General features: G+C 71.2%; 93 protein-coding genes, 3 tRNA genes and 5 pseudogenes (2 of these 101 only partly in view). 45 read left to right on the forward strand and 56 right to left on the reverse strand.

What is annotated here, in order from left to right:
* The 12 genes from ACIRQ9_RS09920 to ACIRQ9_RS09975 all read right to left on the reverse strand — a co-directional run.
* Positions 1–232: the beginning of a spherulation-specific family 4 protein gene (locus ACIRQ9_RS09920; RefSeq protein ID WP_404169285.1), read on the reverse strand. 437 nt of this gene lie to the left of the window's left edge; the window shows 232 of its 669 coding nt (coding positions 1–232); its start codon is at positions 230–232; the stop codon falls past the left edge of the window.
* Positions 229–1,134, reverse strand: a complete 906-nt coding sequence (locus ACIRQ9_RS09925) for an NAD-dependent epimerase/dehydratase family protein (RefSeq protein ID WP_404169288.1) — start codon at positions 1,132–1,134, stop codon at positions 229–231. The genes ACIRQ9_RS09920 and ACIRQ9_RS09925 overlap by 4 nt, the downstream gene beginning before the upstream one ends.
* Positions 1,135–1,138: 4 nt before the next feature.
* On the reverse strand, positions 1,139–1,852 hold the full coding sequence (locus ACIRQ9_RS09930; RefSeq protein ID WP_351937199.1) for a nucleotidyltransferase family protein: 714 nt from the start codon (positions 1,850–1,852) through the stop codon (positions 1,139–1,141).
* A gap of 62 nt (positions 1,853–1,914) precedes the next feature.
* A complete protein-coding gene (locus ACIRQ9_RS09935; RefSeq protein ID WP_404169291.1) occupies positions 1,915–2,922 on the reverse strand; it encodes an SDR family NAD(P)-dependent oxidoreductase in 1,008 nt (335 codons plus the stop codon).
* 233 nt (positions 2,923–3,155) lie between these two features.
* Positions 3,156–4,493, reverse strand: coding sequence for a hypothetical protein (locus tag ACIRQ9_RS09940; protein ID WP_404169294.1), 1,338 nt, complete (start codon positions 4,491–4,493; stop codon positions 3,156–3,158).
* Complete coding sequence (pelF, locus tag ACIRQ9_RS09945; RefSeq protein WP_404169884.1) at positions 4,490–5,977, reverse strand: GT4 family glycosyltransferase PelF; 1,488 nt, start codon at positions 5,975–5,977, stop codon at positions 4,490–4,492. Before pelF ends, ACIRQ9_RS09940 begins: the two co-directional genes overlap by 4 nt.
* Before the next feature lie 188 nt (positions 5,978–6,165).
* Positions 6,166–8,349 (reverse strand): hypothetical protein, encoded by a 2,184-nt coding sequence (locus ACIRQ9_RS09950; protein WP_404169296.1) that lies wholly within the window; start codon positions 8,347–8,349, stop codon positions 6,166–6,168.
* 593 nt (positions 8,350–8,942) lie between these two features.
* Positions 8,943–9,998 carry a LacI family DNA-binding transcriptional regulator gene (locus ACIRQ9_RS09955; RefSeq protein WP_404169299.1) on the reverse strand — a complete coding sequence of 352 codons (1,056 nt, stop codon included), beginning with the start codon at positions 9,996–9,998 and terminating at the stop codon, positions 8,943–8,945.
* 93 nt (positions 9,999–10,091) lie between these two features.
* On the reverse strand, positions 10,092–11,549 hold the full coding sequence (locus ACIRQ9_RS09960) for a GH1 family beta-glucosidase (protein WP_404169302.1): 1,458 nt from the start codon (positions 11,547–11,549) through the stop codon (positions 10,092–10,094).
* A gap of 180 nt (positions 11,550–11,729) precedes the next feature.
* Entirely contained in the window at positions 11,730–12,650 is a 921-nt protein-coding gene (locus ACIRQ9_RS09965) for a carbohydrate ABC transporter permease (protein WP_404169305.1), read from the reverse strand.
* Positions 12,651–12,664: 14 nt separating this feature from the next.
* A complete protein-coding gene (locus tag ACIRQ9_RS09970) occupies positions 12,665–13,657 on the reverse strand; it encodes a carbohydrate ABC transporter permease (protein ID WP_404169308.1) in 993 nt (330 codons plus the stop codon).
* 157 nt (positions 13,658–13,814) lie between these two features.
* Positions 13,815–15,131 carry an ABC transporter substrate-binding protein gene (locus tag ACIRQ9_RS09975; protein ID WP_404169311.1) on the reverse strand — a complete coding sequence of 439 codons (1,317 nt, stop codon included), beginning with the start codon at positions 15,129–15,131 and terminating at the stop codon, positions 13,815–13,817.
* A gap of 968 nt (positions 15,132–16,099) precedes the next feature.
* Here ACIRQ9_RS09975 and ACIRQ9_RS09980 point away from each other — a divergent pair.
* Positions 16,100–17,521, forward strand: a complete 1,422-nt coding sequence (locus tag ACIRQ9_RS09980; RefSeq protein ID WP_404169314.1) for a GH1 family beta-glucosidase — start codon at positions 16,100–16,102, stop codon at positions 17,519–17,521.
* Positions 17,522–17,794: 273 nt separating this feature from the next.
* Here the strand turns inward: ACIRQ9_RS09980 and ACIRQ9_RS09985 are convergent, their stop codons facing one another.
* From ACIRQ9_RS09985 to ACIRQ9_RS09995, 3 genes are all read right to left on the reverse strand, one after another.
* Entirely contained in the window at positions 17,795–19,279 is a 1,485-nt protein-coding gene (locus ACIRQ9_RS09985; RefSeq protein ID WP_404169317.1) for a cellulose binding domain-containing protein, read from the reverse strand.
* Positions 19,280–19,386: 107 nt separating this feature from the next.
* Complete coding sequence (locus ACIRQ9_RS09990; protein ID WP_404169320.1) at positions 19,387–20,805, reverse strand: sensor histidine kinase; 1,419 nt, start codon at positions 20,803–20,805, stop codon at positions 19,387–19,389.
* Positions 20,802–21,512: a response regulator transcription factor gene (locus tag ACIRQ9_RS09995; protein ID WP_404169323.1), complete on the reverse strand. Its 711-nt coding sequence runs from the start codon at positions 21,510–21,512 to the stop codon at positions 20,802–20,804. Before ACIRQ9_RS09995 ends, ACIRQ9_RS09990 begins: the two co-directional genes overlap by 4 nt.
* 98 nt (positions 21,513–21,610) lie before the next feature.
* Between ACIRQ9_RS09995 and ACIRQ9_RS10000 the strand changes: the two genes are divergently transcribed.
* Positions 21,611–22,135 (forward strand): hypothetical protein, encoded by a 525-nt coding sequence (locus tag ACIRQ9_RS10000; protein ID WP_404169326.1) that lies wholly within the window; start codon positions 21,611–21,613, stop codon positions 22,133–22,135.
* Between the two features lie 6 nt (positions 22,136–22,141).
* Here the strand turns inward: ACIRQ9_RS10000 and ACIRQ9_RS10005 are convergent, their stop codons facing one another.
* Entirely contained in the window at positions 22,142–23,014 is an 873-nt protein-coding gene (locus tag ACIRQ9_RS10005) for a spermidine synthase (RefSeq protein ID WP_404169329.1), read from the reverse strand.
* A gap of 36 nt (positions 23,015–23,050) precedes the next feature.
* Positions 23,051–23,455 (reverse strand): hypothetical protein, encoded by a 405-nt coding sequence (locus ACIRQ9_RS10010; RefSeq protein WP_404169332.1) that lies wholly within the window; start codon positions 23,453–23,455, stop codon positions 23,051–23,053.
* Between the two features lie 255 nt (positions 23,456–23,710).
* Here ACIRQ9_RS10010 and ACIRQ9_RS10015 point away from each other — a divergent pair, with 255 nt between their 5' ends.
* Positions 23,711–25,189 (forward strand): hypothetical protein, encoded by a 1,479-nt coding sequence (locus ACIRQ9_RS10015; protein ID WP_404169335.1) that lies wholly within the window; start codon positions 23,711–23,713, stop codon positions 25,187–25,189.
* Positions 25,190–25,262: 73 nt separating this feature from the next.
* On the opposite strand, the gene ACIRQ9_RS10020 is transcribed toward ACIRQ9_RS10015, so the two are convergent.
* Positions 25,263–25,859, reverse strand: a complete 597-nt coding sequence (locus tag ACIRQ9_RS10020; RefSeq protein ID WP_404169338.1) for a histidine phosphatase family protein — start codon at positions 25,857–25,859, stop codon at positions 25,263–25,265.
* Between the two features lie 212 nt (positions 25,860–26,071).
* On the opposite strand from ACIRQ9_RS10020, the gene ACIRQ9_RS10025 reads away from it, so the two are divergent.
* From ACIRQ9_RS10025 to ACIRQ9_RS10055, 7 genes are all read left to right on the forward strand, one after another.
* A complete protein-coding gene (locus tag ACIRQ9_RS10025) occupies positions 26,072–27,025 on the forward strand; it encodes a phosphatase PAP2 family protein (protein WP_404169340.1) in 954 nt (317 codons plus the stop codon).
* Positions 26,922–28,103 (forward strand): hypothetical protein, encoded by a 1,182-nt coding sequence (locus ACIRQ9_RS10030; protein WP_404169343.1) that lies wholly within the window; start codon positions 26,922–26,924, stop codon positions 28,101–28,103. Before ACIRQ9_RS10025 ends, ACIRQ9_RS10030 begins: the two co-directional genes overlap by 104 nt.
* On the forward strand, positions 28,094–29,683 hold the full coding sequence (locus tag ACIRQ9_RS10035; protein WP_404169346.1) for a hypothetical protein: 1,590 nt from the start codon (positions 28,094–28,096) through the stop codon (positions 29,681–29,683). Before ACIRQ9_RS10030 ends, ACIRQ9_RS10035 begins: the two co-directional genes overlap by 10 nt.
* Entirely contained in the window at positions 29,680–31,020 is a 1,341-nt protein-coding gene (locus ACIRQ9_RS10040; protein WP_404169349.1) for an AAA domain-containing protein, read from the forward strand. Before ACIRQ9_RS10035 ends, ACIRQ9_RS10040 begins: the two co-directional genes overlap by 4 nt.
* Positions 31,021–31,291: 271 nt before the next feature.
* Positions 31,292–31,657 carry a hypothetical protein gene (locus tag ACIRQ9_RS10045; protein WP_404169352.1) on the forward strand — a complete coding sequence of 122 codons (366 nt, stop codon included), beginning with the start codon at positions 31,292–31,294 and terminating at the stop codon, positions 31,655–31,657.
* 118 nt (positions 31,658–31,775) lie between these two features.
* Positions 31,776–32,384 (forward strand): bifunctional DNA primase/polymerase, encoded by a 609-nt coding sequence (locus ACIRQ9_RS10050; RefSeq protein ID WP_404169355.1) that lies wholly within the window; start codon positions 31,776–31,778, stop codon positions 32,382–32,384.
* Positions 32,375–32,448 (forward strand) — tRNA-Lys (locus ACIRQ9_RS10055). The genes ACIRQ9_RS10050 and ACIRQ9_RS10055 overlap by 10 nt, the downstream gene beginning before the upstream one ends.
* Before the next feature lie 79 nt (positions 32,449–32,527).
* Here ACIRQ9_RS10055 and ACIRQ9_RS10060 read toward each other — a convergent pair.
* Positions 32,528–33,742 carry a M6 family metalloprotease domain-containing protein gene (locus ACIRQ9_RS10060; RefSeq protein ID WP_404169887.1) on the reverse strand — a complete coding sequence of 405 codons (1,215 nt, stop codon included), beginning with the start codon at positions 33,740–33,742 and terminating at the stop codon, positions 32,528–32,530.
* Between the two features lie 350 nt (positions 33,743–34,092).
* Between ACIRQ9_RS10060 and ACIRQ9_RS10065 the strand changes: the two genes are divergently transcribed.
* Positions 34,093–36,000, forward strand: a complete 1,908-nt coding sequence (locus tag ACIRQ9_RS10065; protein WP_404169358.1) for a putative bifunctional diguanylate cyclase/phosphodiesterase — start codon at positions 34,093–34,095, stop codon at positions 35,998–36,000.
* On the opposite strand, the gene ACIRQ9_RS10070 is transcribed toward ACIRQ9_RS10065, so the two are convergent.
* From ACIRQ9_RS10070 to ACIRQ9_RS10080, 3 genes and pseudogenes are all read right to left on the reverse strand, one after another.
* The gene (locus tag ACIRQ9_RS10070; protein ID WP_404169361.1) at positions 35,970–37,067 is read right to left on the reverse strand and encodes an LLM class flavin-dependent oxidoreductase; all 1,098 of its coding nucleotides are present in this window, start codon (positions 37,065–37,067) and stop codon (positions 35,970–35,972) included. The genes ACIRQ9_RS10065 and ACIRQ9_RS10070 overlap by 31 nt on opposite strands.
* A 111-nt stretch (positions 37,068–37,178) precedes the next feature.
* The gene (locus ACIRQ9_RS10075) at positions 37,179–37,910 is read right to left on the reverse strand and encodes an aspartate/glutamate racemase family protein (RefSeq protein WP_404169364.1); all 732 of its coding nucleotides are present in this window, start codon (positions 37,908–37,910) and stop codon (positions 37,179–37,181) included.
* Positions 37,907–38,580, reverse strand: a pseudogene (locus ACIRQ9_RS10080) (decarboxylase); the annotation flags it as partial. The gene ACIRQ9_RS10075 and the pseudogene ACIRQ9_RS10080, both read right to left, overlap by 4 nt.
* A gap of 118 nt (positions 38,581–38,698) precedes the next feature.
* Here ACIRQ9_RS10080 and ACIRQ9_RS10085 point away from each other — a divergent pair.
* Positions 38,699–39,652, forward strand: a complete 954-nt coding sequence (locus tag ACIRQ9_RS10085) for a D-2-hydroxyacid dehydrogenase (protein WP_404169367.1) — start codon at positions 38,699–38,701, stop codon at positions 39,650–39,652.
* Positions 39,653–40,009: 357 nt separating this feature from the next.
* Here the strand turns inward: ACIRQ9_RS10085 and ACIRQ9_RS10090 are convergent.
* Positions 40,010–40,132, reverse strand: a pseudogene (locus ACIRQ9_RS10090) (DUF3830 family protein); the annotation flags it as partial.
* 47 nt (positions 40,133–40,179) lie between these two features.
* Between ACIRQ9_RS10090 and ehuB the strand changes: the two are divergent.
* The 5 genes from ehuB (at position 40,180) to ACIRQ9_RS10115 (ending at position 43,480) form a co-directional block, all read left to right on the forward strand.
* Positions 40,180–41,109, forward strand: a complete 930-nt coding sequence (gene ehuB / locus ACIRQ9_RS10095) for an ectoine/hydroxyectoine ABC transporter substrate-binding protein EhuB (protein ID WP_404169370.1) — start codon at positions 40,180–40,182, stop codon at positions 41,107–41,109.
* Positions 41,106–41,822 carry an ectoine/hydroxyectoine ABC transporter permease subunit EhuC gene (gene ehuC / locus ACIRQ9_RS10100; protein ID WP_404169373.1) on the forward strand — a complete coding sequence of 239 codons (717 nt, stop codon included), beginning with the start codon at positions 41,106–41,108 and terminating at the stop codon, positions 41,820–41,822. Before ehuB ends, ehuC begins: the two co-directional genes overlap by 4 nt.
* Positions 41,819–42,469, forward strand: coding sequence for an ectoine/hydroxyectoine ABC transporter permease subunit EhuD (gene ehuD, locus ACIRQ9_RS10105; RefSeq protein ID WP_404169376.1), 651 nt, complete (start codon positions 41,819–41,821; stop codon positions 42,467–42,469). Before ehuC ends, ehuD begins: the two co-directional genes overlap by 4 nt.
* A complete protein-coding gene (gene ehuA / locus ACIRQ9_RS10110) occupies positions 42,459–43,241 on the forward strand; it encodes an ectoine/hydroxyectoine ABC transporter ATP-binding protein EhuA (protein WP_404169379.1) in 783 nt (260 codons plus the stop codon). Before ehuD ends, ehuA begins: the two co-directional genes overlap by 11 nt.
* A gap of 165 nt (positions 43,242–43,406) precedes the next feature.
* Positions 43,407–43,480 (forward strand) — tRNA-Lys (locus ACIRQ9_RS10115).
* Here ACIRQ9_RS10115 and ACIRQ9_RS10120 read toward each other — a convergent pair.
* The 5 genes and pseudogenes from ACIRQ9_RS10120 to ACIRQ9_RS10140 form a co-directional block, all read right to left on the reverse strand.
* Positions 43,446–45,103, reverse strand: a pseudogene (locus ACIRQ9_RS10120) (AMP-binding protein). The gene ACIRQ9_RS10115 and the pseudogene ACIRQ9_RS10120 overlap by 35 nt on opposite strands.
* A gap of 31 nt (positions 45,104–45,134) precedes the next feature.
* Positions 45,135–45,647 carry a DUF3592 domain-containing protein gene (locus ACIRQ9_RS10125; RefSeq protein ID WP_404169382.1) on the reverse strand — a complete coding sequence of 171 codons (513 nt, stop codon included), beginning with the start codon at positions 45,645–45,647 and terminating at the stop codon, positions 45,135–45,137.
* Positions 45,648–45,776: 129 nt separating this feature from the next.
* Complete coding sequence (locus ACIRQ9_RS10130; protein ID WP_404169385.1) at positions 45,777–46,382, reverse strand: lytic polysaccharide monooxygenase; 606 nt, start codon at positions 46,380–46,382, stop codon at positions 45,777–45,779.
* Between the two features lie 114 nt (positions 46,383–46,496).
* A complete protein-coding gene (locus tag ACIRQ9_RS10135; protein ID WP_404169388.1) occupies positions 46,497–47,627 on the reverse strand; it encodes an SPFH domain-containing protein in 1,131 nt (376 codons plus the stop codon).
* A 49-nt stretch (positions 47,628–47,676) separates the two neighbouring features.
* A complete protein-coding gene (locus tag ACIRQ9_RS10140) occupies positions 47,677–48,978 on the reverse strand; it encodes a peptidoglycan-binding protein (RefSeq protein WP_404169391.1) in 1,302 nt (433 codons plus the stop codon).
* Positions 48,979–49,163: 185 nt separating this feature from the next.
* Here ACIRQ9_RS10140 and ACIRQ9_RS10145 point away from each other — a divergent pair.
* A tRNA-Lys gene (locus ACIRQ9_RS10145) sits at positions 49,164–49,237 on the forward strand.
* A 436-nt stretch (positions 49,238–49,673) separates the two neighbouring features.
* On the opposite strand, the gene ACIRQ9_RS10150 is transcribed toward ACIRQ9_RS10145, so the two are convergent.
* The 7 genes and pseudogenes from ACIRQ9_RS10150 to ACIRQ9_RS10180 form a co-directional block, all read right to left on the reverse strand.
* Positions 49,674–49,877, reverse strand: coding sequence for a hypothetical protein (locus ACIRQ9_RS10150; RefSeq protein WP_404169394.1), 204 nt, complete (start codon positions 49,875–49,877; stop codon positions 49,674–49,676).
* 577 nt (positions 49,878–50,454) lie between these two features.
* A complete protein-coding gene (locus tag ACIRQ9_RS10155) occupies positions 50,455–51,126 on the reverse strand; it encodes a class F sortase (RefSeq protein WP_404169397.1) in 672 nt (223 codons plus the stop codon).
* Between the two features lie 15 nt (positions 51,127–51,141).
* Positions 51,142–51,594 (reverse strand): hypothetical protein, encoded by a 453-nt coding sequence (locus ACIRQ9_RS10160; protein WP_404169399.1) that lies wholly within the window; start codon positions 51,592–51,594, stop codon positions 51,142–51,144.
* Between the two features lie 215 nt (positions 51,595–51,809).
* Positions 51,810–52,589, reverse strand: a complete 780-nt coding sequence (locus tag ACIRQ9_RS10165; protein WP_404169402.1) for an HAD-IIA family hydrolase — start codon at positions 52,587–52,589, stop codon at positions 51,810–51,812.
* 215 nt (positions 52,590–52,804) lie between these two features.
* A pseudogene (locus ACIRQ9_RS10170) lies at positions 52,805–53,167 on the reverse strand (GntR family transcriptional regulator); the annotation flags it as partial.
* 57 nt (positions 53,168–53,224) lie between these two features.
* Complete coding sequence (locus ACIRQ9_RS10175) at positions 53,225–54,190, reverse strand: hypothetical protein (RefSeq protein WP_404169404.1); 966 nt, start codon at positions 54,188–54,190, stop codon at positions 53,225–53,227.
* Between the two features lie 84 nt (positions 54,191–54,274).
* Positions 54,275–55,396 (reverse strand): ROK family protein, encoded by a 1,122-nt coding sequence (locus tag ACIRQ9_RS10180; RefSeq protein WP_404169407.1) that lies wholly within the window; start codon positions 55,394–55,396, stop codon positions 54,275–54,277.
* Positions 55,397–55,444: 48 nt separating this feature from the next.
* Between ACIRQ9_RS10180 and ACIRQ9_RS10185 the strand changes: the two genes are divergently transcribed.
* Complete coding sequence (locus ACIRQ9_RS10185; protein WP_404169410.1) at positions 55,445–56,515, forward strand: Gfo/Idh/MocA family oxidoreductase; 1,071 nt, start codon at positions 55,445–55,447, stop codon at positions 56,513–56,515.
* Positions 56,515–57,015: a heme-degrading domain-containing protein gene (locus ACIRQ9_RS10190; RefSeq protein ID WP_404169413.1), complete on the forward strand. Its 501-nt coding sequence runs from the start codon at positions 56,515–56,517 to the stop codon at positions 57,013–57,015. The genes ACIRQ9_RS10185 and ACIRQ9_RS10190 overlap by 1 nt, the downstream gene beginning before the upstream one ends.
* A gap of 131 nt (positions 57,016–57,146) precedes the next feature.
* On the opposite strand, the gene ACIRQ9_RS10195 is transcribed toward ACIRQ9_RS10190, so the two are convergent.
* The 4 genes and pseudogenes from ACIRQ9_RS10195 to ACIRQ9_RS10210 form a co-directional block, all read right to left on the reverse strand.
* Positions 57,147–58,004, reverse strand: a complete 858-nt coding sequence (locus ACIRQ9_RS10195) for a fumarylacetoacetate hydrolase family protein (RefSeq protein WP_404169416.1) — start codon at positions 58,002–58,004, stop codon at positions 57,147–57,149.
* Positions 58,005–58,187: 183 nt separating this feature from the next.
* Positions 58,188–58,406, reverse strand: a pseudogene (locus tag ACIRQ9_RS10200) (hypothetical protein); the annotation flags it as partial.
* A gap of 134 nt (positions 58,407–58,540) precedes the next feature.
* Positions 58,541–58,861: a DUF6412 domain-containing protein gene (locus ACIRQ9_RS10205; protein WP_404169419.1), complete on the reverse strand. Its 321-nt coding sequence runs from the start codon at positions 58,859–58,861 to the stop codon at positions 58,541–58,543.
* 39 nt (positions 58,862–58,900) lie between these two features.
* Positions 58,901–59,428, reverse strand: a complete 528-nt coding sequence (locus ACIRQ9_RS10210) for a winged helix-turn-helix transcriptional regulator (protein WP_404169422.1) — start codon at positions 59,426–59,428, stop codon at positions 58,901–58,903.
* Between the two features lie 68 nt (positions 59,429–59,496).
* Here ACIRQ9_RS10210 and ACIRQ9_RS10215 point away from each other — a divergent pair, with 68 nt between their 5' ends.
* Entirely contained in the window at positions 59,497–60,945 is a 1,449-nt protein-coding gene (locus ACIRQ9_RS10215) for an MFS transporter (protein WP_404169425.1), read from the forward strand.
* Here ACIRQ9_RS10215 and ACIRQ9_RS10220 read toward each other — a convergent pair.
* The 4 genes from ACIRQ9_RS10220 to ACIRQ9_RS10235 all read right to left on the reverse strand — a co-directional run bounded on the left by ACIRQ9_RS10220 (position 60,932) and on the right by ACIRQ9_RS10235 (position 67,732).
* Positions 60,932–61,954: a hypothetical protein gene (locus ACIRQ9_RS10220; RefSeq protein WP_404169428.1), complete on the reverse strand. Its 1,023-nt coding sequence runs from the start codon at positions 61,952–61,954 to the stop codon at positions 60,932–60,934. The two genes, ACIRQ9_RS10215 and ACIRQ9_RS10220, sit on opposite strands and share 14 nt — an antisense overlap.
* Before the next feature lie 48 nt (positions 61,955–62,002).
* Positions 62,003–66,529, reverse strand: a complete 4,527-nt coding sequence (locus ACIRQ9_RS10225; RefSeq protein ID WP_404169431.1) for a DUF6531 domain-containing protein — start codon at positions 66,527–66,529, stop codon at positions 62,003–62,005.
* A 7-nt stretch (positions 66,530–66,536) separates the two neighbouring features.
* Complete coding sequence (locus ACIRQ9_RS10230) at positions 66,537–66,848, reverse strand: hypothetical protein (protein ID WP_404169434.1); 312 nt, start codon at positions 66,846–66,848, stop codon at positions 66,537–66,539.
* Positions 66,849–66,958: 110 nt separating this feature from the next.
* Positions 66,959–67,732 (reverse strand): class E sortase, encoded by a 774-nt coding sequence (locus ACIRQ9_RS10235; RefSeq protein WP_404169437.1) that lies wholly within the window; start codon positions 67,730–67,732, stop codon positions 66,959–66,961.
* A gap of 273 nt (positions 67,733–68,005) precedes the next feature.
* Here ACIRQ9_RS10235 and ACIRQ9_RS10240 point away from each other — a divergent pair, with 273 nt between their 5' ends.
* The gene (locus ACIRQ9_RS10240; RefSeq protein WP_404169440.1) at positions 68,006–69,478 is read left to right on the forward strand and encodes a beta-1,6-galactanase; all 1,473 of its coding nucleotides are present in this window, start codon (positions 68,006–68,008) and stop codon (positions 69,476–69,478) included.
* A 56-nt stretch (positions 69,479–69,534) separates the two neighbouring features.
* Here the strand turns inward: ACIRQ9_RS10240 and ACIRQ9_RS10245 are convergent, their stop codons facing one another.
* Positions 69,535–69,825 carry a DUF1905 domain-containing protein gene (locus ACIRQ9_RS10245; RefSeq protein ID WP_404169443.1) on the reverse strand — a complete coding sequence of 97 codons (291 nt, stop codon included), beginning with the start codon at positions 69,823–69,825 and terminating at the stop codon, positions 69,535–69,537.
* A gap of 77 nt (positions 69,826–69,902) precedes the next feature.
* On the opposite strand from ACIRQ9_RS10245, the gene ACIRQ9_RS10250 reads away from it, so the two are divergent.
* On the forward strand, positions 69,903–70,922 hold the full coding sequence (locus ACIRQ9_RS10250) for a hypothetical protein (protein WP_404169446.1): 1,020 nt from the start codon (positions 69,903–69,905) through the stop codon (positions 70,920–70,922).
* 23 nt (positions 70,923–70,945) lie between these two features.
* Here the strand turns inward: ACIRQ9_RS10250 and ACIRQ9_RS10255 are convergent, their stop codons facing one another.
* The 4 genes from ACIRQ9_RS10255 to ACIRQ9_RS10270 all read right to left on the reverse strand — a co-directional run bounded on the left by ACIRQ9_RS10255 (position 70,946) and on the right by ACIRQ9_RS10270 (position 73,767).
* Positions 70,946–71,539, reverse strand: coding sequence for a hypothetical protein (locus tag ACIRQ9_RS10255; protein ID WP_404169448.1), 594 nt, complete (start codon positions 71,537–71,539; stop codon positions 70,946–70,948).
* A gap of 4 nt (positions 71,540–71,543) precedes the next feature.
* Positions 71,544–72,170, reverse strand: a complete 627-nt coding sequence (locus ACIRQ9_RS10260) for a hypothetical protein (protein WP_404169451.1) — start codon at positions 72,168–72,170, stop codon at positions 71,544–71,546.
* The gene (locus ACIRQ9_RS10265) at positions 72,167–73,333 is read right to left on the reverse strand and encodes a hypothetical protein (RefSeq protein WP_404169454.1); all 1,167 of its coding nucleotides are present in this window, start codon (positions 73,331–73,333) and stop codon (positions 72,167–72,169) included. Before ACIRQ9_RS10265 ends, ACIRQ9_RS10260 begins: the two co-directional genes overlap by 4 nt.
* A gap of 119 nt (positions 73,334–73,452) precedes the next feature.
* Positions 73,453–73,767: a hypothetical protein gene (locus ACIRQ9_RS10270; protein ID WP_404169457.1), complete on the reverse strand. Its 315-nt coding sequence runs from the start codon at positions 73,765–73,767 to the stop codon at positions 73,453–73,455.
* Between the two features lie 541 nt (positions 73,768–74,308).
* On the opposite strand from ACIRQ9_RS10270, the gene ACIRQ9_RS10275 reads away from it, so the two are divergent.
* Genes ACIRQ9_RS10275 through ACIRQ9_RS10285 form a run of 3 tightly spaced genes read left to right on the forward strand, consistent with a single transcriptional unit; the run spans position 74,309 to position 77,282 of the window.
* Positions 74,309–74,719, forward strand: a complete 411-nt coding sequence (locus ACIRQ9_RS10275; protein WP_404169461.1) for a very short patch repair endonuclease — start codon at positions 74,309–74,311, stop codon at positions 74,717–74,719.
* On the forward strand, positions 74,716–75,723 hold the full coding sequence (locus ACIRQ9_RS10280) for a DNA cytosine methyltransferase (RefSeq protein WP_404169464.1): 1,008 nt from the start codon (positions 74,716–74,718) through the stop codon (positions 75,721–75,723). Before ACIRQ9_RS10275 ends, ACIRQ9_RS10280 begins: the two co-directional genes overlap by 4 nt.
* The gene (locus ACIRQ9_RS10285; RefSeq protein WP_404169467.1) at positions 75,720–77,282 is read left to right on the forward strand and encodes a DNA cytosine methyltransferase; all 1,563 of its coding nucleotides are present in this window, start codon (positions 75,720–75,722) and stop codon (positions 77,280–77,282) included. Before ACIRQ9_RS10280 ends, ACIRQ9_RS10285 begins: the two co-directional genes overlap by 4 nt.
* 10 nt (positions 77,283–77,292) lie before the next feature.
* On the opposite strand, the gene ACIRQ9_RS10290 is transcribed toward ACIRQ9_RS10285, so the two are convergent.
* From ACIRQ9_RS10290 to ACIRQ9_RS10300, 3 genes are read right to left on the reverse strand one after another with little or no spacing between them, the layout of a single operon-like run.
* Complete coding sequence (locus tag ACIRQ9_RS10290) at positions 77,293–78,171, reverse strand: DUF6339 family protein (RefSeq protein WP_404169470.1); 879 nt, start codon at positions 78,169–78,171, stop codon at positions 77,293–77,295.
* Positions 78,168–79,163, reverse strand: a complete 996-nt coding sequence (locus ACIRQ9_RS10295) for a hypothetical protein (protein ID WP_404169472.1) — start codon at positions 79,161–79,163, stop codon at positions 78,168–78,170. The genes ACIRQ9_RS10290 and ACIRQ9_RS10295 overlap by 4 nt, the downstream gene beginning before the upstream one ends.
* 3 nt (positions 79,164–79,166) lie before the next feature.
* Positions 79,167–81,308 (reverse strand): helix-turn-helix transcriptional regulator, encoded by a 2,142-nt coding sequence (locus ACIRQ9_RS10300; RefSeq protein WP_404169890.1) that lies wholly within the window; start codon positions 81,306–81,308, stop codon positions 79,167–79,169.
* 578 nt (positions 81,309–81,886) lie between these two features.
* Here ACIRQ9_RS10300 and ACIRQ9_RS10305 point away from each other — a divergent pair.
* From ACIRQ9_RS10305 to drmB, 4 genes are read left to right on the forward strand one after another with little or no spacing between them, the layout of a single operon-like run.
* Entirely contained in the window at positions 81,887–86,647 is a 4,761-nt protein-coding gene (locus ACIRQ9_RS10305; RefSeq protein WP_404169475.1) for a DEAD/DEAH box helicase, read from the forward strand.
* A complete protein-coding gene (locus ACIRQ9_RS10310; protein ID WP_404169477.1) occupies positions 86,644–88,548 on the forward strand; it encodes a UvrD-helicase domain-containing protein in 1,905 nt (634 codons plus the stop codon). The genes ACIRQ9_RS10305 and ACIRQ9_RS10310 overlap by 4 nt, the downstream gene beginning before the upstream one ends.
* Entirely contained in the window at positions 88,545–91,799 is a 3,255-nt protein-coding gene (locus tag ACIRQ9_RS10315) for a helicase-related protein (RefSeq protein ID WP_404169480.1), read from the forward strand. Before ACIRQ9_RS10310 ends, ACIRQ9_RS10315 begins: the two co-directional genes overlap by 4 nt.
* Positions 91,796–93,658: a DrmB family protein gene (drmB, locus tag ACIRQ9_RS10320; protein ID WP_404169483.1), complete on the forward strand. Its 1,863-nt coding sequence runs from the start codon at positions 91,796–91,798 to the stop codon at positions 93,656–93,658. The genes ACIRQ9_RS10315 and drmB overlap by 4 nt, the downstream gene beginning before the upstream one ends.
* A 172-nt stretch (positions 93,659–93,830) precedes the next feature.
* Here drmB and ACIRQ9_RS10325 read toward each other — a convergent pair whose 3' ends face one another.
* Positions 93,831–95,828, reverse strand: coding sequence for an ATP-binding protein (locus ACIRQ9_RS10325; protein WP_404169486.1), 1,998 nt, complete (start codon positions 95,826–95,828; stop codon positions 93,831–93,833).
* A 949-nt stretch (positions 95,829–96,777) separates the two neighbouring features.
* Between ACIRQ9_RS10325 and ACIRQ9_RS10330 the strand changes: the two genes are divergently transcribed.
* Positions 96,778–97,440, forward strand: coding sequence for an HAD family hydrolase (locus ACIRQ9_RS10330; protein ID WP_404169488.1), 663 nt, complete (start codon positions 96,778–96,780; stop codon positions 97,438–97,440).
* Here ACIRQ9_RS10330 and ACIRQ9_RS10335 read toward each other — a convergent pair.
* Positions 97,421–98,683 carry a transcriptional regulator gene (locus tag ACIRQ9_RS10335; protein ID WP_404169491.1) on the reverse strand — a complete coding sequence of 421 codons (1,263 nt, stop codon included), beginning with the start codon at positions 98,681–98,683 and terminating at the stop codon, positions 97,421–97,423. The genes ACIRQ9_RS10330 and ACIRQ9_RS10335 overlap by 20 nt on opposite strands.
* A gap of 198 nt (positions 98,684–98,881) precedes the next feature.
* Here ACIRQ9_RS10335 and ACIRQ9_RS10340 point away from each other — a divergent pair, with 198 nt between their 5' ends.
* The 7 genes from ACIRQ9_RS10340 (at position 98,882) to ACIRQ9_RS10370 (ending at position 104,822) form a co-directional block, all read left to right on the forward strand.
* Positions 98,882–99,355, forward strand: coding sequence for a hypothetical protein (locus ACIRQ9_RS10340; RefSeq protein WP_404169494.1), 474 nt, complete (start codon positions 98,882–98,884; stop codon positions 99,353–99,355).
* Between the two features lie 76 nt (positions 99,356–99,431).
* Positions 99,432–99,665, forward strand: a complete 234-nt coding sequence (locus tag ACIRQ9_RS10345) for a putative ATP-grasp-modified RiPP (RefSeq protein WP_404169893.1) — start codon at positions 99,432–99,434, stop codon at positions 99,663–99,665.
* A gap of 16 nt (positions 99,666–99,681) precedes the next feature.
* Positions 99,682–100,644 carry an ATP-grasp ribosomal peptide maturase gene (gene tgmB, locus ACIRQ9_RS10350; RefSeq protein WP_404169497.1) on the forward strand — a complete coding sequence of 321 codons (963 nt, stop codon included), beginning with the start codon at positions 99,682–99,684 and terminating at the stop codon, positions 100,642–100,644.
* A gap of 4 nt (positions 100,645–100,648) precedes the next feature.
* Positions 100,649–101,848, forward strand: coding sequence for an ATP-grasp peptide maturase system methyltransferase (gene tgmC, locus ACIRQ9_RS10355; protein ID WP_404169500.1), 1,200 nt, complete (start codon positions 100,649–100,651; stop codon positions 101,846–101,848).
* A 206-nt stretch (positions 101,849–102,054) separates the two neighbouring features.
* Positions 102,055–103,746, forward strand: coding sequence for a hypothetical protein (locus ACIRQ9_RS10360; RefSeq protein WP_404169503.1), 1,692 nt, complete (start codon positions 102,055–102,057; stop codon positions 103,744–103,746).
* Positions 103,743–104,270 (forward strand): hypothetical protein, encoded by a 528-nt coding sequence (locus ACIRQ9_RS10365; RefSeq protein WP_404169506.1) that lies wholly within the window; start codon positions 103,743–103,745, stop codon positions 104,268–104,270. Before ACIRQ9_RS10360 ends, ACIRQ9_RS10365 begins: the two co-directional genes overlap by 4 nt.
* Positions 104,271–104,309: 39 nt before the next feature.
* Positions 104,310–104,822, forward strand: a complete 513-nt coding sequence (locus ACIRQ9_RS10370; protein ID WP_404169509.1) for a nucleoside deaminase — start codon at positions 104,310–104,312, stop codon at positions 104,820–104,822.
* Between the two features lie 281 nt (positions 104,823–105,103).
* On the opposite strand, the gene ACIRQ9_RS10375 is transcribed toward ACIRQ9_RS10370, so the two are convergent.
* Together ACIRQ9_RS10375 and ACIRQ9_RS10380 are read right to left on the reverse strand one after the other, a co-directional pair.
* The gene (locus ACIRQ9_RS10375; protein ID WP_404169512.1) at positions 105,104–105,667 is read right to left on the reverse strand and encodes a TetR/AcrR family transcriptional regulator; all 564 of its coding nucleotides are present in this window, start codon (positions 105,665–105,667) and stop codon (positions 105,104–105,106) included.
* Positions 105,660–106,505: an alpha/beta fold hydrolase gene (locus ACIRQ9_RS10380; protein ID WP_404169515.1), complete on the reverse strand. Its 846-nt coding sequence runs from the start codon at positions 106,503–106,505 to the stop codon at positions 105,660–105,662. Before ACIRQ9_RS10380 ends, ACIRQ9_RS10375 begins: the two co-directional genes overlap by 8 nt.
* Before the next feature lie 264 nt (positions 106,506–106,769).
* Between ACIRQ9_RS10380 and ACIRQ9_RS10385 the strand changes: the two genes are divergently transcribed.
* The 5 genes from ACIRQ9_RS10385 (at position 106,770) to ACIRQ9_RS10405 (ending at position 112,260) form a co-directional block, all read left to right on the forward strand.
* Entirely contained in the window at positions 106,770–108,689 is a 1,920-nt protein-coding gene (locus ACIRQ9_RS10385; RefSeq protein WP_404169518.1) for an N-acetylmuramoyl-L-alanine amidase, read from the forward strand.
* Between the two features lie 115 nt (positions 108,690–108,804).
* Positions 108,805–109,980 (forward strand): serine hydrolase domain-containing protein, encoded by a 1,176-nt coding sequence (locus ACIRQ9_RS10390; RefSeq protein WP_404169521.1) that lies wholly within the window; start codon positions 108,805–108,807, stop codon positions 109,978–109,980.
* 107 nt (positions 109,981–110,087) lie between these two features.
* The gene (locus ACIRQ9_RS10395) at positions 110,088–110,594 is read left to right on the forward strand and encodes a SigE family RNA polymerase sigma factor (protein ID WP_404169524.1); all 507 of its coding nucleotides are present in this window, start codon (positions 110,088–110,090) and stop codon (positions 110,592–110,594) included.
* A 38-nt stretch (positions 110,595–110,632) separates the two neighbouring features.
* Positions 110,633–111,892, forward strand: a complete 1,260-nt coding sequence (locus ACIRQ9_RS10400) for a hypothetical protein (RefSeq protein WP_404169527.1) — start codon at positions 110,633–110,635, stop codon at positions 111,890–111,892.
* 65 nt (positions 111,893–111,957) lie between these two features.
* Positions 111,958–112,260 carry a hypothetical protein gene (locus ACIRQ9_RS10405; RefSeq protein ID WP_404169530.1) on the forward strand — a complete coding sequence of 101 codons (303 nt, stop codon included), beginning with the start codon at positions 111,958–111,960 and terminating at the stop codon, positions 112,258–112,260.
* Between the two features lie 50 nt (positions 112,261–112,310).
* On the opposite strand, the gene ACIRQ9_RS10410 is transcribed toward ACIRQ9_RS10405, so the two are convergent.
* Positions 112,311–113,279 (reverse strand): GlxA family transcriptional regulator, encoded by a 969-nt coding sequence (locus ACIRQ9_RS10410; protein ID WP_404169533.1) that lies wholly within the window; start codon positions 113,277–113,279, stop codon positions 112,311–112,313.
* Positions 113,280–113,423: 144 nt separating this feature from the next.
* On the opposite strand from ACIRQ9_RS10410, the gene ACIRQ9_RS10415 reads away from it, so the two are divergent.
* Together ACIRQ9_RS10415 and ctaD are read left to right on the forward strand one after the other, a co-directional pair.
* Positions 113,424–113,876, forward strand: coding sequence for a hypothetical protein (locus tag ACIRQ9_RS10415; RefSeq protein ID WP_404169536.1), 453 nt, complete (start codon positions 113,424–113,426; stop codon positions 113,874–113,876).
* Positions 113,877–114,076: 200 nt separating this feature from the next.
* Positions 114,077–114,245, forward strand: the beginning of a protein-coding gene (ctaD, locus tag ACIRQ9_RS10420) for a cytochrome c oxidase subunit I (protein WP_404169539.1). The gene runs 1,526 nt beyond the window's last position; the window shows 169 of its 1,695 coding nt (coding positions 1–169); the start codon lies at positions 114,077–114,079; its stop codon lies beyond the right edge, outside the window.

Here is a 114,245-nt window from a genome sequence, read left to right on the forward strand (position 1 = left end):
GACGCGGGCGGGTGCCGTAGGCGGTGTCGAGGTAGCCGAGCACGCGGACGCCCGCCGTGCGCAGCGCCCCGGCGGCCGCGGCGAAGGCCGGGTCGCGGGCCACGCCGGGGCCGTCGGCGACGTTGAGGACGACGCCGTACAGCCGCGATGGGACCCGCGTCAGGGCCTGCCACCCCGCCGGGTCCACGGCGGGGTGGACGTACAGCGGGACCAGCAGCCTGCCGTGTGTCATGCCGGGTGCGGGGTCGCGAGGGTGCCGGTGCGCGAGGCCCACAGGTCGGCGAGCGAGGTGGCGAGGGGCCGCTCGGGGTGCCAGCCCAGCGCCGTGGCGGCGGCCGTGATGTCCGCCTGCTGCCAGGAGACGGCCGACGAGCGCTCCGATCCGGCCCCGTTCTCGTCGATCCGGCCGCGGAATCCACTGACCCGGCTCAGGCCTTCCGCGACCTTGCGGACCTGGGTGGCGCTGCCGCCGGCGATGTTGAGGATGCGGGGCAGCGGGCCGGGGGCGGTGGTGGCGAGGACGGCGGCCCGGGCCACGTCCCGTGCGTCGACGAAGTCGCGGTAGGCGGACAGGTCGCCGACCCGGACCGTGCCCTCGGGACCGGTGCGCAGCAGTTCGTCGGCGAGCCGCCCGGGGAGGCTGGCGCCGGGCGAGCCCGGCCCGAGCGGGTTGAACACCCGCAGGACGACGGCGTCCAGCGCGGCCTCGGCGACGGTCAGCGAACCCGCCAGTTTGGTGGCCCCGTAGGCACCCTGCGGGCAGGTGGCGGAGTCCTCGCCGAGCGACTGCCCGGCGGTGGTCCCGTACTCACCGGCGGACCCGAGATGCACCAGGCGGACCGGGAGGCCGGCCGAGGTCAGGGCCTCGCACAGGACGGCGGGGCCGCGGGCGTTGGTCTCCGCCAGCAGCAGCGGGCCGCCTGCGACGGCGCCCGCGCAGTTGACGACGGCGTCCGGGGCCAGCGCGCGCAGGTCGGCGGCGAGCTCGGCAACGGTGGCGGTGGCGAGGTCGACCCGCAGGTCGGCGGCCGGGGAGCGGCCGGCGCGCAGCACCCGGACGCCGGACAGCGCGCGCAGGTGCTCCGTGATGTGCCGGCCCAGGAATCCGCTGGAGCCGAGGACGAGGACGCGCATCAGGTCACGCCCCCTTCAGCAGCAGGTCGCGGTGGGTGGTGAACTCGGCGTTGGCCCGGTCGTAGTCGTCCGGGCGGCCGATGTCCAGCCAGTAGCCGTCGAACTCGTGGGCGGCCGGCGGGGTGCCGTCGCGGAGCAGGTCGAGGACCAGTTCGTCGAAGCCGAGCGGCAGGCCGGGGGTGTAGTCGTCCAGGGTGGACCGGGAGAGCCCGTAGACGCCCATGGACACCCGGTAGTCCAGGGTCGGCTTCTCGGTGAAGGCGACGACCTGCGCGCTGTCGGTGGTGAGAACGCCGAAGTCGATCCTGACCTTGCGGCAGTAGGTGGCGATGGTCAGCGGCGCCCCGCCGGCCTGGTGGCCGCGCAGGACGGCGCGGAAGTCCAGGTCGGTGAGGATGTCGCCGTTCATGACCAGGAAGTGCTCCGGCAGCCGGTCGAGCATGGTCAGCAGCGGGCCCATGGTGCCCAGCGGGCTGTCCTCGGTCGAGTAGTCGACGCGCATGCCCCACTGGGAGCCGTCGCCGACGTAGGCGCGGATGATGTGGCCGAGGTGGCCGATGGCGATGGTGCAGCTGGTGAATCCGGAGTTGGCGAGCTGCCGCATCACGATCTCCAGGATCGCGTGCTGGTCGCCGATGGGGACGAGCGGCTTGGGCAGGGCGGTGGTGTAGGGGCGCAGCCGGACACCCTTGCCTCCGGCCAGAATGACTGCGTGCATGGCGGACTCCGTGGTGGGTCGGTCGGTGGTCGACGGCGGCGGCCGGCGACCGGGACGAGTGGTCAGACGTTGTAGATGGCGGTCTTGTAGCGGGCCAGGTTCGCGGGGTCGGAGAAGAACGCGATGGTCTGCTCCAGCCCCTCCTGGAGGCTGTGGGCCGGTGCCCAGCCGGTCGCGGCGCGCAGCCGGGAGGCGTCGCAGACCAGTCGCATCACCTCGGACGCGGCGGGCCGGATGCGCTGCGCGTCCTCGCGGACCTCCAGGTCGGCCCCCATGAGCTTGCCGACCAGCGTCACCAGGTCGCCGACCGAGATCTCGCCGCCCGTACCGGCGTTGAACGTCCTGCCGACGACCGCCTCGGCGGGCGCGGTGCCCACCGCGAGGAACGCCTGGGCGGTGTCCTTGACGAACAGGAAGTCCCGGGTGGGCCGCAGGTCGCCCAGGGCGATGGTCCGTTCTCCGGCGGCCACCTGCCCGATGACGGTCGGGATCACCGCCCGCATGGACTGGCGCGGCCCGAAGGTGTTGAACGGCCGCAGGGTGACCACCGGGATGCCGAAGCTGGCGTAGTAGCCGTCGGCCAGCCGGTCGCCGCCCGCCTTGGAGGCGGAGTACGGGGACTGGGTGTTGATCGGGTGGTCCTCGGTGATGGGGACGGTCTGCGCGGTGCCGTACGTCTCGCTGGTGGAGGTGTGCACCATCCTGGGGATGCCGAGCCGGCGCACGGCCTCCAGCACGTTGAGGGTGCCGGTGACGTTGGTGGCCACGTAGCTGTGCGGTGCCTGGTAGGAGTACGGGATCGCGATCAGCGCGGCCAGGTGGTAGACGGCCTCGGTGCCGGTGAGCAGGTGCTGCACGGACCCGGCGTCGCGCACGTCGCCGAGGACGACCTCCACGCTGTCCATCACGTCCTGCGGCAGGGTCTCCAGCCAGCCGTACGACGAGAAGGAGTTGTACTGGGCCATGGCGCGCACCCGGTGGCCCGAGGCGACGAGCGCCTCCACCAGGTGCGAGCCGATGAATCCCTCGGCGCCGGTCACTGCGACGGTCGTGGGAGCGGACGAGGTCACGGATCTGTCTCCTCTGTATCTGGTGGAACCGGGTCCGGCGACGCCGGGTCCGATGACGGTGAATCTGCTGAACGTGCCTTTGGTGACGGTGAGTTCGGTGAACGTGCCGTCGGTGAAGATGGGTTCGGTGACGGTGGTGTCGGTGACGGTGGGGTGTTGACGGTGGGGTCGTTGACGGCGGGTCCGCGTCGGTCCGGTCGCCGGGGGTCGCGGCGCCGGGGCGCCGGGGGCGCTCAGCGGTGGGCCGTGGCCCGGCCCATCCGGGTGCACGCGACCGCCAGCAGCACCGCCGTCGCGCAGCCGCAGGACGCCAGTTCGGCGGCGGCGGGGCTGAGCGGGCCGGCCGCGTGGGTGCCGTCCGACAGGGCGGCCTCCGCCGCGGCGGCGGCGAGGCACATCACGGCGGACGGCCAGGCGATCCCGGCCGCCTGGAGCAGCAGGGCGACCCAGAGCGCCGCGCCGAGCGCGAGCAGCGGCAGTGACGGCACCCCGGTGACCAGCGCGGGAGCGGCGAGCACCGCCAGGTACCCGGCGAGGCACAGGCCGAGCGAGCCGACCGCCCGGAGCCGGAAGCCCCGGGGGGTCCTGCTGTGCCGCAGGGCGGTGAGCGTCAGGCTCCGGTAGCGGTAGAGCAGCCACTCGGCGACGCCCATGCTGAGCGTCAGCACGACCGCGGCCGGCCGGCCCGCCGCCGGGGCCATCAGCGTCAGCGCCCCGCCGGCGAGGCCGAACAGTCCGTACGGGACGGACGCGCCGAGCCGGGCCGTGCCCGGTGCCGGGGAGCCCTCGGTGCGCAGCGACCGCACGGTCTCGCGTACCGCCGACAGCACCGCCGCCACGACGGTGGCCAGCAGCAGCACGGCGGCCGGCAGCGGGCCGGGGCGCCACAGCGGCAGGCAGGCCGCCCCGGCCGCCGTCGGCACGAGCGCGATCAGCAGGTGCTGTTCGCGTCCCAGCACGAGCAGCACCGTGGCCGCCGCCAGGTAGAGCGACTCCCCCGCCGCGAAGGCCGGGACGGCGCCCGGCCCCGAGACGGCCAGCGCGGTCGCCGCCGCCGCCGTCACCCCGGCCGGGGCCCCGAGCAGCAGGCAGCGCGCGGCCGCCCGCCGGCCTCCCGCGGCGAGCCGTACGTAGGCGCGGTGGGCCAGTGCCTGGTTCCAGGCCCAGGCGACGAGGGCCGAGGCGGCGAGCCCGGTGACCCGGCCCGGCAGCAGTCCCGCGCCCAGCAGGTAGGCCAGTCCCGGCAGGCCGAACAGCATGCCGCGCAGCAGGCACTGCCACGGGCTGGTCCGCCACGGGTCCGGCACCGGTACGGGGTCCGGGAACCGGCGCGGCACCCGGGCGTACAGCTCCTCCGCCATGTCGAACAGGTCCCGTCGCGCGTAGCGGGTGGTGATCTGTTCGTGCGTCAGGCCGTCGGACTCCAGCACCGCGGCGATCTCGTCCGGGTGGACGGCGGCCGCGCACACCTCGGCGAGGCGTTCGGCCAGTTCGTCGAGCGGGTCGTCGTCCCAGGCCGGCGGGGCCGGCAGCCGCAGTAACAGGGTCCGGTCGTCGTCGAGCCCGTTCACCGCTCACCTCCGGCCCGTCGGGCGTGCGCGGCCGGGACCTCGGCGGGGTGGATCCGGTCCTCGCCCGCCGCCAGCGCGCCGTAGATCTCCCGGAAGGAGTCGATGGTGTGCCGGAGGGTGAACTGGTCGATCACCCTCAGCCGGGCGGCCTCGCCCATCCGGGCCCGGCGGGCGGGCGCGCGCAGCAGTTCCAGCGCGGCCCGTGCCATCGCCTCCGGTTCCCGCGGCGGTACGACCAGTCCGGCGTCGCCCACGGCCTCGCGGACCCCGCCGACGTCGGTGGAGACGGTGGCCCGGCCGCACGACATGGCCTCGATGAGGGTGAAGGGAAAACCCTCGCTGATGCTGGAGAGCATGACGACGGTGCCCGCAGCGTAGGCGTCGCGGATGTCCTCGACCCGGCCCTCGAAGGCCACCGCCTCGGCGATGCCCAGCTCACGGGCGAGGTCCTGGCAGCGTTCCCGGTAGGCCTCGCCGCCCTTGGGGGTGCCGCCGAACAGCCGCAGCCGCACCTCGGGCATCCCTTGGCGGACCAGGGCGAAGGCCCGGATCAGCGTCTCCAGGTCCTTGATGGGATCGACCCGTCCCGCCCAGGCCAGCGTGGGGATCTCCGGTTCCGGCCCGGCGGGCGGAAAGGCCCCGGGGTCCACGCCGTTGTAGACGGTGCGGATCTTGTCCGGTGGGGTGCCGCCGCGTTCCTCCCAGCGCCGGTTGTAGTGGCTGCCCGGTGTGACGAGCGCGGCGCGGGCGTAGGTCTCCTGCGCCAGCAGCCGGAAGAAGCCGAGGAGCAGCGCCTTCACCGGCCAGGGGTGGCCTCCCGCGCCGTAACCGAGGTAGCGCTCGCGCAGGTAGACGCCGTGTTCGGTGAGCAGCAGGGGGATGCCGTGCAGGTGCCGGGCCAGCAGTCCGGGCAGGGCCGCCAGTCCGCCGCTGACGGCGTGGGTGATGCCGTGCCGTGGCGGTACGGCGCCCAGCGGGCGCAGAGCGTGTTCCAGCAGGTCGGTGGCGGTGACCACGTCGTGCATGGTCGGGCGGGCGGCGTGCGTGGGCAGGTGCGGGCGGTTCCAGACGGCGGCCAGGGTGCGGATCGCCGCCTCGCTGCGCAGCGCCGCCGTCAGTTCCCCGTACCGGGCCCGTGCCGCGAGGCCGTACAGCCCCTCGGCGAAGCGCTCCCGGGTGCTGGGGCCGGCCCGGGTGCCGGTGCCCGGGCCGGGGTCGAGGAGGGCCAGCAGGAACGTCTCGAAGGTGTCGAGGAAGTCCCGCAGCCGCCGGCCGCGCGGTGCGCGGCCGGCCGGTGTCGGCCCCCAGGTGGGGATGGAGACCACCTTGCTCACGTGCGCGGGTGTCTCCCAGGTGAGGGACTCGCGGCCGTCACCGGTGACCGCGAATATCTGGAAGTCCACGTCGGGTATGCCCTGGACGAGCTGGTCGCACCAGACGCTGACGCCGCCGTGGCTGTGCGGGTAGGTGCCCTCGGTGAGCATGGTGACGCGGGTCGCGCCGGCGCGGACGGCCGTGATGGCCCTGGCCGTGCCGGACGGCGGGGTGAACCCGCCGTCCGGCGCGGTGCGATCGGTCCCTGCCACGGTCCCCGCATCCTCGTGTCCCCGTGTCCCCTCGGGTCCGTGGGGACGGCTGCGCCCGTCGGGCAGGTCGTTCGCGTTGATCACGGTCAGCGCTTGCGGCGGACGGTGTCGCCCGGACCTGCCGGGACGGGGGTGGCCACACCGCTGGGCACCCTCAGCGCGGGCGCCGGTGCGGCCGCCTTCGCGGTGCCGGTGGCGGTCGCGGTGGGAGCCGCGGGCGTGCCCTGCGCGGTCAGTTGCAGGGTGACCGAGCCCTGCAGCAGGCCGGGCGCGGTCCAGCCGGACAGCTGCCCGGCGTAGGCGGTGCCGAAGGCGGTGCCGCCGAGCAGCTGGCTCTGGGTGGTGCCGGCGGGCATGGTCGCGCTCACCTGGGTGCCGCTCGGCGAGGTGATGGTGACCGTGTTGCCGATCCGGTAGGCGGTGACCTGGTTGTTCTTCACCGCGGCGGACCAGGCGGCCCGGTTCTTCAGCTCGGTCCCGATGTCCTTCAGCCGCAGGTTGACCAGCGGCGTGTTGGCCGCGTAGAGGCTGCTGTAGTCACCCAGGATCTTGTTGAGCACCGGGTAGGCGATGCGGTCCTCGGCGAGGTTCGACTGGTGCATGTACACCGGCCGGGGGTCGTTGGAGAGGGCGTGCCCGAGGGCGATACGGCTCTCCAGCGGGACGATGTACGACGTGTAGCCGGTCTGGGTGTCCAGCGGGGCGCTCAGGCAGGTGGTGGTCGAGGAGCCCTCGCAGATGCCGCTGCCGCCGTTAGCCTTGCTGGTGTAGATGTAGTTGTACTCGTCCACTTCCTCGGCCGCGTGGCCCGCGTTGTAGTAGACGTTCATCGGGAAGCGCGGCACGGTGAGGGCGGGGCCGATCTGACGCTGCTGCGGGTCCCGGGAGTTGTCGCTGGCCAGCCACTTCACGCCGGTGGAGGTCAGGGACGGGGCCAGGTTGGGGTTGTCGTCGGGCTGCTGCGGGAGCACCTTCATCCCGGAGTGCTCGCCGGTGACCAGTTCGGTGTTGTCGAGGGTGAGGCCCTTGCCGCTCGCCCAGGTGCGGTTCTGGGTGATCTGCGAGGTGATGTCGGACTGGCTGACCCACTTGGTCTTGCCGTTCGCGTCGGTGGCGCACTTCCACGGCACCACGCTGACGTCCTGGACGCAGCCGAGGAACGGGTGCTGGTAGGTGTGGTTGACCCAGCGGTAGGCGTTCTTGTCGGCGATGAGCTGGGCCGCCGTCGGGTCGGCGCCGCCGTGTTCGGCCTTGTAGTCCTCGCTGCCGCCGCCGTTGAACACCATGTCCAGGGTGAGGCCGTGGGAGGCGGACCACTGCTTGGCGTACTGGGCGTCCGCCGCCGTCATCCGGATCGGGTCGGGGGTCGCGCCGCCGCCCGGGGTGCAGTCCACGTCTCCGGGCGTGCAGTTGAGCGTGGTGTTCCACCGGTCGTCGGCGAGGAAGACGTCGTCGACGTGGACCGCGAAGTAGTTGCGGTCGGCGCCCAGGTGGATGCCCTGGGTCAGCCACTCGACGATGCCGCGGGTCAGCAGCCGGTACTGCTGCTGGTACTGGTTGTAGACGAAGTTGACGACCAGTTCCCGGCGCCCGTCGTGCGCGTACTCGCCGACGAGCGATCCGCGCGCGGCGCTGCCCGGGATCGGGGCGTCCACGTAGCTGGTGAACGTGGCGCCGGCCTGCTGCTGGGCGAGCGGCACGGCCAGATAGCCGTAGCTCTCGGACACGTCGGGCGCGTTGTCCTCGAAAGGAACGTTCCCTCCGAGGTAGCCGAAGGGTCCGGACTTACCGGCCGAGGTCACCTGGGCGGTCATGCCGTCGAGGGAGCCGATGTAGCCGGGCGACTGCGCGTAGTTGAGCCCGACCTCGGGTCTGGCGTAGGTGTAGGCGTCGGCCTGCCGGATGCCGAAGGTCTGCTCGAAGGCCGTGAGGGCCGCCATCTCGGCCGAGCCGGTTCCGAACGGGTTGTCGTTCGGCAGCACGACGGCCTGGTACTTGGCCCTCGGCCTGCCGCTGACGGTGTCGCTGAGGAAGGCGGCGTTGATCTGCGGCCGCCCGCTGTCGGCCAGGTTGACCCTGGTGTACGGGGTGCCCGCCGAGTCCAGTTCGGCGGTGATGGCTCCGGTGGCCGGACCTCCGTCGTCGACGACGAGCACCTTCAGGTCGATCCTCGGGTCCGGCGTGGCCGCCCTCGCCGCTATGGGCGACGTGACGAGTGCGAGCGCGGCGGCGCTGCCGCACACACCGGCTTTCAACAGCATGGAACGCATGACGAACTCCCCCCGGCACCGCGGTGGGACGCGGCGCGGCATGACTGCAGATCGAATACGGATCAGAAAGCGATAGGAATTGCGCAGGTCCGCCTACGTGCGAACATGACCGTTCCGCCGGCGAATACGACCGCGCATACGTGAATCCCCCGATCCCCGCACCCCCATCGCTCAGAGGTATATCACCTCCCGATCCACCACCGGGAAATCCCGTCGACCCCTTCGGAGGCCCGGATGACGGGGTCCGAGGAAATCGCGCAGTGTGCGATTACCCCTCGCGGAATGAATGAATGATCAATGACACCCGCAGCTCAGGGCGCATTCGACGCGGGAGGGGTGCGCCGGTGAATGCGCCGGAGCCGCGCCGGGGACTTCACGGAACGGCCGGAAATCGGATCACCCGATGGTGCGATTCCATCGGGAGAGTCGTGCGGATAATCCCCGCATCCGCTAAACGACGGCATACGGCCGCCCCGTCCGGCGCCCGAGCGCGCAGGGGCACGAACCCGTGTTCCGGCGGCGGACACGCCGCTGCCGGGGGCGCGACGCACCCCCGGCAGCCGTGACGGTTCCGGTGATCCCGATGACCCAGGTCAGGACGAGGCGCGGATCACCAGTTCGGTGGGGAGCACCGCGTGGCGGCGCTCGGGGACCCGGGCCTCGGCGGGACGGCGGTCGGCGATCTCCGCCAGCAGCAGGTCGATCATCGCCCGGCCCATCTCCTCTATGGGCTGGCGGACACTGGTGAGCGGCGGCTCCATGTGCCGGGCGATGGCCGAGTCGTCGTACCCGACCAGCGCCACGTCGTCCGGGATGCGGCGGCCCGCCCCGCGCAGCACCTGGCGGGCGCCGGCCGCCATCACGTCCGACCCGGCGAAGACCGCGTCCAGGTCCGGGTGCCGCTCCAGCAGCACGGACATCGCCCGGCGGCCGCCCTCCTCGGTGAAGTCCCCCGGCTCGACGAGGAGTTCGTCCACTTCACGGCCGGCGTCCCGGAGCGCCTCGCGGTAGCCGTCGACGCGGCGCTGGGCGCCGTACACATCCAGCCGGCCGGTGATGTGCGCGATCTTGCCGCGGCCCCGTGACAGCAGGTGCTCCACCGCCGAGCGCGCGCCGCCGTAGTTGTCCGAGTCGACGGAGGTCAGCGTCTCCCGCGCCGAGCGCGGGCCGCTGATCACGGCCGGGATCTCCAGCTGGGCCAGCATGTCGGGCAGCGGGTCGTCGGCGTGCACCGAGACCAGCAGCACGCCGTCCACCCGGTGCGCGGCCAGGTACTGGGCGAGCCGGCGCCGCTCGCGGTCGCTGCCCGCGAAGATCAGCAGCAACTGCATCTCGGTGTCCGCGAGTTCGGCGCCGACACCGCTGACCATGTCGGAGAAGTACGGCTCCGCGAAGAACCGGGTCTCGGGCTCGGGGACGACCAGGGCGATCGCGTCGGTGCGGTTGGCCGCGAGGGCGCGCGCGGCGGTGTTCGGCACGTAGCCGAGCTCCGCGACGGCCGCCTCGACGGCGGCCCGGGTGCTGTCGCTGACCCGTGGCGAGCCGTTGATCACCCGCGACACCGTGCCGCGGCCCACGCCGGCGCGGACGGCGACCTCCTCCAGGGTCGGCCGCCGCGCGCCCCGCCCCCGTTCGCCCTTCACCGTCATGGTCGCCGCCTTCCGTTCGCAGCCTTCAGGCCAGGAATGTAACAGCCGTGATCCGGCCGTTCCCGGCCCTGTCGTCCCCCGGAACCGTGCCGGTCAGCCCCGCTCGCCGGCGCCCGGCAGCGCGTTCCTGCGGATCACGTCCGCGTACCAGTGTGCGCTGGCCTTGGGGATGCGGCGCTGGGTGGAGTAGTCGACGTAGACGGCTCCGAACCGCTTCGAGTAGCCGTAGGACCACTCGAAGTTGTCCAGCAGGGACCACAGGAAGTAGCCACGCACGTCGGCGCCGTCGGCGACCGCCCGGCGCACGGCGTCCAGGTGCGCGTGCACGTAGGCGATCCGCTGCGGGTCGTTGACCAGTCCCTCGGGGGAGACGTAGTCGTCGAAGGCCGCGCCGTTCTCGGTGACCATCAGCGGAAGGCCCGGGTGGGAGGCCGCCAGGCCGGTGAGCAGGGTGTGCAGGCCGCTCGCGTCGATGGCCCAGTTCATCGCGGTGAGCTGGTCGTTGGCCAGGTGGAAGGCGACGTCCGCGGCGCCCGTCCACGGCGAGTGGTCGCTCGCGCCGTGGCCGTCGTCGCGGGTGCCGGCGTCGCCGTCGGCCGCCGCCGAGACCACCGTCGGGGAGTAGTAGTTGACGCCGAGCAGGTCGATCGGGCGGGAGATCTCCGCCAGGTCGCCGTCGTGCACCAGCTCCGCCCAGTCCACGATCTGCGCGGTGTCGGCGAGCAGGTCCTCGGGGTAGGCGCCGTCCAGGACCGGGCCGGTGAAGATCCGGTTGCCGACCGCGTCGATCCGGCGGGCGGCCTCGGCGTCCGCCGGGCTGTCGCCGAGGGGGCGCACCTGGTGCAGGTTGAGGGTGAGGGAGAGCTGCGCGGTGGAGGGCAGGTGCTCCCGGAGCACCCCGACCGCCTTGCCGTGCGCCAGGTTCAGGTGGTGGGCGGCGCGCAGGGTGGCCGCCGGGTCGGTACGGCCGGGGGCGTGCACGCCGGAGCCGTAGCCGAGGAAGGCGCTGCACCAGGGCTCGTTCAGGGTGGTCCACACCCCGACGCGGTCGCCCAGGGCGCGGGCCATGATCTCGGCGTAGTCGGCGAACCGGTGCGCGGTGTCGCGGTGCGGCCAGCCGCCCGCGTCCTCCAGCTCCTGCGGCAGGTCCCAGTGGTAGAGGGTGGCGACGGGGGTGATGCCCGCCTCCAGGAGCCGGTCGGTGAGCCGCCGGTAGAAGTCGAGGCCGCGCTCCACGGCGGGCCCCCGGCCGGTCGGCTGCACCCGCGACCAGGAGACGGAGAACCGGTAGGCCTGCAGCCCCAGGTCCTTCATCAGCGCCACGTCGTCGCCGTACCGGTGGTAGTGGTCGGCGGCGATGTCACCGGTGTCGCCGTTGCGGACCTTCCCGGGGGTGTGGCTGAAGGTGTCCCAGATCGACGGGGTGCGGCCGTCCTCGGCCGCGGCACCCTCCACCTGGTAGGCGGCGGTGGCGGCCCCCCAGACGAAGCCGGGCGGGAAGGAGGCGTCGGAGGCCGGCTGGGCGCTGGACTCGGTTCGTACGGCGGTCATGGTGAGAACGCTCCCGAAGTGGCGTGGGGAAGGGGTGGGACGGGTGCTGCTGCGGCGGGGGCCGGTCGGGGCGCGAACGGCGGCGCCCGGCCGGGTACGGCCCGCGTGCGGGGCGGGCCGTACGGAGGACGGCGGGCGGGGCCTGCGCCGGTCCGGCGCCGTCGCCGGCCCGCGACGGCGTCAGCCCTTGACGGCGCCCGCCATGATGCCGCCGACGATCTGCTTGCCGAAGATCACGAAGACCAGCAGCAGCGGCAGGGTGCTGATCAGCGCCCCGGCCATGACGATGGACTGGTCGGGGGTGTAGGAGGCGCTGAGCTGGCCGAGCGCCACCTGGAGCGTCGGGTTGTCCTGGTTCAGCGCGAGGAAGGGCCAGAAGAAGTCGTTCCACGCCTGGACGAAGGTCAGCATGCCGAGGACCATCATCGCGGGCCGGGCCGCGGGCAGGACCACGTTCCACACGATGCGGATGTTGGTCGCGCCGTCCACCTTGGCCGCCTCGATCAGCTCGTAGGGCAGCGCCTCCAGCAGGTACTGGCGCATGAAGAAGACACCGAAGGCGCCGACCAGGGTCGGGAAGATCACCGACTCCAGCTTTCCGCCCCAGCCGATGTCCGACATCATCATGAACAGCGGGACCACGCTGAGCTGCGGCGGGATCGTCAGGGTCGCGATGACCGCGGTCATCAGCGCGCCCCGGCCGCGGAACCGCATCTTCGCGAACGCGTAGCCGGCCAGAGTGCAGAAGAACAGCGTCGCCGCGGTGATGCACCCCGACACGATGATGCTGTTGACGATGGCCTTGCCCAGGTGGGCCTGGTCCCAGGCGGTCTGGAGGTTGCTCCACAGCCGGCCGCCCGGCAGCAGCGGGGGCGGGCTGTCGAGGACCCGCTGCTGGTCGTGCGAGGCGGCGACCAGGGTCCAGTACAGCGGGAACACGGAGCCCAGGCCGACGACGACCAGGGCGAGGTAGGTGAGCGGGCCGCCCTTGAGCTGCTGCCCGGCGCCGAGCTTGAGGCGGACGCGGCCGGTGGACGGGGGCGCGGCCGGCGGTACCGGACCGAGGCCCGGCGCGGTCTGGGTGGGGCTGGTCGTGGTCATCGTGGTCGCTCCCGTCAGGCCGCGCTCTTGCGCACGAACCGGCCGACGATCAGGTTGATCAGGGCGATGAGCAGCAGCAGGGCGAGCATGGCCCAGGCCACGGCGGCGGCCGGACCGAGGTGCCCGAGCTTCCAGCCGTAGTTGTAGAGATAGATGCTGAGGGTCTCGTACTGGTGCTCGCTGCCGCCGGTGGAGCCGAGCGTGCCGCCCTGGAGCAGCAGCGGCTCACCGAACAGCTGCATGGAGCCGATCGTCGAGATCACGATGGTGAACAGGATCGTCGGCCGCAGCGAGGGGATGGTCACCTTGCGGAACTGCTGCCAGCGCGTCGCCCCGTCGATGGAGGCCGCCTCGTACAGGTCCGTGGGCACGGCCTGCATGGCCGCCAGGTAGATCAGCGCGTTGTAGCCGGTCCAGCGCCAGATCACGATGACCGAGATGGCGATCTTGGAGGTCCACTCGCCGTTGCCCCAGTCGGTGTTGCCGATCCCGACGAAGTGCAGCACCCAGTTCAGGATGCCGCCGTCGGCGCGGAACACCAGAGCGAAGACCAGCGCCGCGGTGGCCACCGAGGTGGCGTACGGCGTGAGGATCACCGTCCGCCAGAACGTGCTGGCGCGCAGCTTGTAGTTGAGCAGGTGGGCGAGGCCGAGGGCCACCAGCAGCTGCGGGACGGTCGAGATGACGCCGATCAGGAAGGTGTTGGTGACGGCGGTCCAGAACTCCGAGTCCTGGAGGATCCTGGTGAAGTTGTCGAAGCCGACCCACTCGGACTGGCTCAGGCTCGTCATCTCCACCCGGTGCAGGGCGATCCAGCCCGTGTACAGCAGCGGGTAGAGCCCGAAGGCGCCGAAGACGAGGAAGAACGGGGCGATGTACGCGTACGGGGAGGCCAGGTCGTCGAAGCGCCACAGCCGGCTGCGCCAGGTGCCGCGGCCGTCCGGAGCGGCAGCGGTGCCGCCGGCGGGCGGGGTGGGGGCACCCCGTGTGGGAGTTGTGGTGGCCACGGGGGAGTTCCTTCCTGGAATCACGGCCGGGGAGTGGGCTGGCGACGCCGGGGCGTCGAGCCGGGTCGAAGCCGGGCGGCCGTGCGGGGGGAGCCGCACGGCCGACGCGGCACAGCGCGGTGCGGGCGGCCGCCGGGGCCGCCCGCACCGCGGGCTGTCAGCCGATCACCTTGTCGATCTGGTCGGTCGCGGCCTTCCAGGCGTCGGCGGGCTTGGTGCCCCGCTGCTCCATGTTGTTGATCTGCGTGGAGATGGTGTCCTTGATGGTGGCGTCCTTCGGGCCGAGGACCGCCTCGGGGATGGACTTGGCCTCGTCGGCGTAGATCTGGCCGATCGGCGCGTCACTGAAGTACGGGAGCTTCGCGTCCTTCACGCTGGCCAGGTCGTAGGCGCCCTTGTTCGACGGGAAGACGCCGATCGCCTTGAACACCTCGGCCTGCTGCTCTGGCGCGGTCAGCCACTTGACCAGCTCGGCGGCCTCCTTGGCGTGCTTGCCGCTCTTGGGCACGGCCAGGAAGGAGCCGCCCCAGTTGGCCGCGGTCGAACCGGGCGCCTTGGCGATGTCCCACTTGCCCTTGAAGGCGTCACCGGAGTTGGTGGAGATCTGGCCGGCCATCCAGGCGGGGCAGGCCACGGTGGCGACCGTGCCCTTGCGCAGCGCCGCCGTCCAGGCGTCGGTGAACTGGGGCAGACCCTGGGTCAGCTTCTTGGACGCGGCCTCGGCGGCCAGGTTCCAGCCCTGCTGCACGGAGGGGCTGTCCTTGTAGATCGGCTTGCCGCTGGCGTCGTAGTACTGCTGCGCGGAGGAGCTGACCACCGCGTTGTACATGGCGCTCGCCGAGTCCATGAAGTAGGTGCCCGACGGCGCCTTCTTCTTGAACTGCTCGCCGAGCTTGAGGTAGTCCTCCCAGCCGCCGGCGACGGCCTTGGCGACGGCCTCGCGGTCGGTGGGCAGACCCGCCTGCTTGAAGAGGTCCGTGCGGTAGCACAGGGACATCGGGCCGATGTCGGTACCGGCGCCGATGACCGTGCCGTCCGCGGCGGTGGCCTGCTTCTCCTTCCAGGAGACCCAGTCGTTCACGTCGATGGTCTTGCTCAGGTCGGTGAACTTGGCCGCCTGGGTGTCCACGACCTCCTTGATGCGGCCCACCTCGATACCGGTGACGTCCGCCAGACCGCTGCCCGTGTTCAGCTGCTGGAGCAGCTTCGGGTAGTAGTCCTGCTCGTTGGCGGTGGTCTGCTCCTTCACCGTGATGTTCGGGTGCAGCTTGTGGTACTTGGCGAACAGGTCGGCTTCCTTGTAGCCGAACTGACCGAAGTCGGCGACCGTGAGAGTGATGTTCCCGTTGGAGTCCGAGGCGTCCGAGCCGCTGTCGTCGCTGCAACCGGTCAGCAGCAGGGCCGAGGCGGTCAGGGCCGATGTGGCCAGGACCGCCGCTCTGCGGCCGCTCCGGCCGGTACGGGTGATGCGCATTCCACTACTCCTTGTTCCAGTGGGGAACGGGATCTCAGGAATCGGACCGCCGGGGTCTCGACGGTCCGGACCTGCCCTCTTGGTGCGAGCAGCGGCCGGCCCACCGCACGCGGCGTGCGATGAAAAGGTGCTGGTCAACGAGGTGCGGTGACGACAGAGGGAAAGGCCATGAGGTGGTTCGGTCCACACGGGAGAAGCTCCCCCGTCTACCCGTGGGACCGCTCCCACGCGGCATGCCGGAAGACTGGTTCCTGCCGGGCCAGCTGTCAAGACTTGAAAACGGCGTTGTTGCGCAAGCGTGTTCGGCGCGTCACGGGAACGTGTCGCGCCGCGGCGGTTCACCCGGCGGACATCGGCGCGTCTCATGCGGGAATCATGCAGGTCACCGGGGTGACGATCCCCTGACGCCCCAGGCGTCCCACGGACGGGCGGGACGGGGCGGGGGTTTTCCGGACCCGCGGCCTCCGCACCGGAACCGCCCGCCGGAAGGTGAACGGTGCCGCGAACTCCGGTCCGGGCCGGGCCAGTCGGCGCCGGCTCCCGCGGACCGGCGCCCGGCACCCGGCACCCGGCACCGGGCACCCGGCACCCGGCACCGGGGAACGGCCGGTCACCGCCCGCCCGTCCGCCCCGCGCCGGGACCGGCACCGGCACCGGCACCGGCACCGACCGAGCCGGACCGGCCGCCTCCGCGGCGGCTCCCGGCCGGACGCCGATCGGCACACCGGAAACCCGAACGGCGGACGGGGAACACCGGCCGGCATCCGGCCACCCCCGCCCCGGCCCGCCCGCGCGGCAGCCTCCCCACGCCACGCACGCCGCACACGCCACGCACGCCGCACACGCGCGCTTGCCGCGCACGCCGCAGCCCTCCCCCATGCCTCCCCGCTCCCCCGCTTCCGCCCGGCCCTTTTCGGTGGGAGCGCTCCCATGCATAATGAGGACCTACCGACCGTGGGAGCGCTTCCATGCCCGAGCCGCTGACCGAGAGTTTTCCGCCCGCGTTTCTGTGGGGCGCCGCGACCTCCGCGTACCAGATCGAGGGCGCGGTGCGGGAGGACGGCCGTACGCCGTCCATCTGGGACACCTTCAGCCACACGCCGGGCAGGACGGCGGGCGGTGACACCGGTGACGTCGCGGTCGACCACTACCACCGCTACCGCGACGACGTGGCGCTGATGGCGGACCTCGGTCTGAACGCGTACCGGTTCTCGGTCTCCTGGTCACGCGTGCAGCCGACCGGCCGGGGCCCGGCGGTGCAGGTGGGCCTGGACTTCTACCGGCGCCTGGTCGACGAGCTGCTGGCCAAGGGCATCAAGCCCGCGCTCACCCTCTACCACTGGGACCTGCCGCAGGAGCTGGAGGACGCGGGCGGCTGGCCGGAGCGGGACACCGCCTTCCGGTTCGCCGAGTACGCGCGGATCGTCGGCGAGGCGCTCGGCGACCGGGTCGAACTGTGGACCACCCTCAACGAACCCTGGTGCAGCGCCTTCCTCGGCTACGGCTCCGGCGTGCACGCCCCCGGCCGTACCGACCCGGCCGCCGCCCTGCGCGCCGCGCACCACCTCAACCTCGCGCACGGGCTGGGCGCCACGGCACTGCGCTCGGTGCTGCCGGCCCGCGGCCGGGTCGCCGTCAGCCTCAATTCGTCGGTGGTACGGCCGCTCACCCGGGACCCCGCCGACCTGGCCGCGGCCCGGACCATCGACGACCTGGCCAACGGGGTGTTCCACGGCCCGATGCTGCACGGCGCGTATCCGCGGACACTGCTCGCGGCCACGGCCTCGGTGACGGACTGGTCGTACGTCCGGGACGGCGACCTGGCCACCGCGCGGCAGCCGCTGGACGGCCTCGGCCTCAACTACTACACGCCGGCCCTGGTGTCGGCCGCGTCCGGCACGGCCGCCGGTCCCCGGGCCGACGGGCACGGCGGCGGCGACCACTCGCCCTGGCCGGGCGCCGAGGGCGTGGCCTTCCACCAGACGCCCGGCGAGCGCACCGAGATGGGCTGGACGATCGACCCGGCGGGCCTGTACGAGCTGATCATGCGCTACTCGTCCGAGGCGCCGGGGCTGCCGCTGTACGTCACGGAGAACGGCGCGGCCTACGACGACAAGCCCGACCCGGACGGCACGGTCCACGACCCCGAGCGCATCGCCTACCTGCACGGCCACCTCACCGCGGTGCGCCGCGCGATCGCCGACGGCGCCCTGGTGCGGGGCTACTACCTGTGGTCCCTGATGGACAACTTCGAGTGGGCGTACGGCTACGGCAAGAGGTTCGGAGCGGTGTACGTCGACTACGCGACCCTCACCCGGACCCCGAAGTCGAGCGCCCACTGGTACGCGCAGGCGGCCCGGACGGGAACCCTGCCCCGGCCGACGGCCTGACCCGGGGTCGCGGCCTGGGGGGGCCGCGCCCCCTTCCGCGTTCCGCCACCGGCTCGATGAGCGTCTCCTCGATGAGGGTGCCGCTGCCCGGGAACCGGGGAGTGTACGTGGCCATCAGATGCCTCCACAGCGCACGGTCCCGGGTGTCCCCCGGACCGACAGGTGGTCGGAACCTAGCCGGGCCACGGCAGCCGTGCGGGCCGGAGGCCGTGGTTCAGTCCTGGGGGTGAACCTGCCTCCGGCCCGTGCCGGGTGGTGCGGTGGGCCGGGTGGTCAGCCGATCGTCGCGAAGGTCTTGGTGAAGGCGTTCTGGGGCTGGGTGATCGAGCTGCACGTGGCGTCGGCGGTGGGCTTGGCGCCGCCCGCGCACTGCTTGTCGCGGGTGGCCGACCACATGGAGAGCCAGCCGATGCCCTTGGACTTGGCGAAGGCGACGAGCTGGGTGGCGTCGTCCACCGTGAAGACCTCGGTGGAGACGTCGTTGACGCCGATCATCGGGGTGACGGCGACCGTCTTCCAGGCGGCCGCGTCGGAGAGGCCGAGGACGCTCTTGACCTGGGCCTGGGTGGCGGTGGCCGCCTGGATGGCGTAGGTGCCCATGTCGCCGTTGTAGGAGGGGCCGTAGTCCATCGCCATGATGTTGACGTTGCCGATCTTCACGCCGTTGGCCTTGGCGTCGGAGAGCAGGTTGACGCCGTCCTGGGTGAGGCCCTCGGGCATGACCGGCAGAGTGAAGGAGACGTCCAGGCCGGGGTGGCTCGCCTGGAGCTTGGCTATCGCCTTGGCGCGGTTGGTGTTGGCCGTGGTGTTGGGCAGCGCGCCGCCCTCCACGTCGAAGTCGACCTTGGTGAGCTTGTAGGCGTCGACGGCCTTGCCGTACGCGGTCGCCAGCGCGTCCGCCGAGGAGCAGGTGGTGGCGAGTTCGGAGCCGGAGGCGCCGCCGAAGGAGACCCGGACGTCACCGCCCTTGGCACGCAGCGAGCCGATCTGGGCGGCCACGGCGTCGGTGGACAGGTCGCTGACGCCGCCCCACTTGGGGGTGCAGCCGCCGCCGTCGGTGACGAACGCCAGGTTGAAGTTCTTCACGCCGGTCGCGTCGGCCGCCCCGAGGAGGTCGAAGGCCGGGTAGAGCGAGGTGTCGACGTAGGGCGCGAACGCGGCGGAACCGGTGGTGCCGGAGCCCGTGCCGGTGCCGGTGCCGGTGCTCTGCGACGGGGTCGCGGTGGGGGTGGGCGTCCGGGTGGGGGTGGGGGTCTTCGTCGCGGTGGGGGTGGGCGTGGGGGTCGGGGTGGCCGGCCGGGTGGGGCGGCCGCTCGGCTCGGGGGTCGCCGTGCCGTCCGCCGAACAGCTCGCGTCGTCGATACGGCAACCGGTCGGGTCCCCGCTGCCGTTGACCACGAAGCCGACGGTGACCGACTCGTCGGCGGCGAGGCCGTCCGTGTCCCACTTCGGCGGCTTCACGGTGACGTGCTGCCCGCTGACCGTGGACTCGGCGTTCCACAGCGAGCTGAGCTTCGCGCCGGCCGGCAGGTCGAACTCCAGCGTCCAGTCCTTCTCGGCGGCACCGCTGTTGTTGGTGACGACGTACTGCGCGGTGTACCCGGTCGACCAGTCGCTGGTCTTGGTGTAGGCGGCGCCGACCCCGGCCGCGTGCGCGATGCCGGTGAACAGGACCGCCCCGCCACCGACCACGGCCGCGGCGACCAGACCGCCTATCGCCTTGTTCCTGCCACTGATGCTGCGCCGGTGCGTGCTCATGCGCGTCCTGCCTTCGCCTGCCGATGGGGGGGTGCGGCAGCACGCTAGCGACCGGGAATCGGACAAACGGCCTGATCGGTACGGTCGTCGGGGATCTTAGGCCGCGCTTAAGGAAGGGATCGGGACCGATTAAAGGTCGAGACCATTTTCTCCCCCGGCTGCCGGCGCGAACGGCGCCGCCGCATGGAACCGCGGTGCCCCTTGCGCTCCGGCGTGCCGCCGTCCAGCTGGATCCAGATCCGCACCTCGGTCCCGCCGAGCACCGACGAGCCGATGCGTACGTCGCCGCCGGTCGACTCGGCGAGCCGGCGCACGATGTCCAGGCCGAGGCCCGTCGACCCGGCCGTCCCTGATCCACGCCCCCGGGCCATCGCCGACTCCGGGTCCCGGATGCCCTGTCCGGCGTCGGAGACCAGCATGATCACCGCGTCGTCCCCGTTGTGCACGTCGACCGCGAACGCGGTGCCCTCGGCGGTGTGCCGGAAGACGTTGCCGAGCAGCGCGTCGAGCGCGGCGGCCAGGTCGGCGCGGGCCACCGGTATGCGTACCGGCCGGTCGACCCCGGCCACCCGCCACTTGCGGCCCTCGTCCTCGGCGAGCGCCGACCAGAAACCCATCCGCTCCCGCACCACCTCGGCCGCGTCGCACCCGGCGCCCGGCCCGGCGGCCGCCGTCTGCGGCTTGGCCTCGCGGGCGGTGCGGATGATGGTGTCGACCTCGCGTTCCAGCTGTGCGACGGCGGCCCGGGTCTGTTCGGCGGCCGGCCCGTCCCCGAGCGAGGCCGCGTTGAGCCGGAGCACGGTGAGCGGGGTGCGCAGCCGGTGGGAGAGGTCGGCGGCCAGCTCCCTCTCGTTCGCGAGCAGTTGGACGACCTGGTCGGCCATCGAGTTGAACGCGGCCGCCGCCAGCCGCAGTTCGGTCGGGCCGTCCTCGGGCACCCGCGATCCGAGCTTGCCCTCGCCCAGTTCGTGCGCGCCCTCGACCAGCCGCCGGGCCGGCCGCACCATCCGTACGCCCAGCCGGTCGGCGACGGCGACCGAGCCGACGATCAGTGCGAGGCCGACGGCGGCCAGCACCGCCCAGGCCGTGAAGACGCCGTGGGTCACCTCGGACTCGGGGACGTACACCTCGACGACCGCGATGGCGCCGGAGCCGAGCGCGACGGGCTGGAGCAGGGTCGAGCCGCCCGCCACCGCGGTGGTGGAGGCACGCCCCAGCTTCCGGACGGTCGCGATGTCCGGGTCGGCGGCGCGCTGGCGGCCGATGTCGACGGCGGCTCCGCCCGCGGAGGCGGGGATGTGCACGGCCATGCCCCGGTCGGCGCCGGCCGAGGCCACCACCCGCTCCAGCTTGTCCCGGTCGGTGGTGATGGACAGGGCGGGCGCGACGGCGGCCGCCTCCCGCTCGGCGTTGGAGAAGGCGCGGTCCCGGGCCATCTCCTTGACCACCAGGCCGAGCGGGACGGCGAAGGCGACCACGACCATCGCGGTGACCGCCAGGCAGACCTTGACCAGTGCCCATCTCATCCGACCGGCCTCGCTTCCGCGCCCGGCGGCTCCAGCTTCACACCGACCCCCCGCAGCGTGTGCAGATAACGCGGCCTGGCCGCCGTCTCCCCCAACTTCCGCCGCAGCCAGGACAGATGCACGTCGATGGTCTGGTCGTCCCCGTAGGACTGCTGCCAGACCTCCGCGAGCAGTTCCCTGCGCGGGACGACGACCCCGGGCCGCCCCGCCAGGAAGGCCAGCAGGTCGAACTCGCGCCGGGTCAGGTCGAGGCGCGCCCCGTCCAACTCGGCCTGCCGGCGCAGCGGGTCGACGGTCAGGCCGCCGACCCGGAGCACGCTGGACGGGGCCGTCTCGCCTCCGCCCGAGCGCGCCCGGCGCAGCACGGCGGCCATCCGCGCCGACAGGTGCTCGACGGAGAACGGCTTGGTCAGGTAGTCGTCCGCGCCGGCGTTGAGCAGCCGGACGACCTCCGACTCGTCGTCCCGGGCGGTGGCGATGATCACCGGTACGTCGGTGATCCCGCGCAGCATCTTCAGGGCCTCGGAGCCGTCCAGGTCCGGCAGTCCGAGGTCCAGGACGACCACGTCGAAGCGGAAATGGGCGACCTCGCGCAGCGCCTCCAGTGCCGTGCCGACGCTGCGCACCGTGTGCGAGGCGTCGGTGAGATGCCGGATGAGCGCCGAGCGGACGAACTGGTCGTCCTCGACCACGAGCACACTTGCCATGCGCCGCACCGTACGCCATGCGGCCGATGGCGGACCGAGCCTGTGGACAACTCGGGCCGGGTGCGCACGGCGGTACGGCTGAGGCAGTATGGCCCGCGATGCGCAGAGGACTCGTACACGTACTGGCTTGGCTGCTCGCCACGGGCGCGGCGGTCACGCTGTCGTGGTGGGGTGTCCACACGGTGATGGCGGGCACGGCCTACGATCCGCCGCGCGCCCTGCCCGTCACGGCGGCCGACGACGGCCCGACGACGCAGGGTTCCAAGCCGCTGGCGCCCGCCACGTCCCGCCCGCCGGTCCCCTCGCCCGCCGTCTCGTCGAGAGCGCCGTCGGCTCCCGCGCCGACGCCCAGCCGCACCCCGCGGTCCTCGCCGGCCCCGTCCGCTTCCGCCGCCGCGTCCGGCGAGGTCAAGGCCTACGACACCGACGGTGGCCGGGCGGTCTTCGACCTGGGCGACAGCAGTGCGACCCTGGTCTCGGCGACGCCGGGCACCGGCTGGTCGATGCAGGTGTGGAAGACGGAGACCTGGATCCGTATCGAGTTCAGCAGGAGCACCGACCGGGTCACGGTGTTCTGCACCTGGCACGACGGGCCGCCGGACGTGCAGGTCGAGACCTACTGACCGGCTTCACCGGAACACCGACGGCGGCGGTGCCGGAGAGGCCACCGCCCCGGCGTCGCGCACGGCGGCGGCGCCGCCGGTGAAGTCCCGCAGCGCCCGGCCGTGTTCGACCCGGCCGGGGTGCGAGTCGGAGGCGCAGCGCCGGGTCAGCTCGGCGACCGGCAGCGGTACGTCGGCCGCCACCAGGACCGCGTTGCCGAACCGCTTCCCGCGCCACACCGCCGCGTCGGCGGCCACCGCAGTCTCCGCGAACCGTGCCCCGGCGGTGGCGATCTGCGTCTTCAGGTAGGCGAGCGGCGGGCCGTCCGCGAGGTTCGCCGCGTACGTGCCGCCCGGCCGCAGCACCCTGCGCACCTCGTCCAGGAACTCCGTGGACGTCAGGTGCGCCGGTGTGCGCGCGCCGCTGAACACATCCGCTATGACCAGGTCCGCCCAGCCCTCGGGCACCTTGGCCAGTCCTTCGCGGGCGTCCGCGGACCGCACCCGTATCCGGGCGTTCGGATCCAACGGCAGCTCTCGTCGTACCAGTTGGACGAGGGCCGCGTCGCGTTCGACGATCTGCTGGGTGGACCGGGGCCGGGTCGCCGCGACGTACCGGGCCAGCGTGAACGCGCCGCCTCCGAGGTGCACCGCCTGGACCGGCCGGTTCGGCGGCGCGACCAGGTCGATCACGTGGCCGAGGCGGCGCTGGTACTCGAAGGAGAGGTGGGCCGGGTCGTCGAGGTCGACGTGCGACTGGGGGGCGCCGTCGATGAGCAGGGTCCAGGCCCGGCCGCGCTCGGGGTCGGGTATGAGCTGGGCGAGGCCGCCGTCGACGGCCTCGACGACGGCTTCGGCGGTGGCGGCCGACCGGCGCCGCGTGTTCCTGGACTTGCCCATGGGGCCATTTTCGCAGGCCGTGGCGGTACCTGACATTCAGCAGCAGCTGTCGGCGGCCTCGATCAGCCGGGCCGCCTCCCCGAGCGCCCGGCGCAGCACCGCCGGGTCGGTCGCCAGGTCGGCCTCGCCGGGCGGCAGCAGCCAGTCGGAGCCCTCGACCGGGGGCTCGGGACGGAGCCGCAGACCGCGGCCCTCGGTCCCGGTGCAGGTGCTCCCCGGCACGTCCCAGGCCTCCGCCGTACCGGCCGGCACCAGGAAGCCGAGGGTGTCGCCCCCGTCGTCGTGGAGCACCGGCCCCACCGCGTCCCCGGATCCCCGGCGCAGGATGTCGACCGCCTCCAGCCCCTGCCGGGCCGGCACCGTGACTAGGTCGCATCCCGTGTCGGCTGCCGCCGGATCCGGCGGCGGCGTACAGGGATCGTTGCTCTGGCTGGTCTCCATGCCGGCCTCCACCGCGCAGCCCTCTTGCCGTCCATGACGTCCAACGCGCCACCGCGTCAACAGCTACGGCGAAAGTCAGCCGCAAAGGATGGCAGTTCATGGCAGATCGTGCATGAGATATCCGGTTTGTAGCCAAACCCAGCGTCACGGGCCCGTCACAGCAGGTACGTTCATGCCCGCCGGAACCAAGGGTCCACTCGGACAACTCGGTACGAGTCCGGCATGGTTCGACGGTTCGCACGAGAGGACCCGGCCATGACGTCGTCCATCACGACCTCGTCGCAGCCCGATCGGCCGGTACGGCCGAACCACACCTTCCGGCAGCTGCGCGGCCGGCACTCGCCGGCCGAGTTCGCCGCGCTGGTACGGCGCGCCGCCCGCGAGATCGGCGAGCGCGTGAGCTGTGACGCGCGCTACATCGGCCGGGTCGAAGCGGGTGAGATCCGCTGCCCGAACTACGCGTACGAACGGGTGTTCCTGCACATGTTCCCCGGTCGCACGCTCGCCGACCTCGGCTTCGCGCCCCGCTCCGCGGTCCGCGGCCGCGCGGCACGTCCGGCCGAGGACGTGCCGCTCGTCCTCGCCGTCGGTGAGACGCGCGGGCCGGCCGATCCGTACGACCCCGAGGACGGGCCCGACCGACAGGACAGGTTCGAAGAGCAGGACACGCATCACCGGCAGAACACGTACGAGACGCACGACAACTACGAGGAGAGCGACGTGCTGCGTCGCCTATTCATGACCGGCGGGGGCGCCACGGTGGCCGCCGCCACGCTGGGTCCCCTGGGGTCCACCATCGACGCGGTGGCCGCGAACCGGCCGCTGCACCGTGCCGGGTCCTCGCACGCGGCCGCCCTGGAAGAGGCCGTACGCAGGATCCGGCTGCTCGACGACCGGCACGGCGCGGACGGCCTCTACCGGCGTGCGGCGGCTCCGCTGCGCGCGGCGTACGCGCTGCTGGACGCGGGCGCGACCCGGCAGACGACCGCCGAACGCCTGCACTCGGGCGCCGGTGAACTGGCCATCTCGGTGGGCTGGCTGGCCCACGACTCCGGCCGCTTCGACGACGCCCGCTCGCACTACGCGGAGGCGCTGGCCACGGCCCGGATGACCGGGGACGCGGGGCTGGAGGCGCACGCCTTCTGCAACACGGCGTTCCTGGCCCGGGACGCGGGCCGGCCGAGAGAGGCGGTGCGCGCGGCCCAGGCCGCGCAGCGGGTCGGCCGGCCCCTGGGCTCGGCCCGCCTGATGTCGTTGCTGGCGCTGCGCGAGGCGGGCGGCTGGGCCGGGCTCGCCGACCGCACCGGCTGCGAGCAGGCCCTGGCCCGGGCGCAGGCACTCTTCGAGCGGGGCCACTCGGACGCCGACCCCGAGTGGATGAGCTTCTACGGAGAGGCCGAGCTGGAGGGCCTGGAGGCGCAGTGCTGGTCCACGCTGGGCGACTGGCGGCGGGCCTCCCGGCACGCGCGCCGGGCCGCCGAGCTGCAGGATCCGCACTTCACGAGGAACATCGCGCTGTACACGGCGGAACTCGCGGACGACCTCGCCCGCGGCGGGCGTCCCGACGAGGCCGCGCGGGCCGGACTGCGGGTCCTGGACCTGCTGGACCAGGTCCAGTCGTCCCGGATCCAGGGGATGCTGGCGGGTACGGCCCGGGTGCTGCTGCCGCACCGCAGGGCCGGCGGGGTCCAGGCGTTCCTGGACCGGCACGCGTCCACCCCGCGGGTCGTGTAGGAGCGGACGGCGCGGGTGCGCGGGAGCCGGTCACGCGGCTCCGCGCGCCCCCGCGGGCGCCGCACGGGCGCCGTCAGCCCGCCAGGTGCCCCAGGTCGTTCCAGCTCTCGATGGCGGGCTCGCCGTAGGCCCAGCCGAGCACCGACAGCGACGTCGGGTTCAGCCGGATCCGCGCCGCGAAGTCCAGCGGCAGGCCGAGCCACCGGGCGCCGATCGACCGCAGCACGTGCCCGTGGGCGAAGACCAGCACGTCCCGGTCGGCGGAGCGGGCCCACGCCACCACCTCGTCCGCACGCGCGGTGACCTCGGCGGTCGTCTCGCCGCCCGGGACGCCGTCGCGCCAGATGAGCCAGCCCGGGCGGTCCGCCTGGATCTCCGCCGGGGTCAGGCCCTCGTAGGCCCCGTAGTCCCACTCCATCAGCGTGTCCCACCGCTCGGCCCGCTCGCCGAAACCGGCGAGTTCGCACGTCTCCCGCGCGCGTACCAGCGGGCTGGTGCGCACCTCGGCGTCCGCGAGGCCGTCGTAGGGCGGCCGGTGCAGCCGCTCGCCCAGCAGCTTCGCACCCCGCCGGCCCTCCTCCAGGAGCGGTACGTCGGTCCTGCCGGTGTGCTTGCCGGACAGCGACCACTGCGTCTGTCCGTGCCGGGCCAGCAGGATGCGCGGTGCCATGAGAGCGGAAACCCTTCGGGAAATATTCGCAAGCGGGACCCCTCCATCATCGCCCACGCCGGGTAGGCGCCCGGAACGGGCAACCCGGCGGGCGGTCCCGGCGTCTTTGAGTGCTGAGCGCCCCGCATGGCCGGGAATGCGCGCGACGTAAAGTGTCACGGTCGGTGCGCCGGGTGCCGCGCGGACAGGGACGAGAAGGGGGAGGCAGTCGGATGCCGCAGACCGAGAAACCGGGCACCGAGGTGGTGGCGCCGACCCGGCTGCGCTGGTGGACCGAGCTGCCGCTGATACTCCTGGTGTACGGCTGCTACACGGCCGGCCGGCTGCTCGCGCGCGGCGACACCTCGACCGCCGTCGACCACGGCCTGGCCCTGCTGCGCATCGAGAAGGCCCTGCGTCTCAACGCCGAGCACCCGCTCAACCGGCTGTTCACCCGTGAGCCCTGGCTCGGGATACCCGCCGACTTCTGGTACGCCTCACTGCACTACGTGGTCACCCCGGTGATCCTGGTCTTCCTGTTCAGAAGGCGTGCCGAGTTCTACCGGCGGGCCCGCACCTGGCTGATGACGTCCACCTTCATCGGCCTGATCGGCTTCACCCTGCTGCCCACCTGCCCGCCCCGGCTCCTGGAGGCGAAGTACGGCTTCGTCGACACGATGGCGCAGTACAGCTCGTACGGCTGGTGGGGCGGCGACGCCAGCGCCCCGCGCGGTCTCGGCGGCATGACGAACCAGTACGCGGCGATGCCGAGCCTGCACTGCGGTTGGGCGCTGTGGTGCGGGGTCATGCTGTGGCGGCACGGCGGCAACCGGCTGACCAAGGTCCTCGGCGTCGCCTACCCGCTGCTGACCGCGCTCGTGGTCATGGGCACCGCCAACCACTACTTCCTGGACGCGGTGGCGGGCGTGTTCGTGATGGGCGTCGGCTACCTGCTCGCGCCGTACGTGATGCGGGCCGCGAACGCCGTCCGGATCCGGATGACCCGCGGCACCTCACTGGTCGCGGCCCGCTCGGGCGGCACGGTTTCCCCGATTGTCAGTGACGGATGCCAGACTTCGGCGGGTGAGCGAATCCCATCGCAGCGCGAGCCCCGGCTCGCCTCCGGAGCCGAACCCGACGTCTCCCCCACCGACGCGGGGGACGGCGCTCCGGCACCGGCTCGCTGAGCTGCGCGGCCCCGACGTCCCCGCCAAGGCCCTGGACGCGCGCGCCCTCGCGGCGCTCGCCGCGAACCCGGGCTGCAGACGGCGGGCGATCCTGGACGGCGCCGGGGTGGACAAGACCGCGCTGGCGAGCGCGCTCGGCTCACCGTCGGCCTTCGGCCAGTCCCAGTTCGCGCTGACCCGCGGCAACGCCTTCGAGGCACGCGTGAAGGCGGACGGCGGGGCGGAGTTGCTGCGGCTGGTGCGCCGGCACCTCGACCCGGGCGCCGAGCCGTCCGACGGGGCCGCCGTGCCCGACCTGTCCGCGACCGGCCCCGAGGGCCGCACCGCCCGTACGGCGCTGGCGCTGCGCGAGGCCGGCGAGGCGGGCGGCTGGGTCCTCCTCGACCATCCGATGCTCGCGCTCCGGGTGGCCGGCTCCCCCGCGTTCCTGGAGCCGGACGCGGTGGTCGTGCACCCCGACGGCAGCTGGACGGTCGTCGAGATCAAGTCCTTCCCGATGCTGGACGGTTCGGCGGACCCGGCCAAGGTCGGGGCGGCCGCCCGGCAGGCCGCGGTGTACGTGCTGGCCCTCGAAGAGGTCGCGGCCCGGCTCGACCCCGCGCCGCGCGTGCGCCACGACGTGCTGCTGGTCTGTCCCAAGGACTTCTCCAACCTGCCCACCGCGGCCGCCGTCGACGTGCGCAAGCAGCGCGCGGTCACCGCCCGCCAGCTGGCCCGGCTCACCCGCATCGAGGACATCGCGGACACCCTCCCGGAGGGCACCTGCTTCGCGCCGGGCCTGCCCGCCGAGCAGCTGGCCGAGGCCGTCGACGCGGTCCCGGCGGCCTACGCGCCCGAGTGTCTGTCCGCCTGCGAACTGGCCTTCCACTGCCGGCAGCGCTCCCGCGCGGCCGACGAGGTCACCACGCTCGGGCGCGCGGTCCGGGCGGAGCTGGGCGGGCTGGCCACCGTCGCCGACGTCCTGTCCGCGGCGCGCGGCGACAGCGGCGACCCGGACGACCCGGCGGTGGCGGCCCTGCGCCGGGCGGCGGCCCTGCGCGCCGAGGCGCTGGCCGTCCAGGGGGCCGTGTGTCCCTGATCACCACCCTCGCCCGGCTGGAAGCCGTGAGCACGGGCACCGCACGGCCCGCCGCGACCGTCCGCCACCGGCACCTGTCCGCGCACCCGCTCGTCTTCGTGCCGCTCACCACCTCGGGTGAGGCGGGAGCGCCGCTCGGCGCCCTGGTCGGCACCGACCGGGACGCGCCGCGGCTGCTGGTCGTACCGCAGCCGCGCGACCGTGACCTGCGGTTCGCGTTCCTCGCCGAGCTCGCCGACGTCGTCCTGCCGTACCTGGAGTCCTACGCCGCCTCGGTCGAGGCGGCCGAGCGCACCGAGACCGACCCCGAGACCGGCAAGCGGGTCAAGGTCGAGGTGGAACTGTGCGCGGACGCACCGCAGTTGATCGTCCCGGGCCGCGCGGGCATCGACTACGTACGGTTGCTCGGACGGTCGATGCGTTTCCGTCGTACCGCGGAGCAGGACCCGGAGACGCCCTACCCGGCCCCTCCGCGGGTGCCGCTGCTCGGCCGCTGGCTGACCCACTTCGGCGAGCGGGCCCGCGTCCCCGGCTCTTCGCTGCTCCTGGCCGCGACGGACCTGCTCGCCCGGCACTGGGCGACCGGTCAGTCAGGCGTCGAGGACCAGCACCTGGGCGCGCTGCTCGCCTGGATCGCGCCTCCCGAGGGGAGCACCGGCGCGGCGGCCGCGCGGGTGGCCGAACTCGCGCGCGACGGCGACGGGCAGCTGCTGTGCCCGCCGGCCGGGCCGGCCACCGACCCGGCGTTCGACAACAAGCTGCTGGCGCCCGCCTTCGAGCGGTACGACCGGGCGCGTACCGCCCTGGCGGGCGCCGAGGACGGACTGCAGGCCGACGCGCGGCTGGCGGTCCTCACCGCCGCCGAGCGGGAGATCCGCGACCTGGTCGCGAGCCGGACCCGGCCCACCTGGGACGCGGTCTGGCAGGGCCTGGACCTGCTGCGCGGGCTGCCGGAGGGCGCCCGGGTCGAGGAGCGGTGGACCCGCGACCGCTGGTCGTTCACCGGCCACCGGGACCGGGTGCTGGCCGGCGAGCCGCCGCAGCCCCGGCGCGACGACGCGGTCACCGCCGCCAACAAGCTGGCCGCCCGCGAGCGCGAGCAGGCCCGCCTGGACGCCCAGGAGGCGCTGGACGACCCGCTGGTGATGGCGGGCCGGCGGCTGGCCGGGGAGGCGTTCGCGGGTGAGGTCCTCGACGTGGTCATGGCGTACAGCGAGGGCAAGCGGCCCAGCCCGCGCCCGCTGGTGACCGTGCGCACGGAGGACCGGCCGCATCTCGGCGAGCGCGCCAAGGCGTACCGCTCGCTGGGCGGCAAGCCGCAGTCCATGGAGTTCGCCGGGTACGAGGCGGAGGGGGTCCTGGTGCTCCGGGTCCTGGACAGGATGGGCCGGGGCAGGGAGCCGGAGGAGGGGTCGGTGCCGGAGAAGGGCGACCGGCTCGTCTGGACCCTGTTCGAACACGAGCAGCGCGGCGGGGCCAGGCTGCCCGATCCGGAGGCGACCCCGTGGACCCACGGCGGCCCGCCCGGCGAGGCCGCGGCCGAGTCGGCCGACACGGTGACCGAGGAGGACGTGCTGTGACCGTCGACGTCGGCTTCGACCCGGGTGCCGCCGCCGGCCGCGCCACCGACGCGATCCTCCACGACACCCTGCACGGCACCGACCGTGGTGTGGTGGTGGACTCCCCGCCCGGTGCGGGCAAGTCCACGCTGGTGGTCCGGGCCGCCCTGGAGCTGGCCGCGGCGGGCCGCCCGCTGATGGTGGTCGCGCAGACCAACGCACAGGTCGACGACCTGGTCCTGCGGCTGGCCGAGAAGAACCCGGAACTGCCCGTGGGCCGGCTGCACAGCAGCGACGCCGACCCCTACGACAAGGCGCTGGACGACCTGCCGAACGTCCGCAAGTCGGCGAAGGCGGCCGACCTGCGGGAGGCGCCGGTGGTGCTGTCCACCGCGGCGAAGTGGGCGCACGTCACCGTGGACGAGCCGTGGCGGCACGCGATCGTCGACGAGGCGTACCAGATGCGTTCGGACTCGCTGCTGGCCGTGGCCGGGCTGTTCGAGCGGGCGCTGTTCGTGGGCGACCCCGGCCAGCTGGACCCGTTCTCGACGGTGGGCAGCGAGCAGTGGGCGGGCCTGTCGTACGACCCCTCGGCGTCGGCGGTCTCCACCCTCCTCGCCCACAACCCGGACCTTCCGCAGCACCGCCTCCCCGTCTCCTGGCGGCTCCCCGCGTCCGCGGCGCCGCTGGTCTCCGGCGCGTTCTACCCGTACACCCCGTTCCGCAGCGGGACCGGCCACGGCGACCGGCGGCTGTCCTTCGCCGTGCCCGGCGACGGCTCGGGACCCGACCGGGTGATCGACGAGGCGGCGGAGTCCGGCTGGGGCCTGCTGGAGCTGCCCGCCCGGCACACCCCGCGCACCGATCCGGAGGCGGTCCGGGCGGTGGCCGCGGTGGTACGACGGCTCCTGGACCGGGGCGGAGCGGCGCTGTCCGAGCGCTCGCCCGACCCGTCCCCGCTCACCGCCGAGCGGATCGCGGTCGGCACGGCCCACCGGGACCAGGCGTCGGCGGTCCGCGCGGCCCTCGCCGAGCTGGGCGTGCGGGACGTCACCGTGGACACCGCGAATCGTCTCCAGGGCCGCGAGTACGACGTGACGGTCGTCCTGCACCCGCTGTCCGGCCGCCCCGACGCCACCGCCTTCCACCTGGAGACCGGCCGCCTGTGCGTCCTGGCCTCCCGGCACCGGCACGCCTGCATTGTGGTCTGCCGCGCCGGCGTGACCGACCTCCTGGACGCCTACCCCTCGACCGAACCCGTCCAGCTGGGAACGCTGGTGAAGTTCCCGGACGGCTGGGAGGCCAACCACGCGGTCCTGGCCCACCTCGCCGAACACCGGATCACCTGGCGCCCCTGAACCCCGGGGGCACCGACCCCCACCCGCCGGACGGAGTCCGGCACGCCGCCGCAGGCGGCCGAAGAACACAGCCCGGACGGCTGGGAGGCCAACCACGCCGTCCTGGCCCACCTCGCCGAACACCGGATCACCTGGCGCCCCTGAACCCCGGGGGTCCCGGGGTGGTGAGCGGAGAGTGAGACGGCGGCCTCGGGGTGGGCTTGCGCGGGCGCGAGAGAATGGACGGTGGCCATCGAGCCGCAGGCACCGAACCGTACGAGGAGGACCAGACATGGCGGAGCCCACGCCGCGTCGGAACGAACCGCGGCTACGCCCCGCGCACCTGCTCTTCGAGCCGGTGGCGGCGGTCGCCGACCCGGAGCACTTCTTCGGCCTGGAGTCGATCGACGACCCCGGGGCGCTGCTGGCGCGTGCGACCGAGCTGACCCACGCGTTCCGGGGAGCCACCGACCGGGCGGTGGAGTTCCAGGCCATGGCCGCCGCGCAGCTCGCCGACCCGCGCCGCTTCGACCGGCTGACCGCCGCCGACATCGCCGCACGGGCCGAGTGGACCGAGGATTACGCGAAGAAGATGGTCGAGTTCGGCCGGGACCTGCTGAAGGGCAGCGAGGACGCCGAGCCGGCGGAGCCCGTCTAGCGGCCCTCGGCATATGCCAGACGGGTGCCAGGCGGGCAAGATACCCCCTCCCCCGCCACGCGTCCCGGTTTTCCACAACTCACCGCGAGCGGCACCTCACGGTCGGTATCAATGCCTCATGAGCCGCACACCGTACGAGACGCCCCCGCAGGCCCCCGGCGACCGCTCCGACGCCGCCGGGGTCACCTCCGACGGAGCCGCCTGGCTCGCCTCGGCAGGAACGTATCCGCGGAGCACGCTCGCCCTCTGGGAGGAGCGGCCGGACGCTCCGGTCGTGCTGCCCTGCGGCGCGGTGTTCGACGTGGTGAACACCCCGGCGGTGTTCGGCCGCCGCATGCTGGACCGGCTGTGGGACGAGGGGCCGGGCTCCGGGCCGGTCGCGGTGCGCCGGGGCCGGATGCTCCTGTTCGCCGCGCCCGGCACCGCCGCCCGGCTGCCGTCGCTGCTGGGCTGGGAGGAGTGGGGCGGCCGCGGCCAGGCCGTACCGCCGCTGCTGTGTCACGGCACCGGCGACGCGGTGACCGTGCCGGCCCTGCGCGGCGGCGCGGCCCCGGCTCCGGCCGACACGCGCTGGCTGGTCGCCCCGGACACCCGGCACCCGTGGCTTCCCGGGCCGGAGATCCTGCTCTGGGCCGCGGTACGGGCGGCCCGCTCGGCCGTACGGATATCGATTTTTCCTCCCCCCGATCAGGATGCTAAGGTCTACGACGTCAGCAGGCGCCGCTAGCTCAGTTGGTTAGAGCAGCTGACTCTTAATCAGCGGGTCCGGGGTTCGAGTCCCTGGCGGCGCACGCGAAGAAGACGAGAGGCCAAGCTCCTGCGAGCTTGGCCTCTCGCGCGTGCGCCTCTCGCGTTCGTGGCGCCCGTGGTTCAGCCCGGCTCGCCCGGCGTGATCTTCACGTTCCACGCGCCGGACGCCGTACGCCCCTCCACCTCGACCTTCACGCCGTCCCCGGGGACGGTGAAGCTCTCGCCGAGGGAGACCGGCGCGTCGGCGAGCGGCGGGTAGACGGAGTTCTCCCAGCAGGCCTCGGTGCGCGGATGGGCGTCGATCACCTCGATCGGGCCGCCACCGGAGGCCGTCTCGTCGCGGACCCGGTAGACGAGGACGCCCTCCCGGCAGCCCGCGCTGTCGTTGCCGGACGTGCCCCGCGCCTCGAAGGCCAGCACGGTGTCGGGTCCCGTGCGCACCACCGCCAGCTTGGTGCCGCCGCCGAGTCCGAAGGCCGGCGCGCCCGCCGCGCCCCGCTCCGCCGCACCCGGCCCCGCGGACAGCGGCTCCAGGGTCAGCCGGCTCGCGCCGGTCCCCCGTACGCACACCACCTGGCGCGGGTCCAGCCAGCCGAGCTTCCACTTGTGCCAGGCGAAGAGGTCCGGGGACAGCCCGAACTGGCTGCCCATCAGATCCCAGTCACCCACATAGGTGTCCCAGTCGCCCTTGCCGTCCACCGGGCGGTGGTAGAGGTCCGGGAGGTCGAAGACGTGCCCGGTCTCATGGGCGAGAACCAGCCGGTCCGGCGGATGCTTCTCGAAGACGGTGACGACCCGGCGCACGTCCGTGCCGTCGACGTGCACCGGGGTGTCCATGTTGACGACCTTCGTGGCGTCGGAGTCGACGCCCGGCGCGTCCGGGTCCGCGACGAAGTACACGACGTCGTAGCGCGAGAAGTCCACCTCGGGATCGGCCGCGGCGAACGCGTCCCGCAGGTAGGCGGCCCGCAGCAGGAGGCTCCAGTCGCGCTTCATGCCGTAGGCGACCGAGGGCCGGGGCATCCGCAGCCAGTGCGTCAGCGGGTGCGGCCGGATGGTGAACTTCCCGTACGAGGCCTGCTCGAAGTAGCGGCTGGTCGCCGGGAAGTGGTCGGCCGCCAGCTCGGCGGGGGTGGTGCGCGGGACGCCGTCGGGGAAGGAGAGGAAGACCATCACGGCGGAGAGCGGCCGGGTGGGGCGGGTGTAGGACGCGTTCCAGGTGTCGACGCCCTCGGAGTGATGGGCGTCGGTCCGGTGCAGGGCGCAGGGAGCCGTGGAGAACGGCTCGGCGGCCGACGGTCCGGTCAGGATGGTCGTTGCGACGAGCGCCGACATCGTGGTGAACACGGCGGCGGTGCTGCGCAGCAGGAGACGCGGCACGGAAGGACCTCCGGGGCGGTTCGCGGGACACCGCCACCCAGCCTGTGTGCATTTGTCATCTTACGACCTGTTTATCTGCCCCAGAAGGGTGAGGAACCCGAACGGCCGACACCCCGGGGAACTCACGGAACGTCACAAGTGACCAAACGTCTCAAGAACCCGTCCAGGTGCGGGCAGAAACGATCTGTCAGAACCGGTGCTTCATCGTGGACACTGGACTGTGGCTGGAAGGCCCTCGGGCCAGCCTCTATGATCGGCACACTTTCCTGCACGGACAGAGATCGAGTGCACTGCGGGAGCGAGCGGTGAGCGGAACGTCCGAAGGGCCGACGCCCGCGGCAGACCTCGACCGGTCCGCCGTCACAGACAGTGACAACATCTGTCGGAAGTCGTACGACGAGACGACCGACCCGAAGACAGACGAGACGACAGAGATCACCACGACGCCAGCGCCGACCGACGGGACGCCGGATCCGAAGACGTACGAGCTCGTCTTCACGTCCGCCGCGCTGCCCATGGCCGTCGTCGGCCGTGACGGCCTGGTCGGCACCGCCAACGCGGCGTTCGGCTCGCTGATCGGCGCCGACCCGGCCGGTCTGACCGGGCGGATCGCCGCCGATCTCCTGGACCTGGCCTCCGACGCCCGCATCTGGCACGCGTACCGCGAGGTCCTGCGCGGCCGCCAGGCCAGGCTGCGCTGCGCCCGCCGCCTCAAGCACCCCGACGGACACTCGCTCTGGGTCCAGGTCACCGTCTCCCCGCTGGCGAAGGACACCCCGGGCGTGCTGCTGTCGGTCTCCGACATCAGTGCCCGCCGTGAACTCCAGGCCCGGCTCAGGCACTTGCAGATGCACGACCCGGTGACCCGGCTGCCCAACCGGACGCTCTTCTTCGAACGGCTCTCGGCCGCACTGGAGACGGAGGCCTACGAACAGAGCGGTACCGGCCGAATCGGCCTGTGCTATCTGGACCTTGACGGCTTCAAGGCGGTCAACGACACCCTCGGCCACCGGGTGGGCGACCGGCTGCTGGCCGCCGTCGCCGAACGGCTGACCCGGATCGCCGACGACGCGGGCTTCGCGCGGACCGGGGTGCCGCTGGTGGCCCGGCTGGGCGGCGACGAGTTCGCCCTGCTGGTCGAGGACTCGACGGGCACCGAGCAGCTGGCCGATCTGGCCGAGTCGGCGCTGGCGGCCCTGCAGGCGCCGTTCGACCTGGCCGGCCAGCGGCTCTCCCTGTCGGCCTCGATCGGGGTCGTGGAGCGCCACGCGGCCGGCACGACGGCCACCGGCCTGATGCAGGCCGCCGACACGACGCTCTACTGGGCGAAGGCCGACGGAAAGTCCCGCTGGACCCTGTTCGACCCGGAGCGCAACGCCCATCTGGTCACCCGGCAGGCGCTCTCCTCCACCCTGCGCCCGGCGATCGAGCGCGGCGAGTTCGTGCTCGAGTACCAGCCGCTGGTGGGCATGGAGGACGGGCGGCTGAGCGGGGTCGAGGCGCTGGTCCGGTGGAACCATCCGCAGTTCGGCACGCTGACGCCGAATCGGTTCATCGGACTGGCGGAGGAGGACGGCTCGATCGTCCCGCTCGGCCGCTGGGCGCTGACCACCGCCTGCCGCCAGGCCCGCCGCTGGCAGCTGGACCACCCCGGCGAACCGCCGATCTTCGTGAGCGTCAACGTGGCCGTGCGCCAGGTCTGGGACTCCGACCTGGTCGCGGACGTGGCGGAGACCCTCGCCGAGACCGGCCTCGCGCCGCACCTGCTCCAGCTGGAGCTGACGGAGTCGGCGGTGATGGGCTCGGCCGGCCGGCCGTTGCAGGCGCTCCAGGCCCTCAGCGACATGGGCGTCCGCATCGCCATCGACGACTTCGGCACCGGCTACTCCAACCTCGCCTACCTCAGCCGGCTCCCGGTGTCGGTCCTCAAGCTGGACGGCTCCTTCGTGCGCGGCTTCCAGTACGACGACCCGGGCGACCGTCCGAACCCCGCCGACGAGGTCGTGGTGGAGGCGATGATCCAGCTGGCCCACCGGCTCGGCCTCACCGTCACCGCCGAGTGCGTCGAGACCTCGGCCCAGGCCTCACGGCTGCGGCACATCGGCTGCGACACCGGCCAGGGGTGGCTGTACTCCCGGCCGGTGGCACCGGACCGCATCTCCGAACTGCTGGACGGCCGGACCTATGCGGAGACCCCGGCCGGCAAACCGTAGGCGTCGGCGATCAGTTCGTAGGAGCGCAGCCGCAGCTCGCCGCGGTGGGCGTGGGTGGTGAGCATCAGCTCGTCGGCGCCGGTGCGCTTGTGCAGGTCGTCGAGACCCGCGCGCACCTCGTCGGCGGTGCCGTGCACGATGTTGGCGGTCCAGGACTGCACGAACTCCTCCTCCATCGGGGAGAACGGGTGGTTCTCGACGTCGTCCGGGTCCGGGAACAGACCGGGCCGTCCGGTGCGCAGCCGCAGCATGTTCACCGCGCCGGCCCGTACCTGGCGCCGGGCCTCACGCTCCTCGTCCACGGCGAGCGCGGAGACGCCGATCAGGGCGTAGGGCTCGTCGAGGACGGCGGACGCCCGGAAGGACTCCCGGTACAGGTCAAGGGCCGGGATGGTGTTCTGCGCGGAGAAGTGGTGCGCGAAGGCGAACGGCAGTCCGAGCATGCCGGCGAGGCGGGCGCTGAAGCCGGAGGAGCCGAGCAGCCACACGACCGGCCGGTGCGGGGACTGCACACCGCCGGGGCTCGTGCTCTGCACGGGGCCGGGGATGGCGTGGATCCGGCGGTAGGGGTGGCCGTCCGGGAAGTCGTCGTCGAGGAAGCGGGTGAGCTCGGCGAGCTGCTGCGGGAAGTCGTCGGCGCCCTCGTTGAGGGTGGGTGTGCGGCGCAGGGCGGCCGCGGTGGCGCCGTCCGTGCCCGGGGCCCGGCCGAGGCCGAGGTCGACGCGGCCCGGGGCCAGCGCCTCCAGCGTGCCGAACTGCTCGGCGATGACGAGCGGCGCGTGGTTGGGCAGCATGACGCCGCCCGAGCCCAGCCGGATGCGTTCGGTGTGCGCGGCCAGGTGGGCGAGGATCACGGCGGGCGAGGAGGAGGCCACCCCCGGCATGGAGTGGTGCTCGGCGACCCAGTACCGCTGGAAGCCGCGGGCCTCGGCGAGCCGCGCGAGACGGACGCCGGTGCGCAGCGCGTCGGTGGCGGTACTGCCGGTGCCGACGGTCACCAGGTCCAGTACGGAGAGGGGGACGGGGGCCGTCCCGTGCGTGGTGCCCCGGATCTCGTCTGCCGACACGGTGAGAGCCTCCTGTTACGACCGTGAGCTGTACATCAGGTCTCTAACAGGAGGACGGCTCCGGTTGTTCCCGGTCCCGCGGACGGAACCGGGCGCACCCCCGCGGGACGGTCAGGCCTGGACGATCGGCTGGCGAGTGAAGAGGGCGCCGAGCGCCGGTTCGTTCACCCGGCGGTCGGCCAGTCGCAGGCCCTCCCAGACGGTCACCTGGTTCGCCGTGAGCACCGGCTTGGACAGCGTCTTCTCCAGGAGCGGCAGGTGGGCCGCCGTGTGCAGGGCGGTGTCCGGGAGGAGGACGGCCTCGGCGCCGGAGTCGTCCGCGGCCCGGGCCAGTGCGAGCACGTCCTCCTCGCCCCACGTCCCCACCTCCGCGGCGGTGACGATCCCCGACGAGTGGACTCCGGTGACCTCCAGGCCGCCGGCCCGCAGGAAGTCCGCGAAGAGCCGGGCCACGTCGTCCGGGTAGGTGGCGCCGACCGCCACCCGGCGCACCCCGAGCTCCCGTGCCGCGTGCACGAACGCGAAGGACGTGGCCGACGCCGGCAGCCCGGCCGCCCGGGCGAGGTCGCGGATCTGCTGGTGGGCGCCCTCCCATCCGTACACGAAGCTGCCGCTGGTGCACGCCCACAGCACCGCGTCGGCCCCCGTGAGCCGCAGTTCGTCCACCCCGGCCGCCAGCCGCTGCGCCGAGCCCATCTCCCGCAGCGCGTCCTCCCGGTGCGCGTCCTCGCCGATGTCGGTGTGGACGACGTCCAGCCGGATGTCGCTGCCGAGGAGCTGCTCCATGCGCGGGTAGTCGTCCTCCGCGGAGTGTCCCGGATAGAGGATTCCGAGCGCTGTCATGTCCACCCTTCCCGCTGTTCTTCCGGCAGTACGGGCCACTCCCGGGGCGCGGATCCGTGCGGATGACGGATCAGCGTCTGACAGGGCCCAACGGCTCGGGTACCCAGCCTGCGCAGCGCCGCCCACATCGTGACCTGGTTGGCCGACAGGACGGGCAGCCGCAGCTCGGCCTCCAGCTGGGGGATGACGTCGTAGGTGGGCGGGTTGGTGCAGGAGATGAACAGGGCGTCGGCGGCTCCGGGGCGTACCGCCCGCCGGGCCATGGCGACCACGTCCCGGTACGGCACCTGCCAGATGTGCCGGTCAGCCCCATGAACGCGCGGCCGGCGACCTGGACGCCCGCCTCGGCGACGTACTCCTCCAGGACCCGCGTCACCGACGCCGTGTACGGCGTGACCAGCGCGAGCCGCCGTACGCCCAGCTCGGTCAGCGCGTCCGGCAGCGCGCCGGAGGTGGTGAGCGCGGGGACGGCGCCGGACCGGGTCATCGCCTCGCGCATCGTGCGCTCCCCGGCGATCCCGCCGACGAAGCTGCCGGAGGGGCAGGCGTAGGCGACCACCTCGGGCGCCACGGCGGTCAGCGCGTGCACCGCCTCGCCGAGCGGGGCCCGCCCAGAAAGGAGACGTCCATGGGAAGTCACCGGCCGCACTGGAAGTCGAGGGGCAACGGTCGATGGTCACGCCCGTGTTGACGACGGTAGGTTCGGGTGCGAGCGTGGTCAATCCGCACATCTCAGACGCTCGATCCGCCCATGTAAGACGCTGCCGGACGCCGGGAGACCGCCCCGAATGACGCCGACCGTCCCCACCGTGCTGGTCCTCGACGCCGACCCGCCCCCGCGGCTCGGCCGGCTCACCGGCCGCGCCCGGATCGTGCACACGGACGCGGCGGGCCTGGCGGCCCGGCTGCCCGCGGCCGACGCCCTGCTCGTCTGGGACTTCACCTCGCACGCCGTCCGCCGGGCCTGGCCGGGCGAGGGGCCGCGGCCGCGCTGGGTGCACACCGCGAGCGCGGGCGTCGACCACCTGATGTGTCCCGAACTCGCCGCGTCCGACACGGTGGTGACCAACGCGCGCGGGATCTTCGACCAGCCCGTCGCCGAGTACGTGGCCGCGCTGGTCCTCGCGCTCGCCAAGGACCTGCCGGGAACCCTCGGCCACCAGCGGGAGCGGACCTGGCGGCACCGCGAGGCGCGCCGGGTGGCGGGCACGCGTGCGTGCGTGGTGGGCTCGGGACCGATCGGCCGGGCCGTCGTCCGCACCCTCAAGGCGCTCGGTGTCACCACCGCGCTGGTGGGCCGCGTCCCGCGCACCGGCATCCACGGCCCCGGCGACCTGGACCGGCTGATGTCCCGCGCGGACTGGGTGATCGCCGCCGCGCCGCTGACCGAGCAGACGTATCGCATGTTCGACGCGCACCGCTTCGGGGTGATGCAGCCCTCCGCCTCCTTCATCAACGTCGGCCGGGGCCAACTGGTCGACGAGGACGCGCTCGTGACGGCGCTGGCCCGGCGCTGGATCGCCGCCGCGGCCCTGGACGTCTTCGCCACCGAGCCGCTGCCCGCCGACAGCCCGCTGTGGCGGGTGCCCAATCTCCTGGTCTCGCCGCACATGAGCGGGGACACGGTCGGCTGGCGGGACGAACTGGGAGTTCAGTTCGTGGAGTTGTACGAGCGGTGGGCGGCGGGCAGGTCTCTGGTGAACGTGGTCGACAAGAAGCGCGGTTACGTGCCCGGCCACTGACCCTCGGGAGGGTGCCCCTCATCCAGCTCACCGATCTCACCGCCCGGCAACTCCTCGACGGGTACCGCAGCGGCGAGTTCGGCCCGCAGGAGGCCGCGCGGAGGGCCCTGGACCGGGCGGCGAGGATCCAGCCGGAGGCCAACGCCGTCGTCCGGCTCACCGAGGAGGAGGCGCTGGCGCGGGCGGCGGAGTCGGAGCGGCGGGCGGTGGCGGGGCCGGCCGGGCTGGGCGCGTACGTCGAGGAGACCGACCCGGACTTCAGCGATCCGGCTCTTCAACCTGACCCAGCAGCCGGCCGCGACCGTCCCGGTGGGCGTGGACGGGGACGGGCTGCCGGTGGGACTGGAGCTGGTGGCCGCCCGCCACCGGCAGAGCGTCCCAGACGGCGGCACAGGTCACCGGGGCCCGGTCGTCCAGCAGCCGGGCCGTGGCACCGACCCCGCGGGTGACCAGCGAGACTTCGATGAATCGATCGGCCATGCGGCCCATGAGGCATAACTCGAATGGCCTCGGGTAGCTGCGCCGCCATGGCTCCACCACCTACGAACGATACCGACACATCTGGGCATGAATTCAGTCAGACCAGGCGGGCCGTGCTCGCGGGTGCGGCCGCCCTCGGCGCACTCGCCGCCGCCGGCTGCGCCCGGGTGGCCACCGCGACCGGGTCCGGCGGCGGTGACCTGCTGGAACGGCTGCGCGCCCAGGGTGTCGTACGGCTCGGCATAGCCGGTGAGATCCCCTTCGGATTCATCGACAGGAACGGCGAACTCACCGGCGAGGCGCCGGAGCTGGCGAAGGCGATCTTCAAGCGGCTCGGGGTCGACCGGGTGCAGCCGGTGCCGACCGAGTTCGGCTCGCTGATACCGGGCCTGAACTCGCAGCAGTTCGACGTGGTGGCGGCCGGGATGTACGTCAACCCCGAGCGCTGCGCGCAGGTGATCTTCGCCGATCCCGACTACCAGATGCTCGACTCGTTCATCGTGCGCAAGGGCAACCCCAAGGGACTGCACGACTACAGGGACGTCGTCGCGAAGAAGGCGAAGTTCGCCACCGGGACCGGTTACGCGGAGATCCAGTACGCGGTCGAGGCCGGATACAAGGAGAGCGACATCCTGATCGTGCCGGACCAGGTCGCCGGGCTGAACGCGGTGGAGGCCGGGCGCGTGGACGTCTTCGCCGGGACCGCGCTCACCACCCGCGAGGTGGTCAAGAAGTCCGCCAAGGCCGAGGCCACCGAGGCCTTCGCGCCGCTGGTCGACGGCAAGCCCCATGTCGACGGCGGCGCCTTCGCGTTCCGGTCGGCCGAGACCAGGCTGCGGGACGCCTTCAACGGGGAGCTGCGCAAGCTCAAGAAGAGCGGCGAACTCCTGCGGATCCTCAGGCCGTTCGGCTTCACCGAGGCCGAGATGACCGACCTGACGGCCACGCGGCTGTGCGGGGGAGGGAAGAACGGATGACCTCGGGACTCTGGGACCTCGTCCTCAAGGGTGTCTGGACCACCGTCCAGCTCCTGGTGCTCAGCGGGCTGCTGATGACGGCCGTGGCCTTCGTGGTGGGCGTGGCACGGACCAGCCGTCTCTGGATCGTGCGGTTCCTCGCCGGCTTCTACACCGAGGTGTTCCGCGGCACCTCGGCACTCGTGATGATCTTCTGGGTGTTCTTCGTGCTGCCGGTGGCCTTCGGCTGGCAGCTGGTCCCGCTGTGGGCCGGCACCCTCGCGCTCGGACTGACCTACGGCGCCTACGGCTCGGAGATCGTGCGCGGCGCGCTGAACGCGGTCGACCCGGCGCAGCAGGAGGGCGGGATCGCGCTCAACTTCACGCCCTGGCAGCGGCTGCGGCTGATCCTGCTGCCGCAGGCGGTACCGGAGATGATCCCGTCCTTGTGCAACCTGCTGGTCGAACTCCTCAAGGGGACCGCGCTGGTGTCGATCACCGGCATGGGCGACCTGGCGTTCAGCGGGAACCTGGTGCGCCTCGCGCTGCAGGAGAGCGCGCACATCTACACGTATCTGCTGCTGATCTACTTCGTGATCGCGTTCGTCATCACCCGGCTGATGCGGGGCCTGGAAAAGCGCCTGAAGGCCGGGATCGGCAAGGACCCGGGCAGTGAACGCAGCGCGCGCGAGGAGAAGCGCGCACAGACGACCGGGGTCGGTGGTGTCGCGTGACGTGGGACTGGAGTGCCGTCAGCGAGTTCATGCCGCACTTCTGGGACGGCCTGCTGGTCACCCTGCAGGCGCTGGTGCTCGGCTCGCTGATCTCGTTCTCGCTGGGGCTGGTGTGGACGCTGCTGATGCGCACGCCGACGAGGTGGGTGCGCTGGCCGGTGGGCGTGGTGACGGAGTTCGTCCGCAACACCCCGCTGCTGGTGCAGCTGTTCTTCCTCTTCTACGTGCTGCCCGAGTGGGGCCTGACGTTCTCCGCGCTGACCACCGGTGTCCTCGCGATCGGCCTGCACTACTCGACGTACACCATGCAGGTCTACCGGGCCGGCATCGAGGCCGTGCCCGTCGGCCAGTGGGAGGCGGCGACGGCGCTGAACCTGTCGCCGCGCCGGACCTGGACGGTGGTGATCCTGCCGCAGGCGCTGCGCCGGGTCGTGCCGCCGCTCGGCAACTACGTGATCTCGATGCTCAAGGACACGCCGATCCTGATGTCGATCACCGTCCTGGAGATGCTCGGGCAGGCGCGGCTCTTCTCCCAGCAGCACTTCCAGTTCACCGAGCCGGTGACGGTGATCGGCGTCGCCTTCATCGTCATCTCCTACCTCGCCTCCCTTCTCCTGCGCACCCTGGAGCGTCGCCTTGTCCGTTGAGACCAGCAAGCAGCCGCACACCCCCGACACGACGTCCACCGAGCTGATCCGGATCGAAGGGGTCACCAAGCGGTTCGGGGACAACACCGTCCTCGACGGCCTCGACCTCGGCGTGCGGGCCGGCCGGCACGTCACCCTGATCGGGCCCTCCGGCTCCGGCAAGACCACCATCCTCCGACTGCTGATGACCCTGACCAAGCCGGACTCGGGCACCATCACCGTCGACGGGCAGCGGCTCTTCCCGGCGTCGGAGAAGGAGCTGCGGGAGGTCCGCAAGCAGATCGGGATGGTCTTCCAGCAGTTCAACCTGTTCCCGAACATGAGCGTGCTGCGCAACCTCACCGAGGCCCCGGTGACCGTGCTCGGCCTGCCGAAGGAGGAGGCGGAGGCACGGGCCCGGGAGCTGCTGGACCTGGTGGGCCTCGCCGACAAGGCCGACGAGCGGCCGACCCGGCTCTCCGGCGGCCAGCAGCAGCGGGTGGCGATCGCCCGCGCCCTGGCCATGCGGCCGAAGGTGCTGCTCCTGGACGAGGTGACCTCCGCGCTCGACCCCGAGCTGGTAGCGGGCGTCCTGGACCTGCTCAGGGACATCGCCCGCACCACGGACATCACCATGCTCTGCGTGACCCACGAGATGAACTTCGCCCGGGACATCTCCGACCAGGTCCTGATGTTCGACGCGGGCCGGATCATCGAGGCGGGCCCGCCGGAGCGGATCTTCAGCGACCCGGAGCAGGAGCGGACCCGGGAGTTCCTCGGCGCGGTGCTGTAAGCGTGGCACCACGAACCGTCGTGAAAGACCCCGGTGCTGCTGTCCCCGGCCATCCGAGGCCGGCCGGGGCTGGTCGGGGCTGGTCAGGAGCACCCCCGCGGACCAGGTAGTATTTTCTTCGTCGCCGGCCGCGAGACACAGATCGAACGGTTCGGCGAGAGTCATGCGCCGCTAGCTCAGTTGGTTAGAGCAGCTGACTCTTAATCAGCGGGTCCGGGGTTCGAGTCCCTGGCGGCGCACTGTTCCGAAGGGCCCCTCGTCGAGACGAGGGGCCCTTCGGCATCCTCGGCGGTCAGTCTGCGGTAGGTCGGCTCACCCGGCGGCCGCCACCACACGGGGTCGGCGCACCGCACCCCTTCCCGCCGCAGCGCGGCCCGCTGGATCTTGTTGGTCGCCGTCACCGGCATCCGCTCGACCACCCGCACGAACCGGGGCGCCATCTTCGTGCCCAGGTCGGGCTGGGCCAGCAGGAACTCGGCGAAGTCCAGCGGCTCGAACCGTCCGGCGAGGGTCGCCATCACCTGGTCGCCGGTCACCGGGTCCGGCACCCCGTACACGGCGACGGCGTCCGCGCCCTCGTACCGCGCCACGATGTTCTCGATCATCGCGGCGGCCAGGTTCTCCCCGTCGACCCGGATCCGGTCGTCGGTGCGCCCCGCGAAGTAGAGGTAGCCGTCGGCGTCCCGGTAGAAGAGGTCGCCGGTCCAGTACCACCCGTCCCGGCGCCGCTCGGCCTCCGCCTCCGGGTTGCGCCAGTACCCCTCGAACGGGTTCGGCGCCCGGTTCACCAGCTCTCCTATCGCCAGCTCCCCGTTGAGCAGCCGCCCTCCGGAGTCGAAGGCCGCGGCCGGACACTCCCGGCCCGTCTCCCGGTCGAGCACGGCCAGACCGGGTGCCGCGCGCCCCACCGCCCCGCGGGGCGTGCCCGGCGACCACTGGACCGCGGCCCCGCCCTCCGAGGACCCGTACCCCTCCACCAGCCGGACCCCGAACCGTTCCTCGAAGGCGGCCGCGTCCACCGCGCCGGCCTCCGTGCCGAAGCCGAGCCGCAGCGGATTGTCCCGGTCGTCGGCGCGCCGCTCGGTGGCGAGGACGTACTGCACCGCACGGCCGACGTAGGTGAAGTAGGTCGCCCGGTAGCGCCGTACGTCGGCCAGGAATCCCGACGCGGAGAACCGCCGCCGCAACGCCACGCCGGCACCCGCCGTCAGGGCGGGCGCCCAGTCGGCGATCACGGCGTTGCCGTGGAACATCGGCATGCAGACGTAGTGCACGTCGTCGGGCCCGACGCCGAACTGTCCGGCCAGCGACCGGCCGGCCCCCGCGAGCCTGCCCTGGGAGCAGAGGGCGGCCTTGGGGGCGCCGGTGGACCCGGAGGTGAAGCAGAGCAGGATCCGGTCGCCGGGCGCGGCTCGCGAGGCGTCCGGGATGGCGCCCAGGTGGGGCGCGAGCAGCGTGCCGTACGCCGGGTCGTCGGTGACCAGGAGGCGCACGCCGGGCAGGTCCAGGCCGTCGAGCAGCGGGAGGTGGGCCCGCTCGGTGACGAGCACCGGGCACTCGGTGTGCCGGATGTCCCGCGCGAGTTCGGCCCCGCGCCGGGTCGGGTTGATCCCGGCGACGGCCGCCCGGGCGAGCGCCGCGGCCGACAGCCAGAGCGGGAACTCCGGTGTGTTGTCGAGCAGTACGCCGACGTGCGGCACGGCACCGGCGGGCAGCAGGTCCCGCAGCAGGGCGGCGCGGGCGGCGGCGCCCGCGGCCACCTCGTGGTGCGTCAGCACCTGCTCCTCGAACCACAGACCGGGCCGGTGGTCACCCCACCGGGCGGCCACCGCCTCGGCGATCGTGCGCCCTTCGAAGGCCATGAGGCGGCAGCGTAACTGATGCTCCGTCAGTTCAACAGCCCGCGGTCTGGTACGACGCGCACGGCCAGTCGTCCGTCCCCGTCCCCGTCCCCAACTCCGAGAAGCCCCAGTGCACCCCGACCATGAAGGCCACCGCGAACCCGATGAACACCGCGAAGAACACCACCGAGCACCCGGTCCCCAAGGCCAGTTTCCCCCGCGCGGGCGGCTGCGCCGTGGCCCTCTCCGGCGCCTCCGGCAGGTAGTGCACCGTCACGAAGTCGCCCTCGACGACGGTCCGCAGCCCGCCGGTCTCGTCGATGCGGACCACCCGCCCCTCGGCCGTGGTGAATTCGAGCACGTGGTGGCGCGTGGTGCTCACGGGAGTCTCCCCGCCGCCACTGGTCGTCGCGTAGATCCGCAGACAGCGCGCCTCGGCCGTACGGCCGTAGCGCCATGTCCGGCTGATCTGCCGCGATCGCCTCAGGGTCTTGACCAACCCGAGAACTCCGAGGACGACGAAGATGCCGGGAATGATGTAGAAGAACGCTTGCAGCAGGTCCATGGCAGCCCCCCGGTTGCGAACACCGGTCCGAACGACCGGCGTGGCGGGAACGTACCCTCGTGACCTGCTGCAGGGCCTCAAGCGAAGCTCAGATCAGCCGGATGTTACCGAGTCGTCGAACGACGCCGGTCAGAACGTGACGTCGGAGCAGGCGTAGAACGCGTTGCCCGTGTCGGCGATCGTCCAGACCGCCAGGATCACGTGGTGACCGCTCAGCCCCGACGGCAGGGTGCCGCTGTGGCTGAGGGTGGCCGGCGGGCGCTGGCCGTTGTAGGGGACGGTGAGGAACGGGGTGGTGTTGAGGTCCGAACGGGCGAGGGCGTGGTTCTGGTTCCAGCCCGCCTTGGTGACGTAGTACTTGAAGTCGGTCGTCGCGTGCATGGCCGTGAACTGCCAGCGGAACGTGTACGACTGGCCGCCCGTCACCTTGGTCGTCGGCCACGCGCCGCCGCCCGGCTTGGTCGGCGAGCTGAGCTGGGCGAACCGGCTCACCCCGCCGTTGCAGAGCTGGCCGTCGGCGGGTCCGGAGGCCGGGAAGCCCTTCGGGCCCTCGACGCTCTGCGGCTCCCACTGGATGTCGCCGCAGTCGGCCACGGTGCCGTTGGCGCAGAGCTTCTGCCTGCTGATGGGGAGGTCGGTGTAGCCGTGCCCGCTGGCACCGCCGGTGGAGAGCGCGAAGGCTCCGGCCGTCGCCACACCGAGCACGACGGCCGAGATCTTGGTCCGTTTACGCATGCTGCCGCTCCTGGAGAACGTGGGGGAGGTTCTGTGAGCCGTGCAGGTCTAGACCAAGTCACAGATTATTGCCCTCTGTTGACCGTGTCCATATCAAAGACAGCGCCCTGTCCGTCAGGGCGCGGAGTCCGAGCGCCCCGAGCAGAACGCCACGGTGAGGTCCCGCACCAGCACCTTGCGCTCGTAGTCGTCGAGTTCGACCAGGCCGCGCATGGTCAGCCGGGTCACCGTGTCCTCCACCGAGTCCACGACGGAGGCGAGCATCCCGGACCGCTGCTGGGCGTCGAGCGCGGCGATCCGGCGCCGGTGCATGGCCGCGGCGACCTCCGGCGCGTACTCCATCCGCACCGGCTGCACGGAGAACACCTCCAGGCCGATCCCGGCCGCGTCCCGGGTGACCAGGCGGGTCAGCGCGTCGGTGGCCATCTCCACCGAGCCCCGGGTCCGGCCCGGCACCTCCACCGGCACCCGGGCCAGCGCCGCCTCCACGCACTCCCGCAGGTAGGTCTCGTGGTCGTCGAGACCGAGCACCGCCCGCGCGGTGTCCCGCACCCGCCACACCACCAGGACGACGACCCGCAGCGCGACCCCGCTGCCGTCCGCCGCCGGCATCTCCTCACTGCGCCAGTGCCGCAGCCGGACGTCGACCCGGCGGCGCAGCAGCAGCGGGTTGACCCAGAGCAGGCCGGTGCGCCGCACCGTGCCCCGGTAGCGGCCGAACAGGCCGAGCACCCAGGCCCGCCCGGTCGCCCCGCGGGCGAGCCCGGCGAAGCCGAACAGGCCGAGCGCGCCGGCTCCGGCGTACGCGGCCCACTGCGCGGGACCCAGTCCCGCGCCCGCGTACGCCGGAAGGCGCAGTGCGTGCACCGCGAGCGGCGGCAGCACTCCGGCCCACCAGGACGTGGCGAGCCCGCCGACCGTCCCGGCCAGCCCGGCGGCGACCCCGGCCGCGCCGGGCAGCACCCGGGCGGGGCGCTCGACCAGTTCGGGGTCGACGGCGGCGACCGGCCGCGGTTTGGCCGGGGCCGGTCGCCGCAGCCGGGGCTGTTCGCCGGTGCCCTGCCGACGGCCGACCACGGCGGGCCGCAGCGGGACCGACACCGGGTCGGGGTCGTCACGGAACAGCAGGTGGACCGGGATCTCGGTGGTGGCCTCGTTCTGGATCAGCCGTGGGGCGGGCCGGGCGGGCGGCCCGCTGTCCAGGGGATCGTCCGATTCAGGGGTGTGTGCGGTCGTCGTGCTCATGCCTGCCTCCAGCCTCCGCGCCAGATGCGTCACGTGATCGGTCGGGTCGTTACAGGAACAGGCGGCGCCAGGTCTCCGGCCCCGGGTAGCCGTCGGCCGCGCCGCCGCGCCAGCCCTGGGTGCGCTGGAACGCCTCGACGGCCCTGCGGTCCGCCTCGCCCCAGGCGGATCCCGGGCCGTCGGTGTAGAAGCGGCCGAAGCCCTTCTTGACCAGCTGCCTGCCGAGCCGGGTGACGAAGTCGTTGTCGGCACCGGGCCGGAAGTAGTTCTTGCCGGGATAACCCGGGACCCCGTGCGAGGCGGGGGCGGGCGTGGGGGTGGTGGCCGGCTTGATGTTCCGGCCCCGGCCGGTGGCGAGGAGTTCCCAGGTGCGCGGGCCGGGCAGGCCGTCGGCGGCCGAGCCGGTCCAGCCCTGGGCGAGCTGGAAGGCCCGGGTGGCCTGCTGGTCCGCGGTGCCCCAGACCGGTCCTGGGCCCTTGCCGTAGTGGGCGCCGGCGCCACGGGTGATCAGCAGCCGGCCGAGCAGGGTGACGTACTTGTTGTCGGCGCCGGGACCGAAGTAGGCCGCGCCCGGATAGGGCACCGCCGTCTTGCCGGCCTGGGAGCCGGACGCGCCCGGATCCGTGGCCAGGCCCTTGTAGCGGTAGGGGACGTACTTGGCGGAGTTGCTCCAGTAGGCGTAGGGCGTGGACTGGCGGCGGGCGTTCGGGGGCGTCTGCTCGTACGCCGTGTAGGCGGTGTGCGTGTAGTCCGTCCAGCCGCCGAAGATCACGACGTGGGACCCCTTCTCGGGGTTGTCCGGGTTGTGGAAGAGCAGGATGTCGCCGGGCTGCAGCTCCTCCTTGGTGATCTTCGTGCCGAACTGGCCGAGGCTGCCGGTCCACTCGTTCCCGGTCAGCCCCCAGGCCATCGAGACGTAGCCGGAGCAGTCCTGCCGGTACCCGTCCGTCCAGTAGGCAGACATGCTGTAGGGCACCTTGGCGGTGACCCAGGTCTTGGCCCGGTTGATGATCTCCGTACGGGTGATGGGGGGTGTGGTGACGGGGCCGTGGACGGGCTTGCCGCCGGGGCCGTGGAGGGGGGATTTCGCGCCCTGCGGGGTGTCCGGCTCGCCGTCCGCGGGGGCGGCGGGGCGGTGCGGGGCGGGCGGGGTGCTGTGGGCGGCGGCCGTGGGGGCGCTCGCGGCGAGGGCGGCGGACGCGGCGGCGGCCACGACCAGGACTCCCCGGGCGGCCGGATGACCGCCGAAGCGCCCGGGCAGCGGGTACGGGCCGACCCGCCGCCAGTGGACGCATCCGGGGCATTCGCAGTCGCTCGCGGGGTCGAATTCCTCGAATACGGGGGCCGGCATGCGATTCCCCTCACACTTCATGTGGATATGTCCGGGACTGTGCACATTAATCACTTTCCCAACTGTCGTCCCGGTGCGCATGCTGACGGTCCGAATGATGTACGGCAGGGGGCGGACGGGGGGTTCTTCGGTGGCCGCCGGTCGGGAGCACCGTCGCACGTCGGGTAGAGTTCTCCTGTCAGCAGGCGCCGCTAGCTCAGTTGGTTAGAGCAGCTGACTCTTAATCAGCGGGTCCGGGGTTCGAGTCCCTGGCGGCGCACCGACACCCAGAAGGCCCTCCGCACAGCGGAGGGCCTTCTGGCATCCATCCCACCGGTCGCACCCGGCTACTTCGACCGCAAGTGCACCGTTTTGTCAATTACCGACACGGTCGATCCACTCCATCACCACAGATTTCATAATGAACACCTTTGGCCGGTAAACACGGTTTTCCGCTCTTACGGTCGCGCTCGGCACCGTAGAACGCTGGATGCCCAAAGTTCCGATGATTCACGGCACTTGGGGGTACATAGCCGGTTGCCGGATCTGAGGGGCTGACGGGCTGACGGGCTGACGGTCACGCGTCGGTGTCGAGGCGGGCATCAGGCAGCCGGACGGTCACGGTCCGTTCCCCTGCCCGCGGAACGGCCGCTCCGCGTGCCGGTGCGGCGGCGCACCACCGGCACCCGGCACCGGACCGGGAGGACACCGCCCCGCTACGACGACGAGCACTCCAGCAGGCTCGCGGGCCCCGCACCGAGCCCGCCGTACCGGGTGCGGTACCGCTCGCTGCTCGCCCAGGAGCCGCACCGCCCGCGCGCCGCCCTGCCGCTGGGCGCCGCCCCGCTGCTCTCGCTGGTGCTGCCGGCCTGGCGGTACACGCTGCGCACGGAGGGCGGGACGGCGGTCGCCGGGCTCAAGGACGCGGTGCCGCCGGGCCGCGCCCGCGCGCGGCGACCGGCCAGAACCCGGAGGAGACCCCGCGGATCACGCTCGGCGGGCCCGGAGGTGGTCAGGAATGAGCGACCGTACCGGCGGCCGCGGGGTGCGGACGGTCGTCGCCGCCGCTGCCCGAGAAGCAGCCGGCGAGCAGCGGCGCCGCTCCCCGTGCCCACGCCCGGACCGACGGCCCGCCCCCCTGCTGTGGTACTTCCGATTCCCCCCTGGGTGTACCCGACGTGTACCCGACCACGGGGGACGATCGTGACGTACCCGCCCGCACTCACCACGAGACCACGCGGGCTCGCCGGGGAGCCGTCACCGGCGGGGGCGGCGGGGAGGAGGCCGGGCGGGCGTGAACCTAGGCCCGGGCGCCGGTTCCCCTCTAGAGTCGCCTGCGGGTGGCCCGGCCCCCCTCGTGCCTCTCAGCCTCCCGCGCCGGCCGCCGGGCTACTCCCGCAGCCCGGGCGCGCGCGGTCGAGGACCGGCCCGGCCGGCGGTCTCAGGGGAGCGGACTGCCGACCGGGCCGGGTGCGTCCGGCGTGGATCAACCGCGGGTCACGTGCCGGCTCCGGTGAGGTAGGCGGAGACGACCACGTTCGCCGTGTAGCTGTGGCTGGTCCGGTCGAAGGTGCCGCCGCAGGTGATCAGCCGGAGTTCGGCACGGCCCGACTCGCGTGCGCCGTAGGCCTGTCGGGCGTCGAAGTGGTCGCGCGGCAGGACCCGTACGTCGTCGACGGTGAACCGGGCCACCGTGCCGTCGGTGCGGACCACGCGGATCGTCTCGCCGGGGCGCAATGCGCTGAGCTTGTAGAAGACCGCGGGCCGGGTCTCGGTGTCGACGTGGCCGACCAGTATGGCGGTGCCGGCCGCGCCCGGTTCGGTCCCGGAGCCGTACCAGCCGACCACGCCGGGCTGGTCGAAGGGCGGCGGGTCGATGCCGCCTTTCGCGTCCAGGCCGCGGGCCACCACGGGGGCCTGTACGCCGAGGTCGGGAATGTCGATGCGCTCCGGCGCAGCCGAGGTCAGCGGCTGCGCGGCGGGCGGCAGTTCGGCGCCGGCGGGGCGGCCGACGGCGGCCACGTCGCCCGTGGTCGGGCCGGACATGCCGTCGGGCACCTCGGTCACCCCGCGGCCCCACAGCCAGAGCCCGAGCAGCAGGATCGCCCAGGCCACGCCGGTCAGCAGCCGCCCGGTACCGGCGGGTCGTTCGGTGTCGTCGTCGGACATCGTCGTGCCGTCTCCTCAGCGTGAGCCGTGCCTCCGCCGGGCGCCCAGCAGCCCGACGGCGGCCGCGGCGAACCCGACGAGAACGAGACCGGTGACCGCCTGCGCGGTGTCGGGACCGGTCGAGCGGGGCTCGACCGAGGCGAACGGGGCGGTGCCGCCGCCGCCCGCGTGCACGGGGGCGACCGGCGTGGCCTGCAGTACGCCGGAGCCGTCCGGCTGCGCGAGGGCCGAGCGTCCCACGACGGTGACGGTGCCGGTGACGACCTGGCCGCCGCAGGTGACCTTCACGTCGTAGGCGCCGGCGCCGATCGTGGAGCGGACCTGGCTCTGACCGGTAAGGGTGCCGTCGTAGCCGCTGACGGGGGCGTCCGAGACGAAGGCCGTCGAAGCGGCGGCGCCGGTCGTTCCGGAGCAGCCGCTCACCCGCAGGGCCACCACCGAGCCGGGGGCCGGGGAGGCCGGGGTCACGGTGACTCCCTGGCCGTCCGCCGCTCGGGCGGCCGTCGGGGAGAGGCCGGCTGCGCAGGCCAGGAGTCCGGTACAGAGAGTGAGGCGAAATGAGCCCATCGTGAACCTCCAGATATCTGGAGGCTCCCCCGCACGGGGCGCCCCCGCATCCTCGGGGGGCGCCTTGTTGGTCCGAACGGGTGAGATCAGGTTTGGGACGGGCGGGTCTGACCTGGTCAGATCCGGTCGACGAGGTCCGCGATCGAGTCCACGACCTCGGAGGGCCGGAACGGGTGGCGGTCGACGTCGTTCGGCTGGGTGACGCCGGACAGCACCAGGAAGGTGCGCATGCCGGCCTCCAGGCCCGCGAGGACGTCGGTGTCCATCCGGTCGCCGATCATCGCGGAGGTCTCCGAGTGGGCGCCGATCGCGTTGAGCCCGGCCCGCATCATCAGCGGGTTGGGCTTGCCGACGAAGTACGGCTCCTTGCCGGTCGCGGCGGTGATCAGCGCGGCGACCGAGCCGGTGGCGGGCAGGTCGCCCTCGACGGACGGGCCGACGTTGTCGGGGTTGGTGGCGATGAAGCGGGCGCCGCCGTTGATCAGGCGCACGGCCTTGGTGAGCGCCTCGAAGGAGTAGGTGCGGGTCTCGCCGAGGATCACGAAGTCGGGTTCGTGGTCGGTGAGGATGTAGCCGACGTCGTGCAGCGCGGTGGTCAGGCCGGCCTCGCCGATGACGTAGGCGCTGCCGCCGGGCCGCTGGTCGTCCAGGAACTGGGCGGTGGCGAGCGCCGAGGTCCAGATGTTCTCCACCGGCACGTCCAGGCCCATCCGGCGCAGCCGTGCGTGCAGGTCCCGGGCGGTGTAGATGGAGTTGTTCGTCAGGACCAGGAAGGGCCTCTCGGAGTCCCGCAGCTTCTTCAGGAAGGCGTCCGCTCCGGGGATCGGGACCCCCTCGTGGATGAGGACGCCGTCCATGTCGGTGAGCCACGACTCGATGGGCTTGCGGTCTGCCATGTGGTGCGTCTCCTGGCGTGCGGGGCGTACGTGGGCTGGGGCGCCGGAACCACGGCGTACCGACGCCCCCAGCCTAGTCAGGACGGCGTGAGAGCGACCCCGTCGATCACCCGGTAGGAACACCCGCCCGGAGGCGGGCCGGACGAACCCGGCGACCGCCCGCAGCGCGGTGGTCCTGCCGGAGCCGGACGGCCCGAGCGGGGCCATCACCTCGCCGGGTTCCGGTCGAGGGTGACCAGGGCACGGCCCGGGGTGCGGCCCTGGCGCCGCACGCCCTCGGTGTAGCCGGCAAGGGAGAGCGGCTGCTCCAGCTTGGGCCCCGCGACCACCGTGCCGCGCCCCTGCCGGCGCAGCTTGCCCTCCAGCACCAGCTCGCGCGGCGCCTGCCGTACGGTCTCGCGGGCGACGCCGTACGCCTCCGCCAGATCGCGCTCGGTGGGGATGACGTCGCCCTCCCCGAGACCGCCGACGAGGTGGTCGATCCGCGCCTTCACCGCGTAGTACTTCGGGATGCGGCCGTGCTCCGGGATGCCGGAGCGGACGGGGGCGCCGGGGACCTGGTCGTTCGGGTAGTCCACGCGGGGATGGTCGCAGACGGCGGCGCCCGGCGTCGGGCAGGCGGCTCGGGGCAGCGCTCAGCGCCCTCTGCGGGCCAGCGCGTACACACCGCCTCCCACGGCGAGCAGCGCGACGGCGGCCGCGAGCAGTCCGTGGGCCGCGCGGAGACCGGTACCGGCCAGTTCACGGGCGCGTTCCCCGGCCTCCTCGGCCGCCTCCCCGAACAGCGGGTCGCCGCCCGGGGAGGCACCCGAGGTGCCCGCGGGCGTGGCACCGGGCGAGACGTCGGAGGTGGCCCCGGGGCTGGCGTCCGAGCCTGCTCCGGGGCTGCTCGCGGCCGAGGACGGCGCGGCGGTGAGGCCGGCGGTCGGCGGGCCGACCTCGGCCCCGACGGAGGGCACCGCGGGGGCCAGGCTCGCGGGCGGCGGCTCGCCGCCGATGCCGAACCGGTAGGCGTTCGACTCCCCCACCCAGTCCCCGTCCGAGCCGCGCCGCTGCACGACGGCCGCGTTCGCCGTGACGCCGTTCCGTACGGCGTCGGAGGCGACGGCGAGCCTGACCTTGACCGAGACGGTCGCGCCGGGCGCCACGGTGAGCCCCGGGAAGCCGTCCCCGTCGAACACGCCGACCAGCTCGGACTCGTCGGTCTCGGTCAGCGGGACCGGGCGGGTGCGCGGGCCGTCGTAGAACTCCAGCTCGGCCTGGGACGGCTTGAGGACCCGTTTGTCGTCCACGAGGACGACGACCGGGTGGACGTCGGCGCAGACGCGGCCGGTGGTGTTGGTGAGGTCCAGGTACCAGGTGCCGTACCCGCCGCCGGCCTCGTAGGACGTGGGGCCGTCGTGGATACGGGTAGTGAGCGGGAAGCCCTGCTCGTCGGCGGCCGCGCAGGAGGCGCCGGAGGCATCGGCGGAGACGGTGGCCGCCGGCCGCGGGAGCACGGCGAGCTCCGGCGACGGCCGGGGCACGGCGGCCGCCGGCGGCACGGCGGCGAGAACGGCGGCTGCGGCCAGGCAGAGGGACGGTGACACGCTCAGTCGCATGATCATGTGATCATGCCGGGCGCCGGCGGAACCGGCCCGGCGCCACTCCGCGCGGGCACACCGACACCGCCCGATCGGACCCCCTCAGCCGTCGGCCCGGCCGAACAGCGGGGCGAGCAGCAGCTGGGCCGCGCCCTCCGCGACGCGCCGGTCGCTGCCGGGGGCGAGCCGGACGGGAACGGTCGTACCGAGGCTGCCCTCCCGGCGCGCGCGGGCGTCGAGGACCTCGGCGACCCCGCGGACGAAGGTCTCCGGCGCGGCCGCGATCGTCCGGCCGCCGAGCAGCACGAGGTCGATGTCGAGCAGCGCGGCCAGGTTCGCGGCCCCGGCGCCCAGCACCCGCGCCGCCTCCTTCGGGTCCGCCCGGTCCACCGCCGCCAGGCACAGCGCCTCGATGCAGCCCCGGTTGCCGCAGTGGCACGGCGGTCCGTCCAGCTGGATGACCTGGTGCCCGAACTCGCCCGCCCCGGTCCGCGCCCCGCGGTGCACGCTGTCGCCGATCACCAGTCCGGCACCGAGGCCCGTCCCGAGGTGCAGGTAGGCGAAGGAGCCGCCCTCACCGCCGACGGCGAGCCCGAGGGCGGCCGCGTTGCTGTCCTTGTCGACGACGACGGGCACGCCGAGCCGCTCCGCGAGCGCGTCCCGCAGCGGGAAGCCGTCCCACTCGGGGAACCCGGTGACCCGGTGCAGCACCCCGTGGACGTGGTCGAGCGGTCCGGGTGCCGCGACCCCGACGCCGAGGACCTCCTCGGGAACCTCCTCGCGCAGCTCGCCGACCAGCCCGGCGGCCGCCCCGAGCACCGCCGCCGCACCCGCGCCCAGGTCCAGGCCGCCGTGCCGTTCGCCGACGACCGTGCCGTCGAGGTCGACCAGCACCGCGCGCAGCTCGTCCCGGTCGAGCTGCAGCCCGACGGCGTGCCCGGCCTCCGGCACCAGCCGCAGCACGGTGGCCGGCTTGCCGCCCGTGGACGCGCGCCGCCCGGCCTCCGCGGCCAGGCCCTCCTCCCGCAGCCTGGCGGTGATCTTGCTGACCGCCTGCGGGGTGAGGCCGGTGCGCGCGGCCAGTTCCAGCCTGCTGATGCCGTCCGCGCCCGCCGTGCGCAGCAGGTCCAGCACCAGCGCGGTGTTGTGACTGCGCACGGCGAGCAGATTCGCTCCGGCCGCGTCCGGGCGTCCGCTCCTCGTCGTCCTGTTCACGCCACTCATTCTCCCTGCCGCTTGCACTTTGGCAACAGCGTTGCCAAAGTGGGACGCATGACAGCTGCCACTCCCCTCCGCGTCGGCCTCATCGGCTACGGCCTCGCCGGCTCGGTCTTCCACGCCCCCCTGATCGCCGCCACCGAGGGCCTCGTCCTGGACACGGTGGTCACCTCGAACCCCGAGCGGCAGGCACAGGCGAAGGCCGAGTTCCCCGAGGTCCGTACCGTCGCCGGCCCCGACGAGCTGTTCGACCGGGCCGACGACCTCGACCTGGTCGTCATCGCCTCCCCGAACAGGACGCACGTCCCGCTGGCGACCACCGCGCTCAAGGCGGGCCTGCCGGTCGTGGTCGACAAGCCGGTGGCCGGCACCGCCGCCGAGGCCCGCGAGCTGGCCGCCCTCGCCGAGGAGCGCGGCCTGCTGCTCTCGGTCTTCCAGAACCGCCGCTGGGACAACGACTTCCTGACCCTGCGCAAGCTCCTGGCCGACGGCGAACTCGGCGAGCCGTGGCGCTTCGAGTCCCGCTTCGAGCGCTGGCGCCCGCAGCCCAAGGGCGGCTGGCGCGAGTCCGGCGACCCGGCAGAGATCGGAGGTCTTCTCTACGACCTCGGCAGCCACCTGGTCGACCAGGCGCTGGTCCTGTTCGGCCCGGCCACCGAGGTGTACGCCGAGTCGGTGATCCGCCGCGCCGGCGCCGAGACCGACGACGACACCTTCATCGCCGTCACCCACGCGAGCGGCGTCCTCTCCCACCTCTACGCTTCGGCGACGGCGGCCCAGCTCGGCCCGCGCTTCCGGGTGCTGGGCTCGAAGGCCGGGTACGTCAAGTACGGGCTCGACCCGCAGGAGGCGGCGCTGCGCGAGGGCGAGCGCCCAGGTCCCGGCTGGGGCGCCGAACCGGAGTCCCTGTACGGCACGGTCGGCGCGGGCGAGTCGCCGGTGACCGGCGGCGGCCGTACCGTCGCGACCCTGCCCGGCGACTACCCCGCCTACTACGCGGCCGTCGCCGCGGCCCTGCGGGGCGAGGGCCCCAACCCGGTGACCGCCCTGGAGGCGGCCGCCGCCCTGGACGTACTGGAAGCAGCCCGCCGCTCGGCGCGAGACAAGGTGACGGTGACCCTCTGATGCACCACCCGCAGATCACCCCCAGGTCCACCCCCGAACTCACCCCGTCGGTGGACGAGCTGGAGAAGCAGGAACGCGTCCTGGTCTTCCAGCAGTTCACCCACGACGACGCGTGGGCCCTCGGCTCCCTCCTGGTGGAGATGGCCCGGGAGCGGCAGGCCCCGGTGGCCGTCGACATCCACCGCGGCGGCCAGCAGCTCTTCCACGCGGCGCTGCCCGGCTCCACCCCCGACAACGACGCCTGGATCATCCGCAAGCGCCGGGTGGTGGAGCGCTACGGCGCCGCGTCCTACCTGGTGGGAGCCCGGTTCCGGGCCAAGGGCACGACGTTCGAGGAGTCCTCGCGCCTGGACCCCGACACGTACGCGGCCCACGGCGGCTCCTTCCCGATCACGGTCGAGAACGTGGGCGTGATCGGTTCGGTGACCGTCTCCGGCCTCCCCCAACTCCAGGACCACCGCCTGGTGGTGGAGGCCCTGAGCCGCTTCCTGAACCTCTGACAGCCCTTACGGGGCGCTCCTCACGGGGCGCCCCGTGAGGAGCGCCCCGTAAGGGGCGCGGGGAACTGCGCGAGCGACCACGACGGCGTCGCACCCGCCCACGCAGCTCACCCCCTCCCCCAGCGGAGCGTCTACGCGTCCTTGAACTCCTGCCGCTGCCTCCCCAGCCCCCCGATCTCCAGCTCCACCACGTCACCGCCGCGCAGATACGGCTTCGGCTCGGGCGCCCCGAGCGCGACCCCCGCCGGAGTCCCGGTGTTGATGACGTCACCGGGGTGCAGCACCATGAACCGGCTGACGTAGCGGACGACCTCCGCGACCGGGAAGATCTGCTCGGCCGTGGTCCCGTCCTGCTTCAGCTCGCCGTTGACCCACAGCTTCAGCGACAGGTCCTGGGGATCGGCGATCTCGTCCGCCGTCACCAGCCACGGCCCGAACGGGTTGAACGTCTCGCAGTTCTTCCCCTTGTCCCAGGTCCCGCCGCGCTCGATCTGGAACTCCCGCTCGGACACGTCGTGCGCGACGGCGTACCCGGCGACGTACGCCAGCGGGTCCTCGTCATCGGTCAGGTAGCGGGCCGTGCGCCCGATGACGACGGCGAGTTCGACCTCCCAGTCGGTCTTCACGGACCCCCGCGGGACCAGCACGGTGTCGTCCGGCCCCACGACCGTGTCCGCGGCCTTGAAGAAGATGACCGGTTCGGCGGGCGGCTCGGCCCCGGTCTCGCGGGCGTGGTCGTGGTAGTTGAGCCCGATGCACACGATCTTGCCGATGCGGCCCAGCGGCGGTCCGACCCGCAGTCCGTCCGCGTCGAGCACGGGCAGCGCGCCGGCCTCGGCGGCGGCCCGGACCCGCCCGAGGGCGGCCTCGTCGGCGAGCAGGGCTCCGTCGATGTCCTCGACGATCCCCGACAGGTCCCGCAGGACCCCTTCGGCGTCGAGCAGCGCGGGCCGCTCCGCTCCTGCCGTACCGACTCGCAGCAGCTTCATGGTCGTCACCATCTCCTTTGACAGCAGTCGCCCGGCCGATGGGTGCAGCCATCGGAGGACTGGTCGATCGTCCAAGATTCGGATGCAGCGGGCAATACCCTGTTCATGTACTGGACCGCGGTCATGCGGCGGACGGCGGGCGGACGGGCGGGCGGGCGGGTGGGCGGGCGGGCGGGCGGGCGGTCAGGGGTACAGCACGGCCCGCTCCACCGCGCTCCACGTCGTACTGGTCACCACGTACAGCGCGGCGGCCAGCGGCACCACGGCCACCGTGAGCAGCGTCAGGTACGACAGGTACGGCGCGGCCTTGGTCACCGCGGCCAGTCCCGGCAGCTCCTCGCCCGCCGCACCGGCCGCGCCCGCCGTGTCCGCCGCGGCCCGCCGGGCGCGCACGAGGTTGAACGGCCGGCCGCTCGACCAGGGCAGCGAAAACGGACATGGGTGGGAGCCCCCCGGGGGTCTCGTCGTGCCGTGGGTGAAGAGGTGCGACGGCGTGACGACCCGCGCGAGGACACCCGGCGGGTGGGACGGGTGTCCTACGCGGTGGTCGCCGGGAGGGCGTGTCCGGGGGCTCGGGGGCGGCTGCGGCCCTGGGCGTGGGGGTCGCGCTGCGGCAGGAAGGCCGTGCGCCGGGCCCGGTCGCGTATCGCCGTGCGGACCCGGGTGGGCGGCACGGCGGGTGCCGGGCGCGCGGCCCGGAAGGCGGTGACCGCGAGGGCCGAGCCGACGGCCGCGGTCGCGGCGAGCGCGACGGTGGTGAAGAGGCTGCCGGAGTCGAGCAGCAGCAGGTCGAGCAGGAGCGGCAGCAGGAGGGCGGCCGGGGTCGACCGCGGGGCCCGACGGCCGTTCCTCCGCATGTCCGCCACCCCCTCCCCCTCGCTCCCTCTCGCCACCCGCTACGCGGGATCCGTCTCCAGCGGCTCCAGGAGCCGCTTGGGCTTCAGGAGCGCCCGGCTGACCGGATCGGCCGGGTCCGGGTCGAGTCCCGGGCCCGGTGACACGACAACGTCCGCGACGGGCACGAGAGTTCCGCAGGCGGGGCATTCGCCGTACGAACCGAGTTCGGTCCCGCAGTCGGCGTGCCGGAAGTACCGCAACCGGGTGTCGGTCAGGTGGTCGCGCCCCCAGACGGCGAGGGCGCGCATGGCGGGCCACAGTTCGGTCCCGCGCTCGGTGATGACGTACTCGTCGCGGGGCGGCGCCTCCTGGTAGCGGCGCTTCTCCAGGATCCCCTGCTCGATGAGCGCCTTGAGGCGGGCCGACAGGACGGCGCGCGGGATGCCGAGGTGGACGAGGAAGTCGTTGTAGCGCCGTACGCCGTAGAGCGCGTCACGGATGACGAGCAGGGTCCACCGCTCGCCGACCACCTCCAGCGCGCGGGCGATCGAGCACTCCTGCGTCGCATAGTCCTTGCCCAGTGCCATGGGGACCACCTTAGTCAGTCCGTCCGCTACAGGTTCAATGAACGAACCTACGGTGCTACGGTACCCCCATGGCTGAGTTCAATGAACGAACCCTTGCTGCGGCCGAGGCACCGGACACCCGGCACGAGCCCACGGCACCCCACCCCGGCCCGGCGCCCCGCGCCGGCGCCACCCTGGCCCTGACCAGCGCGGCCACCGCGGTGAGCCTGATGACCTACACCGCGCCCGTCGTCACCCTCCGGGACACCGCGGCCGACCTGCACACCCCGCTCTCCGCCCAGGCCTGGCTGATCAACGGCACCCCGCTCGGCCTCGCCGCGCTCCTCCTGGTGGCCGGCAGCCTCGCCGACGACTTCGGCCGCCGCCGGATCTTCCTGCTCGGCACGCTCACGCTCGGCATCACCACCGCACTCGGCGCGTTCACCGACTCCACCTGGCTGTTCACGCTGGCCCGCATCGCCCAGGGCGCGGCCAGCGCGGCGATCCTCGCCAGCAGCCTCGGCCTGCTCGTGCACGCCTACCCGAGCCCGCGCGGCCGGCTGCACGCGACCGGCGTGTGGGGCGCCTTCGTCAGCGGCGGCATCGCGGTCGGCCCGCTCCTGGCGGCCGCGCTGCCCGACTGGCGGGCGGCCTACGCGGTCCTGGCCGCGGCGACGCTGCTGGTGGCGGCCCTGGCACCGCGCGCTCTCACCGAGTCCCGGTCACCGCGGGGCGGCCGCCCCGACATCCCGGGCGCCCTCACCTTCGGCCTGGCGCTGGTCTGCCTGGTGGCCGCGCTCACCCTGGGCCGCGACGGCTGGCTGCGGACCGAGGTGGGGCTGCTGTTCCTGGCCGCGGTGGTCCTCCTGGCCGTCTTCGTCCTGGTGGAGCGCCGCACCGCCACTCCCATGATCGACCTGGGCCTGCTGCGCCGCCCGGCCTTCCTGGCCTCCTCCGCCGGCGGCCTGTTCACGGGCTTCGCGGTGATCGGCCTCTTCAGTTTCCTGCCGGTCCTCTTCCAGCAGGTGCTCGGGCTGACCCCGCTGGACACCGCGTGGCTGTTCCTGCTCTGGTCGGGCCTGTCCTTCACGGTGGCGCTCCAGGCCAAGCGCCTCGCGGGCCGCGTCCCGCCGCGCCTGCAACTGGCGGCCGGCTTCGCCCTGCACGCGGCCGGCGTCCTGACCATGCTCGGCGCCATCGACTCGGGCTCCTGGCAACGCCTGCTGCCCGGCCTGATCCTCGGCGGCATCGGCAGCGGCCTCCTGAACGCGGCCCTGCCCCTCCTCTCGGTCGAGTCGGTCCCGGCCGCCCGCGCCGCCATGGGCTCCGGCGCCCAGCAGACGTTCCGCTACATCGGCTCCTGCGCGGGCGTCGCCCTGACCATCGCCATCGTCACCTCGTCCGGCAGCGGCCCCGGCCACGGCGCGAACATGGCGCTGGCGGTGTCGGCGGGGCTGGCGGGGGTGGCCGCGCTGGCGGTGCTGGGGCTGCGGGAGCGCCAAGGGGGCGGCAGGGCCGGGCTCCTCACTGAAGGCTGACGCGGTGTTCGTGTGCGGGATCCGCCGAGCAGACGAACACGAGCAGCGAGCCGCCCCGCCCGACCACCACGCGCGTCGGCGTCCGGGCGGCGGTCTCGTCGGCGCCCGCCGACGCCGCCTCTTCGAGCGGCCTCCAACTGCCGCGCACCCCTTCCCATTCCGCCGAGCCGACGGCGAGGAGCAGTCGCATCGGGCTGCCGCAGGAACAGACCAGCTCCTGAGGGCCTGTCACACCCCAGCGCGCGAATCCGCCGGCCTTCCAGCCCGGGGCCACGGCGAAGTCGGCGTCGTAGGACAGCGCGTCGTCCCCGTCGTCACCGTTCTCGTCCGCCTCCTCCCACAGGGCCTCCTCCCACTCCGCGATGCGCAGCCGCAGCTCCTCCGGCAACAACTCGGCCCACTGGTGTTCGGTGACCCGCTCCGGATCGAGCACGCAGGGCTCCGGCACGTATCCCTCGTCCCCCACCACGGCCGGCCGCGGAGGATCGGGAAACGGCACGCACGCGGCGGCGGTACGCCAGCGCAGATGGACCCCGGGAGCCGCCTGCCCGTCATGCGCGCCGAACGGGCACCACAGGACCTGAAGCAGGTCACGGCCCTCGGGTACGACAAGTCCGGGAACGTCCCGCGCGAAGAGCTGGGCGACGGGCAGCAGCGGTACCGGGTCGGTGTCCCCGAGCCCGGGAATCCGGTGCTCCCGCTCCAGTCCGGCGAGCACGGCCCGCTCCTCCTCGGTGGGACCGCCGTCCCCTCTGCTCCAGGCCGCCGCGCTCACCCGCCGCTCCTCGTGGACGTCCTCGATCCGGCGGCCACGGTCCCGGGGGTGAGGCTCCGTGCAGACCGGCCAGGGCTCGCCGTCGGGCCACAGGAACGGGCCGCCGACGGAACTCTGGTCGGGACCGGGGGTGCCCGGGCGCGGATGCAGCCGGGTGCTGGTCCCGCGGTAGCCGGCCAGGTCGGGGAACTCCGCCTCGATGTCCAGGGGGCGGGGAGGCGTGGTGGGGGGCATGGGCGTCCTTGATGGGGCGACAGGTGAACGGGAAGAACCGCCGCACGGCTAGGGCACGGCGGTCCGGACACCGGCAGCCGGGTTCTCCAGCGGCTCGTGGAGGGAGAATCCTCGGTTTCCGTGGGCAGAGATCTCGAGCCGGATCGGGACGGGATTCGTTCCCTCATAGATGGGCTTCACCGAGTACTGCACGATCTCTCCCTTGTCCACCGCCTTGTAGACCTTTGCCTCGATCGCCTTCATCACCGGTGTGTTCACCGGGTTCTGCGTCAGGGTGACCAGGTTCTGCCGAGCGTAGGGACCCTTGCCGGGGCCACCCAGGATATTGGCCAGCAGATGGCCGCGGGCTTCGTTGAAGGCGGTGCCGTCTCCGCGCCAGCCGGGCGTCCGTGTCGTGCCCGCCTCGCTTCCGGTGTTCAGCATCTCCTTGCGCAGCGCCGCGAAGATCCCGGTCGGACGGTCCAGGTCGTCGAGCTTGCCGAAGCGGACACTCCCGTCCCACTTGTAGCGATCCTGCTTGCAGGCCTTCGGCACGAGCCCCAGCGGGTCGCTCCACGTCTCGGGATTGTCGACGTAGGCCACCGGATTGGGAGCCGGCGCCAGGCCGAGTGGGTCAGGAGTCGCGTAGCGGGCCGTGTCAGGGTCGTAGTGGCGGAAGAAGTTGTAGTGCAGGCCTGTCTCGTGGTCCGCGTACTGGCCGGGCAGACGCAGCGGCGTGTACGCGGTGGAGCGGCGGCTCCAGGCCGTGGTGCCCCAGATGGTGGCTCGGCTGTGCCAGGCGATCCGGCCGTCCTCGGAGACCAGCTCGGTCGGGGTGCCGACCAGGTCGGTGACGATCGCGAAGAAACGCGAATCGACGCTGTCCGGGCCGCCGGAGGACTCCGGGGAACCGGGCGGCGACGGGACCGGATGGATGCCGCCGCGCCGTTCGAGCTGCGCGAGCGGCCGGTCGTCCTCGTACTCCCACGTGGTGACGGCCCCGGTGGCACTGTCGGTCTGCTCGGCCAGCCGGGTCGCGTCCCAGGTGAAGCGGACGCTCTCCACGCGCGTGAGCCGGTCCGGACCCATGCGGTGCTTGGACGTACGCCGGCCCAGCGGATCGTAGTCGTACGTCCACAGGGTCCCGTCCGGCGTGGTGCAGGAGACCAGACGGTCCTCGGGGTCCCACTCGTAGTGCCAGGTGTCCGGCTTACGGGACAGCCGTCTGCGCTGTCTCAGGATCATCCGGCCCCCGGCGTCGTGCTCGTGGCGCACGGCGCCCGCCTCACGGATACGCGTGCCGTCGTAGGTACGCGCGCCACGCGCCTCCGGATGCGGCGCCTGGTCCGGCCACCGGGCGAACGTCTGATTGCCCGCCGCGTCGTACGCGTACGACTCGCTCCAGTCGTCCGCCGTGACGGTGAGCGGCCGCCCCACCGGATCCAGGGTCACGCGACGGCTCTCTCCGCCGGCCAGGTCGGTGACCGAGACGAGACCGCCGTCGGGACGGTAGCCGTAGGCACGGGAGCGGAGGGTCCGGTGGCCGGTCGCCAGCCGCTGGCCGGTGCGGCGCCCGAGCGCGTCCCAAGACTGTGTCAATGCCACCGGTGCGTCGGCGGGGCCGAAGGTCCGGGCGGTCTCACGGCCCGCCTCGTCACGGGTGACGTGGACGGTGTGACCGGCCAGCCGCACGGCCGTCGGCAGGGCGCCCGCGTCGTGCGACAGCACGGTGACGGCACCGCTGGGCGTGGTGCGGCCGGTGCGGCGGCCGATTCCGTCGTAGGTGTAGCGGGTGGTGCGGCCGTCGACCGTCTCCGCCAGGATCCGGCCGACGGGGTCGAGTTCCAGGGCCAAGGAGGACGACGCGGTGGCCGCGGCCAGGAGGTTGCCTGCCTCGTCGTAGGTGTACGTGGTGCGGTCGCCGTCCGCGTCCTTGGCGACGGGCCGGCCCGCGGCGTCCAGTTCGTAGGAGATGGTGCTGCCGAACGGGGTGGTGCAGGAGCGGAAGCGTCCGGCCGCGTCGTAGGCGTAGCCGAGCGTGCGGCCGTCGAAGTCGGTCTCGGCGGTCAGGCGGCCGGCCGGGTCGTAGGTGTACTGCCAGGTCGCACCCTGCGGGTTGGTCACCTCGGTCAGGCGCAGGGCGGTGTCGTGGGCGAAGGTGTAGTGGGCGCCGTCGGGGTCCGTACGGGACGCGAGGACGTCGAACGCACCGTAGGTGAAACGGGTGACCCCGCCCAGTGCGTCGGTGTGGGAGGTGCGGTTCCCCTCGGCGTCGTAGGACCAGGATTCGCTGCTGCCGTCCGGGCCCGTCACCCGGATCGGCAGGCCTTCGAGGTTCCACTCCAGTCGGGTGGTGTTGCCCGCCGGGTCGGTGACGGCGGTCTGGCGTCCCAGCCGGTCGTAGGCATAGCGCGTCACCCCTCCGAGCGGATCGGTGACCGTGAGCGGCAGGCCGGCCCGGTTGTAGCGGAAATCCGTCGTGCGCCCGAGGCCGTCGGTGACGGTAGCTGTCAGGCCGAGCGGGGTGTAGGAGAAGCGGGTGGTCACGCCCATGGGGTCGCTGACGGCCGTACGGTTGCCGTGCTCGTCGTACTCCTGACGCCAGATGCCGCCGCCGGGTCCGGTGATCGAAGCGGGAAGGCCTCGCTCGTCGTAGGTGGCGCGCGTCTCCGCGCCGTCCGGCCGGCGTACGGACACGAGAAGTCCCCGCGCGTCGTAGCCCTGCCGGGTGGTGTTGCCCAGCGGATCGGTGAACGCGGTCAACCGGCCTTCGGTGTCCAACGTCCAGCGGGTGACATGGCCGAGCGCGTCGGTCTGCCGGACCAGCCGCAGTCTCTCGTCGTGCTCGTACCGGGTGCTGTGTCCGAGGGCATCGGTGACGACGGTGGTGCGGGACTCGTCGTCGTAGTCCAGCGTCCCCGTCAGGTATCCGCCGGTGCCCGTGGTCCGCACCACGCGGCCCCGCCCGTCGTACGTGTACTGGTAGCTGTTGTCGTTCCGGTCGGTCCAGGAGGTGATCCGGCCCGCGTCGTCGTAGGTGAACCGGAGTGGAAGGCCCGCGCTGTCACCGACCTCGACGAGCCGGCCGTTGTCGTCGTAGCCGAAGGTTTCGAGGAGCGTCCCCTGGGATCGGTCGTCCTCGGCGTCCAGCAGGCGCAGCCCCGCTATCCGCGGAAGGCGGGGGTGCCGGTCGAGGCCGAGGCGGTAGCCGCCCGAGTGGGCGACGCCGACGGGCATCCCGTCGTCGGCGTATTCGACCGTGATCCGCTGTCCGTGACGGTTCTCGATGACCTGGATCGGCAGGTCGAGAGCGTCGCGGTCGTCGACGGGACGCGGGGTGTGGAACACGTAGGACAGGCCGGTGTCCGGATGAGTGATGCGCAGCGCACCGTCGATCTCGCGGTCCCAGGACAGCGGCAGGCGGCGGCCGTTGGAGGGCAGGACCGGTTCGGCCGAGTCCGGCGGGAGGGGCGGGTACACGAGCCGTGTGCCGTCGGGTGCGGCGAAGACAAAGCCGTCGTCGTCCGCCTGGAGCCGCTGGTCGAGGGTGGAGGCCCAGGACGGACCGAACCATCCCCCGAAGCGGTACGACGACAGATGGGTGCGTTCCAGTATCAACGGAAGCGACGCGGGCAGTTCCACATCGGTCTGCGGCAGGATCACCGTCCCGGTGGCCACGTCGATCGGATCGAGTTTGCACTCCTTCTCCGCGGCGGCCACGCCCGCTTCCAGTTCCTCCAGCTCTCCGGGCCGCAGGCGCAGCCGTGACAGACCTCCACCCGACTCGAACAGTCGCGTGAGCTTCGCCAGTTCACTGGGCTTGAGCGCCTTCAGCCCCTTGCCGAGCGCCTTCCCCAGCACCCCGAACCCGACCCCCATCGCCGCCCCCTCGGCGAGGATCCCGGCCAGCTTCTCCGGGTCCTTGAACGCCCCCGGGTCCTCCAGCAGCGTGGTGAACGCGGTGAACGTCGCGCCCTCCTTGGCCATTTTGGCCACCGCCGCGACCCCGCGGATCTCCTTGAGCGCCTTCAGCGCCCGCTCCACCCCGCGGATGACCTCCATGACCCCGCGCACGGCGCTGCCGAGGGCGGTGCCTTCCTCCTCGATCCGCCCGACCAGCGCCACGACCTTCAGCGCCCGCTCACCGGCCATCAGGGTGGCGGCCACGTCCGAGGCGCCCGCGGTCAGCACCGACAGCGCCAGACCCGCGATCTCGAACTCGGCGATCTCCGCGAGCATCACGCCGATCTCGGACAGCAACTCGTGCGCCTTGTCCGCGAAGTCGTCCAGCGCCTTGGCACCCTCGCGCAGCGCGTGCGCCATCTCGGTCGCCTGCTTGCGGGCCGCCTTGTTGCGCTTGCCGAACTCCCTGGCGGCCTTGCCCTCCCACTCCACACCCCGCAGCGACCGCTCCGCCGCGGTCGCCGCGTCGTCCAGCCCCGTGGCCAGGCTCCGCCACTTCTTCGCGATCTCCCGCACCCCGTCCGGGTCCACCGCGGGATCCGAGATGCCCAGGAACTCAAGACCACTGGCGACCGAGTCGCCGAACATGTGGTTGAACTTGCTGACGTAGTGCAGGGGGTTGAGGTCGACCACGTCCGGATCAGCCCTTCTCGCCCTGCGCCGCGGTCGCGATCAGCACGTCCAGCAGATCGAACGCGTCGGACACCCCGCCGATCAGCTTCGCCTCCACGTCCCACTCCTCGGCCAGCTGCCTGGTGAGCCCGGCCAGGGTGGTCATGCCCTTCTCTATCTCGCCCTTCGCCCCGAGCATCGACCCCAACGCCCCGAGTGCGCCCAGGTCATGACTCTGCGCCTCGAACTGCTGCAACGGCTTCGCCGTGTGCTGCCCCACGCTCCGCAGCCCCGACGCCGCCTTGTGCATGGACGCGGCTTCCTTCTTCAGGTCCGACATGCAGCCCACCCCCGTACTTCACTCTGTGCACATGTCAACCCAAGAGACTAGGCAGGGCGGTTATGCGGCAGGTATGGCCGGACCCAAGGGACGGCAAAACCACGCACGGGTTACCCGCGCGGCCGCACCGACGCCAATTTCCCCCACACCGCCATCCGGTACCGGGAGGTGAACTCGGGCGTGCAGGTGGTGAGGGTGATGTAGCGGCCGGGCTCCGTGTACCCGTACGACGGCTTCACGACCGACCGCGGTACGGCCCTGATGACCCCCGAGTCGCGCGCCGAGGTCTGCGGCAGGATCTGGTCCACGACGTAGGTGTAGGTCGCGCTCCTGGTCTCCACCTCGACGGTGTCGTCGCGCCGGAGCCGAGGCAGGTACCGGAACGGCTCGCCGTGCGTGTTCCGGTGCCCGGCCAGCGCGAAGTTCCCCTCCTGGCCCGGCTGTTGGGTGCCGGGATAGTGGCCGACGTACCCGTGGTTGAGCACGTCCGGCTTGCTGACGCCCTCGGCGACCGGGACGCGGAGGCCGAGCCGCGGGACGACGAGGACCGCGTACGCCTGGGAGGCACGGACCGGGGTGTACGACGTCTGCCGCCGGCCGGACCCAGAGGCCCCGCCGGACGACGAGGACCCGGCCGCACCCGCCGCCCGTTTCCCTTCGGCGCCCGAACTCCCCGAGCCCCCGGAGCGGCCCCACTCCTGCTCCAGTGCCTCCACCTTCCGCTCGGCCCCCTGCTTCGCCTCCCGGTTGGTCCACCACAGCTGGTGCACGACGAGCAGCATCAGCACCACGCCCACGGTGACGAGGAGTTCGCCCCCGCTCCACAGCACCCGCCGTCGCCGAGCCCGCCACCGCCGGTCACCGTGCCCCACGACCCGCCGCACCGCACACCTCCCGCCGCACCGGTTGGCCCCGCACGATAAGGCGGCGGCGCTCAAGTCACCAGAGCCGTACGGCCGTCGGCCACGAGCCCTCCCCGCCACCCCTTTCTCCACCGGTTTTAGCAAGCACTGTCGCAACCCTCGACAACCTCACGCGCCACACCCGATGCTTCCTGTGGGCACGCACGGGGACCGACTCGACGCCCTTACGGGGACCGACTCAACGCCCGTACGGAGTACGGCTTTTGCACCACACGGAGAGGTGGAGGGACAGCCATGATCCGACGCAGGACACTCCTGGCCGCCGCGGGAGGCGGCCTCCTGGGCAGCACCCTGGCCACCGGCATCGCCCGCGCCGACGCGACCATCGCCGTCAGCCCCTCGACGTCGTACGGCACCTGGGAGGGCTGGGGCACCTCGCTGGCCTGGTGGGCGAACGTCTTCGGCGCCCGCGACGACTTCGCCGACATCTTCTTCACCACCAGGTCGACGACGTACGGCACCACCTCGCTCCCCGGCCTCGGCCTGAACATCGCCCGCTACAACCTGGGCGCGTGCAGCTGGAACAGCGTGAACGGCGAGTCGATGGTCGCCTCCCCGAACATCCCCGCGTTCAAGCAGATCGAGGGCTACTGGCAGGACTGGACCAACGAGGACCCCACCTCCTCCGCCTGGGACTGGACCGCGGACGCGACGCAGCGCGCGATGCTCGTGAAGGCGGTGAACCGCGGCGCGAAGGCCGAACTCTTCGCCAACTCCCCCATGTGGTGGATGTGTGACAACCACAACCCGTCCGGAGCGGCCGGCGGCGGCAACAACCTCCAATCCTGGAACTACCGCCAGCACGCCCTGCACCTCGCCGCCGTCGCGCTGTACGCCAAGAACAACTGGGGCGTGAACTTCGCGACGGTCGAGGCCTTCAACGAGCCCTCGTCTTCCTGGTGGACCGCGACCGGCACCCAGGAGGGCTGCCACATCGACGCCACGGTCCAGGCGGCCGTACTCCCCTACCTCCGCAGCGAGTTGAACAACCGGGGCCTGACGGCCACGAAGATCTCGGCCTCGGACGAGACCAGCTACGACCTGGCCCGCACCACCTGGAACTCCTTCTCGTCCACCACCAAGGGCTACGTGGACCGCGTCAACGTCCACGGCTACCAGGGCTCCGGCGGCCGCCGCGACCTGCTCTACACGGACGTCGTCAGCACGGCGGGCAAGGCCCTGTGGAACTCCGAGACCGGCGACGACGACGGCACCGGCTACACCCTCGCCTTCAACCTCCTCTACGACTTCCGCTGGCTGCACCCCACCGCCTGGGTCCACTGGCAGGTCATGGACCCCTCCACGAACTGGGCGATGATCGCGTACGACGCGAACACGCTGGCGCCCGGTGCCGTCACCACCAAGTACTACGTGATGGCCCAGTTCAGCCGGCACATCCGCCCGGGGATGACCATCCTGGACACCGGCGCGAGCAACGCGGTGGCGGCCTACGACCCCTCGGCGAAACGCCTGGTGATCGTGGCGCTGAACACCGCCGCCTCCGCCCAGACCCTCACCTTCGACCTCTCCGGCTTCACCACGGTGACCGGCGGAACGGGCGGCCTGGTCCCCCGCTGGACCACGGTGACGACGGGCGGGGACGCGTACAAGGCGTACGCGGACACGTACGTCTCGGGAAAGAAGGTGGCGGTGCCGGTCCCGGCGAAGGCGGTGCAGACGCTCCAGATCGACGGAGTGACGCGCTAGCCGTACCGGCGGCGCCGGGGCCCACCACGCCCAGGGTCCGCCCCACCCCGGCGCCCCTACCGCAACAGAACCCGCATCTCCACCCGCACCTCGTCCCCCGCCCCCAGCCCCTGCGGCCCGCGCACGGCGTTCTTCAGCGGCAGCAGATACCCGCCGTCGCGCGGGAACAGGGAGGTCTCGAAGGTCACCCCGCCGACCGTCGCCGCGACGGGAACGACACCCCACCCGTACGAGGCCATGGCGGCGACGCCCCGGATCTCCTCCGACTCCTCCTCGGGCACGGGAACGAAGTAGTACGGCGCGGGCCCCCGCCACTCGACGACCCGCCCACCGAACACGAACTCCACGGAACGACTCCCCTCGCAGGCGACTGCTCCCCATCTCTGTCTCTTCTTTGTCACCGGCGGGCAGTACGGTGTCGTTCATGCGCCCCGACACGCCTGCCGAGAACGTCGACCACTCCGCCGAAGCGGCACGCCTGGAGCGGACCGCCGGCCTCTACCCCGAGGACGCCGAGGCCCTGCTCCTCCAGGCCGCGGCCCACTTGGAGCTGTCCGACGCCCGCCCCGCCGCGACCGCGCTCTACGACCGCCTGCTGTCCGCCCCGGACAGCCTGGAGAACGCGCCGCTGGTCCGAGCCCTCAAGGCCTCGAACCTGTGGGAGTACGACCACGAGGCCGAGGCGCGCGCGATCATCGACGGCATCCGCACCACCGCGCCCCGCGACCCGGCCCCCTGGGTGATCGTCGCCGAGGCCCTGGAGTCGCACGACGAGCTGGAGGCGGCGCACGACACGTTCACGGAGGCGGCGACCCTCCTCCTGACGGACGTACCGGAACCCCCGCGCGCCACGCACCCGGTGCTCTTCGGCCGCCACCGGGTGCGCCGCATGCTGGGCCTCCCCCACGACGAGTGGGACGCCCGCGCCGACACCCTCCACTCGTCCTCGGTCTCCCTGGACGAACTCCACGACCCGAAGCGCGTGTGGTCGCTGGGCTCCGACAACCCCGCGGAACTGGAAGCGGAGATCTCCCGCCTCCGCGCGGAACTCGGCACCTACCGCGAGGCCCTCTCCCGCCCCTTCCCGGTCGCGGTCCTGCACTGGCCGGCGGAGGAGCTCACCGAACTCCTCTCGGCCTACCCCGACCTGGCCACGGAGTACCCGTCCCACCCCGAACACCTCTCCACCATAGAATCCTCCCTGCGCGAACTCTCCGCCTCCGGCACGGCCAACCTCGGCATCGTCACCGCCACGGTCCCCTCCTACGAGGCCTTCGCCGCCTCCGAGGGCTCCTCCCCGTCGGACACGACCCTCCTCCCCCAGTACGCGACGACACTGGCGGCGCGGGGGCGGGCGGTGGCGTGGCCGCCGCAACGGGCTTCGGAGTGCTGGTGCGGCGAGACGCAGTCCTACGACGCTTGTCACGGGGCGTCGGCCTCCTGAGTCGGCCGTCCCCGCCGACGGCGTCAGGGACGGCCGTCACCGGAGAAGCGCAGGCTTCGCAGCACGCCCGCGACGACGGGTGCGTAGCACTTCTCCCAATGCGCGGGCTGGGGCGTGGAGAAGACCAGCAGGCACATGTGCTGTCCTTCTCCGTCCGCGGCTGCCGGTGGAATCGGGATCATGGCGTGGAACTGCGCGGTGGACACCTCGATGGGCCCGGTACCTGCGTGCGGCGCGAGCGGAGTGGGCAGGGTCTGCGTCCGGCCACCGGTGAACACGGCGGCCGGCCCGCACGGCGCGTGCACCACCCGTCCGCTCCAGCTTCCTCCCCTGGATCCGAGGACGGCGTGCACGGCTCCGCGTGCCGCCGTGACGGCGCTGCGACCGTACGGCTGGTCGACGACGGCGACAGCGAGCGACCCGAGCGAGGGGCGGCCCTCGAAGGTGTGCAGACAGTCGGCCGCGTACAGCACACCGACATCGGTCAGGAAGCGCGAGACGCGACGCATGACCTGACTCGCGTCGCCCGCCGGCTCCGCTTCCTCACCGGCCTTGGCGGCCGTCTCCAGGGAGATCTCCTGGAACTCCACAGGCAGCGAGAAGTCGACCCGTATCACCGGCCTACCCTCTCTGCCCGAAGCGGTCGGGCGGAGGTGGCGGAGGCCCCACGGCGCCGGCCCGCTGCCGGTCGTGGAGGTCTACCAGTCGTCGGTTCTTCTCGTACCAGCGTCTAGTCAGCGAGGGGACGAGTACCGCCGTCACGGCCAGCGCCACGGCGAACAGGACCGCCAGCACGACGGCCCCGACAGGTCCGTTGCGCAGTGTCCAGGCGAGGACGAGACAGCCCGCGCTGAGCACGGCGGCGAGAACCACCAGCCCGCGGACGCCATTGCTCTCGTAGGCGGCGAGACCTCGACGTTTCGACGCCAGCTCGACGGCGGTGAGAGTGGGCTGCGACGCCCTTTGTCCCGTGCCGGGCACCGGAACCGCCCACGTCATGAGCAACGGGCCTCCGGCGCGCAGCCGGTCCTGGGTCTGCCCGGCCCGCTGACGGGCAGTCGGGGAGTCGTCCCTCACGAAGACCAGGCGCATCGTGCTCCTGCTCCGCACTTCGGTCGCCGCGAGGTCATAGCCGAACTCGAACGCGATCGCGCTGATCGTGTCGGACTGTCCGGCCTCAAGGCCGCTCAGGCTGAACTCGACGCGCCCCCGCCCGTCGAAGTGGCCAGGAATCTCGGCTTCTTTCATCGCGACGCCTGCTCCTTCTCCCGAGCCGCCCTGTCCTTCTCGCTTCCGGCGTGCCAGGCGTTCTCGAAGGCCACCAGAAGCGCCCCACCGGGAACGACCACGTCCTCCGCGACCTGCCGCTCGTTCTCCGGAGCCCAGTATCCGAGTGCCGTCGGATCCCCCATGAACGCCGCTACGGTGTCCACGAGGCCGAAGTTGGCGGCGCCGACGGCGAGACGGCTTTCGGCGGCCACGCGGGACACCCCCTTGAGAGCGCCTCCGAAGGGAAGCACACCCAGAGCGTCCTCGGCCAGGGTCCGATCGGAGACCACGCCATCTCCCCCCACGGCACGTGCCGTGCCGTGCACCGCCAGCGCGCCGAGCGAGAGGCCTCCCGAGGCGAGCCCGATCACCTCGGCCCCGCCCAGGAGCAGAGGCGCCAGCGGGCCTGTCTCGGGCGCGGCGAGGGCGAGGCCGAGTGAGATCGCTCCGAGACCCGCGCTGACGGTCCCGAGTACGTCTCCGAGTGCCGCAATGGAGTTCGCATGCTCGGTGAGCCACTCGACGGCATCGCCCACCGCCGCGCTCGCGGCATCGTCGGCGGCTCGGTTCATCGCGTCCAGGGCTTTCCCGATCCCGGCGACCGCGTCGCCCAGCCGGTCGAACACGCCGGGCTCGTCCGGAGCGATGTTCATCGCCTTGTCGAGGCGTCTTGCGACGGCTCGGCCTTCGAGGTCGAAGTCGATCGCGAGATTGCGCGCCTCGGCGAGCGCTCTGTCGAGGTCAGCCCAGGCGGTGGAGATCGCCAGCTCCGCGGCGGCCCTGTCCTTCTCGTTCTTCTGCCGTTTGGCGAACCCGGCGTCGTCCTCCGCGTCCGGGGCGGTCGGAAAGGCCGGCGGCAGACCGGCCAGCCGCCGTTCGGCCGCCTGCCGGGCGGCGAGAGCGTCCCGCGCCCGCTGTTCCAGGACAGCCGCCTCGCGCTGCCAGTCGGGCATGGCATCGGCCCAGCCGCGCAACGCCGTCGCCGCCTTGCCGAACGACCGCCTCGCCTGATCCACCCGGGGCTGGAAGTCGTCCTCGAACCGCTCCCGGAAGGCCTCGGCGTGGTGCCCCTTCCAGTCGCCCTGCCCGGTGCCGTGCAGCACGTCGGATATCTCGTGCAGCGCGTCGGCCGTACGCCGCACGATGTCAGCCACCTGCCTCGCGGCGTGCGGGTCACCGGGGCAGGGGACGAACCCGAGGGCCGTGAACTCCCCCCGCAGAGGCGAGCACTGTGTGGGAGAAGGCCACGAGAAGAGATCGCTCATACCGAGCCGACCTCCGGTGACCTTCGCAGCTCCTCGGCCAGCCGGTCGTCGAGGCCCTCGAAGGCCCTCTGTATCCCGTCAAGGGCTTTGACGGCCGCATCGGAGAACTTCTCGATCTGCTTGATGCCGTACGACCACTCGTCGCCGAAGTCGTTCATCCGCACGGCCAGCGCGAGCACCCCCATGGCCGCGCCGTCGACCTCGTCCATCTCCCGGCCGGGGTGCCGCATGATCTCGCCCACGTGCCGGATGTCGTCCCGAACGCGCCGCAGCACGTCGAAGTCGACGAATATGTCACCGCCGCCGCTCATCCCCCTCCTCCACCCCTGCCGCGCCCCCGGTTACCGATGACACGGAGGACGACACGAGTGACTCGACGCTAGCGGGGGGCAAGGTCCTACTCCAGCCGGATTTCCGTCAAGATCCACTCAACGTTTCGCATTCGCGGGAGTGTGCGCCTGCGTCACCGGGGGACTCCGTCTGCGGCATGCGCGGGGGGTAGACACGGAGCGTCCTCGCCTCGTAGCACCCAACCGCTCACGCCCAGCACCCATCTCAGGGCAGACGGCCGGCACGTCCACCGGTCCGTGGCCGGCCGCCCCAGGGCTACAGCTTCGATGCGGCGATCGCCGACCTGATCGACAACTCGATCGACGCTCTAGCCCGAACGTCGTCGTGAGCTTCGTCGCCCCCCACAGCGCAGGGGCCAGGGGTGGCCGTCCCTTGGTACGGTTCCGTGCGATCGACTCGACCTGGGCGGAGTCGACGACCATAGATCGTGACGACGTGCGTTCGTGAGGATCGACGACTGTGAACATCGTGACGCCTTCCTCTCCTGGTGTCTCGGCCCGCATGAGCAGGCAGGCGAGCAAGGACACGGGGGCCGAGCTGGCCGTACGGCGCCTGCTGCACGCGGCCGGGCTGCGCTACCGCGTGGAGTACCCGGTGCCGGGTATGGCACGACGCCGGATCGATGTGGCCTTCACATCGGTCAAGGTCGCCGTCCTGATCGACGGGTGCTTCTGGCACGGGTGCCCGGAACACGCAACGCAGCCGAAGTCGAACGCACAGTGGTGGCGACAGAAGCTGGACCGCAATATGGCTCGCGACGCGGAGACGACCGAGCACCTCGTGATCGCCGGGTGGGAAGTCCTGCGGTTCTGGGAGCACGAGGCGCCCGACGCGGTGGCTTCCCGTATCGCGGAGACGGTCCGACGACGCCGTGCAGTCGAGCGAGTACGCCCCCACCGGAGGGTCATGTGACCGGGCCGACGTTCGTCGACGTGTGTGCGGGAGGCGGCGGCCTTGCCCTGGGCCTGGAGCGAGCCGGGTTCGCCCCGCGCCTCCTGCTGGACGTCGAGCCGTACGCCTGCGACACGCTCAAGACCAATCGGCCGCGCTGGAACGTGTTGCGTGCGGATCTCGTCGACTTCGATCCGGTGGACCACCCTGAGGTGTACGACGTCGATCTGCTCTCGGCCGGTCTCCCCAGGGTGAAGTCGAGCGCGGCGGCGATGCGCCGGTCGTCGGACACCGAACTCCGACTCATCGAGGCGACCGCCTACCTGGTGCACGCCGTCCAGCCACGTGCGCTGATCATCGAGAACGTGCCCACCTTGGTCGATGAGGACTCCTTCGCACCGATACGAGACTTCCTCCGCAAGGAGTTGGAGCACCTCGGCTACGAGCTGATCTGGTTCGTCCTGAACGCCGCCGATTTCGGAGTCCCCCAGGACCGCAGGCAGGGCATTCTGGTGGCCGTCAAGCAGCGGTGGGCACGGTCTTTCCGGCCACCTCGCCGCACTGTCCAGGAGCATGTATCGGTCGGCGAGGTGCTGGCGCCTTCGATGCGTTCCAATGGTTGGCCGGATGCCGACCACTGGGCGGCCCAGGCAACGAGTGTGGCTCCGACCCTGGTGGGTGGATCCAAGACGCACGGAGGGCCGGACTTCGGCCCGAGTGGCACCAAGGCGAAGTGGCAACGGATGGGGGTCTACACGAAATCGTTCGGGAACGAGCCGCCCGGTCCCGACTTCAAGTGGGATCCGTCCCTGGGCGACGACGGGCTGGTACGGATCACGGTGGACCAGACGGCTCTCCTCCAGGGTTTCCCCGAGGGCTGGCGCTTCGCCGGTGGTAAGACCGCCCGCTATCGCCAGGTGGGCAACGCCGTGCCGCCGGCTGTGGGTGAGGCACTCGGCCGGGCGGTGGCCGAGGCGTTGTGGGGGCCGACACACTCGATCGCCGGCTACACTTCAAGCCCATGAGCCACATCGACGACCTATACTCCCCACCTGCGAATTTTCGCATTTTGGACCTTTTCGCGGGCCCTGGTGGACTGGATGTGGCAGCGCATGTTCTGGGGTACGAGGTCACCGGCATCGAATGGGACTCGGGAGCCTGCGCCACCCGTGAAGAAGCGGGGATGGACACTTTCCAGGGAGATGTCCGGCAGTATCGCGCATCCTTCTTCCCACGTGCTCAGGTGCTGACCGGGGGGCCACCCTGCCAGACTTTCACCGTTGCAGGCCACGGAGCGGGACGGCGGGCCTTGGACCAGGTGGTCGAGTACATCGAGCGCCTGCACACCGCCGTGCGTACCGAGAACCCGGACTGGATCAAGATCTTCCGAACCTGGAGAGAGATCTCGGAGGAGCTTCGGCGGAAAGAGATCGAAGCGAAGAAGGTCAGGGCCGAGAAGCGCAAGATCGAAGAATTCCGGGCCACGAAACGCAGGGCCATGCGGCACAGGCTGATGGAGCTTGGATGTCCCCCGGACCAGATCAAGATCTTCTTGAAGGGGCTCAGGACGCCGAACGGTCTCGAGGTCCCGGACGGCGACGACGAACTCAATGCACTGCTCGAGGAGTTCATCGTTCTGGACGACGGGCTCAACGTACTGAGGGCGAAGCTCGACGAGCTGGGTGACGAGCGGACAGGATTGGTCCTGCAGCCCCTCTGGTGGGTGATCGAACGGAGCAGACGCCCCGGTTCGACGCCTTACGCGGCTGTGATTCTCGAGCAGGTGCCCGCAGTGATGCCGGTGTGGAAGGAGTACGCCGAAGTCCTCGCCTCTCTCGGGTACCGGACCAAGCGGCAGTACATGCACACCGAGGAATTCGGTGTGCCCCAGACTCGGCGGCGTGCGGTACTGATGGCCCGACTCGATCCCACGACCTCCCCGGACGAACCCCTTCCCGACGTGGCCGAGACGCACGAGCGCTATCAGCCGGGGGTCCGCGCCTCCCTGCCGCCGAAGGCAGGCCTCGCGGATACCCTTCCCTGGGATGCATCGGACGACAATGCCGAAGACGTTCCGAAAGAGCCCTGGGTGTCGATGGAGACGGCCCTCCAGAAGGCACGGAAGATCTCACCCGAGAAGGTGAACAACCGTCCACCTTTCACCGTCGTCTCGAACTACGGGACCGGCGGGGACCCCGAGGCACGTGGTCGACGCGACCACGATGCTCCTTCTGCGACGATCACCGGGAAGGTGTCCCGGAACCGCTTGGTGCACAAGGACACCGACGCCGATCTCGCACAGTTCGACCGCTTCGCCAACGCCGAGGCAGGAGTGCTCCAGACGTTCCCCGTCGAATATCCCTGGAGCGGCAACGACGTGTCCCAGCAGATCGGTAACGCTGTGCCCCCCAGGCTCGCCCTGCACGTGCTGCAGCATGTGCTCGAACCCGAGCTGAAAGGCAAGAGGGCCAGAGCCCGGCTACAGAGAGCCGCCGAGAAGCTGGAGTCCTGGGAGAAGCCTGAGCGGCCGACGAAGAGGCGAGGCCACCGCGATCTGAAGGGCCACCCGCTGGCAGGCAGATGACGCCTCCCCTTCACCCCTGAGGCGCCCGACCCCTGACCGGGGCGGTCTCGAAAAGCTCGGCGAAGTAGTCGGTGAGTGCGACCACCGACTCCTCCGGAACGGGGCCGTCGTCGGGGCCGTCCGGCAGAAAGTGCCGCGGCACCGGAGGAGCGGACTCGGCCGCCGCGACCCACTGGCGGAGCGCTTCCGGATCGCGCGGCTCGTCCGGGGCCAGCGCGTCGTAGACCAAAGTCGCTCCGGCGGCGTTGATCGCCGTCATGAGTCCCTCGATCTCACGGCCGGTGCCGGCGACCCCACGTCCCAGGACGCGTATCAGAGCCTGGGCCGTGGGGCGGTGGTCGATCAGATCACGCCGTAGTGCGGAGTGGATCAGATCCTGGTTGCCGCAGGCCGCGACGACCGGGGAGTAGTCCTTGCCGTCCCGGAACATCTCCGCCGCCCACCACAGACGCGAGAAACACTGCCGGTCGAGCGCGCCCTTGAAACGGGCACGGTTGATGCGCGGCTCGCCACCGCCCGACGCGGGCACCGAGAGATGTCGCCAGGCCACGTAGTCCGGGGCGACGGCAAGCGCGAGATGGGTCCAGAGCCTTCGGTCGGCGGCCTCCCGCCGAGTGACGCGGAGGGTCGCGTGGAGTCGGGGCGCCAACCAGGCATCGGCCTCGGTCCGCCTGTCCCGGAACGCGTGCATCGCGTCCTCCACGAGTTCCCTGAGCGGTTCGGCCTCCCAACGGGCATCGTCCTCCGGCAACCGTTCGACGACCTTGGCGAGATCGACGCCTCCGTGCCCCTGGGTCCCCCTGAGCAGGTCCTCACCAAGGAACGGATCGGCCGCCGTCGCGGACAGCAGGCCCAGCCGCCGGGGAAGGTGGTGCGGCTTCTCGATCATGCTCTGTCACCTCGGTTCATCTGCTGGAGTGCGCGCAGAGCATTGGCGAGTGCCTTGCTCGCCCCGGCACGTCGCACGGCGGCGTAATGGATACGGGTCTGGAGCTCCACCCACCCGGCGTCCCCGGTACGGCGGCGGTGGACCTGGTGCAGCGCTTCTTCGACATGGACGCCGGGCACCACGTCAGGGAGCATCTCCCTCAGAACTTCGCCTTGCCAGTCAGTGGGAAAGACCGGCGTGCCATCGGGTTCGATCTCCAGGTCGCCCACCGAGCTGTGGAACACCGCGGTCCACACGTCGGTCGACATCTGGGAGACCAGCATCTCGTGGACCTTGCTCTCGATGCCCCCACTGTCACCGCCGAGGAGATCGGAGAAACCTTCGATGTCGGTGTTGACGAACACTGTCGGAACACGCCCCGAGGCATCCACGATCCACGGCGCATCGGAGTAGGCGTGCAGCCATTCGCGCGCGGTCTTCGAGAAACTCATCTGCTTCGCTTCGAGTCGAAGCCCACCGAGCGGCTCCTCGGCAAGCACATCGACGGTCCAGTCCTCGTCGGTCTCGGCGATTGCTCTGCCGGGCACGGCGTCGACCGTGGCAACAGCCTGAGCAGCAAGGGCGGCACGGCCCAGGTGATCGTCACGGAACACCTCGATGTCCCCCGACCACTCCTTGCTATCCGGGGCGTCCTGTCGAAGGTCGACTGCGGTACGCACATTGGTCTCACCGTCCGTGAGGACCGCCAGGACCCGCAGACCGCTCCATGGAGCATCTGCCGCGGTGGCGCCGGGTGGCAGGGTGGCGGACAGGCCTATCCTGGCCGACACCCAGTCCTCGTGCTGCGCCACGCCAAGAGCCACGCTCCGGTGTGGTGTGGAGTACGCCGAAGTGTCCAGGTGGTCCCTGGAGCCGTCGGGCAACTTGAGGGAAGCCGAGGTCACCCGGAGAGTGATCGGACGGTTGAGTCGCTTGTAGGGGTAGAACTTCACGCCTCACTCCCCCTTGCCGGCACGGAGTTCGAGAACGAGCCGAGTGAGTGCCGTACGGACCGGATGACCGGCGATGTCGGTGCAACCCCTGAAAACGGCTCTCCGGGCACGAGGCATGAAACGGAGCGCACCGTCCTCGACCTCGCAGCCTTCAACGGCGACGAGTTCGGCCCAGGTGAGCTTGGGACGACTGCCCGACCGTACGTCCAGCAGAACCACCGGTGTCATGGCAGGCAGTTCGTCGTCGCCACGAGGCAGCTTCACCTCGGCGGTGATCTGCCACTCTCCGCTCGCGCCGATCGAGGCGTCGAGCGCATCCAACTCCGGCAGGACAGACCCGGAACTACGCCTGTGCACTGCCTTGCGCGGGACGGTCAGCGCCTTCCGCAGCTTCGCGCTCTCCTGGCCACCGGCACGCTTCGGCCGGGCAACCACTTCTTTCACGGCGGCGTTGACCTCGGTGGTCAACCGCGCGATGCGATGGTGTGCCGTGTGCGACCAGCGGAGTGTCAACTCCTCGGTCTGCCCCCAACGATCGTGCTCCGGAGGCTCGGCCGCACGTAGGAATTCCTCGGCCTCCTCAGCGAAGGGGATCGACTCGCCCGCCGCCTGCCCCATCAGGAGAACGGCCTGAAAGGCGTTGACACCCAGCGGAAGCCCCGAGACTCCGGACCTCTTGATGGTCATCCGATTGCCTCGCAGCGAGTGGACCTGGTTCGAGACGCCGTCCGCGTCCTCGGCGTCCGTGACCAGGAGCACCGCGGGATGGCTGCCGAGCGTGCCCCGACGACCTCCGGAGAGCGGCAGCCGGAAAGGGACCGTGCGGAGAGCGACCTGGCCGGCCTCGGTGAGCCGGTCCACAGTCGTCCCGTCGTAGAAGGCACGCAGCGCCCGGGTTCGAGAGGGTTGGTGGACAGCGGGGTCGACCTTCTCCTCCTCGATGACGACCTCACCGTTGCGCAAGGTGCGGACCGAGGTCTCCAGCAGGGGCAGCCGGCTTCCGCCGCTGGTCATCGCGGCCCAGAAGTCTCGCCCGAGCGCTTCGACCAACCGACGGTGCATGGCTCGGATGTCGCGGGTTCCGTCGTCGCCTTCGGCCTCGTCCTCGACATCGAGGTCGAGAGTGCTCTGGTCGAGGCTCGCCACGTCATGCGCTCCGACGATGAGGAAGGAGGTCCCCGGCTCCTCGCTGTCGCGGTCGAGATAGAGGCTCGCGACCGCCTCCTCGTCGGCCCACCAGGAGCGAGCCACTTCCGCGCCGAGGCTGTCAGGATCCGGGCGTCCCAGCCAGGCGGGGCCCGCGTACGGGCGCCCGTCGACGAAGCGCCACGGCAGCTCGAGTCGTCCGATGACACGGCGCTCGGTTCGGCCCTCGTGGGGCACGGAGAGTGTGGAATTGATCAGGACCAGGCCGAGCGCACTGGTCGCCCACAGCGTCGCCTTGCCGAGACCGTACGAACCACCAGCGCTGTTTCCCGACTTGAGGCTCTCCAACTGGCGACGGACGACTGCGGAGAACTTGCCGTCGTCGTAGTCGTCGCCGGTGAGACCCGAGGCGTTGTAGTCGTCGACCCGGAGAAGAACCAATCGGCTCTTCTCGAACATGTCGCGAACCCCGGCGTCCACGACGCGTCCGACCTTCTGCTGGGAAGCGGCCTCCGAGACGGCCGTGTAGTGCGGGTGGAGATCGTCCCAGAGGATGGCCCTCCGGAAGGCGTCCAGTGCCTCACCTGTGAGCTCATGGATGGTGTAGCGCACTCGGACCGGACGGTCGTTGTCGGTCAGCCGCTCGTCGAGGCTGTTCTGGCAGGTCTCACGTGCCAACACTCCCACATCGGCGTCGAAGGCGAATGCCGCGGCGTTGCCCAGCTCCCGCCCACCGTCGGCGTGTCCCGGGCGGTGGTACCAACCGATGGGCAGGCCGGCCAAGGTGTCGGTGGTGCGCGTGTGCACGGTGGCCAGGTCGGTGTCCAGAGCCCGGGCTATCCGTTCGATCGTCTCCGGCCTCGGCGTGGCCCGTCCGGTGATCCAAGCGGAAACGGCCGCGCGCGTCACGTCCACCGTCTCGGCCAGCTGGGTCTGGGTCATACGGGCCAGCTTCAACTGCCGCGCCAACCACGGACCGAAGTCCTCGCCTGCTTCCACGGTCACCTGTGCTCCGGTCTCGGCTCACTACCTATGTCGATCTCAACCCTACCCTCAGCGTTGACACAAGGGACGACTGTCAAAGGAACTTTGACTCCCGCAGGGGCCATCCGCCCCAATCAACGGATCCCAATCATCCAGATTCGCGACCCACGTCTCTTATATCCACCGCAGGCTGCTCCACAATGCGGACCGGAAGCTTCCGCTTCAACGTCCAACAGATCTCGCCAGCACGGCACTTGCGCACGCCAATTCGAATCCGCTAGCGTCCCTGAGCAGCAGCCCCACCTGCTTCGGGAGAAACATTCCTTCCGGCCTGCCACAGGTGTGCCTTGCTCCGGACAGATCGCCTTCGCTCCTTTCGCGATGCACACTTCACTGCTTCTCGATTTGCCCCGAGTTCAAATCCGCTCTGCCCGAAAGAGCAAGCACCCTTTTGACGCAGCGTCCAAAGCTCGCGATCGAATGCGACTGCTAATCCGCCCTTCCCGCGTACGTCGGTCTTCCATGCAACCACTTGGGCCCGAATCGCGTCCGTGACATCACCCGCCTCACCCACGCTCGACGATCGGAGACCCGTGTCCGCTGAACCGACCGCTGTGCTCAGAACCGTGATCGAGCAGTCCTCCCGGGTTCTGCAGACGTACGAAGTCGACCCGGGACTGGTCGCGGAGCACTCGAACGGCGAACGGCGCATCACCCAAGGCGGATACGGCGACCGGCAGCTCTTCGAACTCGTCCAGAACGCGGCCGACGAAATCGCTGCGGAACCTGGCGGTTCCGTGCACGTCGTCCTCACCGAATCCCATCTCTACTGCGCCAACGAAGGAACTCCGGTAACCCCTGCGGGCGCGGAAACCATTCTTCGCATGAGCATGTCTCGCAAACGCGGGGGGCAGATCGGCCGATTCGGGGTGGGGGTGAAGTCTGTCCTCGTTGTCACCGACGCCCCGGAATTCTTCAGCCGAGACGGCAGTTTCGGCTTCGATCGCGCATGGTCGTACGGACAGATCCGGTCCGTGCCCGGAGTCGTGGAGCGGTACGGTCCCGAGTTCGACGCCCCCGTGCTGCGGATGGCCCGCCCACTCGACGAGCGCCTGGAACGCGCATCCGACACGATCCTCAACGAACTGCTCACCTGGGCGACCACTGTCGTACGGCTGCCGCTTCTCGCAGGGGCGAACGACCGGCTCGGCCAGGACATGCACGGAGGTCGCACGCGCCGTCCCGGTGAGCAGCGTGAGGAGTTCCCGGTCGGGTTCCAGCTCTTCTCCCCGCACGTGGCGAAGGTCGTCCTGGAGGACCGTCGGCCTCGTGCACTCGTCCACCGGGTGCTGACCACCGAGCAGAACGGTGACCTGCACACCGTGGTCGAGGAACGGACCGGAAAGCCCACGGACACCGCCCGCTGGCGGGTCTTCACCGTCACCCACGAGCCCGGCCCGACCGCCCGTGCGGACGCCGGTGAACTCCACGGCCGGCTCTCGCTCGATCTCGCCTGGGCCGTGCCCGAGTTGGAGAAGGATGCGGACAACGGCCTGTACGGCAGCCCGAGGTCCCGTGGCCGGGGACGCTTCTGGTCCTTCTTCCCGACCAAGTACGAGATGTCATTGAGCGGAATCCTCAACGGTGCCTGGAAGACGAACGAGGACCGGCAGAACCTCCTCGACTCCTCTCCGTTCAACCAGGAAATGATCAGGGTGTCGGCAGCGCTCGTCGTCGACTCCCTCCCCTCCCTCGTCCCGGATGAGGACCCGGCTGCTTACCTCCCCCTGTTGCCCCAGCGTGTGAAGGAAGCGATCAGCTGGGCGGACGAGTTCTTGATCCGGGAGATCTGGGCCAAGGCCGCGGTACGCCCCTCGTTGCCCGACCAGGACGGTGTTCTTCGCGTTCCGACCGAACTACGCGTCCACCCCCGCTTCGACAAGGATCAAAAACGCCTCGTCGGCTGGCTGCGGATGTGGCACGACTGCCCCGGTCGCCCTACGAACTGGTTGCACCCCAGCGTCGAGACCGACTCTCTGCGCTCCGGGAAGGTCGAGCACATCCTGGACGCGGCCGGGCATAAGCGGACCGACGTCCGCGAGTGGCTGGAGGCGCTCGTGGAGTGCCGCACGTCCGAGGCGTCGAGAGTGGCGATCCGCATCCTCGCGGACATGATCGAGGTTCGCTCTCCGTACGTCGAAGAGGCACGGAAGGCACGGATCGTACTCACGGAGGAGCACGGTCTTGTCGCGCCTGTGCCCGGCCGGGTCTTCCGTCGCGCGGACCAGGGAGGCCTGCGTGAGACCACGGTGTACGTGGTCGACGACATCGCCCAGGACCCGGCACTCGTCCACTCTCTCAACCTCCTCGGCATCCGGGAGGCAGACGCCGAAGGGCGCTTCGTGAGCGTCCTGGACCAGGGCTTCGACGGCTACGGCGACACCGAATGGGAACGATTCTGGGAGCTGTTCCGACAAGCCGGTGGTCGCCGGCTCGCGCACAGGATTCTGGAGCGGGTGTCGACGCCTCGTGAGACGCTGCGAGTGCGGACGGTCGACGGGAAGTTCCGACCGGTACGTGACTGCATGCTTCCTGGCGTAGTGGTCGATGCATCGCGCGACCCGAGCATCGCCGTGGACAAGGAGTTCCACTCGGACGACCTCTCCTTCTTCCCGGAGATCGGGTTGCGGGAGCGGCCCTCGACAGGAGTGCAGCCGGAGGGCGAGTCCTGGTTCGAGGAGTATCGGGAGGCGGTGCACTCCGCGCTCCTTCGGAGCCTCGATGAGCGCGTGCCCCGGCCGTCCCTGAGTCGGCTCAAGGTGGAGGGCTCCGCGATCGGTGGCCCGTTGCACCTCTTCCGTTCCCTTTCGGAAGAGTCCCGCGCCGCTTTTCTGAAGGCTCTTGCCGACGACGATGTGGTGGACAGCTGGACCTGCCGAACCGGTGCCCAGTCAAACACCCGCCAGGCCGTCTTCTCGCCGATCCGCTGGATGCTGAAGAATTACGGCACGGTCGCCACCTCCCAAGGGATCAAGCCCCTGAAGGAAGCCGTCGGACCGCAGCTCGCCGCCTACCGTGACGTGCTGCCGGTATCCGACATCTCCCCAGAGAAGGCCCGCAAGCTGCGACTGCCCACCACGGTCGACGAGGTCCCGTCCGAGCATTGGGTGTCTCTCCTCTCAGAGGTGGCCCGAAGCGAGGATGATGCCTTTGTCGGCAACACCTACGTGATGTTGACCCGGTTCGACGCGGCCTTCCCCGAGGACTCACTGACCCGCTGCCGGATCGGCGACACGTGGGACGCCCGTCCCGACGAAGAGATCACCGTAGCGGTCGGGACGACCGAATACCGGACCCTGCGCGCGGAGCAGCTTCCCGCCCTGCTCGTGGCGACCTTCGCGGACGCCGAGTTGATGGTCGAGAAGTGGGGCATGAAGCGCTACGCCGCCGCCGTGGCCTTGGAGACCCGCGAGGTTCCGGACGGCGACCCGGTTCCGCTCCTGGAGCTGTACCCCGCCCTGCGCCAGCGATTGAGCAGCGGCAACCGGAACACGATGGTGCAGCGATGCAGCGAGTTGGAAGAGGTGACCCGGACCGAGAACGGCGTGAAGCCTCGCTCCCTGGACGTGGTACGCCAGGGAAACGTGATCAAAGTCCGGGTCCCTCTCGACCCCGAGCCCATGTTGCAACTGATCGATCACGAGCTGGCGCTCGGGCTCGGCGCAGCCGGCTGCCGGGCTGTGCTGGAGCACCAGGAACGCATGAACCGGGACATGGAGACGAAGGCCGCTCTCAACGCCGTACGTGACGTCGAGGACGTGGTCACCAAGATCGAGCTGCTGATAGGAGCGGAGGCCCTGCGGTCCGGGCTGCCGGACGGCCTGATGGCTGCTGAGCTGCAGGAGACCGACAACGCGGAACCGACCGGACACAGGATCGCGCAGATGGCCTTCAACGCACACGGCGACGGGGTCCTCCAGCAGCACGCCCGGGACATCCAGGCGAAGTTCCCCAACGCGCCCGTTGCATACGGGGGATCGTCGGCTGCCGTCGCCTTCGTGTCGGACCTGAGGCTGCCCATGCCCTTCGCCGGATCCAGAACCCCGTCTCCGCCCGCCTTCGAGACGGTGGACGGCCCGAGGGACTTTCCCCGGCTCCACGACTACCAGGAGGATCTGGTCCGGAACATCTCCACTCTCCTCGACCGGCTGGCACCGCAGCGCGCCATGTTGTCTCTGCCCACCGGCGCCGGCAAGACCCGAGTCACCGCGGAAGCCGTGATCCGTTGGGTGAAGCGGGTCGGTGACCTGAAAGGCCCGTTGCTGTGGATCGCACAGACCGATGAACTGTGCGAACAAGCCGTACAGAGCTGGAAGTTCGTATGGAGCAAGGTAGGAGCGGAGCGACCTCTCACCATCAGTCGGCTGTGGGGCAGTCACGAGGTGGGAGACGTCGTCGACCACCCGCATCTGGTCGTCGCCACCGATGCCAAGTTGGAGCGTTGCCTCGAAACCGATCCGTACGCGTGGCTGCGACGGGCCTCACTGGTGATCGTGGACGAGGCGCACACCGCCATCTCCAAGCGATACACCGACATCCTGGGGCAGCTGGGACTCACTCAGTACGAGACGGAACGGCACCTGCTCGGTCTGACGGCGACGCCGTTTCGCAACACCAACGAGGAGGAGACCCGCCGGCTGGTCAACCGCTTCGGCAACCGGCGTCTCGACGAGGGCGTCTTCCCGTCGGGTGATCCGTACCGGGACCTCCAGGAATGGGGAATGCTCGCCCAGGTCGAGCATCACACCCTGGAGGGGGGTCGGATCGAGCTGACCCGCGAGGAGAAGGCCCAGGCCGAGCGGATGTCAACACTCGCTCGCGGTGCCGAACAGCGACTCGCCGACGACCACGCGCGCAGCCGCCGCATCGTCGACAAGGTGGCCTCGCTCCCGGACAACTGGCCGACCCTGCTCTTCGCGACCTCCGTGGACCATGCCAAGTACCTGGCAGCCATGTTGAACGACCGCGGCATCCCGGCCGCCGCTGTGGACTCGACCACCAGTCCCCAGGACCGACGCCGGCGGATCGAGGACTTCCGTACAGGCCGGATCCGGGTGCTGACCAACTACGGCGTCCTCACGCAGGGGTTCGACGCGCCCGCCACCCGCGTCGTGGTGGTGGGCCGTCCGGTCTACAGCACCAACGTCTACCAGCAGATGATCGGGCGTGGCCTGCGCGGCCCCAAGAACGGTGGCAAGGACACCTGTCTGATCCTCAACGTCAGCGACAACATCGCCAACTTCGACACCCAGCTCGCATTCACCCAGTTCGAGCACCTCTGGAGCCGTAAGTGACCGACGCCTACCTCGACAGCCCTGCGCTCACCGCCGAGCAGCAGGCAGTTGTCGAGCAGCCCTGGGACGCACGCGTCCTGGTCACCGCCGGCGCGGGGGCCGGCAAGACGCATACCTTGGTGCGCCGGCTCGACGCCCTGTGTGGTCACGAGGATCTCGACCAGGCGTTGGAGGCCGCCGAGATCCTGGTGCTCACCTTCTCCCGGGCCGCTGCGCGAGAGCTGCGCGAGCGGATCGCCCGGCACGGAGAGCGGGCCCGGCGGGTGCGCGCCCAGACCTTCGACGCCTGGGCGTACGGGGTGCTCGTCCACGCCTACCCGGATCAGGAGTGGGGTGCGACCTCATTCGACGAGCGGATCCGGGCCGCAATGGGGGCCATCGAGAAGGGCGCGCTGGAGTCCGGCGACGCCGTCCCGCCCGCCCACGTGGTCGTCGACGAGGTGCAGGACCTGTTGGGCCACCGTCGGGAACTGGTGGAGGCGCTGCTCGACCGCTACCAGGACAGCTGCGGCTTCACTCTGGTCGGCGACGCCGCCCAGTCCGTCTACGGCTTCCAGATCGAGAACCTGGACGAACGCAACGACGAGATCGGCCGGTTCTTCGAGTGGCTGCGTTGTTCCTACCCCGACGACTTGGTGGAACTGCGCCTCACGGAGAACTTCCGCGCCGTCACTCCCGAGGCCCGGGTCGCGCTGGGGCACGGCCCCCGCCTCCAGCAGGTCAGTGATGCGGACGAGGCGGCGACGTACTACGACGAACTGCGGGACCTGCTCCTGGACCCGGCGAACGGGATGGGCGACCTCACCGATCAGTTCGCGTTGGACGGATTGCGGAACCTCACCGACACCTGCGCGATCCTGACCCGCGACAACCGACAGGCTCTGGTGCTCTCCGGCCTGCTCCACGAACACGGCATCGAGCACCGGCTCCGGCGATCCCTGGAAGAACGGCCGGTTCCATACTGGGTGGCCGAGTTGCTGCGCCGGACCGAGGCGGCCGGGCTCACCGAGGATCGGTTCCGTTCTCTTCTCGCGGGGATACCCTTGCCGTACGAGCCGAGCACGAGCGCTCTGTGGAAGGTTCTGCGTCGGGCCACGCGCACGACCGGGCGCAACGCGCTCGATCTGGAGCGGCTGCGCCACCTGGCTGCCGACGGCAGGTTCCCCGACGAGGCGGCCGATCCGGAGACTGCACGGATCGTCGTCTCCACCGTGCACCGGGCCAAGGGCCTCGAGTTCGACCGGGTGATCGTTCTGGCCCCGCCGACCATCGCAGAGCTCCACAAGCAGCACAAGGAAGAGCTGGACCTCCCCGCCGAGGCCCGAGCGCTGTATGTGGCGATGACCCGCGCCCGCCAGGACCTGTACCACGCACCGTCTCCCGAGTTGCCGATGGTCCGGAGGGCCGGGGGCCGAAGGAACGGGCGCAGGTACATCGGTGGGTGGCGGTCGTACGACAGGTTCGGCATCTTCGCCGAGACGGGCGACGTCTGCCGGGACGACCCACCCGGCCACGGGGCCGACGCCGTGGCGACTCAGGCGTATCTCCTGGAGCGGGTGGGTCCAGGGCAGGAAGTGGTGCTGCGCAAGCGCTATGACCTGCCGATGGGCGAGTTCCAGAGCCCGCCGTACGCGCTCGAGCACGACGGGCAGGAGATCGGTGAGGCGTCCGGGCGGTTCCGCGAGGAACTCTTCCAGGTGCAGAAGGTCAACCGCACGTGGGATCCCTGGTGGCCCGACGAGATCCGCGGCCTACGGATCGACACCCTGGAGACCGTGACGGGAAGTGTCGCCGCCAGCGCCAACGCCGGCCTCGGTGACCGAGGCGTGTGGATCGCCCCACGGATCACCGGCATCGGAATGTATCGACGGGCTGAGAACGACGAGGAGCAGGACGCATGACGGACGTGGCAGGTCGGTATTCCGAGCACTATCGGGTGCGCGACGAGGAACTCCTCGTCGGACTCCGCCGCGAGCTCCTCGGCCCCGCTCCGGACGCTCCACCGACCGACCGGGACGAGGTCCTCACCCAGGACGCGCCTGTCGACCGCTACCTGGCCGGAGTCCTCTACCCGCGTCCGGCGAACGCGGCAGCGGAGCAGCGGATCCGTGAGGACGAGGCCGAGCACGACGGCCTGGACATCGCCGCGCAGCGCAGTCGGGACAACGTCGAGGAGTCCGGTACCGCGCAGGAGGTGGGCGTCGCGGGCGCCCGCCGTCCCTCGTCCATGGGCCTGACCTTCGCGGTCGCCCCGAACATAAGCGACACGATCGTGATATCGGCACGCGGCGCCGTCTACGAACCCACCGATGCGGAGGGCAAGCCGATCCCGGCTCGTCGAGCCGAGTCGCGCACCACCTCGGACCAGAGGGAACAGTGGCGACGCAAGCAGCTTTCCCTCCCCGACACGTCCGTGGACGTGAACACACCCCATCCCGACAAAAGGTTCCCTCTCGCCGACGGAGCTGCGCTGCGCGTCAACGTCCGACGCCGCGATCCGATCACCGGCACCGTCACGATCACGGTCACTCTGGTCAACACGCATCAGGTCGGTGAGCGGGAACTCCAGGACGCGTTCTGCCTGTTCCAGTGCGGACTTGCGGTCCGTGCCTCCAACGGCTCCACCGCGTTCGTCGATCGCCCTGCGTCGGCTGCCTCGCATGACCCCGAAGTCGCCACCAGCCGACTGCTGCACCGTCACGCCCCGACCTTCGCCATCGGTCACGGCTGCGCCGCCGAATGGGACTGGACCCCACCGCCGATCGGCATGACCGACACTGTCCCGGCCGCTGTCACCGAGGTACGGAGCGAGTTCGTGCCCTCCGTGGAGGTACTGCTGACCGACTCCAACCCGGAGATCGACAGCTCCGCCCTGTCCATGCTGGGCTTGGCGGAACGGCCCGACGCCGAGGTCCTGATCGCGCTGAGGGCGCTCGCCACAGGCTATGAGAGCTGGATCCGGCGAAAGGTGGCCGAGGCGGACGCTCTGGCCGGTGGCGCGTTCGCGAAGCCCGCCCAGGATCAGGTGGAGGCCTGCCGCGAGGCGCTCGGCCGAATCCGTGAGGGCATCCGGCTGCTGGAGACCAAGTCGGACCTGATGCTGGCGTTCCGGCTCGCCAATCACGCCATGGCCGACCAGCGTGCCCGTAGTGCCTGGGTGAAGAACGGGCGGAGCGGCGCCCCCGACCGGACCGCCGGCCGGTGGCGCCCCTTCCAGATCGCGTTCGTGTTGCTCTGCCTCGCCGGCATCGATGACCCGGAACACGACGACCGAAAGATCTCCGACCTGCTCTGGTTTCCCACCGGTGGTGGCAAGACGGAGGCCTACCTCGGTCTGATCGCGCTCACGTCGTTCCTGCGCCGCATCCGAAAGGGCGCGGACGGTGGTGGCGTCACAGTGCTCATGCGCTACACCCTGCGACTGCTCACGCTGCAGCAGTTCGAGCGCGCCGCGATCCTGCTCTGCGCCATGGAGCGCATGCGCCGGGAGACGCCCGAACTGGGCCACGAGAAGTTCTCGATCGGCATGTGGGTGGGCCGTTCGGCCACCCCCAACACCCTGGAGGAGGCCGACAGAAGGCTCACCGAGCTTCAGGGCGATCTCGACAAGCGACTCGCCACCGAGAACCCCGTCCAGTTGCACGCCTGCCCTTGGTGCGGTACCCGCTTGGACGCCCGCGCCTACGAGGTCGACTTTGACACCAAGCGGATGCACGTCCGTTGCCCGGGGACCGAATGCGACTTCGTCGACGGTCTGCCGGTCCACCTGATCGACGAGGCGGTGTACGACGCCAGGCCGACGTTGGTGATCGCCACGGTCGACAAGTTCGCCTCCATGCCATGGCGCCCGGCCACCGCCGCGCTCTTCAACCGCGACGACCCGAGCGACCGCACTCCGCCGCCGGAACTGATCGTTCAGGACGAACTTCACCTGATCTCGGGACCGTTGGGTACGCTCACCGGCCTCTACGAGACCGCGGTGGACATGCTCGCCGGTCGCCCCAAGGTCATCGCCTCCACGGCGACCATCCGTCGCGCCGCCGACCAGGGCCTCCACCTCTTCGCACGCGAGGTGCGTCAGTTCCCGCCCGCCGGGTTGGACTCCCGTGACTCCTGGTTCGCCGTGGAGACTCCGCGCGAGGACAAGGCGAGCCGCCGCTACGTCGGTCTCCTGGCCCCCGGCACCAGTCAGTCCACCCTTCTGATCCGTACCTACGCGACCTTGCTGCATCGGGCCAAGCACGCACAGACCGAGGACGAGGTGCGCGACGCGTACTGGAGCCTCGTCGGCTACTTCAACAGTCTCCGGCTGCTGTCCGCGGCCGAGCTTCAGGTCCATGACGACGTAGTGGCCTACCTGGAACTGCTCGCCGAGCGTGAAGGGGCGGCCGTACGCACCGTCGCCAACTACTCGGAGCTAACGAGCCGGATCGACGCCAGCGAGATCCCCACGCGTCTCAAAGGCGTCGAGAAGAAACTTCCCGACGAGGACACCGTGGATGTCCTCCTCGCAACCAACATGATCGCGGTCGGCGTCGACGTGGACCGACTCGGCCTGATGGCCGTGATGGGTCAGCCGCAGACCACCGCCGAATACATCCAGGCCACGAGCCGTGTCGGCCGTGCCCATCCCGGTCTGGTCGCGGTCATGCTCAATGCGACCCGTTCTCGTGACCGCTCCCACTACGAGAACTTCCTGCACTTCCATTCCGCCCTCTACCGCGAGGTCGAGTCCACCTCCGTCACTCCCTTCTCCGCCCGCGCCCGCGAGCGGGGCCTGCATGCGGTGATCGTCGCCCTGGCCCGGATCCTTATTCCGGCGGCCCGAGCCAACGACGCGGCCGGCCGGGTGGATTCCTACGAGCATCTCCTTCGAGAGGACATCAAGCAGGTCCTCCTGGACCGCGTCGAAGAAGTCACCCCGGAAGAGACCAGCGCGGTAGCTCATGCCTTCGACGAGTTCGTCGACTGGTGGTGCAACGAGGCCGACACCCACGGCGGTCTGCTCTTCGAGCCTCAGAGGGGCAGTCGTACCCCCTCACTCCTGAAGCCGTACGACGACGAGTCCGAGGACGCCGAGGCGTGGCCCACGTTGTGGAGCCTGCGCGACGTCGACGCCGAGTCCGCCCTGTTCATGGAGGCATCCCGATGACCCCGCCCCCCGCGCGCCGCCGCCGGACCGGCGCAGACGGCGCCGCACCGGCGCGCAACCTGCTACGCCGTGGTGCTGTCCGTCGCGCCCAGGCGATCACCACCTACGGCGTCGGCTCGCTCGTCGCCGTCGACCAGGAATCCTTCATCGTCTCCGGCCTGGACGGGGCTGACGAGCACTGGAACACCGACGAGGCCCCCCGGATCCACGAGCGGCGCCTCGCCCGCCTCCTGGGCATCCATCACTTCCGGTTGCCGCCGGCGTCCGATGACACCAGCCGGGATGGCCTACGGGTCCGCCGATTCCCGCTCATGCACTCCTGCCCCGAGTGCAACGACCTGCGTCGGCACCGCGACTTCGCCCCTCCCCCCGGCCGGAGCATCTGCGGCACCTGTGAAGCCGACCTCGTCCCCTCCCGTTTTGTGATCGCCTGCGAGTCCGGGCACCTCGACGAGTTCCCGTACTGGCACTGGCTCCACCGCGCTTCCGGTCACGGCGCGGCAACTGCAGGACAGTGCGGTGGAACCCTCAAGCTCCGTTCATCAGGACGCAGTTCCTCGCTCCGATCCATTCTCGTCTCGTGCACCTGCGGCGTGCCCGAGGTCTCGATGGAGGGATCCTTCCGTAAGAACGCACTCAAGGATCTGGGCCTTCGCTGCCGTGGGACCCGCCCCTGGCTCGGCACGTCCGCCCCCGCCCAGACCTGCGGCCAGACCCCGCGCACCCTCCAGCGCGGTTCCTCGACCGTGTGGCAGCCGGTGCTGAAGTCGGCACTCTCCATCCCGCCGTGGAGCGACGGTCGCGCCGACCCACTCGCGGAGCACTGGGACGAACTCCGCAAGCTCAACAGCCGCGCGGAGGTGGAGATGTGCCTCAAGTTTGCCTTCAAGGGCGAGAGTCCGGTCCCGGTGGACGAGGTGATGACGCTCCTGGACGCGGAACGCGAGGAGGACCCCGACGGCGAAGACGCTCCCACCTTCGATCACCGCTACAGGGCGCTGCGCAACAAGGAGTACGACCGGCTCCGCGCCGGCAACGACGAACGGGAACGCTCCCGCGACGAGCAGTTCATCTGTGAGACCCCGCTGGGCGACACGACGGTGCTACACCCGCTCGGCGTCACGGGCCCGATGCTGGTGAAGAAGCTCCGCGAGGTGCGCGCGCTCAAGGCGTTCACCCGGCTCGCCGATCCCGACTCGACGACCGAACCGAACGAGGTCCCGCTGTCCGACTCCGACCTGCAGTGGCTCCCCGCCATGGAGGTCCACGGCGAGGGCGTCTTCCTCCGCCTGGACCAGGACCGCCTCGGAGCCTGGGCAAAGACCGTGGCGGTGGCAGCCCGGGTCGAGCGGATGCGTACCGCCCATCAACGGGTGCTGGAGCAGCGGGCCGACGATCCGAGCCGGGTCGTTCCCTCGCCCGCCACCCCGCGCATGGTGCTGCTGCACACGCTGGCCCACGTCCTCATCAACGAATGGAGCCTGGAGGCGGGCTATCCCGCGGCCGCCCTGCGCGAGCGCCTGTACGCCGCCGACGACATGGCCGGGGTACTCGTCTACACGGCGACGAGCGACTCTGCGGGCAGCCTCGGTGGTCTGGTCGCTCAGGGTGAGCCTGAGATCCTCGCACGCACCGTCCGCTCGGCCATCCGCCGTGCCGAGTGGTGTTCCTCGGACCCGCTCTGCATGGAGACCGAGGCGTCCGGTGCCGGCGGAATCAACTTGGCGGCCTGCCACGCCTGCGTGATGCTCCCGGAGACGAGCTGCGAGCACAACAACGTTCTCTTGGACCGGGCGCTGCTTGTCGGCACTCCGGGCGACCCCGCGGTGGGCTTCTTCGCAGACACAGTAGGCCGCTGATCGGCGCGATGGCCTTCGAATTCGGATGCGAACCTGTGCGCAATCCTCCGAAGGCCACGCTACAACGCCGCAGCAGGCGCACCTGCTTCGTGAGAATTCCTGTCCAGTCTGGCGCGGGCCTCACTTCATACGGCACATGCCCCAAGAAGACCCGAAACGCGAGAGGAAATGACTAGACACCAGACGAGTCCTCCCCGTCCGAGTCGCCGTCGTCAGCGCCCGCACCGACGAGCGCCTGCATTCTCTCGTCCTCCGGTGCGCGCGCATAAAGGATGTCGAAGTAGTCCTGCCACTGGGCCTTGGCCTTCGCCAGTAGACCGGCCCAGTCCGTGGCGTCCATCCCATCGCGGCGGAGTCTCTCGAGCTTTCTCGCAAATCCGGCCGGGCGCTCCAGTTTGTCGGCCACCATCAGACCCGTGACCGACCGAAATTCTGATCTCCGAACGTCGACGACGTCCCGCAGAGATTCGATGTACCTCTCGAACCGATCCACGTGATCCCAGTCAGCCGTCTTCCCTGGACGCATGAACTCAAGCACAAGCAATTGGTCTCCCGATGACAGCACCAGGTCCACTCGCGCTCTCCAAGCCTCCTCCTTGTCGAGTGTCTCCTTGTAGATTTCCTCCATCAAATTCGAGAGACCTCGTTCGACCCGAAACGTCTCCCACTCCGGAGAAATCATCCAAGGATTTTCCGCGATGTAGTCGCGGACGGCATTCTCCAACTGCCTCGCCTTGATCCTGTCTTCGAGTCCACTGATCAGGTTCAATTGACTGCGCACATGTTCTGCGGCATGCAGGGCCGTCATCACCCGCGACCTCGCCAGGATCCCGACCAGTTCTTCGGCATCCAGTTCGGCCGAGTTCGAGAGCTCGTTTATCAATTCCTTCAGGCGACCACCCTCCCAAGCACCCAAAATGGCGTTCGCGAGATCGTCGAACTGACCGTCCGACAGGACGGACACTCGCGCAACGGCGGTGAGTGCACGCTTTACAATCCTGGCCTCATACGGTTCAAGTTTTCCCAGACGACTCGAGAACGGTGCCATTCTCGTATTCATGGCACCTACCTTGGCCTCGGCACGTCGACTTTGCCAGATACGCAGAAGGGACTTCGTTCGCTCTTGCCCCCAGGTCAGGAGCGGAAGCGTCTGCTCGGAATCCCAGTTGATACGCTGCCTCTCCGTGGATATCAGATCCTTTTCTTGATCGTCTATGTAGTCGGCCTGGACGCGTCCGGACAAGTAGTTGATGGCGTGCTGAGCTCCGAAACCCCCACTGAGATTGAAGGCGAAAGGGCGCTGGGAGAGCTTATGGTGACTGAAAACCGAGACGCCCGCCAGGTCCTCTTCCTGGATCGGATCTTTGTAGAAGACGAAACGCCATCTAATCTCTTCGCCGTTCGGCAGGGACTCCACTCCCCATCCGTCTTCGACCTTCAGCCCCGAAGGAATCTGCTTTTCCTCGTAGTCGGACGGGTAATCAAATTCGATGCGCTCACTTCCACTCTCCTCGGCTATGGGTGATCCGTCCACGGTCACAGTGAAATCTTCCGCCCTCTCCATGAGCAGGAAGCGACGCGCCATACTGACCCTGAACTGGCCGGAATTGGGCGTCTTCTTGACGGTCAGGCCCTGGAGGCGAATTCGCGTGCCGTGCTGTGATTTCATTTTCTCATCCGGGCCGGAATAATCTAGAACCTCCACTTCCATGGGTGTATTGTCCGCGTATCCGGCCCCGGATCCGGTGAGCTTCTCCACGTCCAACCTGAATATCGTACGCTCACCCGTCTCCTTGCTGACAGTTTCCACATCGACAAGGTTGGCGATTCCAAAGCCCGCGAACTTACCGATCCCCTTCCTCCCCATCACCGGACGCCCGCCCGGCGTCTTCTCCCCACCCTGGGCGACACGCCGGTTGTACCCGACTTTCAGATAACGGTCCTGACACTGCTCCAAGGTCATTCCATCGCCGTTGTCGCCGATTAGAATTTCGGAACCAGAACGTACGTTGATGGGTAGCGATATATCGACCTCTGTAGCATCCGCATCCCAAGCATTTGACACCAGCTCCGCTATCGCAGCCACAGGGGATTGGTACATGTCTATTCCGAGGTGCTCGATCACCCTGCCGTGGAACTGAATCTGAAGGCGAGCAGCTTCGGTGGCCATGCGTGTTTCACTCCTGAGTATCGATGGTGCCGGGGTTCAAATACTTAGCCAGTCGGTGGTTTCTGCAAGCAACTCCCCCAACAAGCACGGGCTGTTCGGGCTGTTCGACGAGAGGGGGCTCGACAACTTGGGGGAAGACCAGACGACCTGCTGCGGTGGTGGTCAGTGGGGCAGCGTTCCGGGGGCCCGGTAGCGTAGCGAGATGTTCCCACGCACCTCGCGTCAATTGCCACAGGCCCGGCAGGGCAGATGCGTCGACCGCACCACGGCGCGGCTTCGCGTGTAGTTCCTTTGACGCCAGAGCCCGCCACGACGCCGCCGACGACTGTTCAGAGCCGGTCCGAAAATCGCCTGTACTTGGTGCTCGAGAACGAGACCGCAGATGTCGAACCCCAACTCTGCGGCGGCCACCTGCTCCGAGGCCGGAGCCTCGTCTAGAGATCGGGCCAACGCGCTACGACGACTCTTTGCCAGAGTTCGAGGGAACGGTGTTGGCCAGGTGATGGCTCTCGCTCACCAGAAGGTCACGTAGGCACCGTTCCGCCTGAGGTGTCTGTCCGACGCAACAGAGCCCGACTGCTGGGAGGAAGACTCCAAAGGGCACGGGCCCGTTGCCTCCGGAGAGTCGTCGTACGAGGCCGATCCAGGTCAGAATTCGTCCGACCTGCAAGCTTGGTCATGGTTTTGGGTGATCGCATACATGTGGCACCACGCCCGCAATCCGGTCCGGCATCGGAATGCCCCAGCCTGATCGAACAGCCAAGTCTGGCGCCGGGCATGAGCGAAGCACTCGCCGACGCGTTAACCGCCTCAGAGCAGAGGTCGCTCTCTGCAACCAACGGGGGCGAGCATCCCCACTGCCCGATCTGCGGCATTCTGCACCTTTGGCAATGAACTGATGGGATCTATTTAAGTAACGACTGTTTCAGACTCCCGATACCCTAGCCCTGTGATCCACGCAGTCGTCTTCGACGTAGGTGAGTGTCTGGTCGACGAGACCAGGGAGTACGGGACCTGGGCCGACTGGCTAGGAGTGCCTCGGCATACCTTCCACGCGATGTTCGGCGCCGTCGTCGCCCAAGGCCGCGACTACCGGGAGGTCTTCCAGGAGTTCAGGCCCGGGTTCGACCTCTACGAGGAGCGGGAGAAGCGGGCCGCTGCCGGGCAGCCGGAGTTCTTCGGCGAGGAGGATCTCTACCCGGACGTCAGACCCGCGCTCGCCGCGCTGCGGGGCCAGGGGCTCTGGCTCGGGATCGCCGGGAACCAGACCGTGCGGGCGGGGCGGATTCTGCGCGAGTTGTTCCACGACGACGTCGATCTCATCGGTACCTCGGACGACTGGGGGGCCAGCAAGCCCGACCTGGAGTTCTTCAAGCGGGTCGGTGACGCCGTGCCGTTCGCCGTCGATGAGATCCTTTACGTCGGGGACCGCTGCGACAACGACGTTCGGCCTGCTCGGCAGGCCGGTATGCACACCGCTCTTGTGCGCCGCGGGCCCTGGGCGACCATTCAGTGGAACGACGCCGAGGCCGAGGAGCTACCGACGTTCCGCGTCGAAGGGCTCGGCGAGCTACCCGATCTCGTCCGCCGGTTCAACGGCCCAGCGCACTGAGCGTCGTGGACCAGTCGTACAGGCGGTCGTCGAGGTCACGGACGCAGCGCTCGGCCTGGTGGGGCGCGAGTGCGCGGCGTACCTCTCGTACCCGGTCCATGCCGGTCGCGTACCAGGTGACCGCCAACTGGTCGAGGGCGTTGCCCGCGTACTCGCAGGCCTGCTCCGGATTGCCGGAGGCCGCTTCGACCGCTGCCAGATCGCCGTAGACCACCGAGCGTTGTTTGTCCTCGGCGGGCGTCATCGCCGTCAGGGCGTGCAGCAGACTTTCGCGGGCGTGCGGGAGGTGTCCCGCGATCATCTGGGTGTTGCCCTTGAAGGCCGCCAGCCGGGCCGGGGAGAACCAGTCCATCCACTCCGGCGACGGATGTTCGTTGCCCGCCGTCAGGACATCCTCCGCGTGGCCCAGAAGGTGCAGCGCGGTACGGCTGCTGCCCGACCTCGTCTCGCACTCGGCCTCCACCGCGTCCAGCCAGGCCAGGAACTCGGCGGATGCGGGGGCCCGTCGGGCGTAGGTACGCGCGGCCGTCATGCGCTCCAGCGCACCGTCACGGTCCGCCGCCCACCCGGGGACGAACGCCATGTGCGCGATGATCGCCGAGCCGAGCAACGCGTCGTCCGCCTCTCCCGCCGCTTGCAGGGCCAGAAGGAACGTGTCGTTGGCCGTGGTCGGCTCGCGGAGATCGAAGAACTCGATTCGACCGGCCATGAGGTAGGTCTCCGCCATCGCGGTCGCGATCTCACGACGCGTCGAGTCCGTCGCTCCCGGCAACAGGGCACATCCCAATGTCGCGTGTGCGGCGACGGCCGGGTGCAGCTCGGCCGGCGCGACCGACCAGTAGAGCCGGCGGTGGGCACGCGTCACCGCCATGAAATCGGCCCCGGCCGTCGAGGGTTGAGGTGCGACCACGGCCTTGTGAGGCATTGACGCCCGACCTCCGGTGGGCACGGGTCGCCGCGCTTGCTCCACGTGGTGTGGTCCGTCCGTACCCCATGGAGGAGTGAAACCCAATGCCTCCAGGCTCTGTCCGAGCAGGTGCACGAGTACGCGCTGGCAGTCCGGTTGCGGCCAGGGCGGGTTCTCGGACTCCCAACGGCGAACCTGTCGAGTACCGATCGACAGTCCTCGAACGCCCATCGCCTGGGCGTGTCGGGTAAGCGCGTCGGCCAGATGCTGTTGGGAGTTGTAACCCGCTGCGACGCGGGCGGCTTTGAGCCGAACGTTGCCGGTGGGCCTGGTCATGGGAGCACCTCCTGCTACGGCTCGCTCACTCTCCCACACGAAGTCCTGTTTGCGGCAGGTACTTCCACTCAAGGGGTCATCAGAGTCCTTTTCGGGCCCCTTCGGCTACCTCTTCGGGTCCTCGAATTCGCGGCCAAGTTGCTGAAAGCTGTGCGCTGTTCCCAGGACAGGAGGCAGGTTGTGCATACCCAAGAGGCCTTGGACGGAGCGATCTCCGAGTGGCTTGCACGGGCCCATCCCTCGCCCGCGCAGGCCTGGCACGAGTGGGCGGTGCAGGGCGTCGCCCTGTTACCGCTCGGCGACCGGTTCGCAGCGGTGCGGATGGCGTCCGACGAGGTGCACGCAGCCGTGGATTCGAGCGATCCGGACCAGGTCGCCGTCTGCCTCGGCCTCCTCCTCGGCGGCTCGATCATCTACGACCGCCGCGCGGCAGGTGGCACCTACTACGCCCTGATCCAGGGACACGCCGGTCTGGTCTGGGCGTACGCCGACATCGCCACGTGTCTGGGGCATGGCTCCTATCTCGGTGTCCCACGGCTCGACCGGCAGCAGTCCCCCGGCACCTATTGGCTGGTTCCGCCGCGCTACGAGGGCGATCTCTGCACCCCTCGCTCCATTACCGCCCTCGTCAAGAGAGGGCGGGCACGGCTCGTCGCCCGCTCGGAAGTCTGATTCTCCTCCGCGAAGAACCACGAAAGGAATGGTGGGCAATCCCATGACGCCTACGGCCGTTCAAGTCCCCTGGGCCATGCGGTACGTGACCGATCGGCTGCCGGTCGGGAATCCGACGTACGCGTCGGTGATGCTGGACGCGGCCTCGCAGACCGCCGTGTACAGGGACGCCGCAGGGCGGGTGGTCGAGATGGGGAGGCACGGGACGTCGAAGACGACGGGTACCACGTCGGTCTCCGGCGGCGGGGACGGGCAGCAGCCTCAGCCGCAGACACAGGACGACAACACGACCGACTACGAATCGGACTGAGACGGTGGCGTCCGTCGTGCTGGTACTCACCTCGTTGGAGGACGTCACCACGGATCGGGTCATCGAGGCTCTGAGTGAACGCGGTGCGGCCGTCGTTCGCGTTGATCCGGCGGATGTCGGCCCGGACCTCGTCTTCGGGTTCCGGCTCGGGCAACGGGGTGGCTCGGCCTGGGGCGGGCGGTTGCGAACCCCGAGCCGGGTGGTGGATGTGGAAGACGTGACCGCGGTCTACTGTCGCCGGCCGACCCCGTACTCGGCACGTTTTCGCGAGCTGCCGCGCCAGTCACGGGAGTTCGCCGTCGCCGAGGCACGTCATGGACTCGGGGGCGTGCTTCACGGCTTGCGGGGAGCGCTGTACGTCAACCATCCGTCCGCCGTGGCCCGCGCCGACTTCAAGCCCGCCCAGCTCCAGAAGTTCGCCGCTCTCGGGCTGCGGATCCCGGCGACCCTGGTCACCAACGACGTGGAGGAGGCCAGGAAGTTCGCGACCGAACACGAGCACGTCGTCTACAAGTCGTTCCGCGGGCTGCCGGCGGCCGAGGGCGGACATGTCGGAGCGATCTGGGCCCAGCGCATCGAGCCCGGTGCGCTGGACGACTCGGTCGTGGTGACCGCGCATCTTTTTCAGGCCGAGATCCCGAAGACCGGGGATGCGCGGGTGACCGTGGTCGGGCGGCGCGTCTTCGCCCAGCGGATCACGGCTCCGGACGGCGCACTGGACTGGCGCCGGGGTGACTGGAGCCGTCTCGTCCACACACCCCTGGCCGTGCCCGAGTCCGTTCGGACCGCCCTTCATGGCTACTTGGCCTCATTCGGGTTGGTCTTCGGATGTTTCGACTTCGCGCTCACCGGCGACGGCACGGCTCCGGAGGACTGGTGGGCGATCGAGTGCAACCCGAACGGCCAGTGGGGGTGGCTTCCGGACGCGCAGGCCATCGCCGACGCGTTCGCCGCGATCCTGACCAGAGAGGACACCTGAGATCTTGACGACACCGAACGCCCTCGGAACCGATGCCGCGGCGCTTCGCCGAAGGCTGGCGAAGGGGCTCGCGCGGGACGGGACAATGGGCGATCCGCGCTGGTTGGCAGCGGTGGACGAGGTGCCCCGCCATCGGTTCGTGTCGGGGTTCTACCTGCCCGCCGACGAGACCGACGAGCACGGATTGACGGTCTGGGAGCCCGTCACCGCCGATTCCGACCCCCGCCGGTGGCTGGCAGCCGCGTATTCCGATGCCACGCTGATCACGCAGTTCGACGACCGGGAGCCGGACTGGAGCGTGCCCGAGGTACGGCGCGGCGGGACGCCCACCTCTTCCTCCACTCTCCCTTCGCTCGTCCTGAGGATGTGGGTCGACGCCGATGTGCGCGAGGGGGACACGGTGCTGGAGATCGGTACCGGCAGCGGCTACTCCACCGCACTGGTCTGTGAGCGCCTCGGGTCCGCCGACGTCACGAGCATCGACGTGGATCCGAACCGCCTGGCGGCCGCGGCCGACGCCTTGTACGACTGCGGCTACACGCCGAACCTGGCCGTGTCGGACGGACGGTACGGCTACTGGCCGGAGGCGCGCTTCGATCGGATCGTGGCCGCCTGCTCGTTCCGTTCGGTGCCCGGCGCGCTCGTCGCGCAGACCCGGCCGGGCGGAAAGATCCTGCTCACGTTGTCCGGCTGGTTGTACGGCTATGCGCGCGTCCTCCTGACGGTCGCGGAGGACGGTACGGCGGAGGGGCCGTTGCTGGCGGGCACCGTCTCCTTCATGCCGGTCCGGGCACACGCCGCTCCGGCCTTCGGAAACCCGGCCCACTGGGCCGCGGGGCTGCCGGACAGGGCCAGACCGGCTCGGTACGGCCCGGAGCGGATCTCCGCCGCCGACTCGGAGGCGTTTCATCTGCGCTTCCTCGCTCAATGCGCGCTCCCCCAGACGCAGATGACCTCCGTGGGGACGCTCGTGCTCTTGGTCGACGTCGTCAGTGGCTCCGTCGCGTCACTCACGCCGTGCGACGACGGCTGGCAGGTGCGGGAGGCCGGGCCGGTGCGGCTGTGGGAGCGCGTCGAAGAGGTCGTCGAGGCCTTCGACTCCGCCGGTCGGCCCGGAGCCGAGCTGTTCCGGCTGCGGGTGGGCGGTGGTGAGCAGCGGTTGTCGAATCCTCGGATGCCCGGGCTGGAGTTGCCGAGGTCTTGAGTCCGACGACGAAGAAGGCGGTCGGAGCTGGGGGCCGAAGTCTCTCCCCGATCGACTCGGTGCGCTCGCACATCACCTGAAGCAACTCCATGCGCATTGGCCCCCATTGGCAACCCTCCTGTCTCCTGCGAGAGTTGGACTGGACAGTTAAGGCACGGGGGAGCGGGCGGGCTGTGGGGCAGAGGCGTCGGCAAGTCCTTTTGTGCGTGTGCGCCGTCGTGCTCGCTCTCCTCGCCGTCGACAAGCCACGCAGCGCCGACGACGTCGTGGCCGCCACCCAGTTCAGCATCGCCTTCTTCGCCACCCTGCTCACCGGCGAGGCCGTGATCTTCGCGCTCACCTTCTCCGCGGCGAGTTCCTGGCCTTCCCTGCAGGCCATCGACAGCCACATCGCCTTCCGGGAGTGGGTGCTCGTCGGCTGGTTCGCCGCTCTCTTCACCGCTTGCGGGTTACTGGGCGACAGCAGGGTCAGCGCGACGTACGGCGCACTGCTGTTCCTGCTCGCCAACATCTTCGGGATCTTCTCCTTCGTTCAGCTCTTCGGACTGGCCAGCGTGGGTGGTCGTAACCGGCTGCTGCGGCGGACGCTCGCCGAGGCTCTCGGACCGGCGGGAGGAGTCGCCCGGCGACCGGCCCACGACTTCGAGAACGGTCCGGTCGTCGACGCCTATCTCAGTGCCCTCAGCCAAGCCGTGACCAGCAACGACCCGACCGAGGTCGGAAACCTCGTGGACCAGCTGGTCGAGGCCGGCGTGGCGGCGGGCGCGGCCGAGAACGCCATCGCGCTGCACATCGACGTGCTGCACCGGCTCGCCCGTGCCGCCCTGGTCAGCGGGGCCGATCCGATCCAGGCGACCACCTGCGGTCGCACGCTGATCGACTCCGTCGTCCGGCTGTGCCGGAGCCTGCCCGAGCCCGCTCCGGCGCTCGGGGCGCTCAGTCGGTACCTGGCCTGGCTGGCCAACACCTCGCTGTTGATGTCGGTCCGGGGTGTCGCCTCCAACCGGTCCGCCCGCGAGCTGGTGGCCCTGACCACCGACGCCCGGCTGAAGATCCTGCGATGCGTCGACCCGGACCCCAAGTCCGCCACCGGTCCTGACGAACTCGGCACGCTGCTCCCGAAGCCACTGCAGGTCCTGATGTGGAGTTCCGACTTCGCCGAGTTCCACGGTGCGCATCAGGCCGGGGCTCTGTACGGCGTGTACGAGATCCTCACCGGCACGAAGTTCATGGGCAACTACTGGGACGGTGCGTCGATCCTCACGCAGCTGCGCCGGGCCCTGTTCGGTGACGGCGACGCGGTGGACAACCCGGCGGCGGACGCGGCGCGCAGGGCCTTCGGATCCGTCGAGGAGTACGACCACTTCTGGGCCCTGACATCGGTGGCCGCACTCGCCACCCTGCGGGACTGCCGGGTTCCGCACCCTCCGGAGCTGGTGCGGCCCGAGTTCACACCGGATCGTCAGCTGCTGGGCGCGTACCTGCGGACGTTCGCCAGTCACCGCTACTTCGGCACGGCGGAGGGGGCACGTACGGCCCTGCTCGGGCTGGTCTCCCGTACGGCCGTGAGCGGTTCGGCGAGTGAACGCGTGCATCACCGGCGGGCCGGCCGTGCGTACCGGGTGCCGGCCCCGCAGGTGGAGCCGCAGCTCCGGCCCGCCGCCATGATCCTGGCCGTCGCCTGCCGGCTGGCTCCGCTCGTACCCGGCGGGGACGACACGGAACTGCGGACCTTCCTCGCCGCGCTGCCCTCGGTGGGACTGCGGATCACCGCCGGTCTGGCCGCCCGCGTCCTGCCCGGTGCGTCCGAGGTCGCACGGACGGATCCGGTCGAGGTCGTCGTCGTAGGGCTGAAGGTACTGACGCTGGTGGGAACCGACACCGGGGAGGGGACATGACGTTTCCGGTCGTGGACACGGCCGTCTGGCGGGAACGTATGGCCGCGCTGGAGTCCGACGCGGTGACGGCCGCCGTCATCGTGCAGTGCGATCCGAGGTGGCTGAGGCCGGAGTCCCTCGGCATGCGCAACGAGATCGACCATGCGGTCATGAAGGCCCAGTTGCGCCGTGGCGACGGTCTCGCCGTCGACCGCGTGGTCCTGCACAGTCTGCCGGTCGAGTCGGCGGCCGCCGTCGGGGCGTTCGAGGAGTGGCAGCTGCGGATGTCGGCCGCCGCTCTGCTGCTGTGCGCGGACGGCAGGCCGGCGCCCAGGATCCACCGTCTCATCCTCGCGGGTGACCGTTCGTCCGCGCCCATCCCGGATATGGTCGAACTGCTGGACAACGGCGACTGGACCGACCACCAGCGGGCCGGGCTGGCGCTGGACATCATCCATACGGTCGGCGCCACCACCCCTCTCACGGGCTACGACATGAATCTGGAAGGCCCCTTCGGCGACGCCGATCCCTCCATCTACATGTGAGCGTGGGCGCGAGCGGCCCACCAGAGACTTGGAGACCAGGTGCCTTTCTCCGCCGAACTTCCCGAGGACCACGCCTTCCTCGCCCAGGCCATCGAGTTGTCACGCCACGCGCTGGAGGACGAGGGCAAGACTCCGTTCGGTGCCCTGGTCGTCATTGACGGGGAGGTCGTCGCCACCGGCACCAGCTCGGTCGTCGAACTCCATGATCCGACCGCGCACGCAGAGGTCATGGCTCTCCGTGCCGCCGGTGGGAAGCTCGGGCGGCACCTCATGGAAGACGCCGTGATGTACTCCAGCAGCGAGCCGTGCCCGATGTGCCTGGCGGCCTGCTACTGGGCCCGGCTCCCGCGCCTCGTCTACGCTGCGACCAGCCATGACGTCGCCGTCAGCGGATTCGAGGACCTTCAGTACTATCGCGAGTTCACCGTCCCGAACGCGGAGCGGACCCTGCTTCGGGAGACCTCGGTCGGTGGTGAGACGAGGGAGATCGCAGCGGCTGCGCTGGCCGGTTGGGCCGACAAGCTGCCGTTCCCCGTGGAACCGAAGCTGTGAGCAGCTGAGGGGCAGGACGTGAGCCGTTGGCCGGCGGCGGCTCGGATTACCGAGCCGGCGGGGTCCGGGTGGGTGTCGCCCCGGCCGGTTCTGTCCATCGGAACAGTTCGTCCCGATGTGAGCATGTCTTCGTCGCGTCGGTGACGGTGGTCGCCCGGTCCGGGATGGCCAAGCGAGCGGACCGGGCCAGGAGCAGGCGGGTGCCGGGGCACGGGACGTCGACCAGGTTCCCCGTCCGTAGGTCCGGACGCGGTGTCGACTCCGGTGCCGGGCCGCCGGCCTCACACCCCCCGCAACCCCCGATCCGCGAACCCGATCAGCCACTCGAAGCTCTCGTCGATGTCCACGGACCACTGGAACGCGTTGCCCGCCTGCAGGGTCGCGTAGCCGTGGCAGAGGCTGCGGAGGGTGCGCAGGGCGTGGTCCACGGCGGGCTCCGGGATGTCGTAGCCGCGCAGGACCGCCGTGAAGGATTCGAGGAGGCGGGTGCCCGCGGCGGCGAGCGGGTCGTCGGGGCCGGTCGGTTCCATGCCGATGGTGGCGGCGTAGCGGCCGGGGTGTTCCAGGACGAAGGCGCGGAAGGCGCGGGCCGCCGCCGCGAGGGCGTCGCGGCCGGCGTAGCCCTGGATCGCACCGCCGACGGCGTCGGCCGCCTCGTTCAGGGCGAGGACAGCGATGCGGCGGGTGAGGTCGTCCTGGCCGCCGACGTGCTTGTAGAGGGACGGGGTGCGGACGCCGAGCCGTTCGGCGAGGAGGCCCATCGTGAAGGAGGCCAGGCCCACCTCGTCGGCGAGGGCGGCGCCGGCCGCGACGACGGCCGCCGGGTCCAGGCCTGCCCTAGGCACGGGCGGCGTCCGACGGGAGGGATCGCAGGAAGGAGAGCATGAGGGAGGCCACCTGGTCGGGGAACTGGTCGTGCGGATAGTGTCCGGCGCCCTCGATCATCTCAAGGCGGCCGAGGCCGGAGGGCAGGGCCGTGACGATCGCCGAGCCCTCGGCGTGCGGGTCGGCCCAGTCGGGGTCGAGCGTGCCCATCACGACCAGGACCGGGCAGCGGACGTTGCCGAGCTGGGCGCCGGCGTCGGCGGGGGTGGTGCGGCCCATGCCCTGCAGGGCCTTCATCCGGCCGGGCTCGCGCAGCAGGGCGTCGATGCGGGCGAGCCGGTCGGTCCAGTCGGCGGGCTTCACGCCGGGGCAGGCCACGTCGAGGTACGAGCGCCAGAGCGCCGCGCTGCCGAACAGGCCGGTGCCGAGGAGTCGCAGCATGCCCTGCCGGAAGCGCCTGACCCGCAGGTCGCCGAGGCGGACCGACTGCTTGCGGGTGAACGGCGCCAGCTCGACGACGGCGGTGATCAGGGAGGGTTCCAGGGCGGCGGCGATGGTCGCGGCGCCGCCGGAGATCGAGTGGCCGACCAGGACGGCCGGGCCGCCCAGGTGGCGGACGACGGCGAGCAGGTCGCCGGCGATGGCCGTGCGGCTCCAGTCCGTCCAGCCGGCGTCGGACTCGCCGCAGCCGCGCAGGTCGACCGCGGCGACCCGGTGGCCCGCGGCCACCAGCCGCGGGATCACGGCACGGTAGGCGTCGCGGCTGTCGCCCATGCCGTGGGCGAGGACGATCAGCGGGCCGGAGCCCGTGACCTCGTAGGCGATCGTGCCGCCGTCGACTGCAAGGTGCTCGGTCATGACATCCCTCCGGTTGGCTAATCTTGTTAGCTAAAAGCTAAGGCCGTTAGCCCATGCTGTCAACGGTGGATTCCTCGTGAACGTCCGGGAGAGGGTGGGGTGACTCAAGTCGGGCCCGGCTGAACGAGGTTGACTTGGCCTCGGTCGAAGGGAGAAGGTCACGAGGCCGCGCGTGTGCCGGTCGTCCGATGAACCGATGGTCCGGCCCGCGCATCTCCCATTGCGCCAACGCCATTTGATCCTCCGAGGTCCGGGGACTTCTTCATGAGAACAAGCAATCCGAGACGCGGGTCCGCGTCGAGGCTCCGTCGTACGGCCCTGCTCAGCACGGTCGCCGCGCTCGCCATCGGCGGCGGTGCGGCCGTCCCGGCGCCGGCGCTGGCCGCCGGCGGCACCGCGGGTGAAGTGAGCGGTCTGCAGCGGGACTTCGCGGCCGCCGCCGACGCGTACCACGTCCCGCTCCAGGTGCTGCTGGCCGTGGCCTACCAGGAGTCCGCCTGGGACGCGCACGCCGGACAGCACAGCACCGACGGCGGCTACGGGCCGATGCACCTGACGGACGTCACCCCGGCGATGATGGCCGGCGGGGCCGCCGGTGCGGCCGGGCGCCAGGACCTGAAGCGGATGGCCGCCGCTCCGGCGCTGCACACCCTGCGGGCCGCCGCCGAGCTGACCGGTCTGCCGGCGGAGCGGCTGCGTACCGACCCGGCCGCCAACATCCGTGGCGGTGCGGCGCTGCTCGCCTCCTACCAGAAGGACGTGACCGGCTCCGTCGCCGCGGGACCCGGCAACTGGTACGGCGCGGTGGCCCGTTACAGCCAGGCCGCCGACCGGCAGGGTGCCGCCGCCTTCGCCGGGCGCGTGTTCGCCACCATCAGGAAGGGCGTCGGCCGTACCACCGCCGACGGCCAGCGGGTGCGGCTGGCGGCCGACGGCGATGTCGTTCCGGCCACCGCCCAGTTGAAGGCCCTGGACCTCAAGTCCGCGGCGGACACCGCGACCGAGTGCCCGGCCACCGTCGCCTGCACCTTCGTCCCGGCGGCGGCGTCCAACGGGCAGGTCTCCAACCGTCCCGCCAACGGCATCCGGATCGACAGCATCGTCATCCACGACACGGAGACGTCGTACGACACCGCCGTCAACCTCTTCCAGCAGCCGGGCGGCTCCGCCGCGCACTACGTGATGCGGTCCTCGGACGGCGCGGTGACGCAGATGGTGCCGACGAAGGACCTCGCCTTCCACGCGGGCAACTACTCGACCAACATGCACTCGATCGGCATCGAGCACGAGGGCTACGCCGCGCACGGCGCCACCTGGTACACCGAGGCGCAGTACGAGGCCACGGCCGACCTGGTGAAGTACCTCTCCGAGCGGTTCGGCATACCGCTGGACCGCGAGCACATCGTCGGGCACGACAACGTTGCCGGACCGAACTCCTCCCTCGTCTCCGGCATGCACTGGGACCCGGGCCCGGCCTGGGACTGGAACCGGCTGATGAGCCTGCTCGGCGTGCCGGCGCGGCAGCACGGCGTGGGCCCGGTCGGCTCGGTGGTCACGATCGCCCCGCGGTTCGAGACGAACCTGCAGACCGTGCAGATCTGCCCGTCCGACGACCCGACCGGCGCGACCACCGCGTGCACCGAGACGCAGCAGGCGTCCGCCTTCCTGTACCTGCGCACCGCGCCCAGTGACACCGCACCGCTCTTCGGGGACCAGGCGCTGCACCCCGGCGCGGCCGGCACCGACCGGATCAACGACTGGGGTGCCATGGCCGCGGCCGGGCAGCAGTTCGTGGTCGCCGACAAGGACGGCGACTGGACCGCCGTCTGGTACGGCGGCTCGAAGGTGTGGTTCCCCAACCCGCACGGCTGCAACACGACGCCCGCCCACGGCGTGAAGGTGATCACGGCCGCCGGCGCCTCGCCGGTGGCGGTGTACGGCTCCAGCTACCCGGACGCCGCCGAGTACCCGGCGGGCCTGTCGCCTTCCAAGCAGGCGCCGCTGAGCATGTACACCGTGCCGGCCGGCCAGGCCTACGTGGCCACCGTGGCGCCGTCCCTCACCGACGACTACTTCCCGTCCAGCGGCAGGGTCGTCACCGGCGCCAAGGCGATGTACACCATCCAGTACAACCACCGGGTGGGTCTCGTGTACGCCTCGGACGTCACGGCGACCGACGGCTGACGCTCCCACGGCCGTACACCGTGGGCGAGGCGGTGCCCGGGAGGCCGCGGTCTCCCGGGCACCGCTGTGCCGTACCTGGCATGTACCTGCGTGACCGCGGTGCCAGGATGAGGGCATGACGACGGTCAACGGGGAAGCAGCGGTCGGGTTCGAGGGTGTGCGGGAGGCGTTCCGCGCCGGTTTCGAGGAGCGCGGGGACGTCGGGGCCGCCCTGTGCGTGTACCGGGACGGACGGCCGGTGGTGGACCTGTGGGGCGGGGTCGCCGATCCGGAGACGGGGCGGCCCTGGGAGCGGGACACCCTTCAGCTGGTGTACTCGGCCACCAAGGGAGCGACCGCCACCGCCGCGCATCTGCTGTCCCAGCGCGGGGAGTTGGACCTGGACGCCCCGGTGGCCGCCTACTGGCCGGAGTTCGGCGCGCACGGCAAGGCGGACATCCCGGTGCGGTGGCTGCTGTCGCACCGGGCCGGGGTGGTCACGGTCGAGCCGCCGGTGCCGCTGGCGGAGGCGCTGCGGTGGCGGCCGATGACGGACGCGCTCGCCGGGCAGCGGCCCGCGTGGCAGCCGGGGACCGCGCACGGCTACCACGGGCGGACCTTCGGCTGGCTGGTCGGCGAGGTGATCCGGCGGGTCAGCGGGCGCACGCCGGGACGGTTCTTCGCCGAGGAGGTGGCCGGGCCGCTCGGGCTGGACTTCTTCATCGGCCTGCCGGACGCGGAGCGCGGCCGGGTCAGCCGGATGGTGTACCCGAAGCCGGAGTACGACCTGAGCGCGCTACCGCCGGCGGCCGTTCCGCCACAGGCGCGGGAGTTCGTGGCCGCGTTGCAGGATCCGGGGTCGCTGCACAACCGGGCGTTCGCCGTCACCGAGCCCGCCGAGATCGACTTCAACTCCCCCGCGGTGCAGGCCGCGGAGCTGCCCTCGTCCAACGGGATCGGGACCGCGCGGGCGCTGGCGCGGATGTACGCGGCGCTGATCGGAGAGGTCGACGGGGTACGGCTGTTCACGCCGGAGACGCTCGCGTCGGCGACCGCCGAGCAGGCCGCCGGGGCGGACCGGGTCATCATGGTCCCGACCCGGTTCGGGTCCGGGTACATGCTGCCCGTGGAGACGTCCCCGCTGACCGGTCCGCGCGCGTTCGGGCATCCCGGGCGGGGCGGCTCGCTGGCCTTCGCCGATCCCGGACACGGCATCGCCTTCGGTTACGTCATGAACAGCATCGTCGAAGGTGCCGAGGACCCGCGCGCGGCCGCCCTCGTCGAGGCGGTACGGGAGGCGCTGGGCCGGTAGCGGGACACCCCGTCCGGACGCGCGGGGAATTCCCTGAAACATTTTCCCGGGCCCACCGCATCAGTGAGGTGTGACGGCAGAGCGCCGCAGGCGGGGGAGGTTCGCACATGGGTCAGGCGACCAGGGAGGACTTCGTGGCGTTCGCAGCGGCGCGGACCGGGCACCTGTACCGGTCCGCGTGCCTGCTCACCGCGGGGGACACGCATCTGGCCGAGGACCTGGTGCAGGAGACCCTCGGCCGGATCTACCTGCGGTGGAGCCGGGTCTCCCGGGTCGAGAACCCCGCCGGGTACGCGCAGACCGTCCTGACCCGGACGTTCCTCGCCCACCGGCGGCGGTTCAGCAGCAGCGAGCGGGCCAGCGACTCGTTCCCCGACCTGGCCGCGGCCGGCGCCGATCCCTCGCTGCGCCTGACCCTCCTCGACGCGCTCGCGGGGCTGCCCGCCAAGGACCGGGCCGTCGTCGTCCTGCGGTACTGGGAGGACCGTTCGATACACGAGACCGCGGACGTTCTCCACGTGAGTTCGGCCGCCGTCCGCACCCGGTGCGTGCGCGCTCTCGCCCGGCTGCGGGACCTGCTGGGCGAGGACCTCGCCGAGTACGCCCGCCCCTGACATCAAGTGCATCGACCTTGTGGAGACGGTGGTTCGCCATGCCCATCGACCGACAGAACACGCAGCGGCCGGACTTCGAACGGCGGCTCTCCGACGCCCTGCACGAGACCGGCGCCGCCTTCGACGCCGACCGGAGCACGCTCGTGGCCGCCGGTACGGAACGGGGCCGGCGGCTGCGGCGGGGGCGCCGGGCCGCGGTGCTGGGGAGCGTGGCGGCTGTCGCGCTGGTGGGGGTGGGCGGCGCCCTGGTGGTGTCGGACGGCGGGTCCTCCGACCGGTCGCCGGCCTCCGTGACCGGCACCCCGAAGCCGTCCGGCGCCGCCTCCCCCGCGCCGGTGACCGCCCGTCAGATGATCAGCACCCTCGAAGCGCTGCTGCCCGAGGGCAGGTTCAGCAAGGCGCAGGGGCGGGGGGTGGACGAGCACGAGCCGCTGGTGGCGCCGTACGCGCAGGTCGTGTACGACGACGGGCACGGCGCCGCCGCGGTCAGCGTCACGGTGAACCGGGTGGCACCGGGCGGGTACGACGCCCGGCAGGCCGTCCGCTGCCCCGACAAGGTGTTCACACCGTACGACAGTTGCGCGACCACCCGGCTGCCGGACGCCTCCGTCGTGACCGTCGTCCAGGGGTACGAGTATCCCGACCGGCGGGTGGACACCAAGCTCTGGACCGCCGCCCTCGTCACCCCCGACGGCCGGCACGTCTCCGTGAGCGAGTGGAACGCCCCCGCGGAGAAGGACGCGCCGATCAGCCGGGACCGCCCGCCGCTGTCCCCGGCGCAGTTGAGGAAGCTCGCGGCGGCGCGGGAGTGGCGGGGCGTGGTCGACGCCATCCCCAAGGACCCTCGGCAGACCCAGGAACCGCCGATTCCGCAGGGTGACGGCAAGGCGCTCCGGCACACCCTCGTCTCGCTGCTGCCCAAGGGGCTGAAGGTCGTGGCGCACGGGGCCGACGACGACACCCGGTTCACCTACCTCGTCGTCGACGACGGCCGGGGCAGGAGTCTCGTCCAGATCAATGTGCAGCCGGACATGTCGGCCGTCGCGGGGAAGTTGTTCGGCGCCGGGTCCGAGACCCTGCCCGACGGCACCCTGGTCGCCGAGCGGAAGGGGCCCGGGGAGAAGGGCGGCGACGGGGTCGTCATGTGGACCGTGGACACCCTGCGCACCGACGGGTTCCGGGTGGTGATCAGTGCCTTCAACTCCGGCTCCCAGGAGACCGCCGCGACCCGCGCCGCACCGGCGCTGACCGTGAAGCAGCTCCGTGCCGTCGCGCTCAGCCCCGAGTGGAGGCGGTGACCGGTTCGTGTCGCCTCCGGGTTAGCCTCGGGAAAGCAGGCAGAAGGTGACAGAAGGAGTCAGGCATGGCCAGGGTTCCCGGTTCGGTGATCGCCGCGGGTGGGCTCGTCGGAGGGTACGGCGTGGCCCGGTGGACGAAGAAGCGGCCGCTGGGCGGGGCCGTGCTGGCCGTCGCCGGGGCCGCCGCGGCGCAGCAGTGGCGGCAGCGGGCGGGCGGTAAGGCCGCCGGGGCGCTGACCGTGGCGTACGTCGCTGCCTTCGCCGGTTCGCATCCGCTGGCGAAGAAGGTCGGCGCCTGGCCGTCGGTGTTCGGCGTGGCCGGTGCGGTGGCCCTGGCGTCCTGGGCGGTCGCCGACCGGCGCGCCTGAGCCGGACCCGGCGGCCACCCACCCCTCACCCGCGTCGACAACGCTGCGGGTCAGTACACCTGGGACGCCTCCGCGCCGCGGAACGCCCGGCGGTAGGCCTGTGGGCTGGTGCCGACGACTCTGCGGAAGCGTTCCCGGAACGCGGTCGGGGAGCCGAAGCCGGACTGGGCCGCGATGCGTTCCACGGGGTGCGCCGTGGTCTCCAGCAGGTGCTGCGCCCGGCGCACCCGCGCCCGGTGCAGCCATTGCAGCGGCGTCGTGCCGGTCTGGTCGCGGAAGCGGCGGTTGAGGGTGCGGGTGCTCATGCCGGCGCGGGCCGCGACCTCCTCCAGGGTCAGGTCCCGGTCGCAGTGGTCCTCCAGCCAGGCCAGCAGCGGCTCCAGGGTGGTGCCGGCCGGGGCGGGCGGCTGGTCGTGGACGATGAACTGGGCCTGGCCGCCCTCCCGTTCCAGCGGCATGACGGACATCCGGGCGGTGTGTGCGGCGACCGCCGAGCCGTAGTCGGTGCGGACCATGTGCAGGCACATGTCCATGGCCGCGGCGGCGCCGGCGGAGGTCAGCAGCCGGCCGTTGTCGACGTAGAGGACGTTCGGGTCGACGTCGATGGCCGGGTGCAGCGCGGCCAGGGCGTCGGCCGCGGCCCAGTGGGTGGTGGCGCGCAGGCCGTCGAGGAGGCCGGTGGCCGCGAGGACGAACGCGCCGACGCAGACCGACGCGATCCTCGTGCCGTTCGCCGCGGCCGCGCGCAGCGCGTCGGCGACCTCGTCCGGGAGCGCGTACGCGGGATCCGCGACGCCCGGCACGATGATCGTGTCCGCCTCGGCCAGCGCGTCCAGTCCGTACGGCGCCTTCACCGTGAACGCGCCGCCGGCCGCGGTCACCTCGCCCGCCCGCCCGCACACCCGGACCCGGTAGGCGTCCCGGCCGTCGGGCAGCCGGGCCCAGCCGAAGGTGTCGATCGGGATCGCGAAGTCGGAGGGGATGACCTGGTCCAGGACGAGTACCGCGACGGTGTGCATGGCAGGAACGTAGCCGCTCGACGGGATTCCGCCAATCCCCGTCCACTCTTGCCCGTACGGCGACACGGGTGCTGGCGAGAATCCGTCGACCGGTGTCAGTATTGCCGCTTCTGCATGATCCTCCGGCCGCCTACGGTCGTGGCCGTGACCAAGTTCCTCCTCGCCGTCCATGTCCTCGCGGCGATCGTCGCGATCGGTCCCGTCACCGTCGCCGCCAGCATGTTCCCGCCCGCCGCCCGCCGGGCCGTCGAGGCACCGGACGACGTCCGGGCCCAGGAGACCCTGCGTCTGCTGTACCGGATCTGCCGGGTGTACGCCGTGGTCGGCGTCGTCGTCCCGGTGTTCGGGTTCGCCACGGCGAGCAGCATGCACGTGCTGGGCAGCGCCTGGCTGATCATCTCCATAGCGCTCACCGCGCTCGCCGCGGCCGTCCTCGCCGTGCTGGTGCTGCCCCGGCAGGGCGCCCTGCTGGAGAGCGGCGGCGGGACCCGGGAGGCCACCGCCCGACTCGCCATGTTCACCGGGATGTTCAACCTGCTCTGGGCGGCCGTGACGGTCCTGATGATCGTACGGCCGGGGTCGACGACCGGCGCCTGATCCGGTCCGTCTCCAGACCTCCCGCGGACCGGTCGCGGGGCCCCGGGAGGGTGGCGGGTTTGCTCCACCCGTGGGGCCTGACCACCCGTTCGGCCGCATGCGGGCGGCTCAGGGCTTCTCTCGCGGCCGGGAGCCGCCAGGATGGCCCGAGGATCACGCCATGGTGCGGGCGAACCGCGAGCGTCTGGAGACACACACCGGTGACCGTTGTCAACGACCCCGAGCCCTCCGCCGTCCCCCATTACGACAGCGAGGTGCCGCTGCGAGGCCGGCAGCCCGGCAATGTCGTGGTGAAGTGGCTGACGACCACCGACCACAAGACGATCGGCACGCTGTATCTGGCCACCTCGTTCGCGTTCTTCCTGATCG

The sequence above is a fragment of the Streptomyces sp. NPDC101237 genome (genome assembly GCF_044767465.1).
GTDB classification, from domain to species: domain Bacteria; phylum Actinomycetota; class Actinomycetes; order Streptomycetales; family Streptomycetaceae; genus Streptomyces; species Streptomyces gramineus.

What these genes read in the sequence shown, in the direction of transcription:
- ACIRQ9_RS09925 (WP_404169288.1), bottom strand. Translation starts at nt 1,134, where the DNA reads ATGCGCGTCCTCGTCCTCGGCTCCAGCGGATTCCTGGGCCGGCACATC.
- ACIRQ9_RS09930 (WP_351937199.1), bottom strand. Translation starts at nt 1,852, where the DNA reads ATGCACGCAGTCATTCTGGCCGGAGGCAAGGGTGTCCGGCTGCGCCCC.
- pelF (WP_404169884.1), bottom strand. Translation starts at nt 5,977, where the DNA reads ATGCTCACCGAGGGCACCTACCCGCACAGCCACGGCGGCGTCAGCGTC.
- ACIRQ9_RS09950 (WP_404169296.1), bottom strand. Translation starts at nt 8,349, where the DNA reads ATGCGTTCCATGCTGTTGAAAGCCGGTGTGTGCGGCAGCGCCGCCGCG.
- ACIRQ9_RS09955 (WP_404169299.1), bottom strand. Translation starts at nt 9,998, where the DNA reads ATGACGGTGAAGGGCGAACGGGGGCGGGGCGCGCGGCGGCCGACCCTG.
- ACIRQ9_RS09960 (WP_404169302.1), bottom strand. Translation starts at nt 11,549, where the DNA reads ATGACCGCCGTACGAACCGAGTCCAGCGCCCAGCCGGCCTCCGACGCC.
- ACIRQ9_RS09965 (WP_404169305.1), bottom strand. Translation starts at nt 12,650, where the DNA reads ATGACCACGACCAGCCCCACCCAGACCGCGCCGGGCCTCGGTCCGGTA.
- ACIRQ9_RS09975 (WP_404169311.1), bottom strand. Translation starts at nt 15,131, where the DNA reads ATGCGCATCACCCGTACCGGCCGGAGCGGCCGCAGAGCGGCGGTCCTG.
- ACIRQ9_RS09980 (WP_404169314.1), top strand. Translation starts at nt 16,100, where the DNA reads ATGCCCGAGCCGCTGACCGAGAGTTTTCCGCCCGCGTTTCTGTGGGGC.
- ACIRQ9_RS09985 (WP_404169317.1), bottom strand. Translation starts at nt 19,279, where the DNA reads ATGAGCACGCACCGGCGCAGCATCAGTGGCAGGAACAAGGCGATAGGC.
- ACIRQ9_RS09990 (WP_404169320.1), bottom strand. Translation starts at nt 20,805, where the DNA reads ATGAGATGGGCACTGGTCAAGGTCTGCCTGGCGGTCACCGCGATGGTC.
- ACIRQ9_RS09995 (WP_404169323.1), bottom strand. Translation starts at nt 21,512, where the DNA reads ATGGCAAGTGTGCTCGTGGTCGAGGACGACCAGTTCGTCCGCTCGGCG.
- ACIRQ9_RS10000 (WP_404169326.1), top strand. Translation starts at nt 21,611, where the DNA reads ATGCGCAGAGGACTCGTACACGTACTGGCTTGGCTGCTCGCCACGGGC.
- ACIRQ9_RS10005 (WP_404169329.1), bottom strand. Translation starts at nt 23,014, where the DNA reads ATGGGCAAGTCCAGGAACACGCGGCGCCGGTCGGCCGCCACCGCCGAA.
- ACIRQ9_RS10010 (WP_404169332.1), bottom strand. Translation starts at nt 23,455, where the DNA reads ATGGAGACCAGCCAGAGCAACGATCCCTGTACGCCGCCGCCGGATCCG.
- ACIRQ9_RS10015 (WP_404169335.1), top strand. Translation starts at nt 23,711, where the DNA reads ATGACGTCGTCCATCACGACCTCGTCGCAGCCCGATCGGCCGGTACGG.
- ACIRQ9_RS10020 (WP_404169338.1), bottom strand. Translation starts at nt 25,859, where the DNA reads ATGGCACCGCGCATCCTGCTGGCCCGGCACGGACAGACGCAGTGGTCG.
- ACIRQ9_RS10025 (WP_404169340.1), top strand. Translation starts at nt 26,072, where the DNA reads ATGCCGCAGACCGAGAAACCGGGCACCGAGGTGGTGGCGCCGACCCGG.
- ACIRQ9_RS10045 (WP_404169352.1), top strand. Translation starts at nt 31,292, where the DNA reads ATGGCGGAGCCCACGCCGCGTCGGAACGAACCGCGGCTACGCCCCGCG.
- ACIRQ9_RS10050 (WP_404169355.1), top strand. Translation starts at nt 31,776, where the DNA reads ATGAGCCGCACACCGTACGAGACGCCCCCGCAGGCCCCCGGCGACCGC.
- ACIRQ9_RS10060 (WP_404169887.1), bottom strand. Translation starts at nt 33,742, where the DNA reads ATGTCGGCGCTCGTCGCAACGACCATCCTGACCGGACCGTCGGCCGCC.
- ACIRQ9_RS10075 (WP_404169364.1), bottom strand. Translation starts at nt 37,910, where the DNA reads ATGACAGCGCTCGGAATCCTCTATCCGGGACACTCCGCGGAGGACGAC.
- ACIRQ9_RS10085 (WP_404169367.1), top strand. Translation starts at nt 38,699, where the DNA reads ATGACGCCGACCGTCCCCACCGTGCTGGTCCTCGACGCCGACCCGCCC.
- ehuB (WP_404169370.1), top strand. Translation starts at nt 40,180, where the DNA reads ATGGCTCCACCACCTACGAACGATACCGACACATCTGGGCATGAATTC.
- ehuC (WP_404169373.1), top strand. Translation starts at nt 41,106, where the DNA reads ATGACCTCGGGACTCTGGGACCTCGTCCTCAAGGGTGTCTGGACCACC.
- ACIRQ9_RS10125 (WP_404169382.1), bottom strand. Translation starts at nt 45,647, where the DNA reads ATGGACCTGCTGCAAGCGTTCTTCTACATCATTCCCGGCATCTTCGTC.
- ACIRQ9_RS10130 (WP_404169385.1), bottom strand. Translation starts at nt 46,382, where the DNA reads ATGCGTAAACGGACCAAGATCTCGGCCGTCGTGCTCGGTGTGGCGACG.
- ACIRQ9_RS10135 (WP_404169388.1), bottom strand. Translation starts at nt 47,627, where the DNA reads ATGAGCACGACGACCGCACACACCCCTGAATCGGACGATCCCCTGGAC.
- ACIRQ9_RS10140 (WP_404169391.1), bottom strand. Translation starts at nt 48,978, where the DNA reads ATGCCGGCCCCCGTATTCGAGGAATTCGACCCCGCGAGCGACTGCGAA.
- ACIRQ9_RS10155 (WP_404169397.1), bottom strand. Translation starts at nt 51,126, where the DNA reads ATGTCCGACGACGACACCGAACGACCCGCCGGTACCGGGCGGCTGCTG.
- ACIRQ9_RS10165 (WP_404169402.1), bottom strand. Translation starts at nt 52,589, where the DNA reads ATGGCAGACCGCAAGCCCATCGAGTCGTGGCTCACCGACATGGACGGC.
- ACIRQ9_RS10175 (WP_404169404.1), bottom strand. Translation starts at nt 54,190, where the DNA reads ATGCGACTGAGCGTGTCACCGTCCCTCTGCCTGGCCGCAGCCGCCGTT.
- ACIRQ9_RS10180 (WP_404169407.1), bottom strand. Translation starts at nt 55,396, where the DNA reads ATGAGTGGCGTGAACAGGACGACGAGGAGCGGACGCCCGGACGCGGCC.
- ACIRQ9_RS10185 (WP_404169410.1), top strand. Translation starts at nt 55,445, where the DNA reads ATGACAGCTGCCACTCCCCTCCGCGTCGGCCTCATCGGCTACGGCCTC.
- ACIRQ9_RS10190 (WP_404169413.1), top strand. Translation starts at nt 56,515, where the DNA reads ATGCACCACCCGCAGATCACCCCCAGGTCCACCCCCGAACTCACCCCG.
- ACIRQ9_RS10195 (WP_404169416.1), bottom strand. Translation starts at nt 58,004, where the DNA reads ATGAAGCTGCTGCGAGTCGGTACGGCAGGAGCGGAGCGGCCCGCGCTG.
- ACIRQ9_RS10205 (WP_404169419.1), bottom strand. Translation starts at nt 58,861, where the DNA reads ATGCGGAGGAACGGCCGTCGGGCCCCGCGGTCGACCCCGGCCGCCCTC.
- ACIRQ9_RS10210 (WP_404169422.1), bottom strand. Translation starts at nt 59,428, where the DNA reads ATGGCACTGGGCAAGGACTATGCGACGCAGGAGTGCTCGATCGCCCGC.
- ACIRQ9_RS10215 (WP_404169425.1), top strand. Translation starts at nt 59,497, where the DNA reads ATGGCTGAGTTCAATGAACGAACCCTTGCTGCGGCCGAGGCACCGGAC.
- ACIRQ9_RS10220 (WP_404169428.1), bottom strand. Translation starts at nt 61,954, where the DNA reads ATGCCCCCCACCACGCCTCCCCGCCCCCTGGACATCGAGGCGGAGTTC.
- ACIRQ9_RS10230 (WP_404169434.1), bottom strand. Translation starts at nt 66,848, where the DNA reads ATGTCGGACCTGAAGAAGGAAGCCGCGTCCATGCACAAGGCGGCGTCG.
- ACIRQ9_RS10240 (WP_404169440.1), top strand. Translation starts at nt 68,006, where the DNA reads ATGATCCGACGCAGGACACTCCTGGCCGCCGCGGGAGGCGGCCTCCTG.
- ACIRQ9_RS10250 (WP_404169446.1), top strand. Translation starts at nt 69,903, where the DNA reads ATGCGCCCCGACACGCCTGCCGAGAACGTCGACCACTCCGCCGAAGCG.
- ACIRQ9_RS10260 (WP_404169451.1), bottom strand. Translation starts at nt 72,170, where the DNA reads ATGAAAGAAGCCGAGATTCCTGGCCACTTCGACGGGCGGGGGCGCGTC.
- ACIRQ9_RS10270 (WP_404169457.1), bottom strand. Translation starts at nt 73,767, where the DNA reads ATGAGCGGCGGCGGTGACATATTCGTCGACTTCGACGTGCTGCGGCGC.
- ACIRQ9_RS10275 (WP_404169461.1), top strand. Translation starts at nt 74,309, where the DNA reads ATGAGCAGGCAGGCGAGCAAGGACACGGGGGCCGAGCTGGCCGTACGG.
- ACIRQ9_RS10285 (WP_404169467.1), top strand. Translation starts at nt 75,720, where the DNA reads ATGAGCCACATCGACGACCTATACTCCCCACCTGCGAATTTTCGCATT.
- ACIRQ9_RS10290 (WP_404169470.1), bottom strand. Translation starts at nt 78,171, where the DNA reads ATGATCGAGAAGCCGCACCACCTTCCCCGGCGGCTGGGCCTGCTGTCC.
- ACIRQ9_RS10315 (WP_404169480.1), top strand. Translation starts at nt 88,545, where the DNA reads ATGACGGACGTGGCAGGTCGGTATTCCGAGCACTATCGGGTGCGCGAC.
- drmB (WP_404169483.1), top strand. Translation starts at nt 91,796, where the DNA reads ATGACCCCGCCCCCCGCGCGCCGCCGCCGGACCGGCGCAGACGGCGCC.
- ACIRQ9_RS10325 (WP_404169486.1), bottom strand. Translation starts at nt 95,828, where the DNA reads ATGGCCACCGAAGCTGCTCGCCTTCAGATTCAGTTCCACGGCAGGGTG.
- ACIRQ9_RS10335 (WP_404169491.1), bottom strand. Translation starts at nt 98,683, where the DNA reads ATGACCAGGCCCACCGGCAACGTTCGGCTCAAAGCCGCCCGCGTCGCA.
- ACIRQ9_RS10345 (WP_404169893.1), top strand. Translation starts at nt 99,432, where the DNA reads ATGCGGTACGTGACCGATCGGCTGCCGGTCGGGAATCCGACGTACGCG.
- ACIRQ9_RS10365 (WP_404169506.1), top strand. Translation starts at nt 103,743, where the DNA reads ATGACGTTTCCGGTCGTGGACACGGCCGTCTGGCGGGAACGTATGGCC.
- ACIRQ9_RS10380 (WP_404169515.1), bottom strand. Translation starts at nt 106,505, where the DNA reads ATGACCGAGCACCTTGCAGTCGACGGCGGCACGATCGCCTACGAGGTC.
- ACIRQ9_RS10385 (WP_404169518.1), top strand. Translation starts at nt 106,770, where the DNA reads ATGAGAACAAGCAATCCGAGACGCGGGTCCGCGTCGAGGCTCCGTCGT.
- ACIRQ9_RS10390 (WP_404169521.1), top strand. Translation starts at nt 108,805, where the DNA reads ATGACGACGGTCAACGGGGAAGCAGCGGTCGGGTTCGAGGGTGTGCGG.
- ACIRQ9_RS10395 (WP_404169524.1), top strand. Translation starts at nt 110,088, where the DNA reads ATGGGTCAGGCGACCAGGGAGGACTTCGTGGCGTTCGCAGCGGCGCGG.
- ACIRQ9_RS10400 (WP_404169527.1), top strand. Translation starts at nt 110,633, where the DNA reads ATGCCCATCGACCGACAGAACACGCAGCGGCCGGACTTCGAACGGCGG.
- ACIRQ9_RS10405 (WP_404169530.1), top strand. Translation starts at nt 111,958, where the DNA reads ATGGCCAGGGTTCCCGGTTCGGTGATCGCCGCGGGTGGGCTCGTCGGA.
- ACIRQ9_RS10410 (WP_404169533.1), bottom strand. Translation starts at nt 113,279, where the DNA reads ATGCACACCGTCGCGGTACTCGTCCTGGACCAGGTCATCCCCTCCGAC.